101 protein-coding genes and 1 pseudogene (1 of these 102 running past the window's edge) are annotated in these 115,343 nt (G+C 73.1%); 21 read left to right on the forward strand and 81 right to left on the reverse strand.

The genetic code is table 11. The annotated features are described in order from the left end of the window. From GA0070216_RS15615 to GA0070216_RS15725, 20 genes are all read right to left on the reverse strand, one after another. On the reverse strand, positions 1–373 hold a 373-nt coding region (locus GA0070216_RS15615), incomplete at its 3' end, for a chorismate synthase (RefSeq protein WP_141723104.1). Between the two features lie 99 nt (positions 374–472). After that, positions 473–1,360: a sulfotransferase family protein gene (locus GA0070216_RS15620; RefSeq protein WP_091246306.1), complete on the reverse strand. Its 888-nt coding sequence runs from the start codon at positions 1,358–1,360 to the stop codon at positions 473–475. Between the two features lie 13 nt (positions 1,361–1,373). Beyond that, positions 1,374–3,002, reverse strand: coding sequence for a lipopolysaccharide biosynthesis protein (locus GA0070216_RS15625; RefSeq protein WP_091246309.1), 1,629 nt, complete (start codon positions 3,000–3,002; stop codon positions 1,374–1,376). After that, positions 2,999–5,131, reverse strand: coding sequence for a hypothetical protein (locus GA0070216_RS34560; RefSeq protein WP_176738981.1), 2,133 nt, complete (start codon positions 5,129–5,131; stop codon positions 2,999–3,001). Before GA0070216_RS34560 ends, GA0070216_RS15625 begins: the two co-directional genes overlap by 4 nt. After that, positions 5,124–6,056, reverse strand: coding sequence for a glycosyltransferase family 2 protein (locus GA0070216_RS15635; protein ID WP_091246311.1), 933 nt, complete (start codon positions 6,054–6,056; stop codon positions 5,124–5,126). The genes GA0070216_RS34560 and GA0070216_RS15635 overlap by 8 nt, the downstream gene beginning before the upstream one ends. After that, the gene (locus GA0070216_RS15640) at positions 6,049–7,695 is read right to left on the reverse strand and encodes a GumC domain-containing protein (RefSeq protein WP_091246313.1); all 1,647 of its coding nucleotides are present in this window, start codon (positions 7,693–7,695) and stop codon (positions 6,049–6,051) included. Before GA0070216_RS15640 ends, GA0070216_RS15635 begins: the two co-directional genes overlap by 8 nt. Before the next feature lie 191 nt (positions 7,696–7,886). Then, positions 7,887–9,893: a delta-60 repeat domain-containing protein gene (locus GA0070216_RS15645; protein ID WP_091246835.1), complete on the reverse strand. Its 2,007-nt coding sequence runs from the start codon at positions 9,891–9,893 to the stop codon at positions 7,887–7,889. Positions 9,894–10,027: 134 nt separating this feature from the next. Further along, positions 10,028–10,972 (reverse strand): glycosyltransferase, encoded by a 945-nt coding sequence (locus GA0070216_RS15650; RefSeq protein WP_091246316.1) that lies wholly within the window; start codon positions 10,970–10,972, stop codon positions 10,028–10,030. 90 nt (positions 10,973–11,062) lie between these two features. Further along, a complete protein-coding gene (locus tag GA0070216_RS15655; protein ID WP_091246318.1) occupies positions 11,063–11,902 on the reverse strand; it encodes a phosphatase PAP2 family protein in 840 nt (279 codons plus the stop codon). Between the two features lie 318 nt (positions 11,903–12,220). Then, the gene (locus tag GA0070216_RS15660) at positions 12,221–13,456 is read right to left on the reverse strand and encodes a hypothetical protein (protein WP_091246320.1); all 1,236 of its coding nucleotides are present in this window, start codon (positions 13,454–13,456) and stop codon (positions 12,221–12,223) included. A gap of 115 nt (positions 13,457–13,571) precedes the next feature. Then, a complete protein-coding gene (locus GA0070216_RS15665; protein WP_091246323.1) occupies positions 13,572–15,077 on the reverse strand; it encodes a glycoside hydrolase family 16 protein in 1,506 nt (501 codons plus the stop codon). Positions 15,078–15,325: 248 nt separating this feature from the next. Next, on the reverse strand, positions 15,326–16,135 hold the full coding sequence (locus GA0070216_RS15670; RefSeq protein ID WP_091246325.1) for a shikimate dehydrogenase: 810 nt from the start codon (positions 16,133–16,135) through the stop codon (positions 15,326–15,328). Beyond that, positions 16,132–17,367, reverse strand: coding sequence for an endolytic transglycosylase MltG (mltG, locus tag GA0070216_RS15675; protein WP_091246326.1), 1,236 nt, complete (start codon positions 17,365–17,367; stop codon positions 16,132–16,134). The genes GA0070216_RS15670 and mltG overlap by 4 nt, the downstream gene beginning before the upstream one ends. Then, positions 17,364–17,825: a Holliday junction resolvase RuvX gene (gene ruvX / locus GA0070216_RS15680; RefSeq protein WP_091246328.1), complete on the reverse strand. Its 462-nt coding sequence runs from the start codon at positions 17,823–17,825 to the stop codon at positions 17,364–17,366. Before ruvX ends, mltG begins: the two co-directional genes overlap by 4 nt. A gap of 72 nt (positions 17,826–17,897) precedes the next feature. Further along, the gene (gene alaS, locus GA0070216_RS15685; protein ID WP_091246330.1) at positions 17,898–20,576 is read right to left on the reverse strand and encodes an alanine--tRNA ligase; all 2,679 of its coding nucleotides are present in this window, start codon (positions 20,574–20,576) and stop codon (positions 17,898–17,900) included. Further along, positions 20,573–20,878: a hypothetical protein gene (locus GA0070216_RS15690; RefSeq protein ID WP_091246332.1), complete on the reverse strand. Its 306-nt coding sequence runs from the start codon at positions 20,876–20,878 to the stop codon at positions 20,573–20,575. The genes alaS and GA0070216_RS15690 overlap by 4 nt, the downstream gene beginning before the upstream one ends. A gap of 31 nt (positions 20,879–20,909) precedes the next feature. Beyond that, entirely contained in the window at positions 20,910–21,371 is a 462-nt protein-coding gene (locus tag GA0070216_RS15695) for a DUF948 domain-containing protein (protein ID WP_091246334.1), read from the reverse strand. Positions 21,372–21,516: 145 nt separating this feature from the next. Further along, on the reverse strand, positions 21,517–22,122 hold the full coding sequence (locus tag GA0070216_RS15700; protein WP_245722545.1) for a hypothetical protein: 606 nt from the start codon (positions 22,120–22,122) through the stop codon (positions 21,517–21,519). Positions 22,123–25,400: 3,278 nt separating this feature from the next. Next, a complete protein-coding gene (locus tag GA0070216_RS15720; protein WP_091246342.1) occupies positions 25,401–26,897 on the reverse strand; it encodes a replication-associated recombination protein A in 1,497 nt (498 codons plus the stop codon). Positions 26,898–26,972: 75 nt separating this feature from the next. Further along, positions 26,973–27,197 carry a hypothetical protein gene (locus tag GA0070216_RS15725; protein WP_091246344.1) on the reverse strand — a complete coding sequence of 75 codons (225 nt, stop codon included), beginning with the start codon at positions 27,195–27,197 and terminating at the stop codon, positions 26,973–26,975. A 129-nt stretch (positions 27,198–27,326) separates the two neighbouring features. On the opposite strand from GA0070216_RS15725, the gene GA0070216_RS15730 reads away from it, so the two are divergent. Beyond that, a complete protein-coding gene (locus GA0070216_RS15730) occupies positions 27,327–28,070 on the forward strand; it encodes a GNAT family N-acetyltransferase (RefSeq protein WP_091246346.1) in 744 nt (247 codons plus the stop codon). On the opposite strand, the gene GA0070216_RS15735 is transcribed toward GA0070216_RS15730, so the two are convergent. The 8 genes from GA0070216_RS15735 to GA0070216_RS15770 all read right to left on the reverse strand — a co-directional run bounded on the left by GA0070216_RS15735 (position 28,041) and on the right by GA0070216_RS15770 (position 37,796). Next, on the reverse strand, positions 28,041–29,474 hold the full coding sequence (locus GA0070216_RS15735; RefSeq protein WP_091246348.1) for an MFS transporter: 1,434 nt from the start codon (positions 29,472–29,474) through the stop codon (positions 28,041–28,043). The genes GA0070216_RS15730 and GA0070216_RS15735 overlap by 30 nt on opposite strands. Further along, on the reverse strand, positions 29,474–30,070 hold the full coding sequence (locus GA0070216_RS15740) for an ArsR/SmtB family transcription factor (protein ID WP_091246351.1): 597 nt from the start codon (positions 30,068–30,070) through the stop codon (positions 29,474–29,476). The genes GA0070216_RS15735 and GA0070216_RS15740 overlap by 1 nt, the downstream gene beginning before the upstream one ends. 120 nt (positions 30,071–30,190) lie before the next feature. Further along, complete coding sequence (locus GA0070216_RS15745; protein WP_245722530.1) at positions 30,191–30,640, reverse strand: sugar nucleotide-binding protein; 450 nt, start codon at positions 30,638–30,640, stop codon at positions 30,191–30,193. 189 nt (positions 30,641–30,829) lie between these two features. Continuing rightward, complete coding sequence (aspS, locus tag GA0070216_RS15750; protein ID WP_091246352.1) at positions 30,830–32,632, reverse strand: aspartate--tRNA ligase; 1,803 nt, start codon at positions 32,630–32,632, stop codon at positions 30,830–30,832. 159 nt (positions 32,633–32,791) lie between these two features. After that, positions 32,792–33,844, reverse strand: coding sequence for a S1 family peptidase (locus GA0070216_RS15755; protein ID WP_091246354.1), 1,053 nt, complete (start codon positions 33,842–33,844; stop codon positions 32,792–32,794). Between the two features lie 830 nt (positions 33,845–34,674). Beyond that, entirely contained in the window at positions 34,675–35,610 is a 936-nt protein-coding gene (locus GA0070216_RS15760; RefSeq protein ID WP_091246356.1) for an acyl-ACP desaturase, read from the reverse strand. A gap of 74 nt (positions 35,611–35,684) precedes the next feature. Continuing rightward, the gene (gene hisS, locus GA0070216_RS15765; RefSeq protein ID WP_091246358.1) at positions 35,685–37,007 is read right to left on the reverse strand and encodes a histidine--tRNA ligase; all 1,323 of its coding nucleotides are present in this window, start codon (positions 37,005–37,007) and stop codon (positions 35,685–35,687) included. A gap of 69 nt (positions 37,008–37,076) precedes the next feature. Then, positions 37,077–37,796 (reverse strand): MBL fold metallo-hydrolase, encoded by a 720-nt coding sequence (locus GA0070216_RS15770; RefSeq protein ID WP_091246360.1) that lies wholly within the window; start codon positions 37,794–37,796, stop codon positions 37,077–37,079. Between the two features lie 261 nt (positions 37,797–38,057). Here GA0070216_RS15770 and GA0070216_RS15775 point away from each other — a divergent pair, with 261 nt between their 5' ends. Both GA0070216_RS15775 and GA0070216_RS15780 read left to right on the forward strand, forming a co-directional pair. Beyond that, positions 38,058–38,942, forward strand: a complete 885-nt coding sequence (locus GA0070216_RS15775; protein ID WP_091246365.1) for a peptidylprolyl isomerase — start codon at positions 38,058–38,060, stop codon at positions 38,940–38,942. A gap of 62 nt (positions 38,943–39,004) precedes the next feature. Next, entirely contained in the window at positions 39,005–39,847 is an 843-nt protein-coding gene (locus GA0070216_RS15780) for a peptidylprolyl isomerase (RefSeq protein WP_091246840.1), read from the forward strand. Positions 39,848–40,028: 181 nt separating this feature from the next. Here GA0070216_RS15780 and GA0070216_RS15785 read toward each other — a convergent pair whose 3' ends face one another. The 12 genes from GA0070216_RS15785 to GA0070216_RS15845 all read right to left on the reverse strand — a co-directional run bounded on the left by GA0070216_RS15785 (position 40,029) and on the right by GA0070216_RS15845 (position 53,716). Next, positions 40,029–42,461, reverse strand: coding sequence for a RelA/SpoT family protein (locus GA0070216_RS15785; RefSeq protein WP_176739001.1), 2,433 nt, complete (start codon positions 42,459–42,461; stop codon positions 40,029–40,031). 278 nt (positions 42,462–42,739) lie between these two features. Next, positions 42,740–43,306, reverse strand: coding sequence for an adenine phosphoribosyltransferase (locus GA0070216_RS15790; RefSeq protein WP_091246369.1), 567 nt, complete (start codon positions 43,304–43,306; stop codon positions 42,740–42,742). Positions 43,307–43,405: 99 nt separating this feature from the next. Further along, a complete protein-coding gene (gene secF, locus GA0070216_RS15795) occupies positions 43,406–44,605 on the reverse strand; it encodes a protein translocase subunit SecF (RefSeq protein WP_091246372.1) in 1,200 nt (399 codons plus the stop codon). Between the two features lies 1 nt (position 44,606). Continuing rightward, positions 44,607–46,520 carry a protein translocase subunit SecD gene (gene secD / locus GA0070216_RS15800; RefSeq protein ID WP_176738982.1) on the reverse strand — a complete coding sequence of 638 codons (1,914 nt, stop codon included), beginning with the start codon at positions 46,518–46,520 and terminating at the stop codon, positions 44,607–44,609. Positions 46,521–46,747: 227 nt separating this feature from the next. Further along, entirely contained in the window at positions 46,748–47,113 is a 366-nt protein-coding gene (gene yajC, locus GA0070216_RS15805) for a preprotein translocase subunit YajC (RefSeq protein WP_091246376.1), read from the reverse strand. 121 nt (positions 47,114–47,234) lie between these two features. Next, complete coding sequence (gene ruvB, locus GA0070216_RS15810) at positions 47,235–48,299, reverse strand: Holliday junction branch migration DNA helicase RuvB (RefSeq protein ID WP_067307871.1); 1,065 nt, start codon at positions 48,297–48,299, stop codon at positions 47,235–47,237. A gap of 43 nt (positions 48,300–48,342) precedes the next feature. Then, the gene (gene ruvA, locus GA0070216_RS15815) at positions 48,343–48,945 is read right to left on the reverse strand and encodes a Holliday junction branch migration protein RuvA (protein ID WP_091246378.1); all 603 of its coding nucleotides are present in this window, start codon (positions 48,943–48,945) and stop codon (positions 48,343–48,345) included. Then, positions 48,942–49,469, reverse strand: coding sequence for a crossover junction endodeoxyribonuclease RuvC (ruvC, locus tag GA0070216_RS35020; protein WP_218108214.1), 528 nt, complete (start codon positions 49,467–49,469; stop codon positions 48,942–48,944). The genes ruvA and ruvC overlap by 4 nt, the downstream gene beginning before the upstream one ends. Positions 49,470–49,624: 155 nt before the next feature. Continuing rightward, positions 49,625–50,233 carry a TetR/AcrR family transcriptional regulator gene (locus GA0070216_RS15830; RefSeq protein ID WP_091246385.1) on the reverse strand — a complete coding sequence of 203 codons (609 nt, stop codon included), beginning with the start codon at positions 50,231–50,233 and terminating at the stop codon, positions 49,625–49,627. A 12-nt stretch (positions 50,234–50,245) separates the two neighbouring features. Next, complete coding sequence (locus GA0070216_RS15835; RefSeq protein WP_091246387.1) at positions 50,246–51,811, reverse strand: MFS transporter; 1,566 nt, start codon at positions 51,809–51,811, stop codon at positions 50,246–50,248. Between the two features lie 153 nt (positions 51,812–51,964). After that, positions 51,965–52,588 carry a transcriptional regulator gene (locus GA0070216_RS15840; protein WP_245722531.1) on the reverse strand — a complete coding sequence of 208 codons (624 nt, stop codon included), beginning with the start codon at positions 52,586–52,588 and terminating at the stop codon, positions 51,965–51,967. Positions 52,589–52,678: 90 nt separating this feature from the next. Then, the gene (locus tag GA0070216_RS15845; protein WP_091246390.1) at positions 52,679–53,716 is read right to left on the reverse strand and encodes an aminotransferase class V-fold PLP-dependent enzyme; all 1,038 of its coding nucleotides are present in this window, start codon (positions 53,714–53,716) and stop codon (positions 52,679–52,681) included. Positions 53,717–53,961: 245 nt separating this feature from the next. Here GA0070216_RS15845 and GA0070216_RS15850 point away from each other — a divergent pair, with 245 nt between their 5' ends. Continuing rightward, on the forward strand, positions 53,962–54,822 hold the full coding sequence (locus GA0070216_RS15850; RefSeq protein ID WP_091246392.1) for an SPFH domain-containing protein: 861 nt from the start codon (positions 53,962–53,964) through the stop codon (positions 54,820–54,822). A 59-nt stretch (positions 54,823–54,881) separates the two neighbouring features. Here the strand turns inward: GA0070216_RS15850 and dnaE are convergent, their stop codons facing one another. The 4 genes from dnaE to GA0070216_RS36120 form a co-directional block, all read right to left on the reverse strand. Further along, a complete protein-coding gene (gene dnaE / locus GA0070216_RS15855) occupies positions 54,882–58,412 on the reverse strand; it encodes a DNA polymerase III subunit alpha (protein WP_091246394.1) in 3,531 nt (1,176 codons plus the stop codon). Positions 58,413–58,653: 241 nt separating this feature from the next. Beyond that, positions 58,654–59,928: a metallopeptidase domain-containing protein gene (locus GA0070216_RS15860; RefSeq protein ID WP_176738984.1), complete on the reverse strand. Its 1,275-nt coding sequence runs from the start codon at positions 59,926–59,928 to the stop codon at positions 58,654–58,656. 258 nt (positions 59,929–60,186) lie between these two features. Beyond that, on the reverse strand, positions 60,187–61,770 hold the full coding sequence (locus GA0070216_RS15865; RefSeq protein ID WP_091246399.1) for an MDR family MFS transporter: 1,584 nt from the start codon (positions 61,768–61,770) through the stop codon (positions 60,187–60,189). Beyond that, positions 61,767–62,456 carry an acyl-CoA-like ligand-binding transcription factor gene (locus GA0070216_RS36120; RefSeq protein WP_091246401.1) on the reverse strand — a complete coding sequence of 230 codons (690 nt, stop codon included), beginning with the start codon at positions 62,454–62,456 and terminating at the stop codon, positions 61,767–61,769. Before GA0070216_RS36120 ends, GA0070216_RS15865 begins: the two co-directional genes overlap by 4 nt. A gap of 213 nt (positions 62,457–62,669) precedes the next feature. On the opposite strand from GA0070216_RS36120, the gene GA0070216_RS15875 reads away from it, so the two are divergent. Beyond that, positions 62,670–63,209, forward strand: a complete 540-nt coding sequence (locus GA0070216_RS15875) for an RNA polymerase sigma factor (RefSeq protein ID WP_091246403.1) — start codon at positions 62,670–62,672, stop codon at positions 63,207–63,209. After that, positions 63,202–63,753, forward strand: a complete 552-nt coding sequence (locus GA0070216_RS15880; protein ID WP_091246406.1) for a hypothetical protein — start codon at positions 63,202–63,204, stop codon at positions 63,751–63,753. Before GA0070216_RS15875 ends, GA0070216_RS15880 begins: the two co-directional genes overlap by 8 nt. Here the strand turns inward: GA0070216_RS15880 and GA0070216_RS15885 are convergent. After that, positions 63,750–65,219, reverse strand: a complete 1,470-nt coding sequence (locus GA0070216_RS15885; RefSeq protein WP_091246408.1) for a serine/threonine-protein kinase — start codon at positions 65,217–65,219, stop codon at positions 63,750–63,752. The two genes, GA0070216_RS15880 and GA0070216_RS15885, sit on opposite strands and share 4 nt — an antisense overlap. Positions 65,220–65,363: 144 nt before the next feature. Here GA0070216_RS15885 and GA0070216_RS15890 point away from each other — a divergent pair, with 144 nt between their 5' ends. The 3 genes from GA0070216_RS15890 (at position 65,364) to GA0070216_RS15900 (ending at position 67,375) form a co-directional block, all read left to right on the forward strand. Further along, entirely contained in the window at positions 65,364–65,957 is a 594-nt protein-coding gene (locus GA0070216_RS15890) for a hypothetical protein (protein ID WP_091246410.1), read from the forward strand. A 117-nt stretch (positions 65,958–66,074) separates the two neighbouring features. After that, complete coding sequence (locus GA0070216_RS15895) at positions 66,075–66,416, forward strand: PadR family transcriptional regulator (RefSeq protein WP_091246413.1); 342 nt, start codon at positions 66,075–66,077, stop codon at positions 66,414–66,416. Further along, positions 66,413–67,375, forward strand: a complete 963-nt coding sequence (locus tag GA0070216_RS15900; protein ID WP_091246415.1) for a permease prefix domain 1-containing protein — start codon at positions 66,413–66,415, stop codon at positions 67,373–67,375. Before GA0070216_RS15895 ends, GA0070216_RS15900 begins: the two co-directional genes overlap by 4 nt. 91 nt (positions 67,376–67,466) lie before the next feature. On the opposite strand, the gene GA0070216_RS15905 is transcribed toward GA0070216_RS15900, so the two are convergent. From GA0070216_RS15905 to pgsA, 8 genes are all read right to left on the reverse strand, one after another. Then, positions 67,467–68,081, reverse strand: coding sequence for a ribonuclease FAU-1 family protein (locus GA0070216_RS15905; RefSeq protein ID WP_245722532.1), 615 nt, complete (start codon positions 68,079–68,081; stop codon positions 67,467–67,469). Positions 68,082–68,086: 5 nt separating this feature from the next. Next, positions 68,087–68,839: a YebC/PmpR family DNA-binding transcriptional regulator gene (locus GA0070216_RS15910; protein WP_091246418.1), complete on the reverse strand. Its 753-nt coding sequence runs from the start codon at positions 68,837–68,839 to the stop codon at positions 68,087–68,089. Between the two features lie 232 nt (positions 68,840–69,071). Next, positions 69,072–69,677, reverse strand: coding sequence for a pyridoxal 5'-phosphate synthase glutaminase subunit PdxT (pdxT, locus tag GA0070216_RS15915; RefSeq protein ID WP_091246420.1), 606 nt, complete (start codon positions 69,675–69,677; stop codon positions 69,072–69,074). A gap of 37 nt (positions 69,678–69,714) precedes the next feature. Then, positions 69,715–70,632, reverse strand: a complete 918-nt coding sequence (gene pdxS / locus GA0070216_RS15920) for a pyridoxal 5'-phosphate synthase lyase subunit PdxS (RefSeq protein WP_091246422.1) — start codon at positions 70,630–70,632, stop codon at positions 69,715–69,717. A 242-nt stretch (positions 70,633–70,874) separates the two neighbouring features. Further along, the gene (locus GA0070216_RS15925) at positions 70,875–71,378 is read right to left on the reverse strand and encodes a hypothetical protein (RefSeq protein WP_091246848.1); all 504 of its coding nucleotides are present in this window, start codon (positions 71,376–71,378) and stop codon (positions 70,875–70,877) included. 8 nt (positions 71,379–71,386) lie between these two features. Continuing rightward, a complete protein-coding gene (locus GA0070216_RS15930) occupies positions 71,387–72,556 on the reverse strand; it encodes a glycosyltransferase family 4 protein (RefSeq protein ID WP_091246426.1) in 1,170 nt (389 codons plus the stop codon). A gap of 14 nt (positions 72,557–72,570) precedes the next feature. Continuing rightward, positions 72,571–73,512, reverse strand: a complete 942-nt coding sequence (locus GA0070216_RS15935; RefSeq protein ID WP_091246428.1) for a phosphatidylinositol mannoside acyltransferase — start codon at positions 73,510–73,512, stop codon at positions 72,571–72,573. Then, positions 73,509–74,129 carry a phosphatidylinositol phosphate synthase gene (gene pgsA / locus GA0070216_RS15940; protein ID WP_091246430.1) on the reverse strand — a complete coding sequence of 207 codons (621 nt, stop codon included), beginning with the start codon at positions 74,127–74,129 and terminating at the stop codon, positions 73,509–73,511. Before pgsA ends, GA0070216_RS15935 begins: the two co-directional genes overlap by 4 nt. Before the next feature lie 250 nt (positions 74,130–74,379). On the opposite strand from pgsA, the gene GA0070216_RS15945 reads away from it, so the two are divergent. Further along, positions 74,380–76,533, forward strand: coding sequence for an elongation factor G-like protein EF-G2 (locus GA0070216_RS15945; RefSeq protein WP_091246432.1), 2,154 nt, complete (start codon positions 74,380–74,382; stop codon positions 76,531–76,533). Positions 76,534–76,592: 59 nt separating this feature from the next. Here GA0070216_RS15945 and GA0070216_RS15950 read toward each other — a convergent pair whose 3' ends face one another. The 4 genes from GA0070216_RS15950 to thrS form a co-directional block, all read right to left on the reverse strand. Beyond that, a complete protein-coding gene (locus GA0070216_RS15950) occupies positions 76,593–77,651 on the reverse strand; it encodes an aldo/keto reductase (protein WP_091246434.1) in 1,059 nt (352 codons plus the stop codon). A gap of 161 nt (positions 77,652–77,812) precedes the next feature. Next, on the reverse strand, positions 77,813–78,463 hold the full coding sequence (locus GA0070216_RS15955) for a CG0192-related protein (RefSeq protein ID WP_091246851.1): 651 nt from the start codon (positions 78,461–78,463) through the stop codon (positions 77,813–77,815). Between the two features lie 89 nt (positions 78,464–78,552). Then, positions 78,553–79,110 carry an HIT family protein gene (locus tag GA0070216_RS15960; protein WP_425413158.1) on the reverse strand — a complete coding sequence of 186 codons (558 nt, stop codon included), beginning with the start codon at positions 79,108–79,110 and terminating at the stop codon, positions 78,553–78,555. A gap of 70 nt (positions 79,111–79,180) precedes the next feature. Continuing rightward, positions 79,181–81,184: a threonine--tRNA ligase gene (gene thrS, locus GA0070216_RS15965; protein ID WP_091246436.1), complete on the reverse strand. Its 2,004-nt coding sequence runs from the start codon at positions 81,182–81,184 to the stop codon at positions 79,181–79,183. Positions 81,185–81,370: 186 nt separating this feature from the next. Between thrS and GA0070216_RS15970 the strand changes: the two genes are divergently transcribed. Beyond that, positions 81,371–82,249, forward strand: a complete 879-nt coding sequence (locus tag GA0070216_RS15970) for a DUF1775 domain-containing protein (protein WP_091246438.1) — start codon at positions 81,371–81,373, stop codon at positions 82,247–82,249. 101 nt (positions 82,250–82,350) lie between these two features. Here the strand turns inward: GA0070216_RS15970 and GA0070216_RS15975 are convergent, their stop codons facing one another. Then, complete coding sequence (locus tag GA0070216_RS15975) at positions 82,351–83,274, reverse strand: ADP-ribosylglycohydrolase family protein (RefSeq protein WP_091246440.1); 924 nt, start codon at positions 83,272–83,274, stop codon at positions 82,351–82,353. A 73-nt stretch (positions 83,275–83,347) separates the two neighbouring features. Between GA0070216_RS15975 and GA0070216_RS15980 the strand changes: the two genes are divergently transcribed. After that, positions 83,348–84,037 carry a response regulator transcription factor gene (locus tag GA0070216_RS15980; RefSeq protein WP_091246442.1) on the forward strand — a complete coding sequence of 230 codons (690 nt, stop codon included), beginning with the start codon at positions 83,348–83,350 and terminating at the stop codon, positions 84,035–84,037. A 29-nt stretch (positions 84,038–84,066) separates the two neighbouring features. After that, the gene (locus GA0070216_RS15985; RefSeq protein ID WP_091246444.1) at positions 84,067–85,470 is read left to right on the forward strand and encodes a HAMP domain-containing sensor histidine kinase; all 1,404 of its coding nucleotides are present in this window, start codon (positions 84,067–84,069) and stop codon (positions 85,468–85,470) included. 271 nt (positions 85,471–85,741) lie between these two features. Here the strand turns inward: GA0070216_RS15985 and GA0070216_RS15990 are convergent, their stop codons facing one another. After that, positions 85,742–86,761, reverse strand: coding sequence for an adenosine deaminase (locus GA0070216_RS15990; protein WP_091246446.1), 1,020 nt, complete (start codon positions 86,759–86,761; stop codon positions 85,742–85,744). After that, entirely contained in the window at positions 86,758–87,552 is a 795-nt protein-coding gene (locus GA0070216_RS15995) for a trans-aconitate 2-methyltransferase (RefSeq protein WP_091246448.1), read from the reverse strand. Before GA0070216_RS15995 ends, GA0070216_RS15990 begins: the two co-directional genes overlap by 4 nt. Before the next feature lie 86 nt (positions 87,553–87,638). Here GA0070216_RS15995 and GA0070216_RS16000 point away from each other — a divergent pair, with 86 nt between their 5' ends. After that, positions 87,639–88,622: an aldo/keto reductase gene (locus GA0070216_RS16000; RefSeq protein ID WP_091246450.1), complete on the forward strand. Its 984-nt coding sequence runs from the start codon at positions 87,639–87,641 to the stop codon at positions 88,620–88,622. Between the two features lie 88 nt (positions 88,623–88,710). Further along, on the forward strand, positions 88,711–88,905 hold the full coding sequence (locus GA0070216_RS16005) for a hypothetical protein (protein WP_091246452.1): 195 nt from the start codon (positions 88,711–88,713) through the stop codon (positions 88,903–88,905). A 113-nt stretch (positions 88,906–89,018) separates the two neighbouring features. Here the strand turns inward: GA0070216_RS16005 and GA0070216_RS16010 are convergent, their stop codons facing one another. From GA0070216_RS16010 to GA0070216_RS16040, 7 genes are all read right to left on the reverse strand, one after another. Then, a complete protein-coding gene (locus GA0070216_RS16010) occupies positions 89,019–89,222 on the reverse strand; it encodes a cold-shock protein (RefSeq protein WP_067306996.1) in 204 nt (67 codons plus the stop codon). Positions 89,223–89,611: 389 nt separating this feature from the next. Next, complete coding sequence (locus tag GA0070216_RS16015; protein ID WP_091246454.1) at positions 89,612–89,884, reverse strand: DUF4235 domain-containing protein; 273 nt, start codon at positions 89,882–89,884, stop codon at positions 89,612–89,614. Beyond that, positions 89,881–90,246 carry a DUF3618 domain-containing protein gene (locus tag GA0070216_RS16020; RefSeq protein ID WP_091246456.1) on the reverse strand — a complete coding sequence of 122 codons (366 nt, stop codon included), beginning with the start codon at positions 90,244–90,246 and terminating at the stop codon, positions 89,881–89,883. The genes GA0070216_RS16015 and GA0070216_RS16020 overlap by 4 nt, the downstream gene beginning before the upstream one ends. Continuing rightward, the gene (locus tag GA0070216_RS16025; protein WP_091246458.1) at positions 90,243–90,677 is read right to left on the reverse strand and encodes a phage holin family protein; all 435 of its coding nucleotides are present in this window, start codon (positions 90,675–90,677) and stop codon (positions 90,243–90,245) included. The genes GA0070216_RS16020 and GA0070216_RS16025 overlap by 4 nt, the downstream gene beginning before the upstream one ends. Positions 90,678–90,891: 214 nt before the next feature. Further along, a complete protein-coding gene (locus GA0070216_RS16030; protein ID WP_091246460.1) occupies positions 90,892–92,130 on the reverse strand; it encodes a mechanosensitive ion channel family protein in 1,239 nt (412 codons plus the stop codon). 80 nt (positions 92,131–92,210) lie between these two features. Continuing rightward, a complete protein-coding gene (locus GA0070216_RS16035) occupies positions 92,211–93,032 on the reverse strand; it encodes a DUF1206 domain-containing protein (protein ID WP_091246462.1) in 822 nt (273 codons plus the stop codon). A 58-nt stretch (positions 93,033–93,090) separates the two neighbouring features. Then, positions 93,091–93,453 (reverse strand): hypothetical protein, encoded by a 363-nt coding sequence (locus tag GA0070216_RS16040; RefSeq protein WP_091246463.1) that lies wholly within the window; start codon positions 93,451–93,453, stop codon positions 93,091–93,093. An 82-nt stretch (positions 93,454–93,535) separates the two neighbouring features. On the opposite strand from GA0070216_RS16040, the gene GA0070216_RS16045 reads away from it, so the two are divergent. Next, positions 93,536–94,762, forward strand: coding sequence for a cysteine desulfurase-like protein (locus GA0070216_RS16045; RefSeq protein WP_091246465.1), 1,227 nt, complete (start codon positions 93,536–93,538; stop codon positions 94,760–94,762). Between the two features lie 43 nt (positions 94,763–94,805). On the opposite strand, the gene GA0070216_RS16050 is transcribed toward GA0070216_RS16045, so the two are convergent. Then, on the reverse strand, positions 94,806–96,293 hold the full coding sequence (locus tag GA0070216_RS16050; RefSeq protein ID WP_091246467.1) for a glycoside hydrolase family 3 protein: 1,488 nt from the start codon (positions 96,291–96,293) through the stop codon (positions 94,806–94,808). Positions 96,294–96,432: 139 nt separating this feature from the next. Here GA0070216_RS16050 and GA0070216_RS36125 point away from each other — a divergent pair, with 139 nt between their 5' ends. From GA0070216_RS36125 to GA0070216_RS16065, 4 genes are all read left to right on the forward strand, one after another. Then, entirely contained in the window at positions 96,433–96,558 is a 126-nt protein-coding gene (locus GA0070216_RS36125; protein WP_281190432.1) for a hypothetical protein, read from the forward strand. A 78-nt stretch (positions 96,559–96,636) separates the two neighbouring features. Continuing rightward, positions 96,637–97,587 (forward strand): TIGR03557 family F420-dependent LLM class oxidoreductase, encoded by a 951-nt coding sequence (locus tag GA0070216_RS16055; protein WP_091246469.1) that lies wholly within the window; start codon positions 96,637–96,639, stop codon positions 97,585–97,587. A gap of 293 nt (positions 97,588–97,880) precedes the next feature. Next, complete coding sequence (locus GA0070216_RS16060; protein ID WP_091246470.1) at positions 97,881–99,512, forward strand: RecQ family ATP-dependent DNA helicase; 1,632 nt, start codon at positions 97,881–97,883, stop codon at positions 99,510–99,512. Positions 99,513–99,631: 119 nt separating this feature from the next. Then, complete coding sequence (locus GA0070216_RS16065; RefSeq protein WP_091246472.1) at positions 99,632–100,135, forward strand: hypothetical protein; 504 nt, start codon at positions 99,632–99,634, stop codon at positions 100,133–100,135. Between the two features lie 128 nt (positions 100,136–100,263). On the opposite strand, the gene fxsT is transcribed toward GA0070216_RS16065, so the two are convergent. The 5 genes from fxsT to GA0070216_RS16090 form a co-directional block, all read right to left on the reverse strand. Then, the gene (gene fxsT / locus GA0070216_RS16070) at positions 100,264–102,390 is read right to left on the reverse strand and encodes an FxSxx-COOH system tetratricopeptide repeat protein (protein WP_176738985.1); all 2,127 of its coding nucleotides are present in this window, start codon (positions 102,388–102,390) and stop codon (positions 100,264–100,266) included. An 88-nt stretch (positions 102,391–102,478) separates the two neighbouring features. Next, positions 102,479–102,922: a hypothetical protein gene (locus GA0070216_RS16075; RefSeq protein ID WP_091246474.1), complete on the reverse strand. Its 444-nt coding sequence runs from the start codon at positions 102,920–102,922 to the stop codon at positions 102,479–102,481. A 320-nt stretch (positions 102,923–103,242) separates the two neighbouring features. Beyond that, positions 103,243–104,445: a helix-turn-helix domain-containing protein gene (locus GA0070216_RS16080; protein WP_245722533.1), complete on the reverse strand. Its 1,203-nt coding sequence runs from the start codon at positions 104,443–104,445 to the stop codon at positions 103,243–103,245. Beyond that, positions 104,432–104,695, reverse strand: coding sequence for a hypothetical protein (locus tag GA0070216_RS16085; RefSeq protein ID WP_141723106.1), 264 nt, complete (start codon positions 104,693–104,695; stop codon positions 104,432–104,434). The genes GA0070216_RS16080 and GA0070216_RS16085 overlap by 14 nt, the downstream gene beginning before the upstream one ends. 69 nt (positions 104,696–104,764) lie before the next feature. After that, complete coding sequence (locus tag GA0070216_RS16090) at positions 104,765–105,880, reverse strand: helix-turn-helix domain-containing protein (protein WP_176738986.1); 1,116 nt, start codon at positions 105,878–105,880, stop codon at positions 104,765–104,767. Positions 105,881–106,304: 424 nt separating this feature from the next. Here GA0070216_RS16090 and GA0070216_RS16095 point away from each other — a divergent pair, with 424 nt between their 5' ends. Continuing rightward, on the forward strand, positions 106,305–107,339 hold the full coding sequence (locus GA0070216_RS16095) for an AraC-like ligand-binding domain-containing protein (protein ID WP_091246480.1): 1,035 nt from the start codon (positions 106,305–106,307) through the stop codon (positions 107,337–107,339). A 178-nt stretch (positions 107,340–107,517) separates the two neighbouring features. Here GA0070216_RS16095 and GA0070216_RS16100 read toward each other — a convergent pair whose 3' ends face one another. From GA0070216_RS16100 to GA0070216_RS16140, 8 genes and pseudogenes are all read right to left on the reverse strand, one after another. Next, positions 107,518–108,501, reverse strand: coding sequence for a DNA topoisomerase IB (locus GA0070216_RS16100; RefSeq protein WP_091246482.1), 984 nt, complete (start codon positions 108,499–108,501; stop codon positions 107,518–107,520). A gap of 1 nt (position 108,502) precedes the next feature. Beyond that, a complete protein-coding gene (locus tag GA0070216_RS16105) occupies positions 108,503–109,498 on the reverse strand; it encodes a glycosyltransferase family 9 protein (RefSeq protein WP_091246484.1) in 996 nt (331 codons plus the stop codon). Continuing rightward, positions 109,495–110,196 (reverse strand): SDR family oxidoreductase, encoded by a 702-nt coding sequence (locus GA0070216_RS16110; RefSeq protein WP_091246486.1) that lies wholly within the window; start codon positions 110,194–110,196, stop codon positions 109,495–109,497. Before GA0070216_RS16110 ends, GA0070216_RS16105 begins: the two co-directional genes overlap by 4 nt. Beyond that, positions 110,193–111,713 (reverse strand): PfkB family carbohydrate kinase, encoded by a 1,521-nt coding sequence (locus GA0070216_RS16115; protein WP_091246488.1) that lies wholly within the window; start codon positions 111,711–111,713, stop codon positions 110,193–110,195. The genes GA0070216_RS16110 and GA0070216_RS16115 overlap by 4 nt, the downstream gene beginning before the upstream one ends. Before the next feature lie 317 nt (positions 111,714–112,030). Continuing rightward, positions 112,031–112,726, reverse strand: a pseudogene (locus tag GA0070216_RS16125) (D-sedoheptulose-7-phosphate isomerase); the annotation flags it as partial. Further along, entirely contained in the window at positions 112,726–113,943 is a 1,218-nt protein-coding gene (locus GA0070216_RS16130) for a glycosyltransferase (protein ID WP_091246491.1), read from the reverse strand. The pseudogene GA0070216_RS16125 and the gene GA0070216_RS16130, both read right to left, overlap by 1 nt. After that, positions 113,928–114,890: a glycosyltransferase gene (locus GA0070216_RS16135; protein ID WP_091246858.1), complete on the reverse strand. Its 963-nt coding sequence runs from the start codon at positions 114,888–114,890 to the stop codon at positions 113,928–113,930. Before GA0070216_RS16135 ends, GA0070216_RS16130 begins: the two co-directional genes overlap by 16 nt. After that, positions 114,887–115,343 carry the end of an HAD-IIIA family hydrolase gene (locus GA0070216_RS16140; RefSeq protein WP_091246494.1) on the reverse strand. Its footprint extends 1,271 nt past the window's final position, so the window shows 457 of its 1,728 coding nt (coding positions 1,272–1,728); its start codon lies beyond the right edge, outside the window; its stop codon occupies positions 114,887–114,889. Before GA0070216_RS16140 ends, GA0070216_RS16135 begins: the two co-directional genes overlap by 4 nt.

Here is a 115,343-nt window from a genome sequence, read left to right on the forward strand (position 1 = left end):
CGTACTTCTGCATGCCGGCCAGGTCGGCGTGGCCGGGCCGGGGACGCGTCAACGGCGCGTTCCGGGCCTGACTCGCCAACTCGTCCGGATCGACCGGGTCAGCGGCCATCACCGTCTGCCACTTCGGCCACTCCGAGTTGCCCACCCGGATCGCGACCGGGCTGCCCAGGGTGACGCCGTGTCGCAGACCACCGACGACCTCGACCTCATCCTGCTCGAACGCCATCCGCGCACCCCGGCCGTAACCCAACCGACGACGCGACAACTCACCCGCGATGTCACCGGTGGTCACCGCCACCCCGGCGGGAACCCCCTCCAACAACGCCACCAGAGCCGGACCATGCGATTCACCTGCAGTCAGCCAACGCAACACGACGGTCAGTCTGTCACGCCCGGTGCTGGCGTCGGCACCCTGTCCGGCCCGTCCCGCCCTGCGGACGGCGAGGTGCGCCGGGCGGGCCACCGGCAGGGCTCACGACCAGTCGAAGCGCATTCCCAGCCGCTGCGAAAGCGCCGCGTTGTGCGGGGCGAAGTGCGCGCTCAGCTCGTCCCGTACCTGCTCCGGCATGGCGCTGCTGCGCCGGTGGTTGTGCGCCTCGTACGCCGCGAGTTGGTGCGGAGGCAGGCCGAGGAAGTCCAGCACCCGGGCGTACGTGGCGGCCGGCTCGGCGTACAGCGTCTCGCTGGGCAGGATCAACAGCTGGGCGGGGTCGAAGCGGTCCAGCCACGGCGTCAGGTGCTCCAGGTAGCGGCCCCGGGCCCGGTAGGTGTACCAGTCGTACGCGTCGCTGAAGTACGTCGGGTCGGCGATCAGTTTCTCCCGCTCCCCCGCCGTCCGCTCCTCCTCCCGGGCCAGCGCCTCGGCGAAGTCCAGCGGCTCCTTCCCCTCGGTGCGCCGCTCCTTCCAGTGCGAGTACGCCCGCTCGACCGGATCGCGGAGCAGGAAGATCAACCGGACGTCCGGCAGCAGCTCGGCGACCCGTTGCGCGGCGAGCGGGTGGAACATGTACAGCGGCGCCGCCTCACCGACGCGGACCGGCCCGCCGTGCCGGCGTTCCAGCGCCCGGCGGTGCCGCAGCGTCGGGAAGTGCGAGCGGTACCACGCCTCGCCCCGTCCCCAGTTCTCCTCGAAGTAGTGCGAGGTCTTGGTGTTCCACGCCGGGAAGAGGCGGGGCACCAGGGGGTGCGCCAGCAGGTAACGCCAGAGCGAGGTGGTGCCGCCCCGCTTGGTGCCGGTGATCAAAAAGTCCGGCAACGGCCGGCGGTCGCTGGTCCGTTCGCCGTACCGCACCAGCGAGCTGCGCACCTGGTGGGTGACCTGGTGCGGGACCACACCCTTGAGGCGGTCGCGGATCGTCATCGTCTCCCTTTCGTCACGCCGGTCTCGGCCTGAGCATCGTCACGGCGGCCCGGACGGTACCCCGGACCCGCCGGTCCAGCAGCAGCCCGGCGGCGACGACCGCCAGCACCACCAGGGCCAGCGCCAGGCCGGCCACGCCCCGGCCGGCGACCAGCGCGCTGAGCACCGCCACCACGGCCGCGCCGCCGCCGGCCCCGACCGCCGCCCAACCCACCGAGCGGGTGAGCAGCGGCTCACCGATCGCCACCCGGGCGGCCACCGCGGCCAGCACGTTCTCCGCGACCACCCCGGCCGTCCAGGCGCACGCCGCGCCGAGCGCGCCGTGCTCGGGGATGAGCAGGAAACCCAGGCCGACGGTGAGCGTCAGCCCGACCACGGTGGCCTGGAGGTGCCGGGCGCTGTTGCCGCTCATCAGCAGCATCGTCTGCACGATGCCCACCCCGGAGTTGACCAGCATCGCCCCGGCCAGCACCGCCAGCGGGGTGGCGCCGGCGGTGAACCCGTCGCCGAAGAGGCTGAGGAACCCGGGCGCGAACACCGCCAGGAGCAGGTAGGCGGGCCAGGAGAGCAGGATGATCACGACGGTGACCCGCCGGTATACAAGCGCCGCGTCGGCGGTGCGCCCCTGCCCGAGCAACCGGGACAGCTGGGGCGCGACGGCCACCCGCAGCCCCTGCATGATCAGCAGCCCGGCCAGGGCGTACCGGCCGACCGCGCCGAAGACACCGGACTCGTCCGCACCGGCCAGGGCCGAGGTAAGCAGCACCCCGACCCACATGCTGCTGGCGTCGATGGCCGCCGACACCGCCCGGGGCAGCGCAAAGCCCCAGAGGGTACGCCAGTCCGCGCCGTCCGGCCGCAGCCGCGCCCCCGCGAACACCCCGAGTGGCCGCAGCAGCAGGACGACGGCGGCGACCACGGCCAGCGCCACCGGCAACAGCCAGCCGCCGAACCCGACCGCCACCCCGGCACCGGTGGCGACCGTCGCCAGCAGCAGCACGGGTCGGGCCAACGGCACCAGCACGTACTGGATGCCGACCACGGCGGTCACCGGGCGGACCGCCCGGACGGCGGCGAGCAGCACGGTCATCGCCACGGTGACCGGCAGCGCGAGGAAGGCCAGCCGCAGCAGCGTCGGCCCATCGGACCGCTCGAAGAAGACCGGGGCGAGCCGGTCGGCGGTGAGCGCGCCCACCGCCGCCACGATCGCGGTCAGCAGCAGGACCGGCAGCAACGCGACCGGCAGCAGCCGGGCGGCGTCGCCGTCGACCCCGATCCGACGTCGGGGCAGGGCCCAGACCAGCGCGGTGTCCGCACCGGCGCAACAGATCGCGCCCAGGATGGAGACCACGCCGATGGCGGTGAACAGCGCGCCGGAGCCGTCGGTGCCGAAGCCGCGCACGATGACCACGGTGAGCAGGAAGCCCAACGCGCCGTTGACCGCCGCGCCGACCAGCCCCACCGCGCCGCTGCGGGCGCTGCGGCGTACCTCCCCGGCACCGCTCGCCGCATCGGGGGTGCCGGCCGCCGTCGCCCCGGCCGACGGGTCCGCCCCGGCCGGCACGTCGGTCGGGGCTGCCCGGCGGTCGACCTGCCGGGGAATCGCGGGAGTGGTCCCGGTGCCGGTTCCCGGTTGGCTCATGTCCGTTCCCTGCCGTCCTCGGTGCCGGTCTGGTCTTCGGTCCGGGTGGTGGGCCGGGCCGGTGGGGTGGCCCCGCCGGGCCGGGCCGGCTGCACCACGGTCGGTGCGTCCACCCCGCCGCCCGGACGGGGACCACCGACCGACGCCGGGGATGCCCCCGAAGCCGGGGCCGGGGGTGGAACCGGGGGCCTGGCCGGGGTGGAAGCTGGGGACCCGGCCGGGGTGGAAGCCGGGGGCTCGGCCGCAGCCCGGGGGGAAGCCGGTGCCGGGTGCGGCGCAGGGCCGGGGGTCGGAGTGGCAGCCGGGGTCGGTGCCTGAGCCGGAACCGGGAGCCAGGTCGGGGCCGGGGTCGACGCAGGTGCGGAGGCCGAGGCGGGGGTCGGGACCGCATCCGAAGCGGGAGCCGGAACCGGGGGCCAGGTCGGGGCCGGGCCCGACGCACGTGCGGAGGTCGGGGTGGGAGCCGGGACCGGCGGCCAGGCTGGGGCCGGGGTCGACGCAGGTGCGGAGGTCGGAGTGGGGGTCGGCGCGGGAGCCGGGGTCGGCACCGGAGCCGAGGGGCGGGACGGGATCGGAGCCGAGGGTGGGATCGCGCCCGGGGATACGGGCGGAGCCGGCGGTGCAGCGGTGGCCGAGGCCCCGGTGGGCGCGGTGGGCGCGGTGGGGACGCTGGCGGTGGCCCTGCTGCGCGGGGCCGGGGCCGGGACGATGCCGGTGGCGCTGGTGGGCAGGGTCGGGACGGTGGCCGACGCCCTGGTCGGCACGGATGCCGTCCCGGTGGCCGCTGCCGGTGGGCCGACGCCCACCGGCGTCGCACGGGGCTCACGGGGCTCGGTGACGACTCCCGGCGCGAGGGTCACCGGGCGGTTCACCGGCCCGCTGACCGCCGCCAGCCCGGCCCCGACCGCGAAGAAGATGACCGACATGTTCGGGTCGATGTAGGCGTACACCGGGATCACCACCAGGGCGATCACCGGGATGGTGCTCAGCCACTGCCCGGCCGGGGAGACCGCGCCGGCCAGCCGCCTGGCGATCAGCACCAGCCAGGCCAGGAAGGCGACCAGGGCCGGGATGCCGTGGCTGTAGAGCACCTGCCAGATCATGCCCTGGGTGCCCAGCGGCTCCTCGGCGAGCGTGGTGTCGACACTGTTGGGCGCGCCGTACCCGAGCAGCGGCGAGCGTTCGACCGCCTGGAGGGTACGCACGTAGAGGTCCATCCGGTCGACGTTGGTGTCGGTGCTGCTGACCCGGTTGTCGATCAACTCCTGCACCGGCACCACCAGGCTGACCACCCAGACCAGCAGCACCAGCCCGCCGATCGAGGCGATCAGCTTGGCGTTGCCCCGGACCAGCGCCCGCAGGCCCAGGTAGGTCAGCCCCACGCCGAGGCCGAGGAACATGCCCCGGTTGAGGGTCATGAACGCGGGCACCATCGACAGCGGCAGGGACACCAGCAGCGCCACCCGGAACTTGCCGGTACGCACCGACGTCAGGTACGCCAGCACACACGGCACCAGCAGCGCGTACGCCGTACCCCAGTTGTTGGTGTACGGGTAGGGCGCGGCGGTCCGGTAGATCGGGGCGCGCGAGACCGGGTTGAACTCGTTGGCCCGTACGTGGGTCAACGCCTGGATGAACCGTTCCCCCGACATGCTGCCCGGCAGCACCAGCTCCACCGGGGTGGTGAGCTGGAAGCGGGGTGCCAGCACCGCCAACCAGCCCAGGGCCACCACGCCCAGCCAGTACCAGCCGAGCGGGCGGAGCACCTGTGCCCAGGGGACGCCGTCGCGGACCAGGTTGTAGACGTACACGCAGACGATCAGGGCGGTCACCATGAAGCCGAGCCGCAACCCGGAGGTGAGATAGGCGGTGGCCCGGTCCAGCCGGGTGAAGCTGAGCAGCACCAGCGCCAACAGCACCAGCCAGCAGGCCGTGCCGGCGGGCAGCGCCACCCGGCCCCGGGTGACCATCAGGCCCAGCAGCACCAAGCCGAACGCCGACCAGCCGAGGTAGAAGCCGCCGAGCGCCCACCAGAGCGGCATCAGCCCGAACATGGCCAGCAGCGGCCAGGTGGGCAGCGGCGGCAGCCCGGACGGCGTCGTGCCGACCCGGCGCCGCCGGTCAGACACCCCGCCCCCGACGCTGGGCCAGCCGGAGGACCCGCTCCCCGGAAAGCAGCCCGAGCACCACCGGGACGGTCACCAGCACCCGCTTCTCCCGGGGGTTGAGCCGGACCACCCGGCCGAGTTCCCGTACCGCCTCCCGCCGCCGCCGACCGGAGGCGAGCGCGAAGGCGATCTGGCCGTGCAGCCGGGCCAGGCCGGTCCGGCTGCCCGCCAGCTCGGGGTGCTTGTCCAGCAGGTAGCGGGTGGCCTCGACGATGGTCGCCCAGCGGCCGAAGAAGAACGAGCCGCCGTGCCAGTCGACCACCACCAGCACCTCGGGCACGATCACCACCGGGCCGTGCGCGGCGATCCGCAGCAGCCACTCGTAGTCCTCGCCGTAGCCGCCGGGCAGGTCCTCGTCGACCGGGCCGATGGCGTCCCAGGTGGAGCGGCGGATCAGGATGGTGCTGGAGTGCACCTCCATGATCCGGTCCTCGACGAAATCGGACAGGGCGACCTCGGCCCGGTCGAGCTGCCGCTCCTTGGCGATGCCCGGACCCTCCAGCCGGATGCCGCAGCTCGCGGCGGCGGCGTCGGGGCGCTGCGCCAGCAGCTCGACCTGCCGGCGCAGCTTCGCCGGCAGCCAGAAGTCGTCGTCGTCGCAGAACGCGATCAGCGCGGCGCCGGCCTCGTCGGCGCCGGTGTTGCGACCGCCGGGCAGGCCCTGCCGGTGGGCGTTGTGGACGTAGCGCAGGCTGCGGCCGGCCGGGACGTCCACGGCCAGCTCGCGCAGGTCGGTGTGGTCGTAGACCACGACGCACTCCACCGGACCCGGGTAGTCCTGGTCGAGCACGGCGCCCACGGCCCGTTCCAGCAGTCCGGGCCGGTCCCGGGTGGCGATCACCACGGTCACCGGCGGGTGCTGCGGGCCGGCCGTCGACTCAGTCACGCTTCTCCCCCGTCACCACGAATCCGACCGGCTCGACGCCCACCGCACGCAGCCGTTCCACCAGTTGGGTCAGCCGGCCGGTGCGGGTCTTGTCCCGGGCGGCGACCAGCACGGCCCGACCCTCCCGGGCGGCCCGCACGCCCCGCTCGTCGTGCAGGGCGGGCGGCGCGTCCATCACGGTGACGCCGTCGCCCGTCGGGGCGTCCAGCGGGACCAGGTGCACCGCGCCGGCCCCGATGCGCAGTTCCTCACCGTCGACGGTGGGGGTCTCCTTGGGCAGCACCCGGGGGATGATCTCGGTCTTGTCCGCCGACGTGGTGGTGGACCGGTAGACCCCGCCGTTCTTCGGGTCCTCGGTGGGGAACGGCCGGGGCTTGCGGACCGGCTGGATGATCATGGTGTCCTCCGGGTTGCCCATCGGGGCGGCGGCCGGCGCCGGTGCCGGTGCCGGGACGACGCTGGGCGCCGGACGCGGGCGGGGCACCCGGGGGCGGGTCGGCTCGGTCGCCGGGTGCCGGCGCTGGGCGTCCTGGAGCAACGGCCGGATCCGGTCCCGGCTCTCCGGGGCCACCCCGAGCCGCACCTCGTGCCCGCCCTGGGCGAGCGCAGCGGCGATCCCGGCGGTGACCTGCTCGCGCCGCTCGTCACCGGCGCTGGAGAGCAGCACCAGCGGCAGCGGTTTCGGCCCGTCCACCCAACGGCTCAGGGCCAGCACCAGGTAGCGCAGGTCGGTGTCGGAGAGCCGGCCGGACCGGTCCCGCCCGACGGTCCCCAGCAGGGGTGCGCCGACCAGCGCGGACACCTCGTCGGCGGTGCGTACCCGACGGTCCATGGACTCCCGGATGAAGGCGACCAACCCGCCGACCAGCAGCCCGCCGAGCAGTCCGGCGACCAGGATCAGCGGGGCGGCGTCCCGGCTCGACGGGACGGGGGCCCGCGCGGCGCTGGTGACCGAACCGGGGCTGAGGTCTGCCGAGCCGATCTTGGAACGCTGCTCGGCGAGGGTCGCGAGCTGGTCGTTGAGCGCCCGCAGCTGGTCCAACAGGGCGCTGGTGCGCGGCGACGGGCTGGAGGAGTTCTGGTTGGCCGGCAACGACCGCTGGGTGGTGGTGCGCTGGCTGGTGACCAGGGCGATCGTGTCGTCGTACGACTTGAGCACGGCGGCACGCTGGTTCTCGTACATCCCCTTGCGCAGTTCGAGGTACGCCTCGGCGGCGCCGTTCGCGCCGTCCACCGCCTCGGCCTCGCTGTGCCCGGAGTAGCTGAACCGCATCACCTGGCCGCCGACCGGGGTCTCCACGGTGAGCGCGTCGGCCACGCCGGTGGTGTCCCGGCCGGTGATCGAGGCGACCTTGTCGATCACCCCGTTGCTGGTGGCGATCCCGCTCTCGGCGGTCATGTTGACCGCCCGGTCGGCACCGCCGGAGGGCACCGAGAACGGGTCGGTGACCACCGGACGGACCACCACCGCCGTGGTGGCGGTGTAGGTGGCGGGGAAGAACAGCAGGTAGGCGGCCACCAGCAACAGCACCAACCCGGTGGCGGCGAGCACCGTGCGCCACCGCCGCACCGGGATACGGGCCAACTCGGCCAGGCCGACCGGGCGCTGCCGGGCGGGAGTGACGTCGGTCACGTCCATCAGTCAGTCCTCTTGCGGTGAGGGGGGCGGGCAGGTCGGCGCGGGCCGGACGTCGGCCCCGGTGCGAGCCGCTGGTCGTCCCATTGTCGCCGACCGTTCACCTGTGGTCGACAGCCGACCGGGTCCCCTGCGCCACGGGCGGTCCGCCGGTGCCTCGGGGACACCGGCGGACCGCCCGTACCAAAGGTGGGTCAGGAGGTGGCGAAGAACAGCGTCTTGCTCGACCAGTCCACGCCGGCGCTGGCCGGCGCGATCTCGACCGAGGCGGCGCCGTCGACGGCGACCTCGTCGAACGGCACGGCCCGCAGCGAGCCGTCGGTGTTGCCGTAGACGATCTTGCCGTTGACCCAGGCCAGCCCGCGCACGTTGCCCCAGTTCAGGCCCACGCTGGGCAGGGTGAACTCGGAGCAGCCCACGATGTAGCCGTCCGGCTCCAGGTAGCGGTAGAACAACTTGTTGGTGCCGGCCTTGGTGTAGTACATCCGACCGTCGAGGAAGAACGCCCCCGCCATCGTCGCCGGGTTGAACCAGTCGTTGTAGCCGCTGCCGACCCAGGGGGCGCCCACCGAGCCGCCGGTGAGCATCGACACACCCAGGTAGCTGCCGCCGGGGGCAGCCGCGTCGGTCTTGGACCAGTAGAGCTTGTTGCCGACCGAGAAGGACGCGCCGGCCGAGGTGAGGTTCGCCTGCGCGCTGCTCGCCGGCGTACCCAGCGTGCTGCCGTTGAACGGCACCTTGGTGGTCTGACCGTTGCCGGTGCCGACGTACAGGTAACCGGACGACGCCGTCGGCGCGTTGGTCGCCGCGACGGTACGGCCACCGGCGAGCGGGAACAGGCCCATCCGGCCGTGGTACTCGTTGCCCACGCCGTCGGAGTCGAAGCCGGCCAGCAGGCCGTTGCTGCCCCGCCACAGCTCCCACATGATCGGACCCCAGGTGGTGGTGCCCGCCGGGGCGCCCGACCGGGTCGGGTTCCAGACCAGCGGCAGGCCGTTGATCGGGTCCAGCGCGCCCAGGCCGAACCGGTTGATCGCGCCGCTGCCGGCCGAGTCGTTGCCGTTGGCGTTGCTCAGCCACCGGAAGTGACCGCCGACATAGACCACGTTGTCGGCCACCTCGACGGAGGTCACCGAGTCGGTGCCGGTGTAGTTGACCCAGGTGGCGTCCAGGGCGGTGCCCCGGTCGGCGGTCTCGAACCGGGCGATCGCGTCGCAGTACGCCCCGTCGCCCCGGCCACCGTCCGCGATGATCACGAAGTACGTGCCGTCGTCGGAGAAGTCGACGTCCCGGGCGTAGAACGGGAACGAGCCGCTGTAGCAGGGCGCCACGTAGCGCTGGGTGCTCCAGTTGGCGACCGCCGGGGTGCCGTTCAGGTCGACGACCACCACCTGGTTGCGGGGCTCGCCGTTGACCTCGGTGAAGTTGCCCACCGCGACCAGGGTCTTGCCGTCGGGGGCGACGGCGAGGCCCCAGACCAGCTCGCTGCTGGCCCGGGCGACGCTGGCGTCGATCTGGAAGCTCGGGTCGATCGCGCCGGTGGTCGCGTCGAGCCGGGCCAGCAGCGAGTGCTCGGTGCCGTTGACCCAGTGGAACGCGCCCGCGATGTAGAGCTTGTTGCCCACCACGACGGTCCGGCGGACCAGGCCGCCGTCACTGCGGCCGACCCAGCCGGTGATCGTCGCGCCGGTGGCCGGGTCCAACTGGACGAGGTTCTTGCGGCTGACCCCGTTGACGTTCTTGAACGCGCCGCCGACGATCAGCTTGCCGTCCGGGCTCGCCGCGAGGGCGTGCACCGCGCCGTCCAGCGTCGGGGTGAAGTCGGCCTTCAGCACGCCGCTGGCCCGGTCGTAGGCGAACAGGTAGTTGCGGGAGGTCCAGCTCGTGCCCCCGGCGGCCTTGACCGAGGTGAAGGAGCCACCCACGTAGACCGTGTTCCCGATCTCGGCGAACGCCTTGGTGTCACCGTCCTGCGCGTGCGGAATATTGTCCGCCGGGTTCGCCGACGTGAGGGTGCTGGTTACCGGGGTGAGGTCCGCCGCACGGGCGGGCGCGGCCAGCAGGCCGACCGCGAGCACCGGTACGGCGAGTGCGGCGAACCACCGCCGCCGCACCGGTCGAGACGTTCTGTGAAGCACTGGCGCCCCCAAAAATGAAGTGAGATCCCGCGTAGCTTGCTCTGCACGGACATTTCGCACCATCGACCGACCGGTCCGCTCGACCACCGGCTCGGCCCGGTCCTGTCGTACGGGTCGCGTCCGGACGACCCACGGAGGACGAGGATTCCGCATCGACCGGCGCAACCCGCCACCGGGCTGCCCGGTCCCGGCCGGCCTCATGCCGGCTGCTCCCACCGGAACGGCGGGACCGTTCCGGTGGTGGTGACCGTCCAGGACGCCGCACGGGCCAGGTCGTCGGCCGTGACGGCGTCGGCCTCCCGGGCCAGCACCAGTCCCCGCCGGTCGAGTTCCCGGGCCATCTCGACCTGGTGGTCGTCGACGTGTTCGCCGTGCCTGGCCCGGCGCGGCACATAGACGGCACGGCGGCCGGCCCGCATCGCGGCCAGCGCCGAACCCACCCCGGCGTGGGTGACGATCACGTCGGCCTCCCGCATCGCCTGCTGCATCTCGGCGTGCGGCACCTGCCGGCGGGCCCCGGCCGGCATCCGGGGGATGCGGGTCGACCCCACCTGCCAGAGCACCTCCGCCTCGGGGGGCACCACGTCGACCAGGCGTTGCAGCAGGCGCGGAAAGCCGAAGCGGTCCTGGGTGCCGAGGGTCACCACGATCCTGGTGACCGGGCGCGGGGTGGCGGGTGCGGGCAGGTAACCGTCGAAGATGGACCCGCCGTAGCGCCAGCGGCCGTCCGCCCAACCCGGGTACTGGGTGTAGAGCCGGGTCCGGGGCACCCGGGCGACCAGCCGACCGGTCAGCGACGGGCCCTCGGTCCGGGTGGCGCTCTCGATGTAGTGGCAGTCCAGGCCGTGCCGGACGGCGGGCAGGAAGAACGACATGGCGACGCTGGCGCCGGTGCTGATCACCCGACGGAACCGTCCGCCGCAGAGCACCCGGCGGGCGGCCAGCAGGTCGCGCAGCGCACCCACCGGGTCCCGGGTGGTGGCCGGCGGCACGTGGATGACCTCGTGCCCGTCGAGCAGCGACCGGCTCTGCGGGGAGTCGAACGTCGCCCAGACGCAGTCGTCCTGCACCCCGAGCCGGGGCAGCAGGTCATGCAGCTCGGCGAGGTGCCCACCGGTGGAGGCGACGAGGAGGGTGGTCACGTCGGTGGCCCAACTTCCGTTCGAGGAGTGGTGGGGGCCGGGTCCGTCGTGGCGCGGGGAGGGGTCGCGCCGGTCCGGACGGGGAGGGGGTCAGGTACTGGTGGTCAGCCGGTCGTCGCTGCTCGGTGCCGGGTCGACCGGCGTCCTCGGCGGGCGGACCCGGCCGTCGGCGACCAGCACGGCGAGCACCATCACGCCGGTCAGCAGGGTGCCGAAGAACCAGCCGCCGAAGACGTCGGTGAGCCAGTGTTTCTCGGCGTAGATGCGGGTGTAGCCCTCCACCGTGACCAGCACCGCCAGGGCGGTGACCAGGCCGATCAGCACCCGACGCGGAATCCGCCAGGTCAGCGCGGCCAGCACCAGGATGGTGCCGAAGGTCATCAGCACCCGGCCGCAGCCGCCGGAGGGGTAGGTGCCCAGGTCGGTCGGCGGGTGGCCACGGTCGACGACCTTCGCCAGGATCGTCTGGGTGTACTGCTCGACGACGAACTGCAACGGCATCGCCACCAGCGGAATCCACCAGCGGCGGCGACGCCAGGCGATGGCGAAGCCGATCGCGGCCACCGCGGTCACCCACTTGAGCGGGTAGCGGTCACCGATCGGGGAGATGAACAGGTTGATGTCCTCCCAGAAGCCGACCCGGCGGGCGTGCACGTAGTCGAAGACCGGGTGGTCGACGTGGGGTTCGAGCCGGGAGATCGCCTCACCGAGCGGCCAGCAGACGACGACGACCGCCGCCGCACCGGCCAGCAGCACCACCAGGGCCGCACCGACCCGGCCGAACGCGGCGGTCAGCCCGGCGAGGGCGACCCGCACCCGTTCGGCCGTCCGGCCGGTGTCGACGGCCGACGCCCACCGGGCCGCCAGCACCGGAACGGTCGCCAGGGGCACCAGCACGGCCAGCACGGCCAGCACATAGACGATGGTCATCTCGGGTCACCGCCGCCCGAACGGTCGGTGGCCGGGGCGCAGGACACCCCGAGCTGATTGACGCGTGACGATCCCATCGTGCTCCCTGATTGTGCCAGCCATCGACCGGGCCTCCCCACACCCCGCGCCCCGGACGAGGTCCCCACGCCGTCCCGGGCCGGACCGACCACGCCGTCGCCGGCCAGTGGTGATCGAGTGGGGCCACCATAACGGAACGTGAGCCAGCTTCGGTAGCGGCGGTGACGGCAGTGTGGGCTTTTCGCCGTTTTTCCGGTCGGGACCCCGACACTTGTCCCAGTCAGCGGGAGAAACCGCCGGTCAGGGGCGGGGTGAGCCCATCCGGTCGGCGAGCGTGTGCAACAGAGCGGGGTGCAGTTTCGCACTCCAGCCACCCCCGCCGGCCGCCAGTTCCGCCGTCCGCAACCACAGCTCGACGAGATACGCGTCGGCGACCAGCCGACGCCCCGCCGGGTCCAGGCCGAACGCCGGGCCGTGCCGGTCCAGCATCTCCACCATCTCGCCGGTCGCTCCCGCCACGTCCCGGCCACCCAACGACAACGCGCTCTGGAAACCCTGGTGGGCGAGGTCGAACCCGAGCGGGCGGTCGGCGCCGCTGTTCTCCCAGTCCCAGACGATCAACCGGCCCCGGTGGCGGCCGAGGTTCCACGGCACCCAGTCGCCGTGCCAGTGACCGAACTCCACCGGCCGGTCCCCGTCGCGGTCGGCAAGGGCGGCCAGCGCCGCCACCACCGGGCCACCGGCGGTGGCGGCGCGCGCGGTCAGGTCGGCCAGGAACGCCGAACCGCGCAACGGTCGGGACGGCCCCGCAGGGCCACCGCGCCGGGCCACCGCCAGCATCGCGGCCACCTCCGGACGCAGCGGGTGACGCGGCCGGCGCACCCGCGCCGGCATCGGCTCGACCAGGGTCACCGCCAGGTCACCCCAGCTCACCTCGTCCAGCAGCCGGGGCACGTCCGGGAAGTCACCGCCGTCGCGGGGCAACTCCCGCAGCGCGGCGGCCTCCGCGCGGACCATCGCCCGGGTCGCGTCGTTCCACCCGATCTTCGCGTACGCCCGCGCGGCGCCCCGGTCGTCGAAGAGCTGCAACGTCGGCTTGTGGTGCGGGTCCGGTGGACGGATGCCGATCGCGGCGTGCAGCGTCCGGCCCGCCAGCCGGCCCAGGTGCCCGGCGAGCAGCAGGTCGGCCGGATCGACGTCGGTGGGCACCGCCACGGTCAGCACCGGCATCCGGGCCAGCCCGGTCAGCCCGAGGCCGGCCAGCACGCCGACCGCCAGCCGGTTGGCCCGCACCCGGGGCGGGCGCAGCGCGTTGTACGCCAGGGTCGACGCCGCGCCGATCCGGCGGGAGGCCAGCGGGAGCAGGAACCTGGCCCGCTCGACCGAGGGCACCACGGCGTACCGGACGGCCGGGCGGTGGGTGGCGGGCACCGGGTCGGGCGGGCTGCCGAGCCAGAGCCGGGGGTCACCGAAGATGGCCCGGGTCACCCAGCCCAGGCCGTCCTGCCGGGTCCGTGGGTCCGTCGCCACCGTCATGCCCTCCCCCTGTCCCGCCCGACCGCCGCGCGCTGGCGGACACGATAGGGGCAGCGCACAAGCAACCGCCCGGCGGGCCGGAGCCCACCGGGCGGCGTACGGTGCCGGGTCCGGCTCAGCGTTGCCAGACGCGGACGTAGTCGACCCGGAAGTCGGCCGGGAACCGGGTGGCCGCGTCGGGGTCGCCCAGCCAGCCGCCGACCTGGAAGTTCAGCCGCAGGTTGAACGGCTTGTTGAAGGCCTCGTCGAACCACGGGGTGGTGCTGCGGTCGCGCTGCCAGACCTGCCGGCCGTCGATGTACCAGCGGATCACCCCCGGCTCCCACTCCGTGGTGTACGTGTGGAAGCCGTCCCCCGGGTAACCGGTCGGGAAGTCCCAGCGCTGGTCCTGCTTGACCGGCGTGTAGTCGTAGAAGATCGCCTGGGTGGCGGCCCCGTGCAGGGACGCCCCGCCGGGCAGCTCCACCACGTCGATCTCACCCTTGCCGCCGTCGTCGGGACGCAGCCAGAACGCCGGCCAGAGGCCCTTGGAGTCGGCCGGCCCGTTGGGCGACTTCGCCCGCATCTCGAACCGACCGTAGGTGAACGACGCCTTGCCGATGGTGTCCAGGTAACTCTGGGTGTACTGCCGGGTCTGCGAGCTGCACACCGCGGTCTCCCGCTGGGCCCGCAGGGTCAGCACGCCGTCGGCGACGAAGGTGTTGTCCGCGTCGTCGACGTTGCATCCCCGGTCGATGTCGCGGCCCTCGTTGTCGCGCAGGTTCCACCGCTTGAGGTCGACGGTGGGCCCGGTGAACTCGTCGGACCAGACCAGCCGCCAGCCGGGCACGTCCGTGCCGGGGCGGACCGTCGGCGTCGGGCGGGGCGCGGCCGTGGTCGGCGCGGGCGGGCTGACCGTCCGGGTCGGCGACGGCGCCACCGTCGGCGTCGGCGTGGGCGTCGGGGCCGCGGTGGTCGGCGGGGCCGCGGTGGCCGGTGGCCGGGTCGGCGGCCGGCTGCCCCGCTGGTAGGTCACCACCAGGCTCGGCCGGATGGCGGTCTTCGTGTTCTCCCGGGACGCCCAGTAGATCCGGGTGTTCCAGTTCTCCTGGGTCAACGCGAAGGTGACCTGGCCGTTGCCGCTGACCGCACCGGAGACGTCCCACTCGTTGTAACCCTGGGCGACCCGGTCGACGGCGGCCAGCTCCGGTCCGAGGACGGGCCGCTCGTGCCATGCGCCGGTCCCGACGGCGGTGCCCCGGGCGGCGTGGGCCCGGACCCGGGAGGAGAACTGCTGCCACGCGTACACCCGCAGGGACGCCTTGACCTTGACCGCGTCGGCGGGCAGGCCGCGCACCTGGAACTCCAGCACCGCGTCGCGCTGGCCGACACGGTTGCCGTCGCAGAGCTGCGGGCAGCTGGCCAGGGTGGTCTTGGACCCGTTGTCGCCGTCCTGCGGGACCTGGGTGGCCGTGGTGTCCGCGACGGCGGAGAGCACGATCGGCGGCACCTCGGCGGCGATCAGCGGCATCATCGTGGCCGTGATGCCGGCGACTGCGGTGACGCTCAGGACACTGAGGACGACCGCCTTGCGTCGGCCACTGATGGCCGGAAGGGCGCGGTGGATTCCGTGCCTGCTCAAGGAACTCTCCCCGGATGGGCGACGATTACCGGCAGCAGCGTATCGACCACAGGTGGATATGGCGGGGGTGAAATCGCAGTGACGACCCGACTTAACCAAAGAATAAGGCAGTGGGGGTTGCTTTTCGGCAGGCGAGCCTGCGAATGCCGGCTTCCCGAGGTTACGCCTGATTGACCGGAAAGTCGGCGATGCGGGTCAACGGCGCACCGCAGCGCACGACCGGTGGATCAACGCCGGCCGACCGGCGGTCAGCGCCGCGCCGCGGCGAGCGCCGCGCGCATCGCCTCGACCGGCGCCGGCACCCCGGTGAACTGGGTGAACTGGCCGACCGCCTGGGCCAGCAGCAGATCCAGCCCGGAAACCACCGGTCGACCGGCGGCCGACGCCGCCGCGGCCAGCGGGGTCGGCCACGGGTCGTACAACGCGTCGAAGAGCACCGTGGACGGCCCCCAGTCGGCGTCGGCCGCCAACGGATCGGCGACGCCCTTGGGCACGGTGGAGACGACCAGGTCGGCACCGGTGTGCGCGGCGGCGTCCGGCCAGGCCACCGCGACCAACTCCACCCCGACGGCCGCCGCCACCGGCCGCAGCTGCGCCACCGCCGATGGGCGACGGGCGACCACGGTGACCGTGGTCGCGCCGAGCCGGGCGGCGGCGGCCAGGGCGGCCCGGGCGGTGCCCCCGGCGCCGAGCACCGTGACGGCGGCCCCGGCCGGCACCCCGGCCGAGGTCAACACGCTCACCATGCCGGAGACGTCGGTGTTGTCGGCGTACCAGGAGCCGTCGGGACGCCGTACCAGCGTGTTGGCCGCACCGACGGCGGTGGCGACCGACGACGCCCGGTCGGCCACCGCGAGCGCCGCCTCCTTGCCCGGCATGGTCACCGACAGCCCGGCCCACTCCGGGCCCAGGCCGGCGACCAGGGCCGGCAGCTCCTGCGCACCGCACTCGATCCGGGTGTACGACCAGCCGTCGAGCCCGGCGGCGGCGTACCCGGCGTTGTGGATCACCGGGGACAGGGAGTGCGCGATCGGCCGGCCGAGCACCGCCGCCCTCACCGGCAGTTCTCTCCGCTCAGCACGCCGTTGGTGCACATCTGACGTTGCAGGTCACGGAAGTCGGCGTCGGTCGTGCCGTAGCCCATGGTGCCCTTCTTGTCGACGGTCATGAAATAGACCCAGGTGCCGTTGGGCGGGCTCATCGCCCCCTTGAGGGCGTCCTCGCCGGGGTTGCTGATCGGGGTGATGGTCAGCCCGTCCGCGCCGTGCGTCCGGTACGGGTTCTTGGGGTCGTTGAGCTCGGACTGCTTGAGGATGTCGGAATCCTTCGGATTCTTGCCCTGCAACCGCAGCCAGTAGTTGATCGCGCTGTCGATCTCCAGGCACTTGCAGTGGTAGCGGTCGGTGTAGACCCGGTTGTAGATCACCCGGGCCACCTTCGGCATGTCCACGTGGTTGACCGACTCGGCCTGCGCGATCGAGGCCGTGATCAACGCCTCGTACGGGGAGATGCCCCGGTCGGCCTGCACCGTGTCGACGAACTTCATCTCGCCGGTGACGTCGAGGAACTTGTCCACCATCATCGACAGGATCTGCGGGGCGGTCGCCTTCGGCGGCAGCTCGTAGGTGGCCGGATAGAGGAAACCCTCCAGGCTCCGCGGCCCCTTCTTGCCGTCCTTGCGGTTGAACCAGAACTCCGGCACGCCCAACTTGACCGGGTCCTTCGCGGCGGCCTTGAACTCGGCGACCGGGATCTTGGTCTCCTTGGCCAGCAGGTCGTAGATCGCCAGGGTGATCATGCCCTCGGGGATGGTGATCCCGTTGACCACCCGGCTCTTCGGGTCCAGCAGCAGGGCGAGCGCGTCGGTAGCGCGCATCTCCTTCTTGACCTTGTACCGGCCGACCTGGATGTTCTTGCTGCGCGCGTTCTCGTCAGCCGCCTCGACGAAGGCCTTGGTGCTCTTGACCACACCGGCGTCGTAGAGGGAGTTACCGATGGCGGTGGCGCTGTCGCCCTGCTTGACGTCGACCAGCGCCTCACCGGTGCCCGGACCGTCGAAGTCCGGCGTGATGAAGTGGTTACGGATCCGGTCGAAGCCGTAGAAGGCCCCGCCGCCGATGCCACCCAGCAACACCAGGGCCATGAACAGGGCAAAGATCGTCTTTAGGTGCCCGCCGCCCGATTTGCCGCCGCCCGACGTGCCGTTGCGCCGGTTGACGAAACCACGCCGGTGCCGGCCCTTCTCCCCCCTCTCCTGCTCGTCGAACCCGAGGTCCAGATCGTCGATCATTCCGTCCGCCTCCGCTGCGCTTCCAGCCAGCTCTGCAGGATCTCGACCGCGGCGGCCTGATCCACCACCGCACGTTGGCGCTTTCCCCGGACGCCACGCTCGGCAAGCCTACGAGACGCGACGACCGTTGACATCCTCTCGTCGGTGAGCGTCACCGGAACCGGCGTTATCACCTCGGTCAACCGGCGCACGTACGCCAACACGTGCTGGGCGGCCGGGCCGTGCCGACCGGCGAGATTGACCGGCAGACCGACGACGACCTCGACGGCCTCGTGCTCGACGACAAGCTGCGCGAGCTGGGCAAGGTCGCTGGGCACCGCGTCCGGGCCGGTGGTCAGGTCCCGGGCCAGGGTGACCAGCGGAGTGGCCAGGATGCCGTGCGGATCGGACCGGGCCACCCCCACCCGGACCTGCCCGACGTCGACCCCCAACCGGACCCCGCGGGACGACTCACTCACGGTCGGTCACCCTCCCCGGTGACGAGCCAGGGCGGACCAGCTCGGGTCCGCCCTGGCTCAGGTGCTGATCCGTCACGCGTCGGCGATCGCCTTCTCGACCGTGAGCAGCAGCTTCGGCGCCTCGGCGGCGGGCAGGCCACCGCCCTGCGCGACGTCCTGACTACCACCGCCCCGGCCGGAGAAGGCCGCCTTCACCAGGTCGTTCGCGGCCAGACCGCGCCCACGGGCCGCGGCGTTCACGGCCACCACCAGGGACGCCTTGCCGTTCGATCGGGCCGCCACCGCCACCACGGCCGGCCGGGCCGGGTCGATCTTGCCGCGGATCTCCTGGGCCAGGGTCCGCACGTCGTTACCGGCCGCGCCCTCCGGCGCCTCGGTGCCGACGTACGCCACCCCGCCGACGTCCTTCGCCTGCCCGGCCAGCGCCGCCGCACCGCCCAGCACCAACTGGGCGCGGAGCTTCTCCAGCTCCTTCTCGGCGTCCCGCAGCTGCGTGACGGTCTGCTCGACCCGCTCCGCGACCTGCTCACCGGGCACCCGGAACAGCTCGGCGAGGCGGGACACCAGCAGGTGCTCGCGGGCCAGGAAGCCGAACGCGTCCATCCCGACCAGCGCCTCGATCCGGCGCACGCCCGAACCCACCGACGCCTCGGAGAGGATCTTCACCAGGCCGAGCTGGGCCGAACGGGCCACGTGGGTGCCGCCGCACAGCTCCCGGGCGTAGTCGCCGACCTCGACGACCCGGACCCGCTCGCCGTACTTCTCGCCGAACAGCGCCATCGCGCCGATCCGCCGGGCCTCCTCCTGGGTGGTGATGAAGGCGTTGACCTCGAGATCCGCCAACAGCACCTCGTTGACCTGCTGCTCCACGTCGTGCAACACGCTCGGCGACACCCCGGCCGGGGTGTTGAAGTCGAACCGCAGCCGGCCCGGGGCGTTCAGCGAACCCGCCTGGGTCGCCGACTCACCGAGGAAGTTGCGCATGGTCTGGTGCACCAGGTGGGTGGCGGTGTGCGACCGCGAGATGGCCCGCCGGCGGGTCACGTCGATCTCGGCGTAGCCGGTCTCCCCGGCCCGCACCTCACCCCGGACCACCTTCGCCCGGTGCACGATCAGACCCGGCACCGGCTGCTGCACGTCGAAGATCTCGACCTGACCGGCACCGACGGTGATCAGACCCTGGTCGGGCTGCTGACCACCACCCTCGGCATAGAACGGGGTGGTGTCGAGCACCAACTCGACGGTGTCGCCCTCGACCGCCGCGCCGACCGTGACGCCACCGCTGAGCAGCGCCCGGACCCGGGACTCCCGGTGCAGCTCGGTGTAGCCGGTGAACTCCACCGCCCCGCCGTCGTCACGCACCGACCGGTACGCCGACACGTCGGTGTGTCCGGTCTTGCGGGCCTGCGCGTCGGCCTTGGCCCGGTTGCGCTGGTCGGCCATCAACCGGCGGAAACCCTCCGCGTCGACCTGCAACCCCTGCTCGCCGGCGATCTCCAACGTCAGATCGATCGGGAACCCGTACGTGTCGTGCAGCTGGAACGCCTGCTCACCCGACAGCGCCGGCTTGCCCGCCGACCGGGTCTGCGCGATCGCCGTGTCCAGGATCGTCGTCCCCGCCCGCAACGTCGACAGGAACGCGTCCTCCTCCGCGTACGCGTACTGCGAGATCCGGTCGAACTCGGTCGCCAGCTCCGGGTACGACGGCGACATGCAGTCCCGGGCCACCGGCAGCAACTCGGGCAACGCCCGCTCCTGCCAACCCAACAACCGCACCGCCCGGATCGCCCGCCGCATGATCCGACGCAGCACGTAGCCGCGCCCCTCATTCGACGGGGTCACCCCGTCACCGATCAACATCAACGCGGTGCGCACGTGGTCGGCGACCACCCGCAACCGCACGTCGTCCGGGTGCGACTCGCTCGCCACGTGCCCCGAGTGCGCGCCGTACCGCTTACCGGTCAGCTCCGCCGCCCGGTCCAGGATCGGCCGCACCTCGTCGATCTCGTACAGGTTGTCCACACCCTGCAGGATCGAGGCCATCCGCTCCAGGCCCATCCCGGTGTCGATGTTCTGCGCCGGCAGGTCACCCAGGATCGGGAAGTCTTCCTTCCCGCTGCCCGGACCCCGCTCGAACTGCATGAACACCAGGTTCCAGAACTCCATGTAGCGGTCCTCGTCGACCGCCGGACCGCCCTCCCGGCCGTACTCCGGGCCCCGGTCGTAGAACAGCTCCGAACACGGGCCGCACGGCCCCGGAATGCCCATCGACCAGAAGTTGTCCGCCTTGCCCCGACGGACGATCCGCTCCGCCGGCACCCCCACCGACCGCCAGATCTCGAACGCCTCGTCGTCGTCGAGATAGACCGTCGGCCAGACCCGCTCCCCGTCCAGCCCGTAACCACCCTCGGCAACCGGCTTGGTGACCAGGTCCCACGCCAACGGGATCGCCCCGGACTTGAAGTAGTCCCCGAACGAGAAGTTGCCGTTCATCTGGAAGAACGTGCCATGCCGACTGGTCTTGCCGACCTCATCGATGTCTGGCGTCCGCAGACACTTCTGCACACTCACCGCACGCCGGTACGCCGGCGTCTGCTGCCCGAGAAAGTACGGAACGAACTGCACCATGCCGGCATTGACGAACAGCAGGTTCGGATCACTGATGGCAGGCAGCGGAGCAGACGGCACCACGGTATGCCCGTTCGCCTCGAAATGGGCGAGATACCGCCGCTTGATCTCCGCCGTCTTCATCGCTGGTGTTCCTCCGGAAAGATCTCTCGGTCACCGATACGCGGGTCCTCCCGCAACTCGGCGAACTGGTCGTCGAACGCCTCACCCCGGGCGAACGCCTCGTGGATCTCCTGCTCGCGCTCGGCCATCCCGATCCGTACGTCCGCCACGAAGCTACGCAGCGACTCGACCAGACCGCCAGCGGATTCGGACAGCCCACTGGCGATCCCCGCCGGGGTGTACGCCTGCGCGGTCCGGGTGGCCTTGCGGACCACCACCACGCCCACGGCCAGCCCGATACCGAGCCAGAACAGTCGCCTCATGTCTCATTCCTCCTGTGCGACGCCGGTCGGGTCAGCTGTTGCCACGCCGGGCGGCACGCCGCTGCTGCTTGATGGTGTCGCGCACCTCACGCTCGGTCTCCGCGGTACGCCGTGCCGAGGCGGCCCGGCGGACGCCGTACCCGAAGGCCGCCACCTTCACCAGCGGGTTCGCCGCGGCGGCCGAGACCACGGTGGCCAGGTTCGCCACGTTGGCGGTGACGTTCTGCGCGTGGCTGGTCATCGTGTCGACCTTCGCGAGCTGCAGGTTCACCCCGTCGAGAGAGGTCTGCACCTGCTCCAGGGCGACGTTGACGTTCTTCACCGTGGTGTTCACGTCCCCCAGCAGTGGGGCGGTCTGCGCGTTGAGGTCGTTGATCATCCGGGTCGTCGCGTCCACGGTGTGCCGCAGCCGCAGGATCGGTACCGCCAGCACGAGCACCAGCATCAGGAACGCGCCGGCCGCGATCAGCGCAGCGATCTGTCCACCATCCACGCATGTCCTCCTCAAACAGGGTTCCGGGGCCCGACGCCCCGGAACACGCGACCCGGTACCCGGTCGCGGTGTGACCCGTACGGGGTCAAACGGGGGCAGGCGGGCCTGCCAGCCCCAGACCCTACCGTCCGTGATGGAAACCGGCTCAGGACGGTGAGCGTGTCAGGCCGCCGAGCGGATCCTCGGTGATCGTCGGGAACGGATCCTCACCGGTCAGTGACGGGTCGGTGCTCGGCTGTGGCCGGGTCCGCTCATCGTCGATCGCATTGCGGACCTTCACCGACACCAACGAACCGGTGCACTCCCCCGCTGCGGGTGCGGCCGGACTGGCCGGCGGCACCGCCGGCTCCCCGCTCACCAGCGGCGGAGCGCAGGTCGGTTCCCGCACCCAGAGGTCGAGGGTCAGTTCGTCCCGTCGCCAGCAGGTGTAGCTGCCCTTGGCCGGCTGTTCCGGACACCGGGTCACCTTCCACGGCCGCCAGCCCTCCGCGCGCAGCGCCTGCTCATAGACCCGGGTGGTCTCCTCCGGCGCGCGGTCGGACTCCACGGTGCGCTCCCGCAGCCGGCAGTCCTGCAGGCACAGGCGGCTGCCGCTGACGTTGTCCACCGTCTTCGCCGTCGCCCAACCCGGCACACCCAACTCGTCGAGGGTGTCGAAGACCGGGTCCCGGCTGAGGGTCCGCATCCCGAAGAAGGCCGGGAGGGCCCCGAGCAGCAACACGCTGACCAGCACCAGGATTCCCAGCCGCAGGCGACGCCGTTCCCCCGTCCGGCGACGCGGCTCGCCGCCGCCGTCATCGGAGGCGGCGCCGGCACCGGCGGGGTCGTCCTGCGTCGGCGGGCGCAGCGGAGCTCCGGTCGAGCCGTCCGGATCGGACCGGGCTCCGTCCGGTGGCGTCACCCGGGCCACTCCCGGACCGTCGGCCCGACCGGACGACGGGACGGCCGCGACACCGGCCGCCTCCGCCCGGTCAGCGGGACGCACCGGCGGTGCCGCCCGACCGACGGCGTCCTGCGGCCCACCGCCCGGTCGTGCGCCCGGTGCGGTGGCGGGGGCGACCGACGCCGCCGCGAAGACTCCACCCGCACCGGGGGGCCGGCCTCCGGCAGCGGACCGTGGCCCGGGGGGCCGGTCGCCCTCCGGCCCCGCCGTACGACGCGGGTCGTCCGGAGGGGCGGGCGGTCGGGCGGTGCCGGTGACCGGGCCGGTGGCGGGACCGTCCGGGCGGGCGGTGCCGGTGACCGGACCCTCCGGACGGGCGGTGCCGCGCGCCGGCGCGCCGGACCGCGGCGCTCGCGGATCGGGTGCGCCGGGCTGCGGCGCTCGCGGATCGGGTGCGCCCAGCCGCGGCGCCCTCGGGTCGGGTGCACCCGACTGCGGGCCCACCGGGGTGGGGGCGGCCGGGCGGGGTCCGCTTTCGATGCGTAGCTCGGAGCGGGGCACGGCGGGATCGTTCGGGACCGGTGCGCCGGATCGGGGAGCGCCGGACGTGGGTGCCGTCGCGGCAGCGTCCGGACCGGCACCGCCGGGCGGGCGTCCCGCCGGCCCCGGGCCGGCGGGACGCGGACCACCCGGGACCTGCCCGGTGCCGGGCACCGGAGCCGAGCCGCCAACCCGGGGAGCGCCGGGCATCGGACCGGGACCGGCCGGACGCGGGCCGCCCGGGACCTGCGCGGTACCGGGCACCGGCACGGAGGCCGCACCGCTGGCTCGGGAGCCACCGGGCGGCGGACCGGCAGCGCCGGGACGCGGACCCCGGGTCGGGTCGGGGTCAGACTGGGCTCCCCGGGCGGGGCTGTGGCCGTGGCCGTCGCCTACCGGCCCGGACACGGGACCAGCCGGCCGGGCGGGGGGCCGCTCAGGCGGGGCAGGCCGCGCCGTGCCCCGAGCCGGACCGGCCTGCTCCGGCCGGGGCGGGCCGCTCTGCTCCGGCCGATGCGGACCGGCCTGCTCCGGCCGATGCGGACCGCTCTGCTCCGGCCGATGCGGACCGGCCTCGACGTCGCTGCGCTCCGGGCCGCCCGGTCGACCCCGACCAGCCGGATCGGCCGGACCCGCGCCGCCCGGCGGGGTCGACCGACCACCCGGCGGAGTCGAGCGGTTGAGCACCCGCAGGGCGGGGTCGGTGTGTGAGGTGCGCCCGGCCTGTCGCAGCCAGTCCGCCGGCCGGTCCGGTCGGTCGCCACGTGAGCGGTCCTCCTGGGCGGGCCCGGACGGAACCGGTTGACCGGCCGTCGCACTCCCGTCCGGCCGACCCCGCACCTCATCGGCGTCCGGGCGGCCCCGCGGATCGGATTCGTTCCCGGTCGGGCGACGCCATCCCCCCGACGGCTCCTCGTCGCCCGGGCGGTTCCGACGGCCCCCGGGCCCCTCGCCGTCCGGCCCGGGGTGGTGGACCGCCGGCTCGCCGTCGGGACGGGCCCGCCGGCCCGGTGGTGGGGCGATGTCGGGAGGCGGGCGACGACGCCCGTTGTCGTCCCGGGCGGCCGGGCCGGGCCGACCGGTGCCGGGAACGGGCGGCGCCGACGGAACACCCGGTGCGGGCGAGGTCGGCGCGACACCTGGTAGCGACGGCGCGTTGCCGGTCAGCGGCACCACCGGCCGGTCCGGATCGGCGGCGCGACGGCGGCCTGCCCGCTCGGCGGCCGGCCGGTCACCGGGATCGCGGACGGGGGTGGGTGATGCCTCGGCACGGCGACCCCCCGTAGCCCGGGGCCCGGAAGCCGCCGTGTCGGGCGGGGGGTTGCCGCCCGCCGGTGCCATCGGGCCGGTACGCGGCCCGCCGACCGTCGGGTCCGGCAGCACTCCGGCACCGGCCGGGGCCCCCATCCCGACGCGGGGCGCACCGGTCGGGTGCGCCGCAGCGGGCGCGGGACCACCGGGACCGGAACCCGTGCCGGGCCGGTTCGCGGGTTCGATCGGACCGGGCCGTCGGTCTCTCGGCCGGTCGTCGGGCACGGTCCGACGCCCCCGCAGGGGCGTACCGCCCGCTGCCGCCACGCCCGACCGGTCGTCGGATACCGCTCGGCCACCCAGGGGTGGCCCGGCGGGTGCCGGGGCACCGTGCGACGGCCCGGCGGGTGCCGGGGCACCGTGCGACGGCCCGGCGGGTGCCGGGGCACCGGGACCGGTCCACCCGACAGGTGGCGCCTGACCGGGCGGGACCGCCGCCCGGCCGGACCCCGAGCCGGGGACCGCCGCCCGGCCGGGGACCGCGACCGCGGCCCGGCCGGAGCCGGCACCACCGGCGGTGGGGTCGGGGCGGGATGCCTCCTCGGGCCGCTGCGGGCCGGGGCGGTCGGCGGACGCCGAACCCGGCCAGGGCCCGGGCCCTTCGCCCAGGCGGGGACGCTGCCCGGAGGGTCCGGACCAGGCCGGCCCACGGACCGGCGGGGCGGCCTGCCCACCGGGGTGCGTCGGCCCCGGTGGTGGCCCGTCAGAGCGACCGGGTCGGGGCGGCTCGGCCCCGGCAGACGCCGGCCCGGGCCGGCCGGGCCCGGTTGGCGGCAGGTCCGATGGACCGCTTGGCTGCGGCGGGCGGGGGCCGCCGGATGCCGACGCCTCCCGGCGCGGACCCGGTGGACCGGCCAGGGGACCCGTCGGGGGACCGGACTCCGGTCGGGCACCCGGCGGTGCCTGCTCCGGCCGGAGGCCCGGCGGTGCCTGCTGCGGCCGGGAATCCGGCTGCGGTGGACGGACGCCGGCCGGTGCCGGCCCGTCGGGACGCGAAACCGGCTGACCGACGCGCGGAGCGACCGGCCCCCCCGGGCCGGTCTGCGGCGCGGCCGGCCCACGCCCGGCAGCCGGCGGAACCGGACCACGGACCGGCGGCACCGGACCGCCGTCCGGGCCGAGTTCGGTGCGCTGCTGCTTCGCCGTACGCAGATCGTCGATCCAGCCGAACTCCTCGCCGGCCGGCTCGGGCGGGGTGTCGTCGCCGCCCCGCCCCCGACCCCACCGACGTCCCTTGGCGCGAGGTTCACGCCGCTCGTCGGGACCGTCCTGCGGTTGCTCCCCACCTCGCGATGTCACTGCTGAACCTCCCCGGCGTCGCCGCCGTCCTCATCCGCCCCACCGGCGTGCCCCGTGCCCGTCGGGTGACGGCCGTTGACCACCGGCACCGGCCCGTCGGGGCGTGACACCGGGGTGGACAGCCCCCGGACGATCCGGCGCAGCAGGGGCAGCCGGGCGGCCACCGACCGCTCGGCGCCGTGCCCACTGGGCCGGTAGTAGTCGGTCCCGACGAGGTCGTCGGGAGCGTACTGCTGGGTGACCACCCCGCGCTGGTCGTCGTGCGGGTAGCGGTAGCCCGTGCCGTGCCCGAGCCCTCGGGCGCCGGAGTAGTGCGCGTCGCGCAACCCGCGCGGCACCGCACCGCCCCGACCAGCCCGGACGTCGGCCATCGCCGCGCCGAGGGCCGTGGTGGCCGAGTTGGACTTCGGCGCGGTCGCCAGGTGGATGACCGCCTGGGCGAGGTTGAGCTGGGCCTCGGGCAGGCCGACGTACTCCACCGCGTGGGCGGCGGCGGTGGCGACCGACAGGGCGGACGGGTCGGCCAGGCCGACGTCCTCGCTGGCGAAGATGACCATACGGCGGGCGATGAACCGGGCGTCCTCCCCGGCGACCAGCATCCGGGCCAGCCAGTGCAGCGCGGCGTCGACGTCCGAGCCGCGCATGCTCTTGATGAAGGCGCTGGTCACGTCGTAGTGCGCGTCGCCGTCCCGGTCGTAGCGCACGGCCGCCACGTCCACCGCCTGCTCGGTGGTGGCCAGGTCGATCCGGTCGACGCCGAGCGCGGTAGCCGAGGCCGCCGCCGCCTCCAGCGCGGTCAGGGCCTTGCGGACGTCGCCGCCGGCCAGGCGTACCAGGTGGTCCTCGGCGTCGGTGGCCAGGGTGAGCGCGCCGGCGAGGCCGCGCGGGTCGGTCACCGCGCGGCGCAGCAGCGCCCGCACGGCCGCGTCGTCGAGCGGCTGGAGGGTGAGCAGCACGCACCGGGACAGCAGCGGCGAGATGATGGAGAAGTACGGATTCTCGGTGGTCGCCGCGAGCAGGGTGACCGTGCGGTCCTCGACGGCGGCGAGCAGCGAATCCTGCTGGGTCTTGCTGAACCGGTGCACCTCGTCGATGAACAGGACGGTCTGCGGGCCACCGGAGCGGCGCTGGCGACGGGCGGTCTCGATGACGGCCCGGACGTCCTTGACTCCGGCGGTCAACGCCGACATGGCCACGAAGCGGCGGTCGGTGGCCCGGGCCACCAGGTGGGCGATGGTGGTCTTGCCGCTGCCCGGCGGGCCCCAGAGGATGACCGACAGCGCCGCGCCGCCGCCGACGAGCTGACGCAGCGGGGCACCGGGCGCGAGGAGGTGCTCCTGCCCGACCAGTTCGTCGATGCGCGCGGGCCGCATCCGGACCGGCAGCGGGGCGTCCTCCCCCACCGAGGCGAAGTCGTCGACGCCGACGGAGCCCGCGTGGGCGCTGGGCGCCACGGCGGGTGCACCGAGGGAGAAGAGGGCGTCGGAATCCATCAGGAAGACAGTACCGGGCGCGGCCCACGACGCCGGAATCGCGCCGTGGGCCGCGCCCGTTCTGATCCGTCGCGGTCAGCCGCGACCCGGCCGACGGCCCCGGTACCACCGGCCGCCGCCACCGCCGCCACCGCCGCCGCGCGGGCCGCTGCCGACGCCGGCCAGGTAGAGCGAGAGCAGCAGCAGGCCGATCAGCACCAGGGTGTTCCAGTTGAACAGGTCGGGGGCGCCGAAGTCGGTGTTGAGCAGGTCGATGAGGAGCGCGAAGCCGAAAACGACGGCCGCGAGGATGGCGAGCATGTGTATGTCCTCCGGTAGGGGGTCCCAGTAGGTCGGCCCCGATGTACCCAATCGGTCGGCTCGTCAATCTCTGTCGTGGAGATCGCCGTCGCCGGGTCCCGTCGTCCGGCCGGGTTCTAGGCTGCTCGCATGATCGACGGCGACCGGGAACTCACCGGCCGGGCGGCCGTCCTCGCCGCCACCGACTACCACCCGTTCGTACGGCACGCGTTGCGGCGTGACGACCGGCCCCGCGCCTGGGTCCGCGACGGCGCGGTGGCCTGGGTGCTCCCGACGGCGGAGAACGACCGGGCGGGTGGGGTGGTCGGTCCGGTCGACGCGGCGGTGGCGCTGGTCGCGGCGTTGGTCGCCGACGGCGTGGTCCGGCCGGGGCAGTACCTGCAACTACCCCGGGCCGACCGGTCGCTGCTGGTCGGCCGGTTCGGCGCGACCCGGATCGACGACTGGGAGTTCCTCTGGACCACCACCGGCCCACCCCGGCAATCCGGGCAGGAGCGGGTGGTCCGCCTCGGCCCGGCGGACCACCCGGCGCTGTCCGCGCTGATCGACGACGCCTTCCCCACCACCTCGTCGCGCCCCGGGGACACGACGGTCGTCGACTGGTACGGCATCTGGGACGCCGACCGCCTGGTCGCCTGTGGGGCGGACCGCAGTCGCGGCGACATCGGCTTCCTCGCCGGGCTGACCGTGGCCCGCGACCGGCGGGGGCGAGGGCTGGGCGCGGCGCTGACCGCCGGGATGACCCGGGCCCTGCTCACCCGGTACGACCATGTCGGGCTCGGCGTCTACGCCGACAACCTCGCCGCGCTGCGGCTCTACCGCCGGCTCGGCTTCACCGGCACCCTACGGCGCAGCTCGGTGTGGCTCGGCTGAGGCCACCGACCCGGCCGGCTGCACGTCCCGGGGGTCGGCGCCGGCCGACGCGGCCGGAAGTCCGGTCCCGGCGGGCGCGGCCGTACCGTTCCCGGGTCCGGCTTCGACCGGGACGTTCCCCGGCTCAGCTTCGACCGGGACGTCCCCGGGCCGGGCTGCGGCCGGGGCGGCCCGTCGGCCGGCCCACCAGGCCGGCAGGTAGAGCGGGGCGGCCACCGCCAGCGCGACCGCGCCGACCACCATCGCGGTGCCGACCCCGTTGCGGTCGGCCAGCGCGGTGAGCAGCACCGCGCCGAGGGCGAACCCGGGCTGTCCCATCATCGAGTTCAGCGAGATGACGCTGGTCCGGTAGGGGCCGTCGACCTGCCGGTGCAGCAGCCCCAGGTGCAGCGGGTTGGACGCGCCGTGCACGGCGTAGCAGGCCAGGTAGGCGACCAACACCCCGACCGGCCCGGCGAGCAGGCCCATGCCGAGCACCGTGACGCCCTGCACGATCCGCAGCAGCGCCGCGGCGGGGGCCGCGCCCAGCCAGCGCAGCAGCAACGGGGTCGCCGCCGCCCCGGCCGCCGAGACCAGCCAGGCCGCCGAGTTGGCCGGGCCGAGCAGCGCCGCCGCCCGTTCGGGGTCACCGACCACGTCGGCGAGCCGGATCGGCAGCAACGACTCGAAGGTGACCATGCCGAAGCCCCAGAACAGCTCCACCGACACCAGGGCGAGCAGCACCCGGGAGCGGCGCAGCAGGCCGACGGCCTGCCCGACCATCCGGGGTGCCGCCGCGACCGAGGCGCGCAGCGTGCCGGGGCCCCGGGCCGGGCCGGTCTCGACCAGCAGGAACAGCAGGACGACCAGGGCCACCGCCTGGAGGGCGGCGGCGACCAGCACCGGCACGGTCAGGGCGCTGACCGGCCCGACCGGCCCGAGCGCGATGAGGCCGCCACTGAGCAGCGCGCCACCGGCGATGGTGACGCCGGCGACGGTGCCGGCGAAGCCGAGGCCGGGCTCGTAGTCGGTGTCCGGGTCAGCGGCCAGGGTGGACTCGACGTACCAGGAGTCGAGCGGGCCGCTGTCGAGCGCCCGGTAGACCCCTTGAAGGGCCCAGACCAGGAAGAACAGCGCGAAGGAGTCGACGACTGCGAACAGGCCGAGGGAGAGCAGGCTGACCGCCCAGGCGGTGACCAGGACGATCCGGCTGCCGAGCGCGTCGGCCAGGCCGCCGGTCGGCAGCTCCAGCGCCAGCACGACCAGGCCCTGCGCGGTGGAGACCAGGCCGATCTGGGTCAGCGACAGGCCGCGTTCCTGCATCAGCAGGATCATCACCGGGATGGTCAGGCCGGTGGGCAGCCAGCGCAGGCCGTAGAGGGTGAGGTAGCGCAACCGCACCTGACGTACGGTCAGCGCGCCCATCACCGCTGCTCGATCATCGGGAACGCGGCCACGAAGACGTGCACCCGCTCGGCGTCCGGCTGCTCCGGATCCGCCTCGGTGCGGTAGCGCTCCAGCACCCGCCACAGCTCGTCTTCGAGGGCCTGGAGCCGGTCGGCCGGGAGGCTGAGGAAGGCGTCGCTCATCCCGAACGCGTCCCGCCAGGCCGGTGACCAGTCCTGCTGGACGGCGAACCAGCGTTCGGCCCGCTCGGCCAGCAGGCGCACCTGGTCGCCCTGGATCCACTCGATCGCGGCCCGGGCGTCGGGGTCGTCGTCGAAGTCGCTCGGCTCCCAGTCGGTCACCTCGTGCGCGGCCCGCCACCAGCGCTGCCGCCCGGTGCCCCGGTCCGGGTCCTCGACCACCAGCCCCACGTCGGCGAGCTGGCGCAGGTGGTAGCTGGTGGCGCCGGTGTTGGTGCCGAGCAGCCCGGCGAGGGTGGTGGCGGTGGCCGGCCCCTGCACCCGCAGCGCGCCGAGCAGCCGCAGCCGCAGCGGGTGGGCCAGGACGCGGACCTGCCGGTGGTCGATCCGGACGGAGCTGGTCGCGGGTCGCCCGCCGGTGTCGTCGTTCTCCATGCATGCACAATAACTGTGCACAGAAGCTATGCACAAGTTTTGTGCATAGCTTCTGTGCAGTCGCGGTGCGGGCTCCGGCTCAGCGTCCATCTCTGCCCGGCCGACCCCGACGGCTGATGGTCAGCCGGCGAGCAGCTCGGTCACACCGCGCAGTCGGGTCCGCAGCAGGGCGGTGGCGCGGGACGAGTCCAGCCGCACGTCGGTGGGACGCCGCAGCCCGGCCGCCGTGGTCGTGGTGGTCGTCATCCCGGCCGGATCGATCCCGTACCGACGGGCCACCAGCAGCCCCAGCCCGGCCCGGCTGACCGGCTCCGGGCCGGCCACGTTGAGCGGGCCGGCGACGGCCGAGTCGGCCAACTCCAGCACCGCGTCGGCCAGGTCGCCGACGTCGACCGGGCAGCGCAACTCGTCGGTGAACAGGGTGGCCCGACCGGTCAACGCGTCCCGGCAGAGCTGGATCTGTTTGCTGCCCTCCCCCAGGATCAGCGAGGTCCGCACCAGCACCGCGCCCGGGTCGACCACCCGTACGGCGGTCTCCGCCGCCGCCTTCGCCGCACCGTAGGGATGCACAGGGGTCGGCACGTCGTCGTCGAGATAGGGGTCGGACGCCCGGCGTGCAGCGCGTCGCTGGACAGGTGCACCAACCGCGCCCCGACCTAGCGATCAAGAGGTTCACGTCACCTCACTGCGTGATGATGACGTGAACCTCTTGATCAACGATCCGGGGTAGGACCCGGGCGGGGCCGGGTGGGGTGGGGGTTAGACCGGGTCGGTTACCGGGGCGGCGGGGCCGGCGGTGCCGGGGGACGGGGCCGGGGGCTTGGGCTTGGCGTCGATGCCGGCCTCGGCGCGTTGCTGGGTGGTGATCGGGGTCGGGGCACCGGTCAGCGGGTCGAAGCCGCCCCGGGTCTTCGGGAAGGCGATCACCTCACGGATCGAGTCGGCCCCGGCAAGCAGCATGCAGACCCGGTCCCAGCCGAACGCGATGCCGCCGTGCGGCGGGGCGCCGTATTTGAACGCCTCCAGCAGGAAGCCGAACTTGTCCTGCGCCTCCTCCGGGGTGATGCCGAGCAGGTCGAAGACCCGCTGCTGCACGTCGCCCCGGTGGATACGGATCGAGCCGCCGCCGATCTCGTTGCCGTTGCAGACGATGTCGTACGCGTAGGCCAGGGCCCGGTCCGGGGCCTCCTCGAACCGGTCGACCCACTCGGCGTTCGGCGAGGTGAACGGGTGGTGCACGGCCGTCCAGCCGCCCTCGTCCGTGCGCTCGAACATCGGCGCGTCGACCACCCAGCAGAACGCCCAGGCGCTCTCGTCGATCAGCTTGGCCCGCTTGGCGATCTCGATCCGGGCCGCGCCGAGCAGCTCCTGCGCCTCCCGGGTGTCGGTGCTGGCGGCGAAGAACACCGCGTCGCCCGGCTTGGCCCCGACCGCGTCGGCCAGGCCACCCAGGTGCTCGGCGGAGAGGTTCTTGGCCACCGGCCCGCGCGCCTCGCCGGTCTCGGCGTCCAGCACCACGTACGCCAGGCCCCGTGCGCCCCGCGCCTTGGCCCAGTCCTGCCAGCCGTCCAGCTCTTTACGGGTCTGTGCCGCACCGCCCGGCATGACCACCGCGCCGACGTAGCCGCCCGCGTCGATCGAGGCGGCGAAGACCCGGAAGGCGGTGCCGCGCAGGTACTCGGTCAGCTCGGTCAGCTCCAGGCCGTAGCGCAGGTCGGGCTTGTCGGAGCCGTACCGGGCCATCGCGTCGTGCCAGGTGATCCGGGGGATCGGCCGGGAGATCTCGTGGTCGGCCAGGTCCTTCCAGAGCGCCGAGACGATCGCCTCGCCGAGGTCGATCACGTCGTCCTCGGTGACGAAGGACATCTCGATGTCGAGCTGGGTGAACTCCGGCTGCCGGTCGGCGCGGAAGTCCTCGTCGCGGTAGCAGCGGGCGATCTGGTAGTACCGCTCCATGCCGCCGACCATCAGCAGCTGCTTGAACAGCTGCGGCGACTGCGGCAGCGCGTACCAGCTGCCCGGCTGGAGCCGGACCGGGACCAGGAAGTCGCGGGCACCCTCGGGGGTGGACCGGGTCAGCGTCGGGGTCTCGATCTCCAGGAAGTCCCGCTTGTGCAGCACCCCCCGGGCCAGCTGGTTGGCCCGGGAGCGCAGCCGCAGGGCGTTGGCCGGGCCGCTGCGGCGCAGGTCCAGGTAGCGGTAGCGCAGCCGGATGTCGTCGCCGGCCTCGATCTGGTCGTCCACCGGCAGCGGCAGCGGCGCGGCCTCGGAGAGCACCTCCAGCGCGGCGGCGGTCACCTCGATCTCGCCGGTGGGCAGCTCCGGGTTGTCGTTGCCCTCGGGGCGGCGGGTCACCTCACCGGTGACCTTGACGCAGAACTCGTTGCGCAGCGCGTGCGCGTCCTCCTCGCGGAACACCACCTGGGCCACGCCGGAGCCGTCGCGCAGGTCGACGAAGATGACACCGCCGTGGTCGCGCCGGCGGGCCACCCACCCGGCGAGCGTCACCGTGGTGCCGGCGTCCGTCGCGCGCAGGCTGCCGGCGTCATGGGTACGGATCACGACTTGCGTCTCCTCATCTGCGGTACGGCTGTTCCCCCGCATTGTGTCAGCCGCCCGGCCCGCCCGGTTGCGGGGTGAGCAAGGCCCTGGTCGTCCGGCCGGAGACGCGGAACGGGCCGCCGGTGTCCCGGCGGCCCGCTCGCGGAGGGATCGGACGGATCAGATGATGCTGACGCCGTAGACGCTCAACGGCTCGGTGACCGGCTGGAAGTAGGTGGTGCCACCGCGGGTGCAGTTGCCGTTGCCGCCGGAGGTGAGGCCGACCGCGCTGCTGCCGCTGAACAGCGAGCCGCCGCTGTCGCCCGGCTCGGCGCAGACGTTGGTGCGGATCAGGCCGGAGACCGAGCCCTCGGCGTAGTTCACCGTGGCGTTGGTGGCGGTCACCGAGCCGCCCTTGAGGCCGGTGGTGCTGCCGGAGCGCTGCACGCTCTGGCCGACGAAGGCGTTGGCGGCACCGGTGACGTCCTGGAAGCTGCCGTTGTAGAGCGAGACGTTCCCGGTCGCGTTCGCGGAGTTGCTGTGCCGGACGATGCCGTAGTCGTTGCCCGGGAAGCTGGTGCCGGTGCGGGTGCCGAGCACACTGGTCTGGCCGGAGTTCGAGTACCAGGTCGAGCCGATGTTGGTGCAGTGCCCGGCGGTCAGGAAGAAGGTCTGGCCGGCGCTGTTGCGGACGTTGAAGCCGAGCGAGCAGCGGCCACCGCCGGTGTAGATCGCCTGGCCGCCGGAGATCCGGGTGCTGAGCACGCCGGCCTCGGCCTCGATCCGGACGGCACCGCCGGTGCGGGCGGCGGCGGCCTCGACCTTCGCCAGCTTGGCGCCGGTGACGGTGCTGTCGACCGAGACGACGACCTGGTTGGTGACCGCGTCGGTCCACCAGGCGGTGCCCGGGATCTTGGCCGAGCGCTCCAGCTCGGCGGTGGCGGAGCGGAGCTGGGCCGCGCCCCGGGTGACCAGCTTCGGGGTGGCGCCGGCGGCACGGACCTGCCGGGCGGCGGCGGAGTCGGTGACCGCGACGACCATCGTGCCGTTGGCGTCGGCGTAGGTGCCGGCGGCACGGTCACCGAGGCGGTCGGCCAGGCTGGCGGCGGCGTCGGGAGATGCGGGCGAGGCGGGGGCCGCCTGGGCGGGTGCGCCCATCAGCGCGCTGGTGACCAGGGTGCCGGCCATAGCGACGGCGGCGACGTGGCGGAGCGATGACCTCGTGGGTCGCATGTAACAACCTCCGGAAGGGGGCGACGGGCAGCGTCACAGGGACGCACCCGGGGGCAACCCGGCCGACCTGGGGAAAATCGGCCGAGAGAATGAAGTATTCACATATTTAAGATCGTAAACAAGACATGAGTTTGCCCGGATTCACCCCGCCGGCCGATGTGACGGTCAGGCAACACCTCGGACACATCTATGTCAGACCCCTGCCAGCAGGGCCGATCCCGTCGGCGGGAGCCGTCGTCACGCCCGCTGTCACCGGCCCCGATTCCCGGGCTCATCCGGCCGGGCGACGACCCGCCGGGAGCACCGGCGCGACAGCTCGCGAGTCGCGCCGGGGCCGGGCAGGAAGGGCCATCTGCGGCCTGTCACGTTCAGCCACCACGATCCGACCCCCACCACCTACCCTTCGCCTCCTTTGCTCTGCTGCCCTCTCGGCGACAGTCACGAGGGGTAGCGGGAACTCGGAGCACCCGGGCGAAAGATCACTAACCCCACCGCAGGCCAGGCACGGTGGTGCCGCGACGGCAGCAGAGCAAAGGGCGGAAGGGTGGGAACGTTGGGGGCATCCGTCGGTGACGGTGCGTTACCCACCCCGACGGTCACCCAGGGTGACCCGCAAGGTGTTGCCGGGCGCGCCATCCGGTGCGCGGCGAGCGATGCCCGCGCTCACCCGGCACCCGCACCCGCACCGCCTGCGCACACCACCTCGGAGAGTCGAGGCGGTGGCGGTCAAGGGGCGGTGGCGGTCGAGGCGGTGGTGCAGGACTCCGAACCGTCCACCCGCGCCTGGCCCCGCACGGGGCGGACGCGGGTGGACGGTTCGGAGCAGCCGTTCAGGCGCGGGCGGCCAACTTGGCGGCCCGGGCGTCGCGCTTCTCCTCGAACCGGGACGCGGCCTGCTCCAGGCCGTCCAGGTGAGCCGCGATCCGGTCCCGGGCGGCCTCACCCTCGGCGTCCAGGCCGGCGACGTTGAACACGTCCCACTGGCGCAGCACCGGGGCCACCACGTCGTCGCGGTGCTGGCGCAGGTCGTAGATGCCGGCCAGGGCGATCGCCACCGACTTGCGGGTGAACCCCTCGATGCCCACCCCGGGCATCTGGAAGTCCCCCAGCACCTCGTCGATCGCCCGCATCGTCTGGTTCGGGGCCACCTCCAGTGCCGCGCCCAACAGGTTGCGGTAGAAGATCATGTGCAGGTTCTCGTCGGCCGCGACCCGACCCAGCAGCGCCTCGCACACCGGGTCGCCGGTGATCCGGCCGGTGTTGCGGTGCGAGATGCGGGTCGCCAACTCCTGGAATGACACGTACGCCAGCGAGCGCAGCATCGACGAGTCGTGCGAGTTGCTGTAGCCGGCGGTCATGTGCACCATCCGGGCCCGCTCCAGCGCCACCGGGTCGACCGCCCGGGTCACCGTGAGGTAGTCCCGGATGGCGGTGCCGTGCCGGCCCTCCTCGGCGGTCCACCGGCCCACCCAGGTCCCCCACGCCCCGTCCGGCCCGAACAGGCTGGCGATCTGGTGGTGGTACGACGGCAGGTTGTCCTCGGTGAGCAGGTTGACGATCAGCGCCGTCCGGGCGATGTCAGGCAGCGTCGAGTCCCCCTCCGACCACGCCTCGCCGCCGAGCGGGCCGTCGAAGGTCCGCCCCTCGCTCCACGGCACGTACTCGTGCGGGAACCACTCCTTGGCCACCGCCAGGTGACGGTCGAGGTTCTTGGCGACCACGGGTTCGAGTTCGTGGAGCAGCGCGGTCTGGCTCAGTTCGGTCACAGGGGCCCCTCCCTACGGTGGCGTAACTTACGCCACCGTAGGTCCCCGTCGGCGTACGCGCCAGTAACTGAGACTCAGCCGACCAGCGGTTTCAGGTCCACACGCGGCGGCGCCCACTCCCCGGGTACGGCGTTCACCTGCTCGCCCGAGCGAATGTCCTTGACCTGGTCCCCCTCGGCGCCCCGGAACCACACGTACGGGATGCCGCGCCGCTCGGCGTACCGGATCTGCTTGCCGAACTTCGCTGCGTTGGGCGACACCTCGGCGGGAATCCCCCGCGACCGCAGGGCCTCGGCGATCGCGTTGCTGCCCGCCCGCTCCTCCTCGGCACCGACCGCGACCAGCACACAGGTCGGCACGCTGCGCGAGATCGACAACGCCCCGGCCCCGAAGAGCAGCCCGAGCAGCCGGGTCACCCCGATCGAGATGCCGACGCCCGGGTACGACACGGCGCCGGCGCTGGCCAGGTTGTCGTACCGGCCACCGGAGCAGATCGAGCCGAACCGCTCGTAGCCGCGCAACTGCGTCTCGTACACGGTGCCGGTGTAATAGTCCAGGCCACGGGCGATCCGCAGGTCGGCGACGCAGAGCCCCGGCGCGTGCGCGGCGGCGGTCTCCACCACCGCGACCAACTCGGCGATGCCCTCGTCGAGCAGCGGATCGGTCACCCCGAGGGCGCGCACCGCGTCGGCGAAGGAGGCGTCCGGGGCGGAGATCCCGGCCAGCGCCAGGCACGCCCTGGCCTGCGCCTCGCTCGCCCCGGCCGTCTCGGCCAGCAGTTCGGTCACCTTCGCCGGGCCGATCTTGTCGAGCTTGTCCACCGCACGCAGCGCCGCCTCCGGGTCGGTCAGCCCGATGCCCCGGTAGAAGCCCTCGCAGATCTTGCGGTTGTTGACCTGGATCAGCACCGGCGGAATGGGCAACGCACGCAGCGCGTCCCCGATCACCAGCGGCATCTCCGCCTCGTAGTGCGCCGGCAGGGTGTCCCGGTCGACGATGTCGATGTCGGCCTGGAGGAACTCCCGGTAGCGCCCCTCCTGCGGGCGTTCACCCCGCCACACCTTCTGGATCTGGTAGCGGCGGAACGGGAACTGGAGCTTGCCCGCGTTCTCCAGCACGTACCGGGCGAACGGCACGGTCAGGTCGAAGTGCAGGCCGAGCGCGTCGTCACCGGCCGGGCCGTCGGCGTCGGCCTGCAACCGGCGCAGCAGGTAGACCTCCTTGGAGGTCTCCCCCTTACGCAGCAACTGGTCCAGCGGCTCCACCGACCGGGTCTCCAACGGCGCGAAACCGTACAGCTCGAAGGTCTGCCGAATCCGGTCCAGGACGAACTGCTCGATCATCCGCTGCGACGTGGTCCACTCCGGGAAGCCGGACAGGGGCGTGGGCTTGCTCATGGCGTACTCCTTGCGGGTCCGCGCCGGGCGCGGTGAGATCGGAGGTCCGCGCGCGGCGCGGAGGAGAGGCTAGAGACCGCGGGCGGGCGCGGCCGGGCGTGCGTCGCCGGGGCCCGCCACGTCGACGAGGTACGGGTTGCGCACCCGCTCACGGCCGATGGTGGTCGCCGGGCCGTGGCCGGGCAGCACGACGGTGTCGTCGGCCATCGGGAGGACCTTCTCCCGCAGGCTGGTCAGCATCCGGGGCATGCTGCCGCCGGGCAGGTCGGTGCGACCGATCGAGCCGGCGAAGAGCACGTCACCGGAGAGGCAGAGCTGCTCCGCCTCCCAGGGCGAGCCGACACCGGGCAACCGGAACAGCACCGACCCGCCGGTATGGCCCGGTGCGTGGTCGACGGTGATCTCCAGGCCGGCCAGCGCCAGCGTCGCCCCGTCGGTCAGCTCCGCCACGTCGTCGGGCTCGGTGTACGGCAGCCGACCGCCGAACAGCGCGGTGAGGTCCATCGAGAGCGCCTTGGTCGGGTCGGCCAGCAACTCCCGGTCCTCCGGGTGCACGTACGCCGGGATGCCGCGCGCGCCGCAGACCGGGGCGACCGAGAAGGTGTGGTCGAGGTGGCCGTGGGTGAGCAGCACGGCGGCCGGGTGCAGGCGGTGCTCGGCGAGCACGGCGTCGAGTCGGTCGAGCACCCCGATGCCGGGATCGACCACCACGCACTGCTCCCCCGGCGCGGTCGCCACCACATAGCAGTTGGTGCCGAAGGCGTCCGCGGGAAAGCCGGCCACGAGCACGTCCGCTCCCCTTTCGTTCGAGCCGTCCGTCTCCTGGGCAGCCTAGTCGCCACCGGCGACCCGATATCCGCGCCCACCCGTCCAGGGACCCCGTGGAGCACAGTGACGCACTTTGATAAACCCAGCCCGGCCCTCGTACACCACTTTCACAGCAGGTACCCGTACACTCTGGCGGGCGTGTGGCGTGGCGCACCTGCGAACACGGCGGGCGCGCACGGCCCGACCGCCGGTGACGACCAGGGTAGAGGAAGGGGAGCACGGGTGGCTTCCAGCAGGGACCGGCAGCGCAAGCTCGCGCGGGAGAAGCTCGATCGGCAGTTGGCCCGGCGGGCCGTCGCCGCCCGGCGGCGTCGACAGATCCAGGCCGGGGTCGGTGCGGCCGTGGTGCTGGTGCTGATCGTGGCCGGCGCCGCCTGGGGGCTGGGCGCCTTCGACCGGGACCCCGAGCAGAAGGCCGCCGAGGACGTCTGCCTCTGGACGCCGCAGGACGCCGGTGCCAACACCAGCCTCAAGGACGTCGGCACCCCGGCCACCACCGGCCTGCCCACCACCGGGGTACGGACGATGACGATCGACACCGACCAGGGCGGCCCGGTCACCGCCGAGCTGGATCTCGCCGCGGCGCCCTGCGCCGGTGCGAGCATCGCCCACCTGGCCGGGGCCTCGTTCTACGACAACACCAAGTGCCACGAGATCACCGCCGAGGGCGCGCTGCGCTGCGGCGACCCGAGCGGCACCGGCCTGGGCGGCCCCACCTACTCGTTCTACAACGAGAACGTGCCGACCGGGCCCGAGGCGAGCCCCTCGGCCAGCCCGGCCCCCGGACAACCGCCGACCTACCCGAAGGGCACGGTCGCGATGATCAGCAACCCGCCGGGTGCCAACGGCAGCCAGTTCCTGCTCTTCTTCAAGGACTTCAGCCCGGCCCAGCCGGCGTACCCGATCATCGGCCGGGTCACCAGCGGGCTGGACGTGGTCGAGAAGATCGGCGCCCTGCCGACCCTGGACAACGGGGCGGGCGCCAAGGTCAAGCCGAAGACCGACGTGGTGATCCGCAAGCTCACCGTCGGCGAGGCGCAGGCCGCGCCGGCTCCGGCGACCGGTTCCCCGGCCGCGTCCCCGGCGGCCAGCCCCAGCGCCGGCTGAGCCGGCCCACCACCCGTACCTGCGGCCACGCCGCGCCAGAGAAAAGCCCAGGAGGAGTGACCGTGACGTCCACGAGAGAGCGGCAGCGCGCGGCGGCGCGGGCCCGACTTGAGCGGGAGATGGCCGAGCGTTCGACCAAGGCCCGCAAGCGCCGGCAGACGCAGGCGATCGTCGGGGCCGCCGCGATCCTGGTGCTCGTGGTCGCCGGCACCGTCTGGTTGGCGGCCAGCCTCGGTGGCGACGACGACGACAGCAAGCAGCAGGCCGCCGGCACCGAGGGCTTCTCGCAGTGCACCTACACCGAGGCGCCCAAGGAGGGCCGGCCCGCCCAGATCAAGGATGTCGGGCTGCCCCCCAACCAGCAGGCCAACAAGGGCACCCAGACGTTGACCCTGGAGACCAACCTGGGCCCGATCGTCGCCAAGCTCGACCGGACGAAGGTGCCCTGCACCGCGGGGAGCTTCACCCACCTGTCCAGCAAGGGGTTCTTCGACAACACCAAGTGCCACCGGCTGGTGACCGAGGGCATCAAGGTGCTCCAGTGCGGTGACCCGAGCGCGACCGGCGCCGGCTGGCGGCAGACCGACGGCACCGGCGGGCCGAGCTACGGCCTGGCCGAGGAGAACCTGCCGACCGACAAGCGGCCCCCCTACCCCGAGGGTGTCATCGCGATGGCCAACTCCGGGCAGCCGGGCAGCACCGGCAGCCAGTTCTTCATCGTCTACGGCGACTCGCAGCTCGACGCGAAATACACCGTGCTGGGCACCGTCACCTCCGGCATGGACCTGGTCAAGCAGGTCGGCGCGGCCGGCGACGACAAGGCGTACGCCCAGCAGGCCGGGGGTGGCCACCCCAAGAAGGAGGTCACCATCACCAAGCTGACCATGAGCGACATCGAGGGCTGACCCTCCGGTACGACGAAGCGCCCGCCGGCCGAGCCGGCGGGCGCTTTCGTGACCTCGGTGTCGGAACGGCTCCCGGAGACCTACGCACGGCTCCCGGAGTCGGGTGGGCCGCCTGCCGGGGCACCACCTGACGACGCCTCCCGGACGGTCGGCTGGGCCACCTACCGGGGTCCCTGGCCCGTCAGGCGCCGGAGGTGACCCGGTAGGCGTCGAAGACCCCGTCGACCTTACGGACGGCGGCCAGCAGGTGCCCCAGGTGCTTCGGATCGGCCATCTCGAAGCTGAACCGGCTCACCGCCACCCGGTCCCGGGTGGTGGTGACCGTCGCCGACAGGATGTTGACCCGCTCCTCGGAGAGCACCCGGGTGACGTCGGCCAGCAGCTTGTGCCGGTCGAGGGCCTCCACCTGGATGGCCACCAGGAACGTGGAGGCGGAGGTGAGCTTCCAACTGACCTCCACCACCCGCTCGGCCTGAGCCCGCAGGTCCTCGGCGTTGGCGCAGTCGTCGCGGTGCACGCTGACCCCGCCGGAGCGGGTGACGAACCCGAAGACCGAGTCCGGGGGCACCGGCGTGCAGCACCGGGCCAGCTTGATCCAGACGTCGCTGACGCCCCGCACCACCACGCCGGGATCGCTGCTGTTCTGCCGGCTGTGCGGCGGGCGGGTGGCGACGGCGGTCTCGGCGATGTCCTCCGCCGCGCCCTCCTCGCCGCCGTACGCGGCCATCAGCTTCTGCACCACCGACTGCGCCGACACCTGGCTGTCGCCGACCGCCGCGTAGAGCGAGGCGACATCGGCGAGGTGCAGGTCCCGGGCGATCGCCATCAGCGCGTCGGAGGTGAGCATCCGCTGCAACGGCATGCCCTGCTTACGCATCGCCTTGACGATCGAGTCCTTACCGGCCTCGATCGCCTCCTCGCGCCGCTCCTTGTTGAAGTACTGGCGGATCTTGGTGCGCGCCCGGGGGCTCTTGACGAAGCTCAGCCAGTCCTGCGTCGGGCCGGCCGTGTCGGACTTCGAGGTGAAGATCTCGATCACGTCGCCGTTGGACAGCGTCGACTCCAACGGCACCAGCTTGCCGTTGACCCGCGCCCCGATGCACTTGTGCCCCACCTCGGTGTGCACCGCGTACGCGAAGTCCACCGGCGTCGACCCGGTCGGCAGCGGGATGACGTCCCCCTTGGGGGTGAAGACGTACACCTCCTGGCTGGACAGGTCGAAACGCAGCGCGTCGAGGAACTCCGACGGGTCGGCCGCCTCCCGCTGCCAGTCCAGCAACTGCCGCAGCCAGGTCATCTCGTCGATGTGCGCCGGCGGGCCGACGATCTGGGTGCCCTTGTGCTCCTTGTACTTCCAGTGCGCGGCGATGCCGAACTCGGCGGTGCGGTGCATCGCGTAGGTGCGGATCTGCATCTCCACCGGCTTGCCGGTGGGCCCGATGACCGTCGTGTGCAACGACTGGTACATGTTGAACTTGGGCATCGCGATGTAGTCCTTGAACCGACCCGGCACCGGCTGCCAGTTGGCGTGGATGACCCCCAGCGCCGCGTAGCAGTCCCGCACCGTGTCGACCAGGATCCGCACCCCGATCAGATCGTAGATGTCGTTGAAGTCGCGACCCCGCACGATCATCTTCTGGTAGATCGAGTAGAGGTGCTTCGGCCGGCCGGTCGTCTCGGCCTTGATCTTGGCGGCCTTGAGGTCGGTGCCGACCTTCTGGGTGACCTGCTTGAGCAGCGACTCCCGCTGCGGCTGGTGCTCCCCGATCAGCCGCAGGATCTCCTCATAGCGCTTGGGGAACAGGGTGCCGAAGGCCAGGTCCTCCAGCTCCCACTTGATCGTGTTCATGCCGAGGCGGTGGGCCAGCGGGGCCAGGATCTCCAGCGTCTCCTTGGCCTTCTGCTCGCGCTTGGGCGCCGGCAGGAAGGAGAGCGTCCGCATGTTGTGCAGCCGGTCGGCCAGCTTGATCACCAGGACCCGCGGGTCCTTCGCCATCGCCACGACCATCTTGCGGATCGTCTCCGCCTTGGCCGCGTCGCCCAGCTTGACCTTGTCGAGCTTCGTCACGCCGTCGACGAGCAGGGTGACCTCGGGACCGAAGTCGGCCCGCATCTGGTCGAGGGTGTACTCGGTGTCCTCGATGGTGTCGTGCAGCAGCGCCGCCACCAGCGTGGTGGTGTCCATCCCCAGGTTGCCCAGGATGGTCGCCACCGCGAGCGGATGGGTGATGTACGGGTCGCCGGACTTGCGGTACTGACCGGAGTGCCAACGCGCGGCCATGTCGAAGGCCCGCTGGAGCAGCCGGGCGTCCGCCTTGGGATGGTTTTCCCGGTGGCTGGCGATCAGCGGTTCGAGCACCTCGCTGACCTGGGAACTCTGCCAGGGGGCGTTGAACCGGGCCAGCCGTGCCCGCACCCGACGCCCGGTCGGCGCGTTGGACAGCGCGAAACCGGCGCTGGGCGACGGATCGTCGTCGGGCGACGACTCCAGGACCATGCCGTCGGGCGCGGCACCGGGGTCGTCGCCGACCCCCGCCGGGCCGGCCGGCGGATCGTTCTTCCGATCGGTCACCGTGCCGTCAGCGTCGCCTGTCGGGTGCACCGTGCCCTCCACCGGAGGGACGACATCGTGGGACACCGGCCTCCTCACCGATCGCCGGGACCAACGCCGGCCGTGCGGCCGACGCCTGTCTTCCAACCGGCCGTCGCGCCGGCGTGTTCCCATCGGCCGCCGTCGGGGCCGATGGCGTTACCCGTCGACCCCCGGTCGACGCCCTACCTGCCGCCCGGACGGGTGATCGCCCGGTCAGCAATGGGCAATGCTACCCGCACGGTAGGTGCCGTGCCGCTCCGCCGGACGGTCCGTCCCAGGTCGTCGGGACGACCGGGGCGTCACACGGTCAGCAGGGCATGGACCGCCCGCCCGGCCAGCCGCTCCCGCCCACCCAGGAAACCCAACTCCAGCAGTACGGTGAACCCGGCCACCGTGCCACCGGCCCGCTCGACCAGGTCGAGGGTCGCCTCGGCGGTGCCTCCGGTGGCCAGCACGTCGTCGACCACCAGCACCCGGTGCCCGGCGGTGAAGGCGTCCTGGTGCACCTCCAGCGTCGCCTCGCCGTACTCCAGGGCGTAGGAGGCCGAGTACGCCGGCCGGGGCAGCTTGCCCGCCTTGCGCACCGGCACCACCCCCAACCCGGTCGCGTACGCGATCGCGGCGGCGATCACGAAGCCCCGGGCCTCGATGCCGACCACGATGTCGAAGCTGTCCCGCCCGTGGTGGTCGATGATGCCGTCGATCACCTCACGGAACACGTCACCGTCGGCGAACAGCGGCATCAGGTCCTTGAACATGACCCCGGGCTTGGGGAAGTCCGGCACGTCCAGCACCCGGCTGGCGACCAGTCGGGCCGCTTCCGGGCCGCTGTCTCCGCGTACCCCGGTGCTGTGGGTCTCCGTCACGGTGGTCGGTTCTCCTTCGATACGACGACGGCGTCCGTCATGCTGCTCGCACAGCATGGCGGACGCCGTCGACTCGGCGTGTGGCGGGTCGCCTGTCGGTCAGCGCCGCTTCGCGCCACCGGGCCGGTTGCCCCCGCCGCCGCTGGGGCGACCGCCCCGGGCACCGGTCGCCCGCTTGGCCGCCGGCCGGGAACCGACCTTCGGCGCGCTGCCGGCCAGGGCCGCCGCCTCGGGGTCGATCGGCTCGTCGGCAGCGTCGTCGGCGGCCGACGGCCGGGCCGCGCCGCGCGGGGCGATCTCGCCCCGGGCGATCGCCCCGCGCCGGGCCAGCACCCGCTTGGTGTGCGCCTCGATCCGCGGGTCCTTGTTCTTCAGCAGCACCAGCAGCGGGGTGGAGAGCAGGATCGAGGTCAGGAACGCCATCGCCATACCGACGAAGAGCACCAGGCCCAGGTCCTTCAGGGTGCCCGCGCCGAGCAGGCCGGCACCGATGAAGAGCAGACCGCCGACCGGGAGCAGGGCGACCACCGAGGTGTTCAACGACCGCATCAGGCTCTGGTTGAGCGCCAGGTTGGCCGCCTCGCCGTAGGTCTGGTTGTTGTTGGCGGTGATGCCCCGGGTGTTCTCCTGGACCTTGTCGAAGACCACCACCACGTCATAGAGCGCGAAGCCCAGAATGGTGAGGAACCCGATGATCGTCGACGGGGTGACCTCGAAGCCGACCAGCGAGTAGACGCCGGCGGTGAGGATCAGGTTCATGAACAGCGAGATGATCGCGGCGACCGCCATCCGCCACTCGAACCGCAGCACCAGGTAGGCCGCCACCACCAGGACGAAGATGATCAGGCCGAGCAACGCCCGGGAGGTCACCTGACTGCCCCACGCCTCGCTGACCTGGCTGCCGCTGATCTGGTCGGCGTTGATGCCGAACTCCTGCGCCATCTCGGCCTTGACCGCGTTGGCCTGGTCGGCGCTGAGCTGCGAGGTGCGCAGCTCGTAGTACTCGCCGCTGGTGCTGCCGACCTTCTGCGCGGTCACCACCTCGGCGCCGCCGCCCTCGGCCGCCAACGCGTCGTTGACCTTGACCTCGGCCTGTTCCAGGGTGCCGACGCTGGCCGGCACCTGGAACGAGTTGCCGCCGGCGAACTCGATGCCCAGGCTGAACCGGTTGACCGCGAAGCTGAGCACGGCGACCAGCACCAGCGCTCCGGCGACCGCGAACCACAGGTTGCGCCGGCCGACGATGTTGAGACCGGCCTCGCCCCGGTAGAGCCGGGACGCCAGACCACTCTTAGCCATCTCAGGCCTCCTTGACGCGCGAGTTGCGGGCGGTGCCCGGGTCGGCCGACCGGGGTGGCAGGGCCCGACCGAGGCCACTGACCCGGGGCGACAGGAACGCCGGGGTCCGGGCGAACATCGTCATGATCGGGTGCCGGAAGAGGAAGACGACCACCAGGTCGAGCACGGTCGCCAGGCCGAGGGCGAAGGCGAAGCCCTTCACCGTGCCGACCGAGACGATGTAGAGCACCACGGCGGACATCAGGGTGATCGCGTTCGCCGAGACGATCGTCCGGCGGGCCCGGATCCAGGCCCGGGGCACCGCGCTGCGTGGGCTGCGCCCCTCCCGGATCTCGTCCTTGAGTCGCTCGAAGTAGATGACGAACGAGTCCGCCGCCACACCGAGTGAGACGATCATGCCGGCGATGCCGGCGAGGGTGAGGGTGAAGCCGATCGACCGGCCGAGCACCACCAGCGCGCCGAAGACGAGCAGCGCGGAGAGCACCAGGCTCAGGAAGATGACCGAGCCGAGCAGCCGGTAGTAGAAGAACGAGTAGACGATGACCAGGAGCATGCCGATGCCCGCGGCCAGCAGGCCGGCCCGCAGGTGGCTGTCGCCCAGCGTCGCGGTGACGTTCTGCTGCTCCTGCGGCACGAAGGTGACCGGCAGCGCGCCGTAGCGCAGCTGGCTGGCCAGGGCGTTCGCCGACGTGTTGTCGAAGCTGCCGGTGATCTGCGAGTCGCCGGTCAGCACGCCCTGGATCTCGGGCGAGGAGACGATCTCGTTGTCCAGCACCACCGCCACCCGGCACTTGCCGTCCTGGCCCAGGGCCGTCTGGTCGCAGCCACCGCCGGTGTTGTTGAACGCCTCCCGGGTCAGCTCGGTCCACTTGGACTGGCCGTCGCCGGTGAAGTTCAGGCTGACCACCCAGGTGCTGGCCTGGTCGAGGACCGCGTTGGCGTCCTTGACGTCGGTGCCGAGCACCTTGGCCTGGTCGAGCAGGTACTTGGCGGCACCGCCCTCACAGGCGACCGCCTGCTGCTTCTCGTCCTTGATCGACGCGGGGGGCCGCTTGTCGAGCTGCGCGCAGGTGATGGTCGGCACGTTGAACTGCATCTGCGGGGTCAGCACCGCGATCTCCTGCGGGGAGAGCGTGCCGAACGGCTTGAGCGTCTCCGCCAGGGCCGGGTTGGTGGCCAGGTCGGCCGGAGCCTGGAGCCCGCTCGCGGCGGCCCAGGCCGGCGTGCCGACCTTCTTCTCGACGGCCTTGCGCTGCTCCTCGATGCTCTGCGACACCGGTGCCTCGCTGGCGCTGGGCGAGGCGGCCGGGGCGCTCGGCGAGGCCGACCCGGACGGGGTGGCGCTCGCGCTGGCGCTCGGCGCGGGGGCGCCGCCGCCCTGTCCACCGGCGCTCGGCGAGCCGGTCACCTTCGGCGACGCGCTCCCGGAGGCCTTCGGCGACGCGCTGCCCGACGGGGCGGGCGAGGCGCTGCCGGACGGGGCCGGGGTCGCCGGGGCGGCGACCGTGCCGCTGCCGTCGGCGGCCTTGAGCACCTTGCGGAAGCGCAGCTCCGCGGCGCTGCCGACGTCGGTCAGCTCCCGGTTCTCACCGGGCAGGGAGATGACGATGTTCCGGTTGCCCTCGGTGACCACCTCCGCCTCGGCCACCCCGTAGGCGTTGACCCGGCTCTCGATGATCTGCCGGGCCTCCTCCAGGTTGGCCGACGTCGGGGGCTTGCCGTCGATGCTGTTGGTCGCCTCCAGCGTCAGCCGGGTGCCACCGATGAGGTCCAGGCCGAGCCGTGGCTCCAGCCGGTCCTTCCAGCCGCCGCTGGCACCGCCCGAGAAGAACACCAAGGAATAGAGGACGACGAAGATGAACCCGAGCACGGCGAGCTGCCGCCCGGGGCGCATCTGTCCCTGAGGTGGTGCCACGGCTGTCTGTCTCCCTGTAACGGTCGCGCCGCCGGCGCAGCGGCGACGAGGTCGGAGCGGGGGTCCCGCCCCGACGTGCTCTGCGCGGACCGCTCCCGACCGTTCGGCACGGCGTACCACCGCCGACGTGGGGGCGTCGGACGGCAGGGCGCGCGTGCCGGCCCCGGGGACCGGCCCACCTATCCAGTTGTCCTGTCACGCCCACCCCGGCGGGGTGGGCGTGACACTCACTCCTTGACGGCTTCCGCGTCCTCGGTGACCGGCTCGTCGACCTCCGGACGCTCGGCCCGGGTGACCACCCGGGCGATGGCCGGCCGGGCATAGCGGGACTGCACGCCGGGGGCCACCTCCAGCAGCACGGTGTCGTCCTCGACGCCCACGACCGCACCGTAGAGCCCGCCGATGGTGACGACCTCGTCACCGGGGCCGAGCGCGGACTGCATGGCCTCGGCCTCGCGGCGGCGCTTCTGCTGCGGCCGGATCATCATGAAGTACATGACCCCGAAGAGCAGGGCGATCATGATGATCGGCGTCAGGCTGCCGGCGCCTCCGCCGGACTGTGCTGCGTAAAGCACGGTGTGCGACCTTCCCATTGGCCCCCGTCGCGGCGCGGTGCGCGCCGGAGCGGAGGCGGATATTCACATCCTGTACAGACCGCGGCGAGTCTAATCCCTGCACCTGGGAACACCGAATGCGACGCAGATCACGAACAGATCACGGTGGATCGGGCGCGTTCGAGAACAGATCGGGCACCGCGGGGGCTTCCATGCCAAATGTACCATTTGGCGGCGTACGGCCCAGGTGCCGCCAGGCGGCCTCCGTGGCCACCCGCCCCCGGGGCGTCCGGGCCAGCAGACCGGCCCGGACCAGGAACGGCTCACAGACCTCCTCCACCGTGTCCGGCTGCTCCCCCACCGCCACCGCCAGGGTGGACAGGCCCACCGGCCCGCCCCGGAACGAGTCGACCAGCGCGGTCAGCACCGCCCGGTCCAGCCGGTCCAGGCCCAGGGCGTCCACGTCGTACACGGTCAGGGCGGCGCGGGCGGTCTCCAGGGTGACCACGCCCTCGGCCCGGACCTCGGCGTAGTCGCGCACCCGGCGCAGCAGCCGGTTGGCGATCCGGGGGGTGCCCCGGGACCGGCCGGCGATCTCCACCGCCCCCTCCGGGGTGATCGGCACGCCGAGGATGCGCGCCGACCGGTGCAGCAGCGCCTCCAGGTCGGCCGGGGAGTAGAAGTCGAGGTGCGCGACGAAGCCGAACCGGTCCCGCATCGGGCCGGTCAGCAGGCCGGACCGGGTGGTCGCACCGACCAGGGTGAACGGTTCCACGTCCAGCGGGATGGCCGTCGCCCCCGGCCCCTTGCCGACGATCACGTCGACCCGGAAGTCCTCCATCGCGCTGTAGAGCAGCTCCTCCGCCGGCTTGGCGATCCGGTGGATCTCGTCGATGAACAGCACGTCGCCCTCGGCGAGGCTGGTCAGGATGGCGGCCAGATCGCCCGAACGCTCGATCACCGGCCCGCTGGTCACCCGGATGCCGGAACCCAGCTCCGCGGCCACGATGTTGGCCAACGTCGTCTTGCCGAGGCCGGGGGGCCCCGACAGGAGGATGTGGTCGGGTGGGGCGCCGCGCCGCATCGCGCCCTGCAACAGCAGGTCGAGCTGGTCGCGGACCCGGTGCTGGGCGATGAACTCGTCCAGCCGCTTCGGCCGGACGCTGACCTCCGCGTCGCGCTCCGCGTCGTCGGCGTACGCGGAGACGAGGCCGTCGCCGGTCATGCCGGCCGCCCCGGCCACGACCGTGCCCACCGTCGCACGCCGGTCATCGGGTCCGGCCCAGCAGTCGGATGGCCTGCTTGAGCAGGACCGGCACCGGCGGGGTGGGACCCTCCACGGTCTCCGCCACCGCGGCCACCGCCTGGTCGGCCTGCCCGGCCGTCCAGCCGAGCCCGACCAGCGCCTGACGGACCTGGTCCGGCCAGGCCCCGGCGGTCACCCCGGCCGCGCCGTCGGTGCCGACCGGCACCGGGCCGATCCGGTCGCGCAGCTCCAGGACCAGCCGCTCGGCACCCTTCTTGCCGATCCCCGGGACCCGGGTCAGGGCGGCGGTGTCGGCGTTGGCGACGGCCTTGCGGACCGCGTCGGGGGTGTGCACGGCCAGCACCGCCTGGGCCAGCCGTGGGCCGACCCCACTGGCCGTCTGGAGCAGCTCGAACAGCTGCTTGGCGTCGTCGTCGGCGAAGCCGTAGAGGGTGAGCGAGTCCTCCCGGACCACCAGGCTGGTGGCGAGCCGGGCCGGCTGGCCGACCCGCAGCTCGGCCAGGGTGCCGGGGGCGCACTGCACGGCCAGGCCGATCCCCCCGACCTCCACCACCGCGTGGTCCGGACCGGTCGCGGTCACCGTGCCGCGCACGCTGGCGATCATCGCGCTCCTCCTCGTCGTACCCGGTCGGCGGCCTCGGCCAGCTTGGACCGGGTGCCGCCCCGCCACACGTGGCAGATGGCCAGGGCCAGGGCGTCCGCCGCGTCGGCCGGCTTGGGCGGCTCCGCCAGCCGCAGCAGCCGGGTGACCATGGCGGTCATCTGCTTCTTGTCGGCCTGGCCGGAGCCGGTCACCGCGGCCTTGACCTCGCTCGGCGTGTAGGTCTGCACCGGCAGCCCGGCCCGCGCCCCGGCCAGCACGGCGATCCCGCTGGCCTGGGCGGTGCCCATCACGGTGCGGACGTTGTGCTGGCTGAACACCCGCTCGACGGCGACCGCGTCGGGCCGGTGCTCGGCCACCAGGTCGGTCAACGACCGGTCCAGGTGCAGCAGGCGCAGCGACAGGTCGTCGGCGGGATCGGTGTAGACGACGTAGTAGGCGACCAGCGAGCAGGGGCGGCCCGGCACGCCCTCGACCACGCCGACCCCGCACCGGGTCAGCCCCGGGTCGACGCCCAGCACGCGCACGCCGCCTCCTCCCCGACCCCTCGGCAGTACGTGTGTTCGACACCCTACTGGGCCGCCCCGACGGGCTGGTGAGCGGACACGCCGGCCACCCCCGGCCCCACCGCCGGTGGGCGGGCCGCCGGCCCGGGACCTACCCACCGCCGGCCGGCGGTGGTTCAGTCGGCCCGCAGGCCGTCGAGCACGCCGTCGACGACCTTCTCGGGGAGCAGCCGGTCGTCCAGATCCGGGTGCCAGCGCAGCAGTCGTTGGACCAGCATCGGCCCGGTGAGCAGCGCCATCGCCACCTCGATGTCGAGATCGGCGCGCAACTCGCCACTGGCCACGCCCCGGCGGAGCACCTCCCGCATCAGCTTCCGCCGGGGTTCGATGATGTTCTGGTAGAGCTGGAAGTGGTCCGGACTGCGGTTCACCTCGGGCACCAGGCACGGCATGATCCGCTCGGCCCGGGGGTCGATGTTGTGCCCGACGGCCCCGACCAGCAGCACCAGGTCGTCGCGGACGGAGTGCCCGGCGGGTTGCGCGACGACCCCCTTGAGCCGGCGCAGGGCGTCCAGCAGCAGGGCGTCCTTGCCCGGCCAGCGGCGGTAGATGGTGGCCTTGCCCACCCCGGCGCGGGCGGCGATCGCCTCGATCGACAACGCCTCGATGGTGCTGCCCTCGGCGAGCAGGTCGAGAGTGGCCTCGATGATGGCCTCGTCCGCGCGGACGCTCCGCGGTCGCCCGGGCGACCGCGGAGCATCGGCGGTGGAGTTCACGTCAGACATCGTTCTGCGAACCTACGTGGTTCCGGCCAATTCCCGTTCCGCCACCGGCGTGTCGGCGGTGGCGGTGGCGGGCCGGCCCGGCATCCAGCGCAGCACGATGAGGATGCCGAGGGCGGCCACCACCGCGGAGATCGCCGCCGCCCAGTGCATGGCCGAGACGAAGGCGTCGTTGGCCGCCGCGATCAGCTTCGGCGCCGCCGGGCCGAGCTGTGCCGCCGCCGCGTACGCCCCGGAGACCGACTCGGTGGCCGCCTCCCGGGCCGGGGCGGGCAGGCCGTCGACGGTGGCGGCGATGTCCTGCCGGTAGACCGCGGAGAGCACCGAGCCGAGGATCGCGACGCCCAGCGCGCCGGCCACCTGACGGACCGTGTTGCTCACCGCCGAGCCGACGCCCGCCTTCTCCCGGGGCAGCGCCGACATGATCGATTCGGTGGCCGGGGGCATGATGTTCGCCATCCCGACGCCCTGGAGGAAGAAGGCCACCAGCACCACCCAGATCGGCGTGTCGACGTCGATGAAGGCGAACGCGGCCAGCGCCACGGAGGTCAGCACCAGGCCGACCGTGGCGACCGCCCGGCCGCCGTACCGGCGCACCATCGCGGCGCTGCGCGGCGCGAAGACCAGCTGGGCCCCGGCGAACGGCAGGAAGAACAGGCCGGTCTCCAGCGGGCTGTAGCCCCGGACCAGCTGCATGTAGAAGGAGCTGAAGAACATCACGCCCATCGCGGCGAAGAAGACCAGGCCGACGATCGCCACCGGCGCGGCGAACCGGGGCACCCGGAACAGTCGGACGTCCAGCGACGGGTGGTCGCTGCGCCGCTCGTGCACCACGAACCAGGCCAGCACCGCCACTCCGCCCAGGATGGCGGCCCAGACCGTCGGCCGGCCGAAGCCGTGCTCGCCGCCGTCGATGATGCCGTAGGTCAGCGCGACCAGCCCGACGACCGAGAGCAGCACGCCGAGCACGTCGACCCGGCCCGGCCGGGGGTCCCGGGACTCGGGCACCAGCAGGGCGACCAGCAGCACGCCGAGCACTACCACCGGCACGTTGATCAGGAATACCGAACCCCACCAGAAGTGCTCCAGCAGCGCGCCGCCGAGGATCGGGCCGATCGCCACCGCCAGGCCGACCGCGCCGGCCCAGACGCCGATCGCGCGGCCCCGTTCCCGGGGGTCGAAGACGTTGGAGATGATCGACAGGGTCACCGGCATGATGGCCGCGCCGCCGATGCCCATCAACGCACGGGCCGCGATCAGCTGGCCGGGGCTCTGCGCGTACGCCGACAGCAGGGACGACAGGCCGAACAGGACCAGGCCGATGAGCAGGAACCGGCGGCGGCCGGCCCGGTCGCCGAGCACCCCGAAGGTGAACAGCAGGCCGGCGAAGACGAGGGTGTAGGAGTTGATCGCCCATTCCAGCTCGCCCTGGCTGGCCCCGAGCCCGTGCACCGGGTCGGCCAGGGTACGCAGGGCGACGTTGAGGATGGTGTTGTCGAGGACGACGACGAGCAGGCTGATCACCAGCACACCGAGGATCGCCCATCGTCTCGGATGCCCGGTGTTCTCGTGCGGTTGCATTGTGGTGGTGCTCCCCCCGGTTCGCCCGTCCGCGCAATACGAGACGAGGCAGACTCGTAACAGCACTCACCCTACGAGGATCGGGTTTCGATACGGCACCGGTTCGTATCGTTTGTGGTGCGGGTCACGCCCGATCGAGCGGGACACCACCACTCAGACCGGCACGCCGCACGCGGCCAGGGCGGCGGAGAAGCTGGTCAGCCGGGTCGACGGGGGCGGTAAGGACTCGATCCACCCCGGCCCGGCAGCGTACACGCGTACCCCCGGGAAGTCGCGGCCGAAGCGGACCAGCCGGTACGCGCGGCCGGTGACCGGCGTCTGCGACCAGGCCACCACGATCCGCGGGCGGGCCCGCAGCACGGCGGACCGCAGCGCCACCCAGGGCAGGGCCGGCCCGAGATGCAGGCAGCCCCGGCCCTGCTCGCGCAGGGCGGCAGCCACCGCGTGCAGGCCCAGGCAGTGCGCCTCGTGCTCGGCGCCGGCGAGCAGCACGCCGTCGGCGCGCCACTGCCGGACGGGATCACGCCGGTGCACGTCCAGCCCGATCCGGATGCCCTCGGACAGGGCGTGCTCGACGGCGATCTCAGCGGCGTCGCGCCCGCGCAGCCCGGCCAGCAGCGGCACGCAGAGCCCCTCCCAGACCGCCGCCACCCCGGCGTCGGCGGCGAACTCCAGCACCAGCGCGGCGACCAGGTTCGCGTCGAGGTCCTCGGCGGCGGCCGAGAGCCGCTTGTGGGCCGTCTCGACGACCTCGACCGGCATCGGATCGGTCAACACCAGACGCACCTCCCGGGTAGCTCACCACTACCAGGGGGTTCGCCCGGACGGCCCGGTTCGGATGCGCCGTCGGTGGATTATCTGCGTCGCTCAGCCGGTGAGCGCCTCCAGTGCCAGGTCCACGTCCGCCTCGGTGGTGTAGAGGTGGAACGCGACCCGGATCTGCCCGGCCCGCACCGCCGCCCGGACCCCGGCCCGCGCCAGCCGCTGCCGCGCGTCGGGCACCTCCACCGCGACGATCGCGCTGCTGCCCGGCGGTCGGCCCAGCCCGGCCAGGAAGCGGTTCGCCAACGCCACGTCGTACGCCCCGATCACCGCCGGGTCGAGCGCGGCGACCAGCTCCAGGGCCGGCGCGGTGCCCACCCAGCTGAACCAGGCCGGGGAGATGTCGAACCGGCGGGCGTCGTCGGCCAACCGCAGCGGCGGACCGTAGTAGGTGGCGTGCGGGTCCTTGCCGGCATACCAGCCGGCGGCGTCGGGGCGCATCCGCTCCCGTAGCGCCGGCCTCAGATAGGCCAGTGCCGCGCCGCGCGGCGACACCAGCCACTTGTACGTCCCCACCGCGACCGCGTCGGCCAGCGACCCGTCGAACGGCAGCCACCCGCACGCCTGGGTGGCGTCCACCACCACCAGCGCGTCGTGTGCACGGGCGGCGGCCACGATCTCGGCGTACGGGGCGACGGCCCCGTCGGCGGACTGCACCAGGCTGAACGCCACCAGGTCGGTGCCGGCGTCGATCGCGTCCCGCAGACCGGCCAACGGCACGGTGCGCACCCGCACCCCCCGTTCCTGCTGCACCAGCCACGGGAACAGGTTGGAGGTGAACTCGACCTCCGGGACGACCACGGTGGCCCCGGCGGGCAGGGCGGCGGCGATCGGCGCGAGCAGCTGCGACACGGTGCTGGCCACCGCGACGTCCGTCACCGGCACCCCGACCAGCCCGGCGAAGGCCTCCCGGGACCGCCCGGTCGCCTCCTCCCACACCTCCCACGAGGTACGCCCCACCCGCCAGTCGGCCAGCGCGTCCTGCACCGCCGTCCAGACCGGCTGGGGTGGCAGCCCGTAGCTCGCGGTGTTCAACCAGCCAGGCTCCGGCTGCCACAGCTTGCGCGCCTGTTCCAGCTCCATGCCACCGACGCTAACCACTCCCCCGGCGTGGGCGTCAGCGCCAATCCGGCCCCGGTGGCCTGGCCGGGTGCCCCAGGCCAGGCCACCGGGGCAGGGGCACCCGGCCTGGCGCCCTGCCGGCCGGCGGGTGGCAGGGCGGCGGCGGTCAGGGCCGCGGCGAGCCCGACCGGTGTCCGGCCGAGAGCTTGACAGGGTGCCCTAGGTTGAAGATCAACATTGTGACGAACCCGGAAGGGTGATCCTCCATGCCGGTCGGCTTCACGTTCGCCGTCATTTTCGCCATCGGGCTGGCGATCGCCGGTGCGGTGCTGCTCATCGCCCACAATCAGGGCGTCAAGCGCGTCTCCGCGCTGGTCGCGCTCGGCTGCCTCGCCGGGATGCTGCTCTTCGGCGTGGGGTCGAGCGCGCACTCCGTGCCGATCCGCTCGGTCGGCATCGTCACCAGCTTCAACAAGCCGACCGGCGAGGTCACCGGCTCCGGCCTCAAGTGGGTCGCCCCCTGGCAGAAGGTCGGCGAGTGGGACGCCGGCCGGCAGAAGTACGACCACATCGGCGGCGACCAGTGTGTCCGGGTCCGCACCGGCACCCTCGCCGACGCCTGCGTGGAGGTGCTGATCGAGTGGCAGGTCAAGCCCGAGAACGCGCCGAAGCAGTTCATGGACTACAAGGGCGACTTCGAGAGCTTCCGGGGCCAGCGGGTGGGGGTGCAGCTGGACAGCGCGGTCAACGACGCCTTCGCCACCTACAACCCGCTGGAGAAGATCGACGCCCGGACGGGCAACCTGAACGTCGACCTCAAGCCGTTCTCCGAGGGCATCCGGGGCAACGCCGAGGGCCGGCTCTCCGGCGACGTCGACATCCTGTCCGTCACCATCACCCGGGTCAACCACGACGACAAGACCGAGGGCAACATCAAGGCGTTCCAGGACAAGCTCGCCCAGACCCGCAACCTCGAACAGGACCGCAAGAACGCCGACATCCAGCGGCAGATCACCGAGACCAACGCCAAGGTCGACAAGGTGTCCCGCTGCCTGGAGATCGCGGAGAAGAACGGCAGCACCCCGGGGCTGTGCATCAACCCGGGAATCGTGACCGGCGGCAAATGACCATCCGCCGAACGGGGTGACGACCCCCGGGCGGGGTGACCACCCGCCCGGCGGGTCGGTCAGCTCACGTTGGCGGGGCCGAGGACGCTCTTCAGGTCGCCCATCAGCGCGGTGGTGGCGGCCACCCGGAACGGCCCGAGGCGCAGGGTGGTCACCTTGCCGCCGTTGAGCAGCTTGACGTGCACCTCGGTGTCGCCCGGGTGCAGCACCAGGGTCTCCTTGAGCCGTTCCACCAGCGGCGGCGTGCAGCGGTGCACCGGGATGGTCAGCGTCACCGGCTTGCTGCCGGGGGTGCTGCTGACATCCGGCATGGACATGTCCATCGCCATGATCCGCGGGGTGTCGTCGCGCCGGTCCACCCGGCCCTTGACCACCACGATCGCGTCCTCGGCGATGTACTGGCCGATCACCTCGTAGGTGTTCGGGAAGAACAGCGTCTCCACCCCACCCGCCAGGTCCTCCAACGCGGCCGAGGCCCAGGCCCGGCCCTGCTTGGTGACCCGGCGCTGCACGCCGGAGAGGATGCCGGCCAGGGTGACCACCGCCCCGTCGGGCACGGTGCCCTCCTCGGAGAGCGCGGCGATGGTGGTGTCGGCCGCCGCGCCGAGGACGTGTTCCAGCCCGAACAGCGGATGGTCGGAGACGTAGAGGCCGAGCATCTCGCGTTCGAAGGCGAGCTTGTCCCGCTTGTCCCACTCCGCGTCGCCGATGACCGGCATCACGGTGGTGCTGCCGGTGTCGGCGTCACCGAAGCCCGCCCCGAACAGGTCGTACTGGCCGACGGCCTCCTTGCGCTTGACGTCGGCGAAGGCGTCGATGGCGTCGGCGTGCACGGCGAGCAGGCCCTTGCGGGTGTGGTCGAGCGAGTCGAAGGCGCCCGCCTTGATCAGCGATTCGATGGTCTTCTTGTTGCAGACCACCGCGTCGACCTTGGACAGGAAGTCGTAGAAGTCGGCGTACTCGCCCTTCTCCTCGCGGCACCGCATGATCGCCGCGACCACGTTCGCGCCGACGTTACGGACCGCGGCCAGGCCGAACCGGATGTCCTTGCCGACCGGGGTGAACGGGCCGGCGGAGGTGTTCACGTCCGGCGGCAGCACCTGGATCCGCATCCGGCGGCACTCCGACAGGTAGAGCGCCATCTTGTCCTTGTCGTCACCGACGGAGGTGAGCAGCGCCGCCATGTACTCGGCCGGGTAGTGCGCCTTGAGGAACGCCGTCCAGTACGACACCAGGCCGTACGCCGCGGAGTGGGCCTTGTTGAAGGCGTACCCGGCGAACGGCACCAGGACGTCCCAGACCGCCTGGATCGCGGCGTCGGAGTAGCCGCGCTCGCGGCAGCCGTCCCGGAACGGGATGAACTCCTTGTCGAGGATCTCCTTCTTCTTCTTGCCCATCGCCCGGCGCAGCAGGTCCGCCTGGCCGAGGGTGTAGCCGGCGAGGATCTGCGCGGCGCGCTGCACCTGCTCCTGGTAGACGATCAGGCCGTGGGTGGGCGCCAGGATCTCCCGCAGCGGTTCCTCCAGCTCCGGGTGGATCGGGGTGATCTCCTGGAGGCCGTTCTTGCGCAGCGCGTAGTTGGTGTGCGAGTCGACGCCCATCGGGCCCGGCCGGTAGAGCGCCAGCACGGCGGAGATGTCCTCGAAGTTGTCCGGCTTCATCAGCCGCAGCAGCGAGCGCATCGGCCCACCGTCGAGCTGGAACACCCCGAGGGTGTCGCCCCGGGCGAGCAGCTCGTAGGCGGGCTTGTCGTCCAGCTCCAGGCCCAGCAGGTCGAGTTCCCGACCGTGGTTGAGCTGGATGTTCTTCACCGCGTCGTCGATGATCGTCAGGTTGCGCAGGCCGAGGAAGTCCATCTTCAACAACCCGAGCGACTCGCAGGTCGGGTAGTCGAACTGGGTGATGATCGCCCCGTCGGCGTCCCGGCGGGTCAGCGGGATGTGCTCGATGATCGGCTCGGCCGACATGATCACCCCGGCGGCGTGCACGCCGGTCTGCCGGATCAGCCCCTCGATGCCCTTGGCGGTGTCGATCACCTTGCGGACGTCCGGGTCGGACTCGTAGAGGCCGCGGATCTCGCCGGCCTCGGCGTACCGGGGGTGCTTGGGGTCGAAGATGCCGGTGAGCGGGATGTCCTTGCCCATCACGGCGGGGGGCATCGCCTTGGTGATCCGGTCGCCGACCGCGTAGGGGAAGCCGAGGACCCGGGCCGAGTCCTTGATCGCGGCCTTCGCCTTGATCGTGCCGAAGGTGGCGATCTGGGCGACCTTGTCCTCACCCCACTTGTCGGTGACGTACTTGATCACCTCACCGCGCCGACGCTCGTCGAAGTCGATGTCGACATCCGGCATCGAGACCCGCTCGGGGTTGAGGAACCGCTCGAAGATCAGGCCGTGCGGGATCGGGTCCAGGTCGGTGATGCCCAGCGCGTACGCGACCAGCGAGCCGGCGGCCGAGCCACGGCCCGGACCGACCGCGATGCCCTGGTTCTTGGCCCACTGGATGAAGTCGGCGACCACCAGGAAGTACGACGGGAAGCCCATCTGGTTGATGACGCCCAGCTCGTACTCGGCCTGCACCACGTGGCCCTCGGGGATGCCCCCGGGGTAGCGGCGGGCCAACCCCTTGAAGGTCTCCTTGCGGAACCACGACTCCTCGGTCTCCCCCTCGGGCACCGGGAAGCGCGGCATCAGGTTGTGGAACTCGAACATCCCGCTCGGGTCGACCTTCTCGGCGACCAGCAGGGTGTTGCGGCAGCCCTGCTGCCAGAACTCCGAGGAGTCGACCGCGCGCATCTGGTCGGCGGACTTGACGAAGTAGCCGCCGCCCTCGAACCGGAACCGGTTGGGGTCGGCGACGTTGCTGCCGGTCTGCACGCAGAGCAGCACGTCGTGCGCCTCGGCCTGCGCCTCGTGGGTGTAGTGCGAGTCGTTGGTGACCACCGGCGGGATGTCCAGCTTGCGGGCGATCGTGATGAGATCTTCCCGGACCCGCTGCTCGATGGAGAGCCCGTGGTCCATGATCTCCAGGAAGTAGTTCTCCTTGCCGAAGATGTCCTGGTAGGCGGCGGCGACCTTGAGCGCCTCGTCGAACTGGCCGAGTCGCAGCCGGGTCTGCACCGCGCCGGACGGGCAGCCGGTGGTCGCCATGATCCCCTCGGCGTGCTCGGCGATCAGCTCCATGTCCATCCGGGGCCACTTGACGTAGTGCCCCTCCATGGACGCGCGCGAGTTGAGGGTGAACAGGTTCTTCAGGCCCTGCGCGTTGCGCGCCCACATGGTCTTGTGGGTGATCGCGCCGTTACCGGAGATGTCGTCGCTCTTCTGCTCCGGCCGACCCCACTTGACCCGCGCCTTGTGATAGCGCGACTCCGGCGCCACGTACGCCTCGACGCCGAGGATGGGGGTGATCCCGGCCGCCATCGCAGACTTGTAGAAGTCGTTCGCGCCGTGCATGTTGCCGTGGTCGGTGATCGCCACCGCCGGCATCCCCAGCCGGTTGGCCTCGGCGAAGAGGTCCTTCAGCCGGGCCGCCCCGTCGAGCATCGAGTACTCGGTGTGCACGTGCAGATGCGCGAACGAATCGCCCATGCGTGGCGTCCCCCCGGATCGGATCATGGGTCACGAGATCAGGCCGGTCCACGATAGCGCCGCCCGGGGAAGCCACTGAACCCGCCGCGCGGAGACCTCCGCGCGGAGGTCGTGCGGTCCCGCACGCCGTACACCGACAGTCACCGCGCGGCCCCGCAAAGCCCGCCGCCGACGCGGACAGGGGTGCCCCCGCCCGGTCGGGCGGGGGCACCCCCACGACGCCACCGGCGTCGCCCGCGGATCAGACGACGGTGACGGAGACCTCACGGTTGTTCCCGGGGGTGGCGGTCAGTTGCACGGTCACCCCGCCGTAGGTGACGGTGTGGCCGATCGCGGTGAGGGTGGCGTTGACCAGCGCCTTCTCGTCCGTGCCACAACTGGTGACATCCGAGCCGGGGGTACGGTCGACCACCTCGACCGGGAAGGGCCCGCCGATGGGGGGAACGCTCCCGCCGGGCGAGGCACCCCCGCTGAACACCGAGGTGGTCACCCGGTAGACCAGCACTCCGGGCTGGAAGCAACCCGACGACACGTCGAGCCCGCTGATCTGCCGGTTCTCCACCACCACGGCGGTGTTCCCGCCGGTGTGGACGACCACCGCCTTGGTGCCACCGGTCGTACCCAGGGGGGTCAGGACCGCCGACGCGCTCCCCGTCGTGGTCCGGCAGTCGATCTGGGAGTCGGTGAGCCATCCCGCCTTCCACTTGTGCCAGGCGAACAGGTCGGGAGCCCGGGCGGAGATGAGGCCCATCAGGTCCCAGCCGCCCACCGCCCGGTGGATGCTGTCGGCCGAGTTGTACGAGTAGAGGTCCGGCAGCCCGAAGAGGTGCCCGGTCTCGTGGTTGAGGATCTTGTAGCCCCAGTAGTCGACGTCCTGACCGAAGGTGACGGCATGGCGCAGTTCGGCCCCGTCGGCGGTCACTCCGTCACCGGGGGCCGCGACCCACGCCGGCGATATGTCGAAGGTCGTCGCGGACTTCGGCGGCACCACGTAGACGATCTGGTAGAGGCTGAAGTCGATCGCGGAGTCCGCGGCGGCCACCGCGGCGGCCAGGTACGACCGCTGGGTGAAGAAGTTCGATTGGTAGCCGGCGAAGCTGCCGTGGGTCTGCGGGATGTGCCGCCACGTGGTGTCGAAGGTCAACTGGAGGTTCAGCGCACCGTACGAGGCCTGGGTGAAGACGTTCGGGGCGGCGCCGAACGTGCTGGTCCGGCCGGCCCGCTCCCCGCTGACCGGGGCCGCGTTGGTGAAGTCCACGAACAGCACGATGCCCCGGACGGTGCCGCTCGGCGGCAGCCAGGTGGCGTAGTTGGTCGGTCCCTCGTGCTGCCACCCGGTCACCGGCGTGGGCAACTGGCAGGGGCTGACCAGTGTCGACCGGGCGGGCCCCGCCGCCGCCCCTGCTGTCGGCGGCCCTTCGGCCGGTGGCGCTGCCGTCGCCGGCACCGCCGGGGCGAGCAGCACGCCGGCCACCAGCACCGCGAGGGCCGTCCTGGCTCGAACACCCAGCGACATCAACCTCCTCCTACCGGACTTACTGTCGTTCGCTGATTCGCTCATGGAGCCGATCCTGCCAAGGTGCTCATCAGGCTCGCATCGGTAGAAACCACCTAGTCCCCGGCACCGGAGATCCACTCCCGACGACACCGCAGCACGGGGCTGTCGAGTTCAGTCACGATCGACCACGGGTGGCTCCCCGGACCCGATGGTCCCCCGCTGGTCGACGACGACGGTCCCGGACCGGAGGCCGTGCCCGGGACCGTCGTGTCGACATCAGTGCATCGCGGTCAGGGCCGCCGCCTCCTGCTCGGCGCGCTCGTCGCCGCTGACCTCGTGCAGCGGCTTCTCCCGGATGAACACGACCGCGACCAGGGCGAGGAAGGCGATCGGGGCGCCGATGAGGAACAGCTCCGAGGTGGCGGTGGCGTACGCGTCCCGCACGACCGCCAGGACCGGGGCGGGCAGCGCGGAGAGGTCGGGCACCTCGGTGGTGCCGCCGCCGGTGGCACCGGCGGCCGGGCCGAGCCGCTCGGTCAGCAGCCCGGTGACCCGGTTGGCCAGCACCGCGCCGAGAACGCTGACCCCGATCGCGCCGCCCATGCTGCGGAAGAAGGTCAGCACCGAGGTGGCCGCGCCCAACTCGTGGGCGGGCACGTCGTTCTGCGCGGCGAGGACCAGGTTCTGCATGAGCATGCCCACGCCGGTGCCGAGCACCGCCATGTAGAGCGAGAGCAGCGGCACGCCGGTGTCGGCGTCGATGGTGCTCAGCAGCAGCATGCCGACGGTCATCACGGCCGCCCCGGCCACCAGGTAGGCCTTCCACCGGCCGTACCGGGTGATGAGCTGGCCGGCGACGGTGGAGGAGACCAGCAGGCCGAGGATCATCGGCAGGCTCATCAGGCCGGCGACGGTCGGCGACTTGCCGAGCGAGGTCTGGAAGTACTGCGACAGGAAGACCGTGCCGCCGAAGAGGGCCACCCCGACCAGCACGCTGGCGACCGTGGTCAGCGTGACGGTACGGCTGCGGAAGATCCGCAACGGGATGATCGGCTCGGGGACCCTCGACTCGACCCACACCGCCAGGGCCAGCAGCGCCAGCCCGCCGACGACCATCAGTGCGGTCCAGCCCGAGGCCCAGGCGAACCGGTGCCCGGCCAGCGAGGACCAGACCAGCAGGGTGGACACGCCTGCGGTGATCAGCACCGCGCCCCACCAGTCGATCCGCGCCTTGCGACGGACCTCCGGCAGGTGCAGGGTGCGTTGCAGCAGGGCGATCGAGAGCAGGCTGAACGGCACGCCGATCAGGAAGCACCAGCGCCAGCCCAGCCAGGAGGTGTCGACCAGGACCCCGCCGATCAGCGGGCCGGCGATGGTGCCGACGCCGAACACCGCGCCGAAGATGCCGGCGTACCGGCCCAGCTCACGGGGCGGGATCATGGCCGCCATCACGATCAGCGCCAGGGCGGTCATCCCGCCGGCGCCGATGCCCTGCACGACCCGGCTGACCAGCAGGATCTCCACGGTGCGGGCGAGCCCGGCGATCAGCGAGCCGACCACGAACAGGCCGAGCGAGAGCTGGATGAGCAGCTTCTTGCTGTAGAGGTCGGCCATCTTGCCCCAGAGCGGGACGGTGGCGGTCATCGCCAGCAGCTCGGTGGTGACGATCCAGGTGTAGACGGTCTGGCTGCCGTTGAGCTCGGCGATGATGCGCGGCAGCGCGTTCGCCACCACCGTCGAGGCGAGGATCGCCACGAACATGCCCACCATCAGGCCGGAGAGGGCCTGGAGGACCTCCCGGTGGGACATTCGGCCGGCACCCGCCCCGGGCGGATCGGTCGGTGCGGCAGTTGCGGTCATGGACGTTTCCTCACAGGTGTGCGCTGCCCGCCCGACGCGGTCGCGCCGGGCGGGTCGGTGGTGGGGTCGACGACCCCGCCGGTACGGGGGTCGGGCAGCCCGGCGGCGACGGCGGCGAACGCCTCGTCGAGCAGTTCGGCCAGGGGGCGGGCTCCACCGCCGGTGGCCCAGCGGACCATGGCGGTCCGCAACGCGGCGCCGGTGACCGCCACCACGAGGGCCGGATAGCCGTCGTCGCACGAGTGGCCGGTACGCGCCGCGAGCGCCTCGACCATGGCCTGTTCGGTCGCCGCGTTGCCGGAGACCAGCCGGGCCAGCAGCACCGGGTGCTGCATCACCACCTGCATCCGCAGCAGCCACAACGCCGCATCGCCCTCCACCTCGTCGATCACCCCGGCCAGGGCCAACCGGATCGCCCGCAGTGCCGGCACCTGCGCCGGCACGGTGTCCAGCGCCCGCAGCACCCGTTCCCGGTCCCCCTCGGTGTCGCCGGTCAGGGCGTCGTCCTTGGTGGCGAAGTAGTTGAAGAAGGTCCGCGCGGAGACGTCCGCCGCCTCGCTGATCTCCTCGACCGTGACCTGGTCCAACCCCCGCTCGGCGACCAGGCGCAGCGCGGCGGCGGCCAACGCGGCGCGGGTCTGCCGCTTCTTGCGGTCCCGTCGCCCGAGCCCCTCGTCGATGGTCATGCCCCGGAGCCTAGGAACAAAGATGCAGGCACTGCAAACTTGCGCGGTGTGACATGAAACTCGGACGGTAGGAGGTGGGCGTCCCCGTCCGGCGGCCCGTCGAGCGGCCACGTCGGTCGGCCGCGTCGGTCGGCTGGCCGACTCGGGAACCCGCCGTCCGGTCCCGCGGCATAGCCTCTACGGCACCACATCACGGCGGACAGGGAGCCGGTAATGCTCCTCGCGAACGACATAGACGACCTGGCCGGCGCCGCCGCCCGGGGCGAGCCGGGTGCGCTCGACGCGCTGCTGACAGCGGTGCGCCCCGAGGTGCTGCGGCTCTGCGGCCGGCTGCTGCCGCACCGCGAGGACGCCGAGGATGCCTGCCAGGACGCCCTGCTCGCGGTGGCCCGGGGCATCGGCCGGTTCGAGGGCCGGTCGTCGTTCCACACCTGGCTCTACCGGCTCACCGCCAACCGGGCCCGCTCGACCTACCGGACGCTGCGTCGACGCTGGCAGGTCGAGGCCGGCGGGGTGCCGCTGCCCGACCCACCCGACCCCCGGCGCACCAGCGTGGTCGCCGGCACCCGGCTCGACCTGCTCGACGCGTTGGACGCGGTCCGCCCCGAGGCCGCCGAGGCGCTGACCCTGCGCGACGTGCTCGGCCTGCCCTACCGGGAGATCGCCACCCTGCTCGACGTGCCGGAGGGCACCGTGAAGTCCCGGGTCCACCTGGCCCGCCGGCAGGTCCGGCAACGGCTGGCCGGTGAGTGAGCGCCCCCGGCGGGGCCGGCGACTGATCACCCTGCTGGTGCTCGTACCCGTGACGGCCTGCGGACCGACCCCGGTCGCTCCGCTCCCGGTCCGGTCGCCGACCCCGACGGTCGCCCCCACGACCCCGACCGCCCCGACCGCCCCGACCACGGCGGCACCCACCTCGGCCGGGCCGGTCGTCGGCACCGTCAGCACGCCGTCGGCCCGGCACACCCCCGCGCCGCCGCGTCGGACCCCGTCCGGCAGCACCCGCCCGCCGTCGACGAGCCCCCGGCCGCAGGCCTGTCTCGGCCCGGTCCGCTACGACCTGGTGGTCGCCGACACCGAGTTGGCCCTGCTGAAGTCGCTCTGCCTGAGCGTCGGCGGGGTGCTCCGCATCCAGGGGATCGGGCCCGGCGAGGTCGAAGTGGACCGGGAGGACCTGGTTTCCAGCCACTACGAGGCGGGGGTGGTGGACATCCGCTTCGTCCACCCCGGCACGGTGCAGGTGACCATCCCACACGGTGGCAAGACATATCCGGTCACGGTGGTGGTGGTGGCCTAGCCGCCGGCCGGGCGTATCCGCACCCCGGCCAGCAGCGTGTCCACGAAGTCCGGCCCGCTGCCCGGAGGCGGGACGATCTGCGCATAGAGCAGGCCGTCCCGGCCGGCGCGGGCCGCCGCCTCGACCAGCACCGGACGCCCCGCGGGGCAGCTGAACCCGGCGACCACCCACTCCACGCCGGCCAGTCGGGTACGACGCACGGGCACCGCCACGCAGTCGGCATGCGGGCGTTGCGCGACGAAGTCCGCCGGGGTGGTCCGCCGGGCCAGGCCGACCGAGAGCCCGACGAAGGCCCCGGGCACCGTCGGGTCGGTCGCCCACCGACCGGGGTCGGGCGAGACGACCAGCGCCGGTTCGAGCCGCCCCCGCGCGTCGTACCGACCGGCCCAGCCCGTCCCGGCGGCCCGCCAGCCCGCCGGCAGGGTGACGCTCACCGGCCCGCTGCGCCCCCGTCCGGGACCGGGCGCGGGGGCGCCCGCGTCGCCGGCGGTCACCCCCACCGCGACGAGCGCCAGGGCAGCGGCCCCGACCAGGCGGAGCCGGCGGGCCGCCCCCCGCCGGAACCCCGACGGCCCCGCCACCAGCCGATCCGCCCGACCGGCGTGGTCGGCGTGGTCACGGTGAGCGGCGCGGCCGACCCGGTCGGGGCGGGGACCGTTGTCGGCGGACCGGGTCCCCGGTGGCGGTGCTCCCGCCGGGCCCGGGTCGCCGGGCCGGCGGGTGGCCCGGCGCAGCGCCGCCCGGAAGGCGTCCGCGTCGGGGTAGCGGTCGCGGGGGCGGGGAGCGGTGGCCCGACGCAGCACCGCCGCCACCGGTCCGGGCACCCCCGCCGCACGCTGGTCGGGGCCGCCCAACAACCGCAGGCCGAGCCGACCCAGCCCGAACACGTCGCTGCGGGTGTCCACCACGGCCAACGGGTCGTCCTGCTCGGGAGCCATGTAGCCCGGGGTGCCGGCACGGGCGGTCAGCCCGGACGCGGCGGCGAGCGCCTTGGCCAGGCCCAGATCGGCGATGACCACCCGTTCGCCCTCGGCGGTCGAGGCGAAGAGCACGTTGCCCGGGGTGAGGTCGCGGTGCACCACCCGCTGCCGGTGCAGCACGGCCACCCCGGCGGCGATCTCGTCGAGCAACGCCAGGGCCACCGGCACCGGCAGCGGCCCGGCGGCCAGCCGGTCCCGCAGGCTGCCGCCGTCGGCGAGGGCCAGCACCGCGTACGGCCGGCCGTCGGGGAGTTCGCCGACCGCGTGCACCCGGACCAGCCGCGGGTGGTCGAGTCGCCGCAGCAGCCGGGCCTCGTCCCGGAAGCGTTCCCGGACCCGCAGGTCGTGGCTCCAGTTCTCGGCCAGCACCTTGATCGCCACCCGGGAGTCGAGGACCGGGTCGTGGCCGAGCCAGACGGTCGCGAAGGAGCCCGCGCCGAGCAACCGCTCGATCCGGTAGGACCCGATCCACGCCGGAGTGCTCATCGCCCCACCCCCACCGCACGGTAACCGGCATCGACGGGTGCCGGCGTCCGTCAGACCCGGGAGCAGTCGGGAAGCCGACGAACGGATTGCGGCCGGGCGGAGACCAACAGAACGACAGACCCGTACCACCGAAGGAGTGCCGTCATGCATCGTCTTCCCACCATCCTGCTCACCGGCGCGCTGGCCCTCGCCGCCCTCGTCCCGGCCGGCCCGGCCGGGGCCGCCGGGCCGGGCTCCGACCCCGGCGTCCGGTCCGGCTCCACCGTGGACCTTCGGCCGGGCCGTACGGCCGGCAGCACCGATCTGCTCAGCGTCCGGGGGGCGGGGCCGTTCCGGATCGGGGCGTCGCTGACCCGGCTCACCTCGGCCGGGCTGATCGACTGGTCGGTCGTCGACTGCGACGGCGTGGTCCAGGCCGGGGTCACCGGCGAGTGGGCCGGGGTGATCCTGGTGGCCTTCCGGGACGGCCGGCTGGTCGAGGTGGGCACCGCCGGCGCCCCGCCCCGCTCACCGGCCGGGGCGTCGGTGGGCATGTCCTTCGCCGAGCTGGCGCAGATCTACGGCTCGCGGGGTGCCCTGATCCACAACGACGCCGGGGACGCCACGGCCTACCTGGTGCGGTTCGGCAGCCGGGTCGAGCTGTTCACCGGCCACCCGATCCGGCCGGGCGTGGGCTACTTCCAGGTCGGGCCGGCCGACCACGTCGAGCGGACCTTCCGGCAGGGCCGCTCCTGCTGACCGCCGGTCCGGGCCGGGGCGTCGGGGTTCTCCCCGACGCCCCGGCCCGCATGGTGGCGCTACCCACATTACTGTCTCGCTCGACATTAGTGTGTGACACACAGTATGGTGTGAGACATGATCAGCGAGGAGGTCCTGCGGACCCATCTCCAGGAGCTGCGTCGCGGCACGGTGGTGGTGGCCAGCCTGCTGGCCCTGCGCCAGCCCGGCTACGGCTACGCACTGCTGCAACGCCTCGCCGGGCACGGCTTCCCGGTCGACGCCAACACCCTCTATCCCCTGCTCCGACGGCTGGAGGAGCAGGGGCTGCTGACCAGCGAGTGGAACACCGAGGAGAGCCGGCCGCGCAAGTTCTACCGCACCAGCGCCGACGGGGAGACGGTCCTGGCCCGCCTGCTCGACGACCTCGCCGCCGTACAGACCTCCGTGACCGGGCTGATCGAAGGAGCCGACCGATGAACACCCTGACCGACCGCTACCTCGCAGCCACCCTGCGGGCGGTGCCGGCACCCCGGCGGGAGGAGATCGCCACCGAGCTGCGGGCCGCCATCGAGGACATGATCGACGACCGGGTCGGCGGCGGACAGGACAGCGCCACCGCCGAACGCGAGGTGCTCACCGAGCTGGGCCACCCGGAACGCCTGGCCGCCCGGTACGCCGACCGCCGGCTCCAGCTCATCGGCCCCACCTACTACCTGGTCTGGCAACAGGTGCTCCGCCGGCTGCTGACCACCATCCCCGGCGCGGTCGGCGTGATCGTCGGAGTGGTCCAGGCGACCGTCGGCGACAACCCGGGCGGGGCCATCGGATCGGGCATCAGCGTGGCCTTCCAGACGGCCGTGCAGATCACCTTCTGGGTGACCCTGAGCTTCGCGATCCTGGAACGCACCAACACCTCGCTCACGCTGCCCGAGTGGGACGTCGACAAACTGCCGGAGACACCGGTGGAACGCGACATCCGACTCCCCGACACCTGCGCCTCGGTGGCGATGGTGCTGCTCACCCTGGCCTTCCTGCCCTGGCAGCACTTCCGGTCCTGGGTCCGGGACACCGATGGCCAGCGCATCCCGCTGCTCGACCCCGCGCTCTGGACGTCCTGGCTGCCGGTGCTGGCCGCCGTCCTGCTGGCCGGTCTGGTGCTGGAGGTGGTCAAGTACCGCACCGGGCGGTGGACCTGGCCGCTCGTCGCGGTCAACGCCCTGCTCGACCTGGCCTTCGCCGTGCCGCTGATCTGGCTGGTGCTCACCGACCGCCTGCTCAACCCGGACCTGGTCGACCGGTTCGGCTGGCTGCGTGACGGCAACGGGCTGGGCGTCGCCAGCCGGGTCACGGTCGTGGTCGTCGCGGCGATCACGCTCTGGGATTTCGTCGAGAGCGTGGTGAAGGCGCGTCGCTCCGCCACCCGGGTCGACGCCTGAACCCCGGTCCCGGTCCGGCGCTCACGGGGGCGTCGGACCGGGACCGGTCAGTTCGATCACCACCGCGACCGGCCGGCACCATGGCGGCAGGTCAGCAGGGCAGCGCGTCCCAGCCGGCCGGCAGGCGGGGCACCGGCCAGGACGGCTCCGGCCGCCAGTGCGCCCAGCCCGCGTCCCACCACCGCTGCCCCGCGTCGAGCAGCGCGGCGATCCGGTCCCCCTCGGCCCGGATCGCCTCCGCCATGCCCGGGTAGCGCCCCTCGACGAGGCGCTGGGCGAACAGGTCCACGTCCTTGAAGACGTACCGGTCGGCGTCGGCCGCCCACCACAGGTCCAGCTCGTGGTCGAGGGTGTCCACCCCGATCGGGGTACGCCGCAGCGGGTCCTGGAGGTTGAAGTACCAACCGGCGAAGGTGCGGTCCGGCCCGGTCCAGAAGACGTCGACCGAGTGCGCCTCGCCGGGGCCTTGCAGCATCAGCTTGCCGTGCCCGGACCAGGCGGTGTGCCCCGCCGTCTGCCACGGGTGCCGGCCGCACGGAAAGACGCCACGCTCCGGGAAACCGAACTCGGCACCCGGCGGCAGATAGAGCGCCAGCAGCTCGTCGGTGTCCGCCACGCAGATGGTGGGGCAGCCGAACCAGACCTCACCACGCAGGATCTCCCGCCGGACGACCACGTCGCCCAGCGGGAACCGGTGTGCCGGCACGGCCGTCAGGCGTCCACCGCCGCCATCACGTCGTCGGAGACGTCGAAGTTGGCGTAGACGTTCTGCACGTCGTCGCAGTCCTCCAGGACGTCGATCAGCTTGAAGATCTTGCGCGCGCCGTCCTCGTCCAGCGGCACGTTGACGCTGGGGATCAGGGCCGACTCGGCCGACTCGTACTCGATCCCGGACTCCTGCAGGGCGGTGCGGACCGCGATCAGGTCGGTCGGCTCGGAGACCACCTCGTATGCCTCACCGAGGTCGTTGACCTCCTCGGCGCCGGCGTCGAGCACCGCCATCATCACGTCGTCCTCGGTGGTGTCGGCCTTGGGGACGATCACCACGCCCTTGCGGGTGAACATGTAGGACACCGAGCCGGCGTCGGCGAGCGAGCCGCCGTTGCGGGTCAACGCCGTGCGGACCTCGGTGGCGGCCCGGTTGCGGTTGTCGGTCAGGCACTCGATCAGCATCGCCACACCGCTCGGGCCGTAACCCTCGTACATGATGGTCTGCCAGTCGGCGCCGCCGGCCTCCAGGCCGGAGCCGCGCTTGACCGCGCGGTCGATGTTGTCGTTCGGGACCGAGCTCTTCTTGGCCTTCTGGATGGCGTCGAAGAGGGTCGGGTTGCCGGCCGGGTCACCGCCGCCGGTCCGGGCCGCGACCTCGACGTTCTTGATCAGCTTGGCGAACATCTTGCCGCGCTTGGCGTCGATGACGGCCTTCTTGTGCTTGGTGGTCGCCCATTTTGAGTGGCCGGACATCTCGTACCTCCGTCTGTTGACTCACGCCTCGCGTCGGCTGGCCGCGCCGGCTCCGGGCCAGGACCGGCCGCGCTGGAGGGCTGCGACGGGCAGTGCCCGCGCCGAACCGCGGCAATCCTACCGAGAGCACCCACCCCGCCGTCACACCCGGCGCGTCACCACCACCGACCCGCCGGGGAATCGTCACCAATGACCCGTTTTGCCGGGGAGGCGGAACCCGCCCGGTACGGGCTCAGCGGGCGGCTTCGACCAGGTCGGCGAAGTAGCGGTGCAGACGCAGGTCGCCGGTCAGCTCCGGATGGAAGGAGGTCGCCAACAGGTTGCCCTGACGGACGGCGACGATCCGGTCGACGGCCGGGCCACCGGTGACCCGGCCCAACACCTCGACACCGGCGTCGACCCGCTCGACCCAGGGGGCGCGGATGAACACGGCGTGGAACGGCCCGCCGTCGACCCCGGTGATCTCCACCGGGGCCTCGAACGAGTCGACCTGCCGACCGAACGCGTTACGTCGCACGGTCATCGCGATGCCGGCGAAGCCCCGCTGGTCGGGGCGGCCGTCCAGCACCTCGGTGGCCAACATGATCATCCCGGCGCAGGACCCGTAGACCGGCATCCCGTCGGCGATCCGCTTGTCGATCGGCGCGCGCAGCGCGAAGATGTCCACGAGCTTGCTCATGGTGGTGGACTCCCCGCCCGGAATCACCAGCCCGTCGACCGCGTCCAGCTCGGCCGGTCGACGCACCGTACGGACGTCCGCGCCGACCCCGGTCAGGGCGGCGACATGCTCGCGGACGTCCCCCTGCAGCGCGAGCACCCCGATCACCGGTCCACCCACGTCCCCTCCTCCCGCCCCGGCGGCAGCGACCCCGGGATCACCAACCGCGCTCGGCCAGCCGGTGCGGCTGGGGGATCTCGTCGACGTTGATGCCGACCATCGCCTCACCCAGACCCCGGGACACCTTGGCCAGCACGTCCGGGTCGTCGTGGAAGGTGGTGGCCTTGACGATCGCGGCGGCCCGCTGGGCGGGGTTGCCGGACTTGAAGATGCCGGAGCCGACGAAGACCCCCTCCGCGCCGAGCTGCATCATCATCGCCGCGTCGGCCGGGGTGGCGATGCCCCCGGCGGTGAACAGCACCACCGGCAGCCGGCCCGTCTCGGCAACCTCCTTGACCAGGTCGTACGGGGCCTGCAACTCCTTGGCCGCGACGAACAGCTCGTCGGCCGGCAGGGAGCTGAGCCGGGCGATCTCCTGACGGATCTTCCGCATGTGCATGGTGGCGTTGGAGACGTCGCCGGTGCCCGCCTCGCCCTTGGAGCGGATCATGGCAGCGCCCTCGGTGATCCGGCGCAACGCCTCACCGAGGTTGGTCGCGCCACAGACGAAGGGGACGGTGAACGCCCACTTGTCGATGTGGTGGGCGTAGTCGGCCGGGGTCAGCACCTCGGACTCGTCGACGTAGTCGACGCCGAGGGACTGGAGGACCTGCGCCTCGACGAAGTGACCGATCCGGGCCTTGGCCATCACCGGGATGGAGACGGCCGCGATGATGCCGTCGATCATGTCCGGGTCGCTCATCCGGGACACGCCACCCTGGGCCCGGATGTCCGCCGGCACCCGCTCCAGCGCCATGACGGCGACCGCACCGGCGTCCTCGGCGATCCTGGCCTGCTCGGCGGTGACCACGTCCATGATCACACCACCCTTGAGCATCTCGGCCATGCCGCGCTTCACCCGGGCGGTGCCCCGGGACTGGGCGGCATCGGCGTTCGGGGAGGTCGTTTCGGGCATGGTCCATCACTCCTCGGACGTGCTCAGGGGCTGACTCCGGCTGATGCTATGACGCCCCGGACGCCGCTCCGACAGCCAATCGGCCCCACGGTGGCCTGCCCTGTGGCCCCCGTCACCCCGGGCCGCACCACCCCGGCCCGCGCCCGCCCGGCGGCCCGGCCCCGCCCGCCACCGCGACCCGGGCCGCACGCCGCCGGGCCGCAGCCGGGTCGGTAGCCCGGTCAGCCGGTCAGTAGCCCCGGTCAGCCCGTCGGGACGTCGGCGGGGAGGGCCAGGGTGGGGTCGTCGATGTCGAAGTACCGCGGCCAGGGGTGGCGGCGGCCCATCCGGCACAGCCGCACCAGCGGACGGCTCCGCGCGGTGCGCGCGTCCCGGACCAGGTCGGTGTGCACCTGCCGGGACAGGGCCAGCCGCCGGCTCGCCGCGATCACCGCCCCGCAGGCGGAATCCGCCGGGTCCAGCCGGACCGCCCGCAACTGCCGGGTGAGGTCGTTCTCGGCCGCCTCACGCTCCTCGGGGAGGGCGTCCAGGGCGATCCGCGCCGCCGCGTACAGCTCCACGCCGTAGTGTTTCTCGGCCAGCACCGCGGCAGCGGCGGCCCGGCGCAGCAGATGGGCGTCGAGCGCGCGGGCCGCCGACTCCGCCCGGGTCTGCAACCGCTCGACCCGGCCGGCCGTCCAGACCAGGTAGACGACGATCAGGGCGGCGACGACGGCGGCGACCGACACCGCCCACAGCTGCGGCATCGTCGGGGTCACCTCGGACCACCCAGCCCCGCCCACTCCTGGTCGATGACCCGACCGTCGGTGGCCTCGATGGCCGCCGCGTAGACCTCCACCACCCGGCGGGCCACCACCGGCCAGTCGTAGTGGGCCACCACCTGGTCGCCGCAGGCGGTCAACGCGGCCCGCTGCGCCGGGTCGTCGAGCAGCTCGGCCAGGACGGTCCGCAGGCCGGCCGGATCACCGGTCGGGAAGAGCCGGCCGGCCCGCCCGCCGTCGAGCACCCGCCGGAACGCGTCCAGGTCGCTGGCGACCACGGTGGCACCCGCCGCCAGCGCCTCGGTGAGGATCATGCCGAACGACTCGCCGCCGGTGTTCGGGGCGACGTAGAGGTCGACGCTGCGCAGCATCCGGGCCTTGTCGACCTCGGAGACCAGGCCGAGGAACGTCACCCGGTCGCGCAGCTCCGCCGGGAACCGCCCGAACAGGTCGTCCGGGTCGCCCGGCCCGGCCACCAGCAGCCGTAACCCGGGCCGGTGCGGGGCCAGCGCGACGAAGGCGTCCCGCAGGATCGGGAACCCCTTGCGGGCCTCGGTGAACCGGCCGAGGAAGCCCAGCGTCCCGCCGCTGCCGGTGGTGCACTCCCCCGGCCAGCCGGGCAGCGGCGCGACCCCGGCGAACTTCGCCACCGCCACCCCGTTGGGGATCTCCACCGCCCCACCGTCCAGGTGCTCGACCTGCACCTTGCGGGCCAACGCGCTGACCGCGATCCGGGCGGTGATCCGCTCCAGCAGGATCTGCAGGACGCCCTGCGCGGCGGCCAGCATCCGGGACCGGGTCAGCGCGGTGTGGAAGGTCGCCACCACCGGGCCCCGGGCCGACAGCACCGCCATCATCGACAGGCTCGGGATCAGCGGCTCGTGCACGTGCAGCACGTCGAAGTCGCCCCGGGTGATCCAGCGCCGCACCCGGTTCGTGTAGAAGGGCCCGAAGGCGATCCGGGCCACCGAACCGTTGTACGGCAGCGGCACCGTCCGGCCGGCGGCGACCACGTACGGCGGCAGTGTCGACTCCTCGTCGGCGGGAGCCAGCACGCTCACCTCGTGCCCCAGCCCGAGCAGCGCCTCGGCCAGGTCCATGACGTGGTTCTGCACCCCACCCGGGACGTCGAAGGAGTACGGGCACACGATGCCGATCCGCACTGGCGCCCCCTCCCTCAGACCGATCCGGCGCTGGCCGGGGGTGGCGGCGCGGTGGGCCCGCCGTCGGTGGAGCCCCGCTGGTCCAGCCACATCCGCTGCACCATATGCCAGTCTTGCGGATGACGGGCGATGCCCGTCGCCAGACAGTCGGCAATCCGCTGGGTCAGCACCCGGACCCGCTCGTCCAGCGGTGCGCTGTCCGGTTCGGGCACCGGCAACGGGCCCTCCAACTGCGCGCGTGGCATCTCCGGTTCGTACCACAGCGAGGCAACGTAGAGCGGGGCGCCGGTGCGGATGGCCAGCAGGGCGGGCCCGGCCGGCATCCGGGTCCGGCCGCCGAAGAAGTCCACCTCGATGCCCCGGGCGGACAGGTCCCGGTCGGCCAGCAGCGGCACCACAGTGCCCGCGCCCAACCGCTCCACCAGCACGTCGAAGGCGGGCCGGGCACCGCCGTGGGTGGGCAGGATCTCCATGCCGAGGCTCTGACGGAAGGCGAGGAACCGCTTGTAGATGCCCTCCGACTGGAGCCGTTCGGCGACCGTGGTGATCGGCAGGCCGCTGGCGGCCACCCAGGCGCCGGCGGCGTCCCAGTTGCCGGCGTGCGGCAACGCCACCACCGCGCCCCGGCCGGCCGCCACGTCGGCGACGAGCATGTCCGACCCGCCCAGGTCGAACCCGTCGAGGATCTGCTGGCGGCTCAGCGAGGGCAGCCGGAACGCCTCCAGCCAGTACCTGGCGTACGACCGCAGACTCTGCTTGACCAGTGCGTCCAGCTCCGCCTCGGGCAGGTCGGGGCCGACCACCCGGCGCAGGTTGGCGCGCAGGCGGGTGGCACTCTTGCCGCGGGTGCGGTGGGCGCGGTCGGCACCCGCCCGGAAGGCGGCGGCGGCCACGGGCCGGGGCAACGCGCGGACCAGCCGCCAGCCGGCGACGTAGCCGAGTTCGGTGAGATTCACTCCCGGCCGACCAGCTGTGCCTGGCGGTACACGTGGGCCACCCGCTGCCCGACCGTGAAGATCGACACGGCGGCGAGCAGCCAGAGGGCGATCTCCAGGGCGGGCCCGACACCGAGCCCGGTGAGCAGCCCACCGACGCCGACGATCAGCAGTCGCTCGGTGCGCTCGGCGACGCCCACGTCGCCGGTCATCCCCAGCCCCTCGGCGCGGGCCTTGACGTAGGAGACCAGCCCGCCGGCGGCCAGGCAGATCAACGCGGCGGCCACCCCGGAGTGGTTGCCCTCGGTGGCCAGCCAGTAGGCGACCGCCCCGAAGACCGCGCTGTCGGCGACCCGGTCCATCGACGAGTCGAGGAACGCGCCGAACCGGGTCGAGCCGCCACTCATCCGGGCCATCGTCCCGTCGAGCATGTCGGTCAGCGCGAAGAACGTCACGATCAGCGCTCCGGCGACCAGTTGACCGCGGGCGCCGAAACCGAGCGCGCCGACGAGCACGCCGACGGTGCCGGTCACGGTGACCGCGTTGGGGGACACGCCGGCGCGGAGCAGACCGCGCGCGACCGGCTCCACGACGCGGGTCATCCCCGCGCGGGCCGTCACTTGGAAGATCTTCGCCATGGCGGTCCCACGATAACGGCCGACAACGGCGGGCGGTACGGCCGGTCGCCCGACCCGCCCGACGAGACTTGTGCCGGGTCCTCCGGCGGGTGTGAGATCGGGGCGGAAGGTGAGCCAGCTCACCACCTCGCCCGTTGACCGCTCGCCGACCGCCGGGCCACCGGAGGATATCGCCGCGGCACCCGACGGGGCCGCTTCCCGTCGCGCGCGGCGGTCGCCACCCACCACCGGCTGAGGGAGGTGCGCCGCGATGGCGCAGAAGAACCAGGAGAAGGGTGCCACCGGCGACGCGCCGGTGGTCACCGCGCCCGACCAGGTACGCAACGTGGTGCTCGTCGGGCACTCCGGCGTCGGCAAGACCACCCTGGTCGAGGCGCTGCTCGCGGCCACCGGCACGATCGACCGGGCCGGCACCGTCGCCGCCGGCACCACCGTCTGCGACCACGACCCCGCCGCGGTACGCCAGCAGCGCTCGGTCGGCCTCGCCTGCGCCCCGCTGGTGCACGCCGGGGTGAAGGTCAACCTCCTGGACACCCCCGGGTACGGCGACTTCGTCGGTGAACTGCGGGCCGGCCTGCGGGCCGCCGACGCCGCCCTGTTCGTGGTCGGCGCCGTCGACGGGATGGACGCCGCCACCGCCGCCCTGTGGGAGGAGTGCGCCGCCGTCGACCTCCCGCGCGCCGTCGCGGTCACCCGGCTGGACCACCCGCGCGCCGACTTCGACGAGGCGGTGGCGCTGTGCCAGCGGGTCTTCGGGGACAACGTGCTCCCACTGCACCTGCCGATGCTCGGCGACGACGGTGAGTCGGTCGCCGGGCTGCTCGCGTTGATCACCCGGCGGGTCCACGACTACTCGGCCGGGCTGCCCGCCGCCGTCCGGGAGCCGGACCCGCAGCACCTGCCGGCCATCGCCGAGTCCCGGGGCGAACTGATCGAGGGGATCATCGCCGAGAGCGAGGACGAGACCCTGATGGACCGCTACCTCGACGGCGAGGAGATCGACACCGACGTGCTGGTCTCCGACCTGGAGAAGGCGGTCGCCCGGGGGCATTTCCACCCGGTGACGCCGGTCTGCGCGGCCACCGGCGTCGGGCTGGACGTGCTGCTCGACAGCCTGGTGTCGGCCTTCCCGTCGCCGCTGGAGCACCAGGTGCCGGCGGTCACCGGGGTGGACGGCTCCCCCCGGCCGCCGCTGAGCTGCGACCCGGACGGCCCGTTGGTCGCCGAGGTGGTCCGGACCACCGTCGACCGGCACCTCGGCCGGGTCAGCCTGGTCCGGGTCTTCTCCGGCACGCTGCGCCCCGATCAGACGGTGCACGTGTCCGGGCACGGGATGGCCGGGCGCGGCCACCCGGACCACGACGCCGACGAGCGGGTCGGGCACGTCTACCGCCCGCTCGGGGCGAGCCTGCGGGAGGTGTCCGCCTGCGTCGCGGGCGACATCTGCGTCATCACCAGAGCGGGGAGCGCGGCGACCGGCGACACCGTCTCGGCGAAGACGGAGCCGCTGCTGATCGCGCCCTGGGAGATGCCGGAGCCGCTGCTGCCGGTGGCGGTCGTGGCCCGGAGCCGGGCCGACGAGGACGCCCTGGCCCGCAACCTGGGCCGGTTGATCGTCGGCGACCCGACGCTGCGGCTGGTGCGTGATCCGCAGACCCACCAGCTGGTGCTCTGGTGCATGGGTGAGGCACACGCCGACGTGGTGCTCGACCGGCTCCGCGTCGGCGGGGTGGAGCTGGACACCGAGCCGGTGCGGGTGCCGCTGCGGGAGACGTTCGCGGTGGCCGCCACGGGGCACGGCCGGCACGTGAAGCAGTCCGGCGGGCACGGCCAGTACGCCGTCTGCGACATCGAGGTGGAGCCGCTGCCCCCGGGTGCGGGCGTCGAGTTCGTCGACCGGGTGGTCGGCGGTGCGGTGCCGCACCACTACGTGCCGTCGGTGGAGAAGGGCGTCCGGGCGCAGCTGGCGCAGGGGCTGATCGCCGGGCAGCCGGTGGTGGACGTGCGGGTGACCCTGGTCGACGGGAAGGCGCACAGCGTCGACTCCTCCGACGCCGCGTTCCAGGCCGCCGGCGCGCTCGCCCTGCGCGACGCCGCCGAGCGGGGCGGTCCGACGCTGCTGGAGCCGGTGGACGAGGTGGTGGTCCGGGTCGCCGACTCCTCGGTCGGTGCGGTGCTGGGTGACCTGTCCGGCCGGCGGGGCCGGGTGCTCGGCACCGAGGCCGACCCGGACGCCGAGGGCCGCACCCTGATCCGGGCCGAGGTCCCTGCCCGGGAACTGCTGCGCTATGCCGTGGAGTTGCGGGCCCTGACCGCCGGCACCGGCACCTTCCGCCGCGAGTTCGCCCACTACGACCCCGTGCCCACCCCGCTGGCCGATCAGCTCACGGCAGCCCGCCCCTAGCGCCGGTCGCCCCGGGCCCGCACGCCGACCATGCGGCGCGCAGACCCCGGGGACGCCGGTCAGGGGCGGGCGGCGGGGACGGCGGGCAGCGGCCAGTGGGGGCGGTCGGCGTCCCGGAGTGCGGCCGTCCGCAGGGCGGCGAGCTGCCGTTCCACCTCGGCGAAGTGGTCCGGGGTGAGCGGACCGAGGCGCAGCGTGGCGGCGTTCTCCTCGACCTGGGCGACGGTACGGCAGCCGGGGATCGGCACCGTCCGGTCGCTGCGGGCCCAGAGCCAGCCCAGCGCACCCTGGACCAGGGTCCGCCCGTCGGCGGTGAGCGCGCCCCGGACGGCGGTGACCCGACGCAGCCACTCCGGTGCCGGTCGACCACTGCGGAACCACTCCAGCCAGCCCGGGGCCACCCCCCGGACGTCGTCGCGGGGCAGCGTCGAGCCGGTGGTGTACTTGCCGGTGAGCAGCCCCATTCCGAGCGGGCCCCGGTTGACGCTGGCCAGGTCGTGCTTGTCGCAGGCGGCCAGCATCACCGGGGCGTCCCGGAGCACCGACAGGCTGTGCTGGATCGCGGTGGCGTGCGGGGCCATCTGGGCGAACCCGGCGGCCCGGTCGGCCCGGTCGGTGCTCCAGCCGTACGCCCGGACCAGGCCGTCGGCGACCAGTTCCTCGCAGGTGTCGACCAGCGCCTCGACCCGGGGCAGCGGGAGGTCGCCCAGGTGCAGTTGGTAGAGGTCGATCCGGTCGGTGTCCAGTCGGCGCAGCGAGTCGACGACCGCCCGCCGCAGGTACGCCGGGGAGGCGTCCTCGCCGGTGGCCTGCCGGGACCGTTCGTCGAAGGTGTACCCCCACTTGGTGGCGATCACCGCCTCGTCCCGGCGGCCGGCCAGCGCCCGCCCGAGGACCCGTTCACCGTGCCCCGCGCCGTAGGTGTCGGCGGTGTCGAAAAGGGTCACGCCGAGGTCGAGCGCGCGGCGGACGGCCCGCACCGACTCCTCGTCGTCGACTGCGCCCCAGCCCAGCGGCTGGGTGCCCTCGGCCCAGGGGCCACCGATCGCCCAGCAGCCCATGCCGAGGGCGCTGACCTCGATGCCGCTGCGACCCAACATCCGTGTCGTCACTGCCATCGCCGCATCGTGTCACCTTCGGAGCGCGCGGGGAGACGAAGCTGACGCATCGTGCCCGATCGACCACAAGCGACACCACCGGCACGGCGGGTGGCGGCGCGGACACCGGCCGACGGCGACCCGCCCGGCCCACCCCGTGGTACCGGGGCCCCGCCGGGTGGTCAGCGGGGCAGGACGCGGGCCAGCGGCATCGGGGTCGACTGCCCCGGCCAGCGGCCGGTCAGGGTGGCGGCTGCCGGCCCGTCGTCGGGCAGTCCACCGACCGATCCGTCGCCGGGCAGCCGGCGGGCGACGACCAGGTCGACGGTGTCGGTGCCGATGCGGGTCGGGTCGCCGTCGCGCACCTGGCGTAGCCCGCCGACGACGGGGGCGACCCCGCTGCCGGTGGTGGCCACCGTCATGGACGGCTCGCGGGTCTCCCGTACGCCGTCGGTCTCGAAGTGCTCCTGCGCCTGACCGGTGCCGGCGAGGATCGCGGTGGCCAGGGCGGCGGCGTACACCGGGTCGCCGCAGGCGTCGTAGACCCAGCGGGGGCCGAGCACCGAGTGGTGGGTGGTGCCGACCAGCCACTCGTCGGCGTCGGCCAGCGGTGCGCCCCGGTAGGTCAGCGGCACCTGGTGGACCGGCCCGGCGTCGACGCGTACCAGCATCGTCTCGATGCCCACCTCGCCGGCGGGGTCGTCGAACCGGTAGGCGGCCACCAGGACCGGCTCGCCGTCGGCGGGCCCCGAATACCACCGCCGGCCGGGCAGCCAGGCGGCCAGGAGCGCGAGTTTCGTGGGGCGGATCTCCGCCCGGTGCAGCAACGCCATGATCACATCCTAGGAGCCGCCGCACCGGCCCACCGGGTCCGGCCCGGCGCGGGCCGGTCACGCCCGGTGCGCCGGACCCGGCCCGCCGGTCAGGACGGCCAGGCGCGGGCGAGCAGCTCGCGGGTGTCGAAGAGCAGTTGCGGCAGCACCTTCGTCCGGCCGATCACCGGCATGAAGTTCATGTCCCCACCCCACCGGGGCACCACGTGCTGGTGCAGGTGGGCGGCGATGCCGGCACCGGCCACCCCGCCCTGGTTCATCCCCAGGTTGAACCCGTGCGCGCTGCTGACCTGCCGGACCACCCGCATCGCGGTCTGGGTGAACGCCGCCAGCTCCACCGTCTCGGCCTGGTCGAGGGCGGTGTAGTCGGCCACGTGCCGGTAGGGGCAGACCAACAGGTGCCCCGGGTTGTACGGGTAGAGGTTGAGCACCGCGAAGACGTGCGCGCCCCGGGCGACCACCAGGCTCCGGCCGGGCGGCAACCCGGGGGCCAGGCAGAACGGGCAGCCCGCGGGCTCCTCGTAGCCACCCTCGGGCCGGTCCTCGCCGGAGATGTAGGTCATCCGGTGCGGGGTCCAGAGCCGGTCGAGCCCGTCCGCCAGGCCGTGGTCCGTATCGCCGTCGAGGTGCCGCTCCGCCCCAGTCACACCGCCGATCCTACGATCTCCCGCGCCGACCGCCACCGGCCGTGGGTACGCGGCCGGTGGCGGGCCGGGGTCAGCTTCCGGCGGACGGCCCCGAGTTGGTACGCGAGGAGACCACGTCGAGCACGTGGCTGACCGCCTCGGCGACCGGCACCCCGTTGCGCTGCGAACCGTCGCGGTAGCGGAACGAGACGGTGCCGGCGGCCACGTCGTCGTCCCCGGCGATCACCATGAACGGAATCTTCTGCTGCTGCGCGGTGCGGATCTTCTTCTGCATCCGGTCGTCCCCCGCGTCGACCTGGGCCCGGATACCCTCGGCGCGCAGTGCCGCGACGAAGCCGTGCAGGTATTCGGTGTGGTCCTCGCGGATCGGGATGCCGACCACCTGCACCGGGGCCAGCCAGGCCGGGAAGGCCCCGGCGTAGTGCTCGGTGAGCACCCCGAAGAACCGTTCGATCGAGCCGAAGAGGGCCCGGTGGATCATCACCGGACGCTGCCGGCTGCCGTCGGCCGCCTGGTATTCCAGACCGAACCGCTCGGGCAGGTTGAAGTCGACCTGGATGGTGGACATCTGCCAGGTCCGGCCGATGGCGTCCTTGGCCTGCACGGAGATCTTCGGCCCGTAGAACGCCGCGCCGCCCGGGTCGGGCACCAGGGTCAGGCCCGACTCCTGCGCGGCAGAGCGCAACGCCTCGGTGGCCCGTTCCCAGTTCTCGTCGGTGCCGACCGACTTGTCCGGGTTGCGGGTGGACAGCTCGAGGTAGAAGTCGTCCAGGCCGTAGTCGCGCAGCAGCTCCAGCACGAAGGCGAGCAGCGACTTCAGCTCGCCCGCCATCTGCTCCTCGGTGCAGAAGATGTGCGCGTCGTCCTGGGTCATGCCCCGGACCCGGGTCAGGCCGTGCACCACGCCGGACTTCTCGTACCGGTAGACCGTGCCGAACTCGAACATCCGCAGCGGCAGCTCCCGGTAGGAGCGGCCCCGGGACCGGAAGATCAGGTCGTGCATCGGGCAGTTCATCGGCTTGAGGTAGTAGTTCGCCCCCTCCACCTCCATGGGCGGGAACATCCCGTCGGCATACCAGTCGAGGTGCCCGGAGACCTCGTACAGGTGGCCCTTGGTGATGTGCGGGGTGTTGACGAACGAGTAACCGGCCTGCTCGTGCTTGATCCGGGAGTAGTTCTCCATCTCCCGGCGGATGATGCCGCCCTTGGGGTGGAAGACCGCCAGGCCGGAGCCCAGCTCGTCGGGGAAGCTGAACAGGTCGAGGTCGACGCCGAGCTTGCGGTGGTCGCGTCGGGCGGCCTCCTCCAGCAGCTTCAGGTACGCCTTCAGCTCGTCGCGGGTCGGCCACGCGGTGCCGTAGACCCGCTGGAGCTGCGGGTTCTTCTCCGAGCCCCGCCAGTAGGCGGCGGCCGACCGCATCAGCTTGAACGCGCCGATCAACCGGGTGTGCGGCAGGTGCGGGCCCCGGCACAGGTCCGACCAGCAGACCTTGTCGTCGGCGGCGGCGAGGTTGTCGTAGATGGTCAGCTCGCCGCCGCCCACCTCCATCACCTCGCTGGTGTCCAGCCCCTCGCCCTTGACGTCGATCAGCTCGAGCTTGAACGGCTCGGCGGCCAGCTCGGCCTTCGCCTCGTCCAGGCTGGCGAAGCGGCGGCGGCGGAACCGCTGGCCGGACTTGATGATCTCCTGCATCCGCTTCTCGAGCTTGGCCAGGTCGTCCGGCTGGAACGGCTTGTCGACGGCGAAGTCGTAGTAGAAGCCGTTCTCGATCGGCGGGCCGATGCCCAGCTTGGCCTCGGGGAAGACGTCCTGCACGGCCTGGGCGAGCACGTGGGCGGTGGAGTGCCGCAGCACGTTGAGCCCGTCCGGCGAGTCGAGGCTGACCGGCTCGACGGTGGTCTCCTCGGCGGGGGCCCAGTCCAGGTCACGCAGCTGGCCCTGCGGGTCGCGGACCACCACGACCGCCTTCGGGCCGGCGGCGGGCAGCCCGGCCGCGGCCACCGCGTCGGCCGCCGTCGTCCCGGCGGCGACGACGACGGGGTCGGCCACGACGGGGGTACGGGGTGCGGACACGGTGACTCCTCAACGGCAGACGGCACGGATAGGCCGGATGTTCCGGCTATCCGATGCTATCGGTCGCCCTGTTCCGCCCGGTCGCCGGGAAAGGAGGCCCCGGTTGAACCTTTTCGGCCCGCCGTCCGAACTACCAGGTGTGGCCGGAGCCGGTGTCGGCCACGGCGAGACGGATGGGGGCGGAAGATGGCGACGACCCGCGATGGTGCCCGGCGGGGCCGGACCGTACTGGTGCTGGCGGCTGCGGTGGCCGCGGTGTTCGGTGCGCCGGGTGCGGCGTGGGCGGACGGGGTGACGTCCAGCCCCGGCCAGGCGGTGCAGGGCGACGCGGTGGAGTTGACGTTCGTGGTGCCCGAGGAGCGGCCCGGCACACGTACCGAGAAGATCGAGTTCAGGCTCCCGCCGGACGCCCCGATCGGCGAGGTCTACCCGCTGTCGGTGGACGGCTGGGCGCCCCTGATCACCTCCCGCGACCTGGACGCGCCGGTCGCCGGGATCCACGCCCCCTCGGTCAGCACGGTGACCTCGGCGGTGGTCTGGACCCGGGGGGCCGGGCCGGCGGTGCCGGGTCCGGCCCGGCTCTCGGTGGCCATGGGTCCGCTGCCGCAGCTCGACCGGATGACCTTCGAGGTGGTGCAGACCTACTCCGACGGCACGGTGGTGCGCTGGGCCGACCCGGTCGGGGGCGGGCATCCCGCCCCGACGCTGGCGCTGGTGCCACCCGCCCCCGGTGCCGCCACCGGGCACCACGGCGGCGCAGCCGACGGGACGGACGCCCAGGCCGCCCCGGCCGCCGCTGCGGCACCGACCGACGACGACGGGGACGGCGGACCCAGCGCGGACCTGCTGCTCGGCGGCGGTCTGCTGATCGGGTTGGGTGGTGGCGCGGCGGTCGGCTGGGTGGCCAGCCGCTCCCGCCGTCGGGCTGCCGCCGACGCGGCGACCGACCGGGACGACGACCCGACGTCGGACGACCCCACCCCGGCCGACCGGGGCTGGCGTCTTGACGGGCAGGCCCCGGGCGAACCCGCCGACACCGACCCCGAGCGGGTGGCGGCACGCTGAGCGCCGACCGTCGCCGCCCCGGCCAGCCTCACCGTCAGATCAAGAGTCACGTCCACTGCCGCCAGCCCACCACATGCGGGCAGGCCCGGCCGGCCTGACCGTCAGTCCAGCCAGTCCGGCAGCGCCTCCCGGGCGGCCACCCAGTCGTCGGGCACCCCGCCGGGCGTGCCGACCCCGGTGTGTCCGCCGATGATCCCGCCGACGATCGCGGCGGTGGTGTCGACGTCCCCGCCCGCCTCGACGCAGGCACGGACGGCGGCCGGGTAGTCGGCCAGGTGGGTGGCGACCACCCAGAGGGTGAAGGCGACGGTGTCCTGAGCGGTGACCCGGGAGCCGTTGCCCAGCGCCGCGACGGCCTCGTCGAGGGGGCGGCCGAGTAGGCCGACCGCCCGGCGTATCCCGCGGTGCACCTCGGCTGCCGGGTCGACCGCCCCGGCGACGGTGGCGAGCAGCCGGGTCACGTCGGGACGGCGCTCCCCCTCCAGCCGGGCCCGGGCGGCGAGCGAGGCGGCGACGGCCACCGCGACCGCGCCCGCGACCCCCTCCGGATGGGCGTGGGTGACCTCGGCGCTGGCGCGGGCCCTGGTCGCCGCGCGGGTGGTCGAGTCGGCATACCACGCGCCGAGCGGGGCGACCCGCATCGCGGCGCCGTTACCGCAGGAACCCTGGCCGTCGAAGGCCGACGCGGCGGCCACCGGCCACGGGGTGCCGGTGCGGATCAACCGCAGGATCGTCACCGCACCCGGCCCGTAGCCCCGGTAGGGCTCGGCCCGGGTGGCGAAGGCCAGCGCCAACCGGTCGCGGTCGACCTCGCCGTGGGTGGCGAGTTCGGCCAGCACCGAGCAGGCCATCTCGGTGTCGTCGGTCCACTGCCAGGGCGTCGGGGGCAGCCGACCGGCCGCGAGGTCGTCGGGCCGCCGGCCCGGGACGAAGAACTGGGAACCGAGGGCGTCGCCGACGGACAGCCCGGCCAGGCTGTCCCGGGCCAGCGCCAGCCGCGCGTCGGGAAAGAGGGTGAACGGCATCGTCGTACCAGTTTGCCCGGTTCGCGGGTCCGTCGCAATGCACCCGACTTGCCACGGGCAGTACGGTGCTGACGTGGCCACCGTGCTCCTGGTCGAAGATGACCACGTCGTCCGAGGCGCGATGCTGCGCTCGCTCAGCGAACGGGGGCACGCGGTGCACGCGGTCGGCACAGCCCTGGACGCGCTGCGCCGGGTCGCCGCCGAGACACCCGATCTCGTCGTGCTCGACCTGGGCCTGCCCGACCTGGACGGCTCGGACGCGCTGCGGATGCTGCGCGGCATCACCGACGTACCGATCATCATCGCCACCGCCCGCGACGACGAGCAGTCGGTGGTCCGGCTGCTGCGGGCCGGCGCGGACGACTACATGGTCAAGCCGTTCACCGGCGCCCACCTGGACGCCCGGATCACCACCGTGCTGCGCCGGGTCGGCCGGGCCAGCCGTACGGTGACCCCGGCCGTGCACACCGTCAGCGGCCTGCGGGTGGACGTGGGCGAACGCAGCGCGGTGCTCGACGGGGAGCCGCTGGCGCTCACCCGCAAGGAATTCGACCTGCTGGCGTACCTGGCCGCACGACCTGGCCGGGTGGTGTCCCGGCGGGAGCTCTTGGAGGAGGTATGGCGCCAGCCGTCGGTCGGCGAGGACCAGACCATCGACGTGCACCTGTACTGGCTGCGTCGAAAGATGGGCGAGTCCGCGGCGAAGCCGCGCTACCTGCGCACCGTGCGGGGGGTGGGGTTCCGGCTGGTGGCCCCCGACTGAGGCCGGCGCTGGCCGCTCTGACGGCCGGCATGTGCGCGCTGGTCGCGTCGGCGTTTCTCGTTCCGCTGGGGCTGACCCTGCGCGGTGAGGTACGCGAGGAGGCGCTGGCCGACGCGGCACGCCGCGGGGCGATGGTCACCGGCGCGCTCGCCGTCAGCACCGCCCCGGCGACGGTCCGCCGCGCGGTCGAGGCCACCGGTGACGACCCGGCGACCCGGCCGGTGGTGCACGGTCTCGCCGGGGCGCAGCCCGCCGGGCGGGCTTCGGCCGCCGACCTGGAGCGGGCCCGTGCCGAGGAGCAGTCGCTGGTCGTCGACGTCGACGGCGGGCTGGTGCGGCTCGACCCGGTGGTGCTCGACGGCCGGGTCGCCGTGGTCGAGGTGTTCGTGCCCGCCGCCGTCCTCGACGAGGGGGCGGGCGGCATCTGGCTGCTGCTCACCGGGGTGGCCGTGGCGCTGGTCGGCGCGGCGGTGATCGTGGTGGACCGGGTCGCCGGGCGGGCGGTCGACTCCACCCGGGGGCTGGTCCGGGCCGCGCTCGCCGTCGGCGACGGTGACCTGGGGGTACGGGTCGACCCGAGCGGTCCCCGTGAGCTGGCCGAGGCCGGGTACGCGTTCAACCGGATGGCCGACCGGCTGGTGGCCGCCCGCACCGACGAACGGGAACTGGTGGCGGACCTGTCGCACCGGCTGCGTACCCCGCTGACGGTGCTGCGGTTGGACGCCGAGGGGCTGGACTCCGACGACACCAGCGTCGGCTCGTTCAGCCCGGCGGAGCTGGACCGGCGGCGGACGATCCGGCGCATCCGGCAGGCGATCGTCACCCTGGAGGGGGAGATCGACGTCCTGATCAAGACGACCCGCAAGGCCGTCGCCCACGAGGCCGGGCCCGCCGAGTGCGACGTCAGCGAGGTGGTACGCGACCGGATGGTGTTCTGGGCGGCGCTGGCCGGCGACCAGAACCGCCCGCAGCGGGTCAGCGGCGCCCAGTTCCGGATTCCGGTGCAGGTGCCCCGGGCCGAGTTGGCCGCCGCCCTGGACGCGGTGATCGGCAACGTCTTCCGCTACACCCCGCAGGGCACCGCGTTCGAGGTGGCCGTCTCCCGTCGGGACGGTTACGTGGCGATCCGGATCGACGACGCCGGGCCGGGCATCGCGAACCCGGACCGGGCGTTGCGGCGCGGAGCCAGCGACCAGGGCTCGACCGGCCTGGGGCTGGACATCGCCAAGCGGGTGGCGTTGCAGGCCAACGGCTCGGTGAGCCTCGACCGGGCCCGGCTGGGCGGGGCCAGCGTGGTGATGCTGCTGGCCGACCCGCAGGCGACCCCCCGGCAGGTCAACCGGTTCGGCCTGGTGGGCCGGATGGCGCGGGAGGCCCGGGAGCAGAAGGGCGGGGGCCGTCGCTGGCCCCGGCCGCGCTCCACCGGCGACTGACCGGTCGCCGCCGACCGTGCCGCGGCGGCCCTGACTGTGCTGCGGTGCAAGGTTTCCTTAGATCCGGATTAACGACGGCGACGCGGGGCGCACCGGCTGACAGGATCGGGTCCGAACCCATCAGTTCCACCGGCCTGTCGCCCCTGACACCCACCGGCCGGTGGATCGGTACGCGCGGCGGGGGCACGGTCCCCCACACCAGCTCCCGCCGCGTGTACACCACTTCCCCCGAGCGTCACCGGCCTCCGCAGCGCACTCTGCCCGGCGCGGGTCAGTGGGTCGCCACGAAGGCGTCGATCTCGGCGGTGATCCGGGCCTGGCCGGCCGGGTCGAGGAACGAGGCGGACACCGCCTCCCGGGCCAGTGCCGCGAGCCCCTCGGGACCGGCGTCGAGCAGCCGGGCGGCGACCGCGTACTCGTCGTTGAGGGTGGTGCCGAACATCGGCGGGTCGTCGGAGTTGATGGTGACCCGGACGCCCGCGTCGACCAGTTGCCGCAGCGGGTGCTCCTCGATCCGGGCAACGGCCCGGGTGCGCACGTTGGAGGTCGGGCAGACCTCCAGCGGGATGCGCCGCTCGGCCAGGTGGCTGAGCAGTTCCGGATCGGTGGCGGCGGAGATGCCGTGGCCGATCCGTTCGGCGCCCAGCTCGCGCAGGGCGTCCCAGACGGTCTGCGGGCCGGTGGTCTCCCCGGCGTGGGGGACGGACCGCAGCCCGGCCGCCCGCGCCCGGTCGAAGTACGGCTTGAACTGCGGCCGGGGCACCCCGATCTCGGGGCCGCCGAGCCCGAAGCTGACCAGCCCGTCGGGGCGCTCCTCGAGGCTGATCCGCAGGGTCTCCTCGGCGGCCGGCAGACCGGCCTCGCCGGGGATGTCGAAGCACCAGCGCAGCGCGATGCCGAAGTCGGCCTCGGCCCGTCGGCGGGCGTCCTCGATGGCCTCGCAGAACGCCGGGGCGGGGATGCCCCGGCGCACGTGCGAATACGGGGTGACCGTCAGCTCGGCGTAACGGACCTGCTGCCGGGCCAGTTCCCGGGCCACCTCGTGGGTGAGCAGCCAGACGTCCTCGGGGTCCCGGATCAGGTCGACGACGCTGAGGTAGACCTCGATGAAGTGGGCGAAGTCGCGGAACGCGAAGTAGTCGGTGAGCGCCTCCGGGTCCGCCGGCACGGGGCTGCGTCCCTCGTGCCGGGCGGCCAGTTCGGCGACGATCCGGGGGGACGCGGAGCCCACGTGGTGCACGTGCAGCTCCACCTTGGGCAGTTCGGCGATGAAGGCGGACAGGTCGGTCACTGCTTCTCCTCTGCACGGGCACCGGTGCGGGCGACCACGAAGATCCGACGGAACGGGAAGTACACCTGACCCTGCCGCACCGGGTACGCGCGGGCCAGCAGCATTCCCAGCGCGGCGCGGAAGTCGGCCAGGGCGGTGTCGTCCAACACCGCCCGGACGGGGCGTAGGGCGGTGCCGTCGAGCCAGCTCAGCACGGGGTGCTCGGCGTCGACGGGGGCGGGCAGCCGGTGCAGGTAGGTGGTTTCCCAGGCGTCGACGGCGCAGCCGGCGGCGGTCAGCGCGGTGGCGTACCCGGTCGGGTCGTCGACCGGCGCCTCGCGCAGCAGCGGCCGGACGGTGGCCGCCCAGCGGCGGTCGGCGGCGACCTCGCGCAGCGCCCGGTGCGAGGGCCCGGCGAAGTTGCCGGGGACCTGGAAGGCGAGCCACCCGCCGGGCGGCAGCTCGCCGGCCCAGCGGCGCAGCAGGGCCGGGTGCTCGGGCACCCACTGGAGCACCGCGTTGGCGACCAGCACGTCCACGTCGGGGGCCGGGTGCCAGTCGGTGACGTCACCGACGGTGAAGTCGACCGGGGCGTCGAGCGTCCGGGCCCGGTCGATCATCTCCGGGGAGGAGTCGAGGCCGGCGATCCGGGCGGCCGGCCAGCGGCGGGCGAGGGTCGCGGTCAGGGTGCCCGGCCCGCAGCCGAGGTCGACCACCGCGCGCGGCCGGTCGGCCCCGACCCGGGCGAGCAGGTCGTGGAAGGGACGGGACCGCTCGTCGCCGTAGCGGAGGTAGCTGCTCGGATCCCACATGACAATCCTCCAAACCGTACGTACGTTTTGTTTAGACCCTACGGCCCGCGCTGCGTCCCGGCAACCTGGTCACTAGGCTTCACCGCATGGAACAGCGCAGCTTCGACCGGCTCGGCCGGCAGGTGGGTGTGGTCGGTCTCGGGGCCTGGCAGCTCGGCGCGGACTGGGGACAGGTCAGCGAGAGCGACGCCCTGGCCGTCCTCGACGCCGCCGTGGAGTCCGGCGTCACCTTCCTCGACACCGCCGACGTCTACGGTGACGGCCGCAGCGAGCAGTTGATCGGGCGGTTCCTCCGGGACAACGCCGGGCACGGGCTCACCGTCGCCACCAAGATGGGCCGCCGGGTCGCGCAGACGCCGCAGGCGTACACCCTCGACAACTTCCGGGCCTGGACCGACCGGTCCCGGGCCAACCTCGACGTGGACACCCTCGACCTGGTGCAGCTGCACTGCCCGCCGAGTGAGGTCTTCGCCGACGACCGGGTCTTCGACGGCCTCGACACCCTGGTCGCCGAGAAGCGCATCGCCGGGTACGGGGTCAGCGTCGAGACCTGCGACCAGGCGCTCACCGCGATCGCCCGGCCGGGCGTGGCCAGCGTCCAGATCATCCTGAACGCGGTCCGGCTCAAGCCGCTCGACGAGGTGCTGCCGGCCGCCGCCGCGGCCGGTGTCGGGATCATCGCCCGGGTGCCGCTCGCCAGCGGCCTGCTCTCCGGCCGCTACGACGAGCGGACCACCTTCGCCGCCGACGACCACCGCACCTACAACCGGCACGGGGAGAGCTTCGACGTCGGCGAGACCTTCTCCGGCGTCGACTTCGACCTCGGCCTGACCGTGGTCCGTCGGCTCGCCCCGCTGGTCGGCGACGGGCGCACGATGGCCCAGTTCGCCCTGCGGTGGATCATCGACCAGCCCGGGGTGACCGTGGTCATCCCCGGTGCCCGCAACCCGGAGCAGGCCCGGGGCAACGCCGCCGCAGCCGGCTCCCCCGCGCTGACGGCGACCGAACTCGACACCGTCCGGTCGGTCTACGACGAGCTCGTCCGGCCCCGGGTGCACGACCGGTGGTGAGCCACGCCGGCCGGGTCCTCGCGTCGGCGCGGCCCGGCCCGCATCCTGGTGACCGGGTCGGATCGGCCGACCCACGGAGGGGGGACCGGTGAGAGGGTGGCTCACGCTCACCCTGGGGCTGCTGGCCGTGGTGGTCGGTGCCGTCTGGACTGTCCAGGGCCTCGGATACGTCGGCGGCAGCGTGATGAGCGACCAGCGGTTCTGGGCCGTCGCCGGACCGCTGCTGGTGCTGGCCGGGCTGGTGCTGCTCCGGCGCGGCCTGCGGGCCCGCCGGCTGCCCTGACCGGGGCACCCGCGCAGGCGATGCGGAAAGCCCCGCGTCCTGAGGGGACACGGGGCTTCTCGTTGATCCGGCTGGCCGGATCACCCGGGCAGGCGAACGCCCACCGGCTTCGCTCAGAGGGGGCGGACCTGCTCGGCCTGCGGACCCTTCTGACCCTGGGCGATCTCGAACTCCACCCGCTGGTTCTCCTCCAGCGAGCGGTAGCCGCTGGACTGGATCGCCGAGAAGTGGACGAACACGTCAGCACCCCCGCCATCGACGGTGATGAAGCCGAAGCCCTTGTCAGCGTTGAACCACTTCACGGTTCCCTGCGCCATGTGTATCTCCTTCTAAAACTGGCGGCCGAGCACGCCGTGCGGCCGATTGGCCGTTTCGAGCAGCGGTGACCCGGGCAGCCCCCACAGGGGGAAACCACTCCGCGCCAACGCCGTCTCGCAACAGCGGGGATCAGCAAACCACGTGCCCAAAAACTCTGCACAGCCTAATCGACGAAATTCTCCGACATGTGACCTGACGGATGCCCGACGCTTGCTGACCGGGTCGGCAAAGCCATGCAAAAGGCCCCCCGCCCGTCGATGCGTGCGGGGGGCCACAGGTCGTCGTCACCGGGCCCGGAGGCCACCGTCGTGACCGGCCGGTGCCACGATCGTGCTGGTTGCTGCCGATGCAGGCCGGGACGGGGCGGGGCGGGGCGGGGCGGGGCGGATCAGTCGGGCCAGCGCCCGGTCAACCGCCGCACGCCGACCGCGCCGCCCCGGTCCACCGCCGCGCGGACGATCGAGAAGATCGCCCCCTGCAACGCCGCCGCCGCGAGGATCTCGCCCCAGCGGCGATCCTCGTCGGTCGGGTTGGGCGCCTCGCCGTCACCGGCGGTCGCCTTCCAGACCTGCCGGAAGATCGCCCCCGCCAACGTGCCCGCCGCCAGTCCCAGCAGCACCCCGACCGGCTTGTACGCGGTCCTGCCGATGCTCTTGCTCACCTACGCCTCCCCCGAACGATCAACAACACCACCACTGCGGCCACCGCACCGGCCGCTATCGTCGCCCACGGCACCGGATCACGCCGCACCGCCACCGACGTGTCGTGCGCCTGCGCCCGCGCGAGGCCGACGCCCTGCGCCGCCTGGCCCCGTACCCGGGCCACGGTCAACGCGGTCTGCTCGCGCACCCGCTCCTTCGCCTGCTCCGCCGAGTCCTTCAACCGGGCCTTGACGTCGGCCTTGGCGGCCAGCATCTCCATGGTCTCGCCCAACTCCACCCGGGTCCGCCGGATCTCCTCGCGGAGCGCCTCGGTGTCGCCGGACCCGTTGCCGGTTCCGTTGTCGCCTGTCGTGCCGGTCATGCCCGTCCCCTGTCCTTCACCGCGGCGGCGACGGTGTCCACGTCCGCGCGGACGCTGCGGACGGTCGCCTCCGGCATCGGGGGGACCGCCTGGCTGACCTGCTTCTTCCCCACCAGGGCGAGCACCCCGGCGATGAGGAAGAGCACCACCGCCACGATCAACGCCGCCGCCCAGGCGGGCAGCACCAGGGCCAGCAGCAGGATCGCGGCGGCGACCAGCGCGCCGAGCCCGTACAGGGCCAGCGCCCCGCCCCCGCCGAAGAGGCCGATCCCGATCCCGGCGTGTTTGCCCTTCTGGGTCAGCTCCGCCCGGGCCAGGGCCAACTCGTCCCGGACCAGTCGGGAGACCTGCTCGGTGGCCCGCTGCACCAGTTCGGCGGTGGACGGCTCGCTCCCGGTCCGGGGCGTACGGTGGTTCGCGACGTCAGCCATGCTGTCCTCCTTTCGTCATCACCGCGCTGTATGCCCGGAGCCGCCGTCCGTCAATCCTGCGCACGGTGACCAACCACATCTGACCCCAGGTCGGGCCGGGACGTCCGGCGAAACGCGGAAGCGGGACCGACGAAGCCCCCGCGACCATGGGTCACGAGGGCTCGGCACGACCCGGCGGACGTCGACGGGCCGGTCGGCGGGGCTCCCCGGCGGCTCAGCGGCGCGGGTCGGCGCTCGGGTCGGCGTCAACGACGAGGGTGTCGCCCCGGGCATCCGGGGCGGGGCCGACGAAGGCCTCGCTGCGGGCGTCGCCGTCGTGGCTGCCGCCGAAGACCCGGGCGTCGTCGGGCAGCTCGCCGTCGGAGCGACGGCTGGCCGGCTGGCGCGGCTGCACCCACTGCCAGGGCAGGCTGCCGGAGGAGTCACCCAGCTCGGTACGGGTCCGGGGCAGCGCGGTGGGGCGGTGGTCGCGGACCCAACCGACCAGGTGCTCCCGCACCAGGCACCGCAGGTCCCACAGGCTGCCCGCGTCGGCGGCGCTGACCAGGGCCCGGACCTTCACCGCACCACCGGTGGCGTCGGTGACCTGCAACACGCAGACCCGGCCGTTCCACAGCTCGGTGCCCTCGACCAGCCGGCGCAGCTCCTCCCGCATCGACTGCACCGGGATCGACCAGTCGAGGTCGAACTCGGCGGTGCCGAGCACCGCCGCCTCGGTCCTGGTCCAGTTCTGGAACGGCGTGCTGGTGAAGTACGAGGTGGGCAGGATCAGCCGCCGGTCGTCCCAGATCTGGACCACCACGTAGCTGAGCGTCAGCTCCTCGATCCGGCCCCACTCCCCCTCGACCACCACCACGTCGTCGAGGCGTACCGCGTCGCTGAAGGCGAGTTGGAGACCGGCGATGACGTTGCCGAGCAGGCTCTGCGCGGCCAGCGCGGCGACCACACCGACCACACCGGCGCTGGTGAGCACGCCCGCGCCGATGCCCCGTACGGCGGGGAAGGTCATCAGCATCACGCCGACGGCCAGCACCACGATCACCACTATGGTCAACCGGCGCAGCAGCACCACCTGGGTCCGCACCCGGCGGGCGTGCCGGTTGTCGGGCATGTCCACCCGCAGGAACCGGGCGAGCGCGGTGTCCTCCGCCACCACCAGCAGCGCGGCGACCAGCCAGGCCATCGCGGCGACCACGCCCAGCACCAGGGTGTGCAGCACAGCCTGCCGCCATCCGGTGCCGACCGCGTATCCGGTGGTCCACCGGACCGCGAACTGGACGGCCATCACGGTGCCGGCGACCTGGAACGGCCGATGCACGTGCGCGGTCAACTCGGTCATCAGGTGGGACCGGCGGCCGAGCCGCCGGATCACCCGGTGTACCACCTCGACGAGCAACAGAGCGATCGCCGCCGCGGTGGCCGCGGCGGCGATCGTCTCGAGGTAGTCCTGCACGTGGTTGTCTCCCTCCGGCCGAGCTGATCCCATTCGGGCAAAGGCCCAATGGTGCCCGGCGTTTCCGGTATCGACCAGGCTCAGATCTTCCGGAACCGGGACTGGAAGAAGCAGTAGACCCCGAACGCGGCGATGCCGAGCGCCATCAACGCCAGGATGAACGGCCCGTACGGCTGGTCGCGCAGGGTACGCAGCGCGGCGTCCAGACCACGCGCCTTCTCCGGGTCGTAGTTGATCGCGGCGACCACGATCAGCAGACCGGCGACGGCGAACACCGCGCCCCGGGCGATGTAACCGGCCATGCCGAGCCGGCGGGTCAACTGCCGGGTCTTGCCGTTCATCTCGTTGGTCTTCAGGTTCCGCTCGAACTTCTTCTTGTAGCCGTAGATCATCATGCCGATGCCGACGGCGGCGAGCACCAGGCCGGCGAGGCCGACCAGCCAGCGACCGCCGCTGGAGGCCATCAGCTTCTCGCTGAACTGCTCCTGCTGGTCGGCGCTGTTGGAGCTGGCGTCCTGGACCACCTGGATCGAGGTCCAGGCGAGCCAGAGGAAGACGACGGTACGCACGCCCGAGGCGATCCGCTCGAAGAGGCGTTCCTTGCCCCGCTTCGCGTGGTGGCCCACGGCCGCCTCCAGGGCCTGCCAGATGGCCATCGCGATCAGGCCGACGGCCATCGCGATCAGCAGGAACTTGCCCATCGGCTGGGCGCCCAGGGCGCGCAGGGCGCCGTTCTGGTTGCCCTCCTCGCCGGAGTTGGAGAAGGCGATCTGGAGGATGACCCAGGCGAAGAGGAGGTGCACGATCCCGTAGCCGATGAAACCGGCCCGGGCGAGGAGTTCCAGCCAGCGGCTGTCCGCGGTACGGGCAGCGGTGGCTTCGGCGTTCCGGGTGAGTGACATGGCGCCACAATCTCCGTTTGCGGAGATCCCCAAACGTGGTGTGACCGGGTCGGGCGGGTCAGCCGCCGGCGTTGCGCGCCACCCGGATCTGGACCTGCTGGTCGGTGACGCTGTCCAGGGTCACCGCGAAGCCGCCCACCTCGGCCGCCTGCTGGCCGATGGTGAGGGAGAGCTGCTCCCCGGCCACCTCGACGGTCACCTGGTCACCCTGCGCACCGATCAGCTTCGCCTCCACCCCGAGGATGGAGGCGCTGGCGTCGACACCCCGGTCGAAGGTGACCGTGCAGGCGTCCAGCGCGCAGTCCGTGTCGGCGCCGTCGGAGCTGCATCCGGCCAGCACGGCCACGCCGAGCGCCAGGCCGGCCAGCAGGCCGGCGGTCCGACGGAGGGGGGTGGGGGCGGTGGCGCTTCGCTTCGTCACCCCACCAAGGGTACGAGACGCGGCCCAGCCCGCCACCCGGGTGGATCTTCGGGCCGGTGGCGGGCGGGCTAGGGTCCCGGGAATGCCGATCGACATCACCCGGACCCGGGCCGCGTACCCCGCGCTCGCCGAGGGCTTCGCCCACTTCGACGGTGCCGGCGGCACCCAGACCCCGCAGTCGGTGATCGACGCGGTGGCCGACGCCATGCGCCTCGCGGTCGGCAACCGCAGCACCGCCTCCGTGCCCGGCCGGCGCTCGCTGGAGCTGGTGACGCAGGCCCGCGCGGCGGTGGCCGACCTGCTCGGTGCCGTGCCGGACGGGGTGGTGCTGGGGTCGAGCGCGACCACGCTGACCAACACCCTGGCCCGGACGCTCGGTGCCGGCTGGCGGCCGGGCGACGAGGTGGTGGTCTCCCGGCTCGACCACGACGCCAACGTGCGGCCCTGGGTGCAGGCGGCCGAGGCGGCGGGGGCGACCGTCCGCTGGGCCGAGTTCGACCCGGCCAGCGGCGAACTGCCCGCCGCCCAGTTCGCCGACCTGGTCGGCGATCGGACCCGGCTGGTCGCGGTGACCGCCGGCAGCAACGCCACCGGCACGATGCCGGACGTGGCGGCGATCGCCGCGACGGCGCACGCGGCCGGCGCGCTGGTCTGCGTGGACGGGGTGCACTCGGTGCCGCACGGTCCGACCGACCTGGCCGCCTCGGGTGCCGACTTCCTGGTCACCAGCGCCTACAAGTGGTCCGGTCCGCACCTGGCGGCGATGGTGGCCGACCCGGCCCGCTGGGCGGAGCTGCGCCCGGCCAAGCTGATCCCTTCCTCCGACGCGGTGCCCGACCGGTTCGAGGCCGGCACCCCGAGCTTCCCGCTGCTCGCCGGGATGGCCGCCGCCGTCGACCACCTGGCCGGGCTGGACCCGGCGGCCACCGGTGACCGCCGGTCCCGGATCCGCGCGGGGCTCACCGCCGCCCAGGCGTACGAGGAATCGGTCTTCGCCCGGCTGCGCGACGGACTGGCCGACCTGCCCACGGTGACCGTCCAGCCGGCCGGCGCACGGCGCTGCCCGACGGTGTCGTTCCGGCTGGCCGGGTGGACACCGGCCGGGCTGGCGACCGCGCTGGGCGCGGCCGGGCTCTGCCTGTCCAGCGGTGACTACTACGCCTACGAGTATTTCCAGGCGCTCGGCCTACGCGACAGTGGTGGGGCGGTCCGGGCGAGCGTCTACCACTACAACACGGTCGACGAGGTGGACCGACTGCTCGCCGAGCTGGATCGGCTGGCCGCCCGGAGGGAACAGCCGGTCGGCTGAGCCACCCGGTCCGGGCGGTCCGACGGGTGACCGGGAGGGGCCGTCAGCGGATCCCGGCGAGGAGTTCGGCGGCGGCGCGGGAGGCGGCCCGGGTCGCGCCGTGGGTGGCCAGGTGCAGCCGGCCGGTGACCAGCTCGGGCAGGCCCAGCTCGACCACGACGGCGTCCGGGCGGGTGGCCAGCGCCCGGTCGACCGCGGCCCGCATCCAGGGATGCCGGTGCAGGTCCCTTACCACCAGCACCAGCGGCCGGCCGGCCGCCCCGCCGGTCGGGTCGGCGGGCAGGTCGGCCTCGGTGAGCCGGACGGTGGTGGTGCCGGGGAGCAGGTCGGCCAGGGGCGCACCGAGGCCCCACGGGGTCTCCGCGCCGATCGCGATGTTGTGCGGCGGGGCGAACTCGACCACGTGCGCGGCGGCGGTCAACGGCATCCTGCCGGCCGGGTCGCCGCTGACCCGGACCGCCCGCCGGGCGGCGGTCAGGCCGACCGGGGAGCCGCCGGTGGGGCGCGGGGCCGGGGCGGGCCGGTCGGCACGGGCGGCGGTGCTCCACTCGGCGAGCTGACCGACCCGCTTCGCGGCCTCGGCGAGGCGCTCCTCGGGCAGCTCGCCGGCGAGCACCGCGGCCACGATCGCGTCGCGCAGGTAGCGGGTGGCGGCCTCGTCGGCGCGTTCGCCGCCGACGCAGATCGCGTCCGCACCGGCGGCGAGGGCGCGCACGGCGGTGCCGGCGAAGCCGTACCGGTCGGCGACGGCGCGCATCTCCACCGCGTCGGTGACCACCACGCCGGAGAAGCCCAGCTCCTCGCGGAGCAGGTCGCCGAGGATCCGGGGGCTGAGGGTGGCGGGCAGGTCGGGGTCGAGGGCGGGGACCAGCAGGTGCCCGGTCATCACCGCCTGCACCCCGGCGGCGATGGCGGCCCGGAAGGGGACCAGCTCGCCGGCGTCGAGCCGGGCCCGGCTGGCGGTGATGCGGGGCAGGTCGTGGTGGGAGTCGACCCGGGTGTCGCCGTGGCCGGGGAAGTGCTTGGCGCAGGCGGCCACCCCGGCGGACTGGAGGCCGCGGACCCAGGCGGCGGTGTGCCGGGCCACCAGCTGCGGGTCGGCGCCGAAGGAGCGCACCCCGATCACCGGGTTGGCCGGGTTGATGTTGACGTCGGCGTCCGGGGCGTAGTTGAGGGTGATGCCGAGGTCGGCGAGTTCGCCGCCAAGGTCGCGAGCCACCTCCTCGGTGAGGGCGGGGTCGTCGACCGCACCGAGGGCGAGGTTGCCGGGGCGGGAGCTGCCCCGGCCGGACTCGATCCGGGTGACGTCGCCGGCCTCCTCGTCGATGGCCACCAGCACGTCGGGTCGCTCGGCCCGCAACGTGGCGGTGAGCGCGGCCACCTGCTCGGGGTCGACGACGTTGCGGGCGAACAGCACCACCGCGCCGAGCCCGTCGGCCAGCCACCGGCAGACCCAGTCGGGCGGGGTGGTGCCGACGAAGCCGGGTTGCAGGACGGTGGCGGCCAGGCCCGCCAGGTTGCGCTCGTTCATCCGGCCCCGGTACCCCCGTCGTGTGTCGACGGCCCGGTGCCGTCGCGGTGCTGCCATGGTCACACCGGGCGAGATAATAGTCAATAAACCTTACTGTTACCGTCTGGCGTCGGTCGGGGAGGCGTGCGACAGTGCGGGGATGGACCTGCCGTCACTCGCCGACGCCACCTCCCCGGCCGACATTCCCGGCGTACGCCTGCTCGGCCTGGTGGTCGGGGGGTTGCTGCTGCTGGCCGCGATCCGCGCCATGTTCGGCCGCCGCTGACCGACTGATCCCCCACCACCCGGGGTACCGCTAGCGGAGGTCGCGCCGCACCCGGCGGCGTCCCGGCGAGGGGACACCATGAAGATCGGCTACTTCCTGTCCAGTGAGGAGTTCACCCCGGCGCAACTGCTGGAGCAGGCCCGGGGCGCCGAACGGGCCGGCTTCCAGGCACTGTGGATCTCCGACCACTACCACCCGTGGACGGACGCCCAGGGGCAGAGCCCCTTCGTCTGGTCCACCATCGGGGCCCTGAGCCAGGTCACCGGGTTGCCGGTGACCACGGCGGTGACCTGCCCGACCGTCCGGATCCACCCGGCGGTGCTCGCGCAGGCGGCGGCCACCAGCGCGGTGCTGCACGCCGGCCGGTTCACCTTCGGCGTCGGCACCGGCGAGGCGCTCAACGAACACATCCTCGGCGACGCCTGGCCGCAGACCGACGTCCGGCTGGAGATGCTGGAGGAGGCCGTCGAGGTGATGCGGGAGCTGTGGCGGGGCGACTTCGTCAACCACCACGGCCGGCACTACACCGTCGAGCACGCCCGCATCTACACGCTGCCCGACACGCCCCCACCGGTCTACGTCTCCGGCTTCGGCCCGAAGGCCGTCGACCTGGCCGCCCGGATCGGCGACGGCTACGTGAGCATGATGCCCGACGGCGACCTGGTGAGCCGGTTCCGGGACAACGGCGGCGGCGACAAGCCGTGCCAGGCCGGCTTCAAGGCCGCGTACGCCGACACCGAGGAGGAGGGCGCGCGGATCGCGTACGAGACGTGGCCGAACGCCGGGGTGCCGGGCGAGTTGTCCCAGGTGCTGCCCTCCCCACGGCACTTCGAGCAGGCGGCCCAACTGGTGACACCGGACCAGGTGCGGCAGGGCTTCGTCTGCGGCAACAGCGCCGACGCCCACCTGGAGATGATCGACCGGTACGCCAAGGCCGGCTTCGACGAGGTCTACGTGGGCAACGCCGGCCCGCACTGGGAGGGCCTGTTCGACCTCTACCAGCGCGAGGTGCTCCCCCACCTCCGCTGATCCTGCCCACCGGAGCCGATCCCGGCCACCGAAGCGGGGACCCGCCCGCCGGGGCTGCCCCACCCACCAGGGCCGGACCCGCCCGCCGGGGCCAGATCGCCCCGCCCGGGGGTGGCCGACCACGGGTCGCCGGACCGTCCCACCTGGGACGGTGACCGGTGACCCGTGGTCGATCATGGTGGCACACCGGGTCACCCCCGCCTGACCTGCCACGCACCGCCCACAGTGGGCGGCGTACCCGAACCGGTGGGAGCGGTTTCGGCATCGATGTGCCCGGGTACCTCCGGCCCTCGATGAAGCTGTCCATGCACTCGACGACGTTGCGCCGCGCGGCGCGCAGCCTGTTCGGCTGGAAAGCGCTGCGGCCCAACCAGCTCGCCGCCATGCGCGCGGTGATGAAACGACGCGACGCCCTGGTCGTGCTCCCCACCGGAGCCGGCAAGTCGGCGATCTACCAGATCCCGGCCAGCCTGATCCCCGGGCCGACGGTGGTGATCTCTCCCCTGTTGGCCCTCCAGCAGGACCAGATCGCCGCGCTCAACGAACGGCAGCGCCCCGAGCTGCGCGCGGTCCGGATCAGCTCGGACGAGAGCGCGGCCCAGCAGGCCGAGGCGATCACCGAGATCCGGCAGGGGCGGGCGGAGTTCCTCTTCATCACCCCCGAGGCGCTGAGCAACCCCGACCGGATGGCCGAGGTGCGGTCGCTGGAACCGGCCCTGGTGGCGATCGACGAGGCGCACTGCATCTCCGCCTGGGGACACGACTTCCGCCCCGACTACCTGGCGTTGGGCCACCTGATCGACGGTCTCGGCCGTCCGCCGGTGGTGGCGCTGACCGCCACCGCCTCCCCACCGGTACGCGACGACATCATCGCCCGGCTGCGGCTGCGCGACCCCGAGGTGGTGGTCTCCGGGCTGGACCGGCCGAACCTGTTCGTCGAGGTCGCCTACTGCCCGACCGAGGACTACCGCTGGCGGCGGCTGAGCGCGCTGCTGCGCGACGACGTGCGGCCCGGGATCATCTATGTGCCGACCCGACGGGCCGCCGAGGAGTTGGCCGACCGGCTGACCACCGCCGGGTTCCCGGCGGAGTGCTACCACGGCGGGATGCCCACCGCCGCCCGGCACCGACTACACGAGGAGTTCCTCGCCGACCAGGTGCCGATCATGGTGGCCACCTCGGCGTTCGGCATGGGCATCGACAAGCCGAACATCGCCTGGGTGGTGCACATGGCGCTGCCCGACTCGCCGGACAGCTACTTCCAGGAGATCGGCCGGGCCGGGCGCGACGGTGCGCCGGCCCGGGTGCTGCTGCTGTGGCGGGCCGAGGACGTCGGACTGCAACGCTACTTCTCGGGTGGGCTGCCGGACGAAACCGAGTTGCGGGACCTCGCCGCGCTGCTGCGCCGTCGACCGGCGACCAAGAAGGCCCTGCGCGAGTCGACCGGTCTCGGGCCGCGCAAGCTCGGCCAGTACCTGGCCCTGCTGGAGCAGATCGGCGCGGCCGAACCCCGGGCCGGGCAGAAGATCGGTGCCCCGCGCTACTCCCCCGCCCCGGCGGAGGCCGGCGCGGCGGCCCTGGCCGAGGCCGAACGGCAGCAGACGGTCACCCGGTCCCGTACCGACATGATGCGCGCGTTCGCCGAGACCACCGGCTGCCGGGGACAGGTGCTGCTGGCGTACTTCGGTGAACAGATGACCCAGGTCTGCGGGCACTGCGACAACTGCCACGCCGGCACCAGCGTCGCCAACGACGGCGCGGTCGGCCCGTTCCCGGTGCACAGCCAGGTCCGGCACCCGGAGTGGGGCCCCGGCCTGGTGCTCAACTACGAGGAGGACCGGATGACGGTGCTCTTCGACGAGGTGGGCTACAAGACGCTCTCCGTGCGCGTGGTGTCCGAACAGGGTCTACTGACCCTGGACTAGCCTGACCCGGGCGACCCGGTGCCGTTGCCGCTCCCGGGTGGCGGCGGTGCCCGCAGGAATGCCCTCGCGCGGTGCACCCGTGCGAGGGGCACAGCGAAACAATCGAGAGGGGCTCAGTCGTGATCGAACAGCCGGCGTACACCGGGTTCGGGTTCTCCGACGAGGAGTGGGGGCTGCTGGTCGGCCTGCCGCAGTCGGTCCTGACCGCGGCGAGCGCCGCCGAGTCGGACGGCGCCCGGCGGACCCGGGCCGAGAACGCGGCCGGGCTGGAGACCATCTCCGCCGGCCGGGAGTCGGCCAACCCGCTGGTCGCCGCCGTCGCCGAGGAGATCGTGTCCCGGGTGGGCGACCCGGAGGCCGGCGAGGAGCTGCCGGTGATCTCGCCCGCCGACCCGCAGGCGCTCATCGACGACGTGCTGGTCCGGGCCGGGCAGGCGTCCGCCCTGCTGGCCGCCAAGGTCGACGAGGGCGAGGCCGGGGCCTACCGGCACTGGTTGGTGGAGATCGCCGAGCAGGTGGTCGGGGCGGCATCCAGCGGGGGGCTGCTCGGCATCGGCGGCGACCAGGTCAGCGACTCGGAGCGCAAGTTCCGCGACCGCCTCTCCCAGGTCCTCAACGACTGACATCGCGTACAGCGACGGGCCGGGCCGCCTGACGGCGGCCCGGCCCGCGCTGTCGTCAGCGTGCGGCGAGCACGGCGGTTGGCCTGCCGCAGGGTTTCGTGGCGACGGCACCGACGCTTGTGCCGGATTCAACGGTGACGACGGGCCTTACCTGTCGACTGACGCCCACCCATCGCGGCGGCTATCTGGTCGAGGACGGTACGGGCTTCCCTCGTGTTGGGATGCTGCCCACCAAGAGTGGTTCGCAGCTTCCGATGGGCCGATTCAGCCATTCGACGAGCTGGTATCAATTGCCCACGCAGAACCATCATGCGTACGAGATTCACCATGCTGCGGAGCGTGTCCGGATGCTCCTCACCGAGCACCCGCAGCCGCCTCCGATATACGTCGGCCGCAACCTCCAACGCACGCCTGAGATCCCCTACCGCACCCAGCACATTAGATAAGTTGTTCGTAGCGGCTAACGTGTTCGGATGATCCTCACCTAGTACCCTCACCGCCCGCCGATGCACATCCTCCGCGACCTTTAACCCACGTCGAGGCTCCCCAGCATCGGCTATCGTAATGATCAAATTGGTCGCAGACATCAACGTGTCAGGATGATCCTCACCCAACAACCGCACACGCCGCCTATACACATCCTCATCGATTTCACGTGCCCGCTGGTAGTTCCCCAGTTCACTGTGAACCACCGCGAGATCGGAGGCGGTCCGCAGGGTGTCGGGATGGTCGTGGCCGAGAATGTTGATCTGGCGGGTAAGCGTGTCGTCGATCAGGGGGCGGAGCCGATCGAACTGACCCAGGTCGCGATAGGCCCAGACCAACTCGGTGGCGGCGCGCAGCGTGTCGAGATCGTCCGGGCCGTGTCGCTCCTTCCACGCCTGGTAGAGGTTGTCGGCGAGTTGCTGGGCGGGGCGGCTGTCGCCCCGGCAGAGCAGGTAGACGATGGCATCGCGAGTTCGCAGGCGGAGTTCGGCGTTGTCGGTGTGCGCGGGGTCCGCTGCCAGCAGGTGGGGCAGGATCATGCTCCACTGGGGCCAGGTCGCGGTGTCCCGGGGATTACCCGGGTCGACGGTGCCGAGCGCCGCCTCGATGCGCGCCCTCAGCTCGGCGGCGACAGCGGGATCGACCTGGTCCCGGACGATCGCCTGGACCAGCCGGTGGACTGTGATCGTCCCGAGTTCGACCCGGGCCAGGCCGGAGGCACCGACCGCACTGATGGCACGCTGCCGCTGGAGCAGCTTGTCGATGATCTGCGCCAGTGGCGCGAGGATCTCCAGTTGCAGGTCGGCGTGCCGGGCGATGGTGACGACGAGGTCGGTCGGCACCGGCTCGGGTGCCAGGAACGCACACAGGTGGAGAACAGCGAGCGCGGCGGGATCCCTGGCACCAAGCGCGCTGGTGCTCAGGGTGGCAGCCGCCGCCAGGGAGTGCGGATAACCTGCGGGCTGCCCCTCGTCGAGTACCGCACGCGTCTCCTCCCGGAGCACCTGTCGGTAGTCGGTGACGGACATGCCGAACTCTGCCAGGTAGCTCGCCGCCTGCGCCAGCGCCAGGGGCAGGTCGCCCAGGTCCTCGGCGAGCTGACCCGCCTCGGTCACGCTGATCCTGGTGAGGCGCAACGTCAGCAGTTCCACCGCCTCGGCACGGGGAAGGATGTCCAGCTCCAGGGTCCGGGCGAGCTGTCCCCAGTTCCTGGTGCGGGAGGTGACGAGCATGTGCCCGGCGCCGTCCGGCAGCCAGGGGCGGAGGTCTTCGGGTTTCTCCGCGTTGTCGAAGATCAGCAGCCAACGGTTCCGGCTCCGGAGGTACTCCTTGACCTTGCTCTGGGCGATCACGCTGTCCACCTGGGCGTCGAGCACACCCAGCGCGATGCCGAGCGCGCTGAACTGCTCACCGATGGCCCCGGACTGTTCCGCCGAGATCCACCACACGACGTCGTAGTCGGCCCGGTGCCGGTGCGCGTACTCCAGGGCCAACTGGGTTTTACCGACCCCGCCGAGGCCGTGGATCGCCTGCACGCCCGCAGCACCACCGGATGACAGCCGGGTCCGCAGCTCGGCCAACTCGCTCCCACGACCAGCGAAGTTCGGATCCCGGGGCAGGAGGTTCCACACCGGCGACGGCCGGTCAGCTGCGACGGCGGGCTGATCGGCGGCGGGCCGGGGAGCGGGTACGCCGCTGGTGTTGATGAAGTTGTTGATCTGGAGACCGCTACCCACCCCGGCACTCGTGCCGTGACCCTCGGTCTGCATCCGCTGAGTCACCTGCGGGGGACCATCTGCCGGCTCGTCACCTGTCCCACGACCGTGTGACGGCTCGGCCACGGGACCGTCGGACGGTTCAGTCATCGGCGCGCGCCTGCGCGGTGCCGAACGTGTTGACCTGGCTGCCGTGGCCCAGCACAGCCTGCCGCGCGTTGCCGGAGGCGGTGACGTGCTGCACCACGTGACCGGCCGACCGGACCCCGGCACTCGCGGCGACCTGCCGTACCAGCGTCTCCAGCTCGCCAGCGGCAGCCGGGCGCTCGATCAGCAGGTCCTCCAACCGACCCGTCCACAGCGCCTCGTGCTGCACACGCATACGGTCGCCGTCCGCGCCCGCCGCCTCCATCGCACCACGGGTCCGCTCCAGCTGTTGCGTCACCGCGTCCTCCCGCGCCTGGTCCCCCCGGCCGAGCAGCCGCGCGAAGCCGGTCTTCGCCAGCCCCCACGCGTCCTGGGCCACCGCCCCCACCAGTGCCGCACCACCGGCGCTCGCCAACGCGAGCAGTTCCTCCGCCGCCATCACAGCCCCCAGATCGGTCGCCCACGTGCCCAACCCATAGGAGTATCGCAACCTGTCGACGCCAGAAACCCCGGACGCGTGGACACCGCTCCGGAGTCGGGAGACCGACATCGCAAACCGCACAGAAGGCCAATAACGCCCCCGAAGCAGGCCGGGAGCCGCCGCCTTTCAGCGGCGTGGCGGACGTTGGGCAGTCGTCACGGCACCGCAGAAGGGGCAGCGCGGGTCGGGGCCGGATCGCGGATCGCGGAGGGCACGTCGGGCCTGGAGGGTCAGCCGGTTGTGGATCTGGGCCAGCGACAGGAATGGCGCGGTCATGCTCAGGTCACCCGGAGCGTGGCGGCGAGTTGGATGATCGTCGTGGGGGCGTGCGGGTCGTGGGCGAGTTGGGCGAGGACCGCACGGGCGGCCGGCCGGTGGCGTACCTCGTAGGGTGCGGTGCGCTCGGCGGCGAGCAGCGTGCGGGCGGCGTTGCCGGGGTCGCCCGCGTGCAGATAGGCGCGAGCGGCGTCGAGCAGGTGGGCGGCGCGGTGTTCCGTGGGGAGCCACCTCCAGGCGTCGCGGGCGGTGGTCTTCTCGTGCCATGCCACCGCCGCACCGGCGTCACCCAGGTCGAGAGCGGCGGCGACCCGGGCCAAGTCCACCGCGACCGGCCCGAACGCCGTCCGGTAGTGGTCGTGCCCGTCACCGACCTGGGCAGCCATCCCTGCGGCCTCGTCGAGCAGGTCGACGGTGGAACGGTCGTCGCCGTCCCGGGCAGCCGCCAGTGCGGCCTGCACGACCAGCGTCCCGCACAACGACACCCCCGGGGCAGGCGCGCCGTCGAGGTCGGGCGGGGCGATCCGGTATGCGGCGGCCAGCGCCGTCGACCGGGCCGCCCGCGCCCGCCCCGAGGCACGGAGCACCTGGCCGAGTTGCACCGTAGCGGTGGCCACCAGCACCGCATCGCCGGTCGCGGTGGTCATGGCCCGGTCGGCGGCCAACCACGCCAGCTCCACCTCCCCCAGCTTGACCAGCAGCGAGGCGGTGATCCGGTACGCCTCCACCAGCGCCGACAGCCCCGTCACCGGATCGTCCGCGTGGACACGCTGCGCGGCGGCCAACAGGCCCGGGATTGACCCGATCATCTGCGGATACCGGGCGTGCTGGAACGTAACCCAGGCGAGGGAGACGTCCCGCGCAAGGCGACCCGCCGACAACACACCTCCCCGCCCCGCCGGCCGGCCCACTGCGATGTCATACGTCGACAGCGCCTCCCGGACCCGTTCGACCCCCTCGACCTGACCGGCCACTTCGGCCGGCCGGGTGTCGCGGCCGAGGAGAACGATCGTGTCGATACGCAGGACGGCGGCGATGTCCTGAAGCATGGACACCTTGTCCAGGCTCCGGACACCCCGCTCGACCTTGTCCACCCAGCTCTTCGACCTGCCCAACCGGTCGGCGAACACCTGCTGCGACAGCCTGCGCCGCCTCCGCCAGTACGCCACCCGCCGACCCACCGGCAACAACTCACTGCTGTCCACGACGCCACCGCCTGTCCGGCACCGCCCGGGTCGTCTCCTCCACCGGTATCCGCTCCGCCTCGGCCTGCGCGAGAAGCCGCTGCCGCGCCGCCTCCCGCTCTGCCGCCTGGATCTGCTCGCCCCGGCTCTCGACCGGCACCGCGTCGCTCATCCCCACCTCCGCTGGTAGGGGCACGGCGGCATGCTCATGGAACACCGTCAACACCGCGCCCGACTGCGAGCGGGCCACGGGCGTACCGGTACTGGTCACCGTCGCCATCCCGCTCCGGTCACAGCATTGGGTGATCAGTCGGTGACGTTCCAGCTACCACGCGTCCATTCACCTGTCCATGGACGCGGACACGTTGCGGACGAGCGCAGACAACCGACCGGACCGATTCCGGGCCGCGATAGATCGCACCCGCTCCACCGATTGGGCTGCCCCGTCCCGCTCGCCGATGGCCAGTTGGGCGCTGGCGAGTTGGCACACGTACGTGCCGGTCCAATCGGCTGAGGCTGAGTCAGCGTCCAAACCGTCGAGCCCTGCGGTCAACAATTCCACCGCCCGCTCGTGCTCCCCCAACACCGACCGGGTGGCGCCGGCCTCCAGGTCGAAGAACGCCCGGTCCCGGTAGTAATCCCACGGAGGCATCTCACCCCCGAACTCCAAGGCAGCCGTCGCCCGATCCTCGGCCGCCACCGCCGCACTGATCGCCGCCTGCAGGTCCCCAGCAAGAACGTACGCGCGGGCTAGCTGAAAATGGTCGTACGCGAGTTGCCCCGGCGACATACCCGGCTTGGTCAGGGCTGCCCGGGTGACCCCGAGCAGAGCCCCGATATCTCCCGACTGCCCGGCAAGATCGGCCCGGAAGGACAACACCGTCCCCACCAACGCGTCACGGCCACTCTCCACGGACCATTCCAGCGCCTGATTCAACCAGTGCCGCGACCAGGCATGATCACCAGCGGCGATCCCCAACCAACCGGCGAACTGCGCCCACTGTGCAGCCTGATACACCAGCCGTCCCCGCAGGTCGTCCTGTGCCTCACTGGCCAGATGACCAACGAGATCCAGGTTCGCCTTGACCGCCGGCATGACAGCGGCGGCACCAAGGACATCCTCCAGACGACGCTGACTCGCCAGGAGATCCGCGAGCGCGTCGACCGTGGCCGGATCACTGCGGGTCGGGTGACGGGCCGCGAAAGCGATCCGGTCAGCGCCGTCGTCCGGCAACTCCGGTGGACGAGCCAAGGCCACCAGCAGGCCACCCGCGCCGAGGACTTCGTCCAACCGCCGCGCCACATCATCACTCGGCGGACGACGTCCCACCTCAAGATCATGAAGCTGGCTCTTGCTCTGATACACGACCAATGCGAGAGCACGAAGCGAAACGCGTGCCTCAATACGCAACCGACGAAGTTCCACACTGAAACGGGGATCAGCAATGGGCGACACGACGTACTCCCAGGTGAATGGCTGGGCTGCGGCCTCGCTGCTTCGGCCCTGACGAGGTACCACAACGGACGGTACACCCCGACTACCGGATGCGTAACATCACGCGCTGAGCCCAACCACCGCAAACACGCAGTCGAAGTCTCGGCTCTCAGCACGCCCACCGCCGGCCGCTCCACCTGGCCCAGAGCAGCCAAGGTGCCAGGGCCAATTCCCATGACCAACTCAATGTCGCCGATGTGGTGGTATCCACTCGCCCTTGATGCCGCTATATCGACGACGTTGCGAGCCTCTGCCCGCGAGGTCTCGACCGGTCCCCGCCCGCCAGCTCAGCCAACGGCACGGGGGGTCGCGGGCGGCCGGACACGGGCCGGTGGCCTCTTCGTCCAGAATGGAGGGGAAGTGCCCGCCGACGGGGAGGCCGGACATGGTGCACCGCACAGTGATCGACACCGAACACCTGCCACCGGCGGAACGGTTCGGGATGTGGTTGGACCTGGTCGCCCGGACCTCCGCGCCGCTGCGGATCCGCTCCGACCACCAGCACGACTTCCGGGCCCGGGCCGAGTTCGTCGAGCTGGGCCCGATCCGGCTGGTGCGCTACCGCTACCCGTCGCTGGAGGCGGTCCGCACCGCGCAGTTGGTCCGGCGGACCGAGGTGGACTTCCATCTGCTCGCCCTCACCACCAGCGGCACCGGCGTCGCCGGGCAGGCCGGGCGGGAGAGCCAGCTGGGCACCGGTGAGTTCACCTTCTACGACGGCTCCCGGCCGCACGAGGTGAGCCACCTCGGCGACGGCAACGGCGCGGAGCACGCCGCCTCGATCGTCGCCCTGATCCCGTACGGGTCGATCCCGCTCACCCCGGATCGACTCACGCCGCTGTTGGCCGGCCGGATGTCGGCCAGCGAGGGGATCGGCGCGCTGGTCGCCCAGTACCTCACCCGGATCACCTCGTACCCCGAGCAGTACCAGCAGGCGGACGCCGAGCGGCTCGGCGGGGTGGCGCTGGACCTGATCTCCACCATGTTGGGCCGGTACCTGGTCGCCGAGGACGAGATGCCCCGCGAGGTACGCCGTCAGGCGCTGCTCGCCCAGGTGCGGGCGTACGTCCAGCGACGGCTGGGCGACACCGGGCTGACCCCCGCCACGATCGCCGAGGCGCACCACATCTCGGTGCGGAGCCTGCACCGGCTCTTCGAGGAGGAGCAGACCACTGTCGCGTCGTACATCCGGGAACTACGGTTGGCGCGGTGCCGGCGGGACCTGACCGATCCCGCGTTGGCGCACCGGCCGGTCCAGGCCGTCGCGGCGCGCTGGGGTTTCCGGGACAAGGCCCACTTCAGTCGGGCCTTCCGGGCAGCCCATCAGCTGACACCTCAGGCCTACCGGACGCTCCACCTGCAACAGGCACGGATCGTCAACAGTCCGGCGTCCGTAGTCAACTCCGGGCCGACATACTGACGGTGGGCCGACGGTCACCCGACCGCGCGGCCCGACGGTAACGGGGGACCGCGGCGTGGCGTCCGTGACCCACGGGGTCACGGGCGACCGCCCCGGTGCCGCACCCACCGGGTGTGGTCGCGCGTCACGCGGTGGCCCCGGCCCGCCGCACCTTCCCCAGGACTCGCGGCGGGGCCGGTCAGGCCTCCTCCAGTAACTCCAGCACCAACCGTTCGACCTTGTCGCGGGGGGAGTCGGCAGCCACCGGCAGCACCACGCCGTCGTGGTAGAGGTCGACCACCCGGGGGTCCACGTACGACGTGCGGGCCACCGTGGGGGTGTTACCGAGCAGGTCGGCGACCTCCCGCATCACCCCGGCCACCGCCCGGCGACGGGCCGTCACGGAACGCTGCGCCCCCACGGTCGCCAGCTCGGTGGCCGCCCGCACGGTGGCGTGCCAGGTGCGGAAGTCCTTGGCGGTCATCTCGCCACCGCTGGCGTCGCGCAGGTAGCCGTTGACCTCGTCGCTGCGCACGTCCCGCCAGGCCCGCCCGTCCCAGTAGCCGAAGAGCCGTTCCTCGGCCCGCCGCCGCCGACGCAGGTGGGTCAGCACCCGACACAGCTCCGGGTCCTCGATCCGGCGGACCTGGTCGATGCCGCCCTTGGCCGGGAACTCGAAGACCACGCAGCCGCCCCGGGACCGGGCGTGCTCCGGGCGCAGGGTGGAGACACCGAAGGTGGCGTCCTCGCCGACGGCGTACTGCTCGTTGCCGACCCGGAAGGTGCCCATGTCGAGCAGCCGGGCGACGGTCGCCAGCACCCGGTCCCGGTTCAGCCCCCGGCCGGCCAGGTCGTCGGCGATGCGCTCCCGCAGGGTCGGCAACCGGCGGGCCACCTCCAGCACGTGGTCGAACTTCGCCTCGTCCCGCCGACGCCGCCACTCGGGGTGGTAGACGTACTGCCTGCGGCCGGCGGCGTCGGTCCCGGTGGCCAGGATGTGCCCGTTGGGGTACGGCGCGATCCACACGTCCGACCAGGCGGGCGGGATCACCAGTTCGTCCAGCCAGGCCAGCGTGTCGGGGTCCCGGACCCGGGCACCGTGCCGGTCCAGGAAGGTCCAGCCCTTGCCGCGTCGGCGACGTGTGTACCCCGCCCGACCCGGATCACTGCGCCGCAGTCGCACCTCAGACCCGTACCGTTTCCTCGGCCTCGTCCACGGCGGCCAACACCCGGTCGACCGGGAGCGCCGCCCACCTCGACGCCGTTGGTACCCCCGACGAACCGCCGCAATCCTCACCTGAGGCCCAGAGCACCCGGTGCCACGGCCGGTCCGTCGGCGGCCCCCACCGGGCCGGCGGCACCGGGCCGAAGAGCAGCACCGACGGCACCCGGTAGGCGGTGGCGAGGTGGCCGACCCCGGTGTCCCCGCTGACCACCAGCCGGGCTGCCGCCACCAGCGCGGCCAGCTCGCCCAGGTCGGTCCGCCCGGCCAGCACCGCCGACTCCGGCAGGCCGGCACCGGTCGCCACCCGGGTGGCCAGCTCCCACTCGCCGGCCGAGCCGGTCACCACCACCCGGTGCCCCCGGTCGGCCAGCCGCCGGGCCAGCGCGGCGAACCGGTCCGCCGGCCACCGCTTCGCCTCGACCTTGCTGCCGGGATGCACCACGGTCACCCCGACCGGCACCCGGCCCGGTGCCGGCCGGCGCAACGCCAGATCGGTGCGGTCGGCCACGATGCCGTACCAGGCGAGCAGCCGGCACCAGCGGTCCACCTCGTGCTCGTCGTCGCGCCAGTCGGGGCCGTCCCGGTGCCCGCCCGGCGGGCACCGGAAGGCCACCAGCCGGCCCGCGCCGGCCAGCATCCGGTGCGAGCGCGGACCGCGCCCGTGCAGGTTGACCGCCGCCTCCGGCGGCGGGCCGGGCCACCGGGAGGAACCACCCGGCGGCGGAACGGGCCACGGCGGCGCACCGCCCGACGACCGGACGGGCCACGGCGGCGGGCCGAGGTCGTCGGTGGGCAGCAGCCGGTCGATCCCGCCGACCAGGTCGACCAGCGGGCCCAGCCAGGCCGGCGCGGCCAGCACCAGTTCCTCCCCCGGGTACCCGGCCCGCAGGGCACGCAGGGCGGGCACCGCGGTGGCCAGATCCCCGACGCCGAGCGCCCGCAGCACCAGGATCACGGGTAGGAGGTCTCCTGTTCGGCACAGACCACCATCTCCCGGACGGCACAACCGGGCGGCTGGGACAGCGCGAACATGATCGCGGCGGCGGTGTCGGAAGGGTCGTTGAGCTTGGCGTCCGGCCCCGGTCGGTACTGCGGGTCGCGGTCGTCGAAGAAGGCGGTCCGCATCCCGCCCGGGATCACCAGGGTCACCCCGACGCTGCCGGCCAGCTCGGCGGCGAGCGACCGGGTGAAACCCACCACCCCGAACTTCGCCGCGCAGTACGCGGTGGCGTCGCCGACCGCCTTGACGCCGAGGGTGGAGGCGACCGTGACGACGTTGCCCCGGGACGCCTCCAGGTAGGGCAGTGCGGCCCGGACCACCGCCACCGTGGCGAGCAGGTCCACCACGACGATCCGCTCCCAGGTGTCGCGGGGGACGTCGGACAACCGGCCCGGCACGTCCATCCCGGCGGCGGTCACCACCGCGTCCAACCCGCCGGACCGCTCGGCCAACTCGCGGGTGGCCTCCTCGGCGGCCCGGGTGTCGGCCAGGTCGCACTCGACCCACGGCACCCCGTCACCGGGGCGGTGCCGGTCCAGCACGAGCGGTCGTCCGCCGGACCCGGCGACGGCGGCGACCACCGCCGCACCGAGCCCGCTCGACCCGCCGGTGACCAGGACGGCCGGACCGGCACCGGGTGGACTGCTGCTCATCGTGCTCCCTCCGCTGTCGTACGTGCCGGACCCGCCGTCGAATGCGCCGGGCCCATCGGGGAACGTGCCGGCCCCGGCTGCGGGGCGTCGGCCGGGGCGGTGGTCCGGCGTTCACCGCGGGCCGCCGCGATCATGTCGGTGGTGGAGCGCCCGTCCAGGTACGGCACCACCACGCTGTCCCCACCCCACCGGCGCAGCAGCTCGGCCTCCGGCAGGGTCGGCCCGTCTCCGACGCCGGTGGCGTAGTCCCCGCCCTTGACCCAGATGTCGGGCCGCAGCCAGCCCAGCGCCGCGTGCGGGGTCGTCTCGTCGAAGACCACCACCGCGTCGACGCAGCCCAGCGCGGCGAGCAGCCGGGCCCGGTCACCCTGCGGGATCACCGGCCGGTCGGGACCCTTCAGCGCGGTGACGCTGGTGTCGGAGTTCAGGCAGACCACCAGGCAGTCGCCGAGCTGGCGGGCGGCCTGGAGGGTCGCCACGTGCCCGGCATGCAGCAGGTCGAAGCAGCCGCCGGTGGCCACCACGGTCCCGCCGGCCGCCCGGACCTCGGCCACCACCGCGCCGGCCGCGGCGGCCCCGATCCGCTCCCCGCCACCGATCAGCACCGGTGGGCAGGCGCGCACCGGTGCGGGCAGCGCGGCGGCCACTCCCCCGCCCGCCACATAGGCCGACGCCGCGCCGACCGCCGCCTGGACCGCCTCGGAGACCAGCGCGCCCCCGGCCAGCGCCAGCCCGGCCGCCGAGGCGAACCGGTCCCCCGCCCCGCAGGTGTCCCCCTCGGCGGAGACCGGCGCGGAGACCATCAGCGGGGTCGCCCCGGCGGCGCAGAGCAACGCGCCGTCACCACCGAGGGTGACCACCACCGCCCCGGCCCGCCAACGCTCCCGCAACCCCTGCGCGGCCTGGGCGGCGACCGCCAGCCGCGGCCCGCCCGGCGGCACCTTGGCCAACTCCCGGGCCTCCGACTCGTTCGGGGTGACCAACTGCGCCCCCGGGACGGCGACCGGGCCACGCGGATGCGGGTCCCAGACCACCGGGGCCCGGGTCGCGGCCAGCGCCGCCCGCAGCGCCGGCTGCCGGGCCACCCCCCGGCCGTAGTCGCTGACCAGCACCGCGGACGCCCCGGCGAGCAGCCGGAGCACCGCCTCGGTCGGTGCCCCCGGTTCCCCCGCCGCACCGCCCCGGTCGTGGCGCAGCAGCACCCGGCCCCGGGCCCGCAGCCGGATCTTCTCCGGCGTGGTCCCGGCCAGCGGCAGGCCGTACACCTGCACCCCGGCGGCGGCGAGCAGGCAGCTGAGCCGGGCGGCCCCGGCATCGTCGGCGAGGGCGGTCACCAGCGCCACCTCGGCGCCTCCGGCGGCGGCGAAGACGGCGGCCAGGCCCGCCCCGCCGGGCCGGTCGGCGTACGCCGTCTCGTCCAGCACCGGCACCGGCGAGTCGGGGCAGAGCCGGTTGACCACCCCCTCGACGTCCCGGTCCAGCAGGGTGTCCCCGACCACCACCAGTGGGCCCCTCACGCCGGGTCCCCCCGGTGCCCGTCGGCCGCCGGGTCGACCCCGTCGACGACCACCTCCACCCCGGTCCGCACCGGTCCGCCGTCCGCCACCGGCGGCGCGGGCAGCTCGTCCACCACCGGATCAGGCAGCTCGTCCACCGCCGGGCCGGGCCGGTCGACCGCCGCCGGACCATCCAGCAGCGGGTCAGGCGGCTCGGCCACCGGCGGATCGTCCACCACCGAGCCGGGCCGGTCGACCGCCGCCGGACCATCCAGCAGCGGGTCGGGCAGGTCGACCATCGCCGGACCGTCCACCGGCGGATCAGGCAGGTCGTCCACCGCCGGACCGTCCGCCGGCCCGGCCGACAGGTCGGGGACGTCGACCGGTGGGGCGGCGCTGCGGGTGGCGGTGACGGCGGCCGTCTGCCCGGCCAGCGCGGCCAGCGCGGTGGGCAGCGCCCGATCGACGTACTCGCAGAGCACGTGGGTGGAGACCAGGTGCAGCTCCTGCACCACCTGGCTGTCCGGGGAGGCGACGGTGAGCGCCTCGTGGCAGGCCCCGGCGAGCGGATTCGGCGCGGGGCCGGTGAACGCCCAGCAGCGCAGCCCGGTCTCCCGGGCGGCGTCGACGGCGGCGAGCAGGTTGCCGCTGGCCCCGCTGGTGGACATCAGCAGCAGGACGTCACCCGGCCGGCCGTGGGCCCGCACCTGGCGGGCGAAGACCTCGTCGTAGCCGTAGTCGTTGCCGATCGCGGTCAACGCCGAGGTCTCGGCGTGCAGGGCGATCGCCGACAGCGGCTGACGGTCGTCGCGCAGCCGGCCGACCAGCTCGGCGGTGAGGTGCTGGGCCTCGGCGGCGCTGCCCCCGTTGCCGGCGACCAGCAACCGCCCGCCGCCGACCAGGATGCCGGCCAGCTCGGTGCCCCACCGGGCCAGCAACGGCTCCGCCGCGCGGTACGGCAGCAGCGCCTCGGCCAGCAGGTTGAGGTGCGCGTCCAGCAGGCCGGCATGCGCCGCCCGGGTCGACGTCGTCATCAGGCGACCACCCGGCTCGGCCGGTGGACGGCGGCCACCTCGGCGTACACCTCGGCCAGCCGGTCGGCGGCGGTCGCCCAGGAGTAGCTGCGGCGGGCCCGCTGCAACGCGGCGGTGGCATAGCCGAAGCGGCGGATCCGGTCACCGAGCAGGCTGCCCAGCGCGGCGGCCAGGGCCTGCGGGTCACGGGCCGGCACCAGATCGCCGGTCACTCCGTCGACCACGGTGTCCCGGATGCCGCCGACCGCGGTGCCGACGACGGGTACGCCGCAGGCCATCGCCTCCAGCGGGGTCAGCCCGAACGGCTCGTACCAGGGGGCGGCGACGAGCACGTCGGCCGACCGGTACCAGCGGCCCATCTCCTCCCGGGGCACCGCCCCGACCAGCCGGACCCGGTCGGCGACCCCGCAGGTGCCGGCGAGCGCCCGCAACCGCCGGGCGTACGGGTCGGTCTCCAGCAACCCGGCGGGCGGGCCGCCGACCACCACGCACTCGGCATCGGGGACCAGCGCCATCGCCCGGATCACCGTCTGGAAGCCCTTGCGCTCCACCAGCCGGCCGACGGTGAGCACCCGGGGCCGGTCGGGTTCCCGCTCGACGGCCGGGCCGAGCGGGGCGAAGGTGTCCAGGTTCACCCCGGACGGCACGACGGTCATCCGGGACCGGGGAACGCCGAGCCGGACCAGCTCCCCCACCTCGTCACGGCACTGGGCGACCACCCGGTCGACGGCGCGGCCCAGTTCCCGTTCGTAGCCGATCCGCCGGGCCGGGCTGGTGTCCTGCACCCCCTGGTAACGCTTCTTGACGGTGCCCAACGCGTGGTACGTCTGCACCACCGGCACCCCGGTCTGCCGGCCGGCGGTCAGCGCGGCCAGCCCACTCATCCAGAAGTGCGCGTGCACCACCTCGGGCACCCAGTCCCCGCCCCGCCACCGGGCGGTGAGCCAGTGGCTGAATTCCCTCATGTGCGGCAGCAGGGCGTCCTTGGCCACCGGCTCGGCCGGCCCGGCGGGGACGTGCACCACCTCGTACCCGTCCGGGGCCCGGGCGGTGACGGGCAGGTCGACGGCGTCGCGCCGGGTGTAGACCCGGACGTCGTGGCCGGCCGCCACCAGCGCGGCGGAGAGTTCCGCGACATGGGTGTTCTGCCCACCGGCGTCCTCACCGCCCAGCACGGCGAGCGGGCTGGCGTGCTCGGAGATCATCGCGATGCGCATACTTCCTCCTCCAGCAGGCGGTCCCAGTCGGCGAGGAAACGGTCGAGGCCGTAACGGCCCAGGGCGGCGGTACGTGCCTCGGCACCCGCCCGGCGGGCCTCGGTGGGGTCGGCGACGAACCGGGCGGCGGCGGCCAGCAGGGTGTCGACCCGGGTGGCGAGCGCCCCCGCCCCGGGTGGCACCGCCTGCACGGCCTCGGTGGTGGCCAGCGCGACCACGGGCATGCCGATGGTCATCGCCTCGATGAGGCTCAGCCCCAGCGAGGTCCACCGGCACAGGTGCAGGTAGGCCCGCCGCCGGGCCAGCTCGGCGTGCATCCGGTGCTGCGGGACGTCGTCGTGGCTGGTCACCCGGTCGGCCGGCAGGCCCAGGTGGTCGGCGAGCCCGGCCACCTGCATCCCGAAGACGTCCAGCGGGGCGATCTCGGCGAACCGGGCCAGCAGGTCGGTGCCGGTGACCCGGCCGCGGCGTACCGGCTCGTTGATCACCACGGCGAGCCGGTCCAGCTCACCGGTCCAGGTCACGGCGGGCGGCACCACACCGTGCTCGACGACGGCGGTGCGGGTGGTCCCGTTGTCCCAGAACAGCTCGTTGAAGTGGGTGACGTGGGTGAGCAGCAGGTCGTCCCGGTCGGCCATCGGGTGCCGGGTGTTCGGCACGTCGCCCTTCGGGGTGTTGTGCTCGACGTAGATCACCGGCACCGCCCGGCCGAGCCACTCCCTGGCCAGGTCGAACTCCTCGGGGCGTTGCAGCAGCACCACGTCGACGTCCTCCCGGCGCAACTGCTGCGGGGTCACCTCGACGGCGGTGTCCGGCCACGGGTAGGTGCGGGCCCGACCCAGCCCGTACGGGCCCCGGTCGGGAGTGACCGGGACCAGGTAACGGTGCTTGCCGTGTACGAAGGACGTGGTCCACGAGCCGTGCACGTGCCAGAGCAGGATGTTCATCGGCCCCTCCCCCACCAGACGGTCAACGCCGCCACCCCGCCCGGCGGTGAACCGGCCGGTGACGAATCAGCCGACGCAGAGCCGGGCGGTGCGTCGGCGGGGACGCCCAGCAGGCGTACCGCGTCGAGGACCCGGCCCGGTTCGACGGCGGCCAGGCAGGGGTGTCCGGGCACCGGGCAGACCGTGGCCCGGGTGTCCCGGCAGGGGGCGGCGGCGTCGCCCAGCCGGACCGTCGGCACCCGGTACGGGCCCCACTGTCCGTACCGGACGGTCGGGGCGAACAGGCTGACCACCGGCACCCCCAGCGCGGCGGCCAGGTGGGCGGGGCCGGTGTTGCCGACCACCAGCGCGCCGGCCCCGGCGAGCACCCCCGCCAGGTCGGCCAGCCCGGTCCGGCCACCCAGGTCGATGCCGGTGGCGCCGGCCACCCGGGCGGTCAGCGCGGCCTCGTCG

Origin of the sequence: Micromonospora matsumotoense, from assembly GCF_900091525.1 — a bacterium.
Lineage (GTDB): Bacteria > Actinomycetota > Actinomycetes > Mycobacteriales > Micromonosporaceae > Micromonospora > Micromonospora matsumotoensis.

Coding starts and splice junctions, on each gene's coding strand:
- GA0070216_RS15720 (WP_091246342.1), bottom strand. CDS start 26,897: ATGGATTCCGACGCCCTCTTCTCCCTCGGTGCACCCGCCGTGGCGCCC.
- secF (WP_091246372.1), bottom strand. CDS start 44,605: ATGGCTAAGAGTGGTCTGGCGTCCCGGCTCTACCGGGGCGAGGCCGGT.
- GA0070216_RS15885 (WP_091246408.1), bottom strand. CDS start 65,219: ATGAGCACTCCGGCGTGGATCGGGTCCTACCGGATCGAGCGGTTGCTC.
- GA0070216_RS16095 (WP_091246480.1), top strand. CDS start 106,305: ATGGTGCACCGCACAGTGATCGACACCGAACACCTGCCACCGGCGGAA.
- GA0070216_RS16035 (WP_091246462.1), bottom strand. CDS start 93,032: ATGTCACTCACCCGGAACGCCGAAGCCACCGCTGCCCGTACCGCGGAC.
- GA0070216_RS15625 (WP_091246309.1), bottom strand. CDS start 3,002: ATGAGCCAACCGGGAACCGGCACCGGGACCACTCCCGCGATTCCCCGG.
- ruvA (WP_091246378.1), bottom strand. CDS start 48,945: ATGATCGCCAGCGTGCGCGGCACGGTGACCGCGACCGGTCCGGACCAC.
- GA0070216_RS15950 (WP_091246434.1), bottom strand. CDS start 77,651: ATGGCAGTGACGACACGGATGTTGGGTCGCAGCGGCATCGAGGTCAGC.
- GA0070216_RS15900 (WP_091246415.1), top strand. CDS start 66,413: ATGAACACCCTGACCGACCGCTACCTCGCAGCCACCCTGCGGGCGGTG.
- ruvB (WP_067307871.1), bottom strand. CDS start 48,299: ATGACCGGCGACGGCCTCGTCTCCGCGTACGCCGACGACGCGGAGCGC.
- GA0070216_RS16060 (WP_091246470.1), top strand. CDS start 97,881: ATGAAGCTGTCCATGCACTCGACGACGTTGCGCCGCGCGGCGCGCAGC.
- GA0070216_RS15975 (WP_091246440.1), bottom strand. CDS start 83,274: ATGCCGTTCACCCTCTTTCCCGACGCGCGGCTGGCGCTGGCCCGGGAC.
- GA0070216_RS16050 (WP_091246467.1), bottom strand. CDS start 96,293: ATGAACGAGCGCAACCTGGCGGGCCTGGCCGCCACCGTCCTGCAACCC.
- GA0070216_RS15830 (WP_091246385.1), bottom strand. CDS start 50,233: ATGTCTGACGTGAACTCCACCGCCGATGCTCCGCGGTCGCCCGGGCGA.
- GA0070216_RS15660 (WP_091246320.1), bottom strand. CDS start 13,456: ATGACGGTGGCGACGGACCCACGGACCCGGCAGGACGGCCTGGGCTGG.
- GA0070216_RS15740 (WP_091246351.1), bottom strand. CDS start 30,070: ATGGAGAACGACGACACCGGCGGGCGACCCGCGACCAGCTCCGTCCGG.
- GA0070216_RS15995 (WP_091246448.1), bottom strand. CDS start 87,552: ATGTGGGATCCGAGCAGCTACCTCCGCTACGGCGACGAGCGGTCCCGT.
- GA0070216_RS16075 (WP_091246474.1), bottom strand. CDS start 102,922: ATGGCGGCGGAGGAACTGCTCGCGTTGGCGAGCGCCGGTGGTGCGGCA.
- GA0070216_RS16010 (WP_067306996.1), bottom strand. CDS start 89,222: ATGGCGCAGGGAACCGTGAAGTGGTTCAACGCTGACAAGGGCTTCGGC.
- GA0070216_RS15890 (WP_091246410.1), top strand. CDS start 65,364: ATGCATCGTCTTCCCACCATCCTGCTCACCGGCGCGCTGGCCCTCGCC.
- GA0070216_RS16055 (WP_091246469.1), top strand. CDS start 96,637: ATGAAGATCGGCTACTTCCTGTCCAGTGAGGAGTTCACCCCGGCGCAA.
- GA0070216_RS15985 (WP_091246444.1), top strand. CDS start 84,067: ATGTGCGCGCTGGTCGCGTCGGCGTTTCTCGTTCCGCTGGGGCTGACC.
- alaS (WP_091246330.1), bottom strand. CDS start 20,576: ATGAAGACGGCGGAGATCAAGCGGCGGTATCTCGCCCATTTCGAGGCG.
- GA0070216_RS16020 (WP_091246456.1), bottom strand. CDS start 90,246: ATGACCGGCACGACAGGCGACAACGGAACCGGCAACGGGTCCGGCGAC.
- GA0070216_RS15655 (WP_091246318.1), bottom strand. CDS start 11,902: ATGACCATCGTCTATGTGCTGGCCGTGCTGGCCGTGCTGGTGCCCCTG.
- GA0070216_RS15620 (WP_091246306.1), bottom strand. CDS start 1,360: ATGACGATCCGCGACCGCCTCAAGGGTGTGGTCCCGCACCAGGTCACC.
- GA0070216_RS15955 (WP_091246851.1), bottom strand. CDS start 78,463: ATGGCGTTGCTGCACCGGGCGGAGATCCGCCCCACGAAACTCGCGCTC.
- mltG (WP_091246326.1), bottom strand. CDS start 17,367: ATGATCGACGATCTGGACCTCGGGTTCGACGAGCAGGAGAGGGGGGAG.
- GA0070216_RS16110 (WP_091246486.1), bottom strand. CDS start 110,196: ATGAGCAGCAGTCCACCCGGTGCCGGTCCGGCCGTCCTGGTCACCGGC.
- GA0070216_RS15835 (WP_091246387.1), bottom strand. CDS start 51,811: ATGCAACCGCACGAGAACACCGGGCATCCGAGACGATGGGCGATCCTC.
- hisS (WP_091246358.1), bottom strand. CDS start 37,007: ATGAGCAAGCCCACGCCCCTGTCCGGCTTCCCGGAGTGGACCACGTCG.
- GA0070216_RS15735 (WP_091246348.1), bottom strand. CDS start 29,474: ATGGGCGCGCTGACCGTACGTCAGGTGCGGTTGCGCTACCTCACCCTC.
- GA0070216_RS15945 (WP_091246432.1), top strand. CDS start 74,380: ATGGCGCAGAAGAACCAGGAGAAGGGTGCCACCGGCGACGCGCCGGTG.
- GA0070216_RS15640 (WP_091246313.1), bottom strand. CDS start 7,695: ATGGACGTGACCGACGTCACTCCCGCCCGGCAGCGCCCGGTCGGCCTG.
- dnaE (WP_091246394.1), bottom strand. CDS start 58,412: ATGGGCGATTCGTTCGCGCATCTGCACGTGCACACCGAGTACTCGATG.
- GA0070216_RS16130 (WP_091246491.1), bottom strand. CDS start 113,943: ATGCGCATCGCGATGATCTCCGAGCACGCCAGCCCGCTCGCCGTGCTG.
- GA0070216_RS15690 (WP_091246332.1), bottom strand. CDS start 20,878: ATGAGGCGACTGTTCTGGCTCGGTATCGGGCTGGCCGTGGGCGTGGTG.
- GA0070216_RS15925 (WP_091246848.1), bottom strand. CDS start 71,378: ATGCCGCAGCTGTGGGCGGTGTCGGTCGCCGCCGTCGTCGCCGCCCTG.
- GA0070216_RS15865 (WP_091246399.1), bottom strand. CDS start 61,770: ATGACCGCAACTGCCGCACCGACCGATCCGCCCGGGGCGGGTGCCGGC.
- GA0070216_RS15860 (WP_176738984.1), bottom strand. CDS start 59,928: ATGTCGCTGGGTGTTCGAGCCAGGACGGCCCTCGCGGTGCTGGTGGCC.
- pdxS (WP_091246422.1), bottom strand. CDS start 70,632: ATGCCCGAAACGACCTCCCCGAACGCCGATGCCGCCCAGTCCCGGGGC.
- GA0070216_RS15910 (WP_091246418.1), bottom strand. CDS start 68,839: ATGTCCGGCCACTCAAAATGGGCGACCACCAAGCACAAGAAGGCCGTC.
- GA0070216_RS15850 (WP_091246392.1), top strand. CDS start 53,962: ATGCCGGTCGGCTTCACGTTCGCCGTCATTTTCGCCATCGGGCTGGCG.
- GA0070216_RS15730 (WP_091246346.1), top strand. CDS start 27,327: ATGATCGACGGCGACCGGGAACTCACCGGCCGGGCGGCCGTCCTCGCC.
- GA0070216_RS15755 (WP_091246354.1), bottom strand. CDS start 33,844: ATGCGACCCACGAGGTCATCGCTCCGCCACGTCGCCGCCGTCGCTATG.
- GA0070216_RS15845 (WP_091246390.1), bottom strand. CDS start 53,716: ATGGAGCTGGAACAGGCGCGCAAGCTGTGGCAGCCGGAGCCTGGCTGG.
- yajC (WP_091246376.1), bottom strand. CDS start 47,113: ATGGGAAGGTCGCACACCGTGCTTTACGCAGCACAGTCCGGCGGAGGC.
- fxsT (WP_176738985.1), bottom strand. CDS start 102,390: ATGCAGACCGAGGGTCACGGCACGAGTGCCGGGGTGGGTAGCGGTCTC.
- GA0070216_RS15645 (WP_091246835.1), bottom strand. CDS start 9,893: ATGGTGCGAAATGTCCGTGCAGAGCAAGCTACGCGGGATCTCACTTCA.
- GA0070216_RS16045 (WP_091246465.1), top strand. CDS start 93,536: ATGCCGATCGACATCACCCGGACCCGGGCCGCGTACCCCGCGCTCGCC.
- GA0070216_RS15970 (WP_091246438.1), top strand. CDS start 81,371: ATGGCGACGACCCGCGATGGTGCCCGGCGGGGCCGGACCGTACTGGTG.
- GA0070216_RS16025 (WP_091246458.1), bottom strand. CDS start 90,677: ATGGCTGACGTCGCGAACCACCGTACGCCCCGGACCGGGAGCGAGCCG.
- GA0070216_RS15725 (WP_091246344.1), bottom strand. CDS start 27,197: ATGCTCGCCATCCTCGCGGCCGTCGTTTTCGGCTTCGCGCTCCTCATC.
- GA0070216_RS15895 (WP_091246413.1), top strand. CDS start 66,075: ATGATCAGCGAGGAGGTCCTGCGGACCCATCTCCAGGAGCTGCGTCGC.
- GA0070216_RS36125 (WP_281190432.1), top strand. CDS start 96,433: ATGGACCTGCCGTCACTCGCCGACGCCACCTCCCCGGCCGACATTCCC.
- GA0070216_RS16135 (WP_091246858.1), bottom strand. CDS start 114,890: ATGAACATCCTGCTCTGGCACGTGCACGGCTCGTGGACCACGTCCTTC.
- pgsA (WP_091246430.1), bottom strand. CDS start 74,129: ATGGCGAAGATCTTCCAAGTGACGGCCCGCGCGGGGATGACCCGCGTC.
- GA0070216_RS16000 (WP_091246450.1), top strand. CDS start 87,639: ATGGAACAGCGCAGCTTCGACCGGCTCGGCCGGCAGGTGGGTGTGGTC.
- GA0070216_RS36120 (WP_091246401.1), bottom strand. CDS start 62,456: ATGACCATCGACGAGGGGCTCGGGCGACGGGACCGCAAGAAGCGGCAG.
- GA0070216_RS15875 (WP_091246403.1), top strand. CDS start 62,670: ATGCTCCTCGCGAACGACATAGACGACCTGGCCGGCGCCGCCGCCCGG.